The sequence below is a fragment of the Actinomyces sp. oral taxon 180 str. F0310 genome, from assembly GCF_000185285.1.
Taxonomy (GTDB): domain Bacteria; phylum Actinomycetota; class Actinomycetes; order Actinomycetales; family Actinomycetaceae; genus Pauljensenia.
The window spans coordinates 1,689,744-1,795,168 of sequence record NZ_GL622194.1 but is presented as its reverse complement, the minus strand read 5'-3'; the positions used below and the strand labels follow the sequence as shown (position 1 = coordinate 1,795,168).

The window sequence follows — 105,425 nt, the reverse complement described above, 5'->3', positions numbered from 1 at the left end:
ACCAATAGCTTCTACCAGGTGCTGTCGGCTGAGGCGTACTCCAAGCACGGCTTCAACGTCTCCGGGGTGATCTTCGATGAGCTGCACACCCAACCAAACCGGGCCCTGTTCGACGTCATGACCAAAGGGTCTGGTGACGCCCGCACCCAGCCCCTGTATTTCCTGATCACCACCGCGGGGACAGACACCCACAGCGTGTGTTTCGAGCAGCACCAGAAAGCCAAAGACCTACTCGCCGGCAAAGAGGTCGACCCCACGTTCTACCCGGTCGTGTACGGGGCTGATCCCGAGGACGACTGGCTCGACGAGAACGTGTGGAGGAAGGCCAACCCGTCGCTGGGGGTGACGGTCCCGATCGACAAAGTCCGCGCCACCGCACACAGTGCACGCATCAACCCAGCCGAAGAAAACAGCTTCCGCCAACTCCGCCTGAACCAATGGGTGAAACAGTCCATCCGATGGACGCCCATGCACATCTGGAACCAGAACAACCAGCCCGTCGATCTGGCTGACCTCGAGGGGCGAGTACTACGGCGGCCTCGACCTGGCGAGCACCACGGACATCACGGCGTTCGTGCTTGTGTTTCCACCAGACGAGAGCATGGATGCGTCCAGGGTGTGCCGTGGTTCTGGATCCCAGAAGAAGGCATGACCGCTAGGGTGAACCGTGATCGGGTGCCCTATGACCTGTGGGCCAAGAAGGGCCTCATCCAGGTCACCGACGGCAATGTCGTCCACTACGGGGCCATTGAGGCCGCCATCGAGGAACTCGGGGAACGCTTCAATATCCGCCAGATCGCGTTCGACCGGTGGGGCGCGACCCAAATGAGCCAGAACCTAGAGGACGCCGGCTTCACCGTCGTCCCCTTTGGGCAGGGGTTCAAGGACATGAGCCCACCCTCCAAGGAGTTCATGAAGCTCGCCCTGGAGGGTCGGCTGCATCACGGCGGGAACGAGGTGCTGGCATGGATGGTCGACAACATCCACATCCGCACCGACCCTGCCGGCAACATCAAACCTGACATAGCCAAATCCACCGAGACAATCGACGGAGTCGTCGCGACCATCATGGCCCTCGACCGAGCTAACCGAAACGGCGGACAACACAACGAATCCGTCTACGACTCGCGCGGCATGTTGGTGCTGTAAGCGGGCTAGAGGTCGAGGTGTTCGACTGGGACGGGCTCGGCTTTGCCCTGTAGCTTGGTGACGATCTCGGCATCGAGCTGCGTGCGGAGTTCTTCCCACGTGTCAGCGACGAAGAGTGCGTAGGTGGGCTGCCACCACTCGTTGCCGTTCGCGATGTCGGCCCAGGTTTCTTCGTTCAGGTGAGCGCTTGCCTGCCACGCCACCGCGGAGCGCTTGGTGACCGCGATCTTGTCTTTCGGGGTGGCGTAGGCACGGTAGACGGTTTCTCGTCCCTCACGCACGTATGCGACGCGGCTCAAGCGGCGCCCTTGGAAGGCAACGACAACAGGCTTTCCGTCTCGTTCGATTTCAACACGAACTTCCTCGAATTCAGTGCTGCCTGACATGTCGTACCTCGCTAACTGCTGCTTATTTCTCCGAGGAGCACTCTATGGGCCTGAATACATGGATACGAAACCATGCTACGCACAAGGCCACCGACCAGACCCTGGGTTCATCCTACAGCTTCCTGTTCGGGCCCGCGAGTAGCGGCCGTGCGGTGACGGAGCGCTCCGCTATGCAGATGACCGCGGTGTACTCGTGTGTGTGGATTCTGGCCGAGGCGATTGGGGGCCTGCCGTTGCACGTGTACCGGGTGCGGGCCGATGGTGGAAAAGAGAAAGCCCTGGATCATCCGCTCTACCGGCTCCTGCATGATGAACCCAACCCGTAGATGACGAGCTTCGTGTTCCGGGAAACCCTCATGACCCACCTGCCGTTGTGGGGCAACGCTTACGCCCAGGTGATCCGCAACGGTCGCGGCGAGGTCTCGGCTTGTATCCGTTAATGCCCAACCGCATGGCGGTGTGCCGCGACAGTGCTGGCCGGTTGTATTACGAGTATCAGCGCACCACGGACGAGCCCCCAAACGCCCGGTATGAGCGGGTGATCCTGCCACCGTCTGAGGTGCTGCACATCCCCGACCTCGGGTTTGACAGGCTGGTGGGTGATAGACCGATTGCGATGGCGAAGAACGCGATCGGTATGGCCCAGGCCTGTGAAGACTACGGGGCATCCTTCTTCGCCAACGGGGCAGCCCCCGGAGGCGTCCTCGAACATCCCGGAGTCATCAAAGACCCAGCCAGAGTGCGCGAGTCATGGACAGTGACGTTACCCCCCACCCAAACACCGCAGCATCCTCGCTACATAACGGTGGCATTGAGTAGCGTCCCGCTGAGATCAGCGATGCCTCTCACCGGACTCATCGACAAGCAGATGAAACCAGTGCCACCACCGTCGGGAGACACAGGCAGCTGGATGAAACCCCCAGCACCTCTGTCGGTGAAAACGTCCCCTAAAACAGCCGTTTATGGTCAACAGAGGTGCCACCGGTTTCAATCCGAGGCGAGAAAGCACCAACAAAGGTGCCAACGGTTGTACCCCAGAGATAAGAAGCACCAACAAAGGCACCACCAGTTTCACCCCAGTGCAAGAAAGCCTGACAAGGTGTCAGAGGATTCAACCCATCGGGACGGATCAACCCGATCAGAAGGTGTTGAATGTTCCTGATCGGGTGCACACCTCACCCCAACAAGCATTGTCGTGAGTGTGGAGGCCACAAGCCACTCGTTGCGCCCTGGACAGTACCGAGGCCCGACCACGACACTCGTCGGCGGCGGCCTGGCCAGGTGAAGCTCGGGCGGCTCGACCTGGCCATGGGGCCCTTGGATGGCGAATGCCAGGAGGACCGATCCTTCTCACGTAGGAAGGAAGCACGCGGATAGGTTGCGACGATGCGAATAGGTTATCGCGATGCGGATAGGTCAATAAGCTATCCGCATCCTCATAACCTATCCATATAGCAATATCCTATCCGCGTACATAACCCATCGGCGTGCAAAACCCACTCCGGAGCGCCGCTCCTTCGCCGCGCGAACCAACAGCCCACCATTACGACGCCTCACATGGCGACATACCCCGCGCGCCCCGAGGCTCCAGCCTCACAGTCGCTGGCAGGCTCCCGATCCGGATAGAAGATAACAATCTGGATAGGTTATGACGTTCTGAATGGGAACGTAACCGATCCAGAACGCACACCCCGCCCGAAACAGGAGCACCACGAGGCTTGCACACCCCCTGCGCTCCAAGTAGCCAGTCGCTGGGCCGCGCCGCGGTGGCGGCGAGTGGCGGCAAGGCCAGGCTTCGAGACGGCGCACCGAGCCACACACCAGCAACCAGGCCCCACTGGTGTGGAGGGCGCCGGAGGGACCTGCCGCAGTGCCGGTGGGCGGTGGCGGGGCCTGGCCGGGCTTCGAGCCGACGCGCCGAGCGAAGCTCGCAGCGCGGGCGGCTCGCGGGCGGGCCGCCGCCCACCGGCACACACAGCAGCCGGGACCAGCACCCGGAACACCAGCAGCGCCACACGTCAGGCGGCACCACACGCAACGCAAACGCGCGGCAGCCCGCCGGGCCGCCGCGCGTTCACACAGTCAGTGGAACGCTCAGCGCAGCCCCTGCGCGACAACCTCGGCGACCTGGACGGCGTTCAGGGCAGCGCCCTTACGCAGGTTGTCACCGGAGACGACCAGGACGAGTCCGCGATTGCCGGGAACAGCCTGATCCTGGCGGATACGCCCGACGAGGACCTCGTCACGACCGGCCGCCTCAAGCGGCGTCGGTACCTCCACGACGCGCACCCCGGGGGCTCCCGCCAGGATCTGGCGCGCCTTATCGGGCGTGATATCACCGGCAAACTCCGCGTGAATGGTCAGCGTGTGGCCCGTGTAGACCGGGACCCGCACGCACGTGCCCGACACCGCGAGGTCGGGCACGTGAAGGATGCGGCGAGACTCGTTGCGCAGCTTCTGTTCCTCGTCGGTCTCCTCGCTGCCGTCCTCGACGATCGAGCCGGCCAGGGGCACCACGTCGAAAGCGATGGGGGCGACGTAGACACCCGGGGCGGGCAGGGTGACCGCGCGACCGTCCAGCGCCAGGCCAGCCAGATCCTGCTTGACACCGGCCTCGATCTGCCCGGTCAGCTCGGCAACGCCGGCGCGACCCGAACCCGAGACGGCCTGATAGGAGGACACGAAGAGGCGCTTCAGGCCGCCCGCCGCGTCCGCGAGAGGCCCCAGCACGGGCATGGCCGCCATGGTCGTGCAGTTGGGATTGGCGATGATGCCCTTGGGACGATCCTCGACGTCCCCGGGGTTGACCTCCGAGACGACCAGGGGGACCTCGGGATCCTTGCGCCACGCCGACGAGTTATCGACGACGACCGCGCCTGCTGCCGCGAACTTCGGCGCGTACTCACGCGAGGCTGTGGCGCCGGCGGAGAACACGGCGATGTCGATGCCCGAATAGTCGGCCGTCGCTACGTCCTCGACGACGACTTCCTCGCCCTTCCACGTCAGGGTCGTTCCGGCGCTACGCGCGGACGAGAAGAAGCGAATCGTCTCGACCGGGAAGTCACGTTCCTCCAGCAGGGTACGCATGACGCGCCCAACCTGGCCGGTCGCGCCGACAACGGCGACATTGAATCCACTCATGGTGCTCTCCTTATTGTTGTGCGCGCGCCCATACGACGGGGCGAACGCGGGGTGAAATCTGCGGCGACAAGACCCGCGACCGGGGTGACCGGGCGCAGCGGCGGTCCCAACGTGCGGGGCGCCGCAAGCCCGCGCGGGGCACCAGGCGACGCCCGCCCGATCCCGTCGCCTCGTCAGCGTCCGGTGCCCCCGTAGACGACGGCCTCGGTCTCGGAGGCGTCCAGGCCGAAGGCGGTGTGGACGGCCTTCACGGCGCGGTCCAGGTCATCCAGGCGTGTCACCACCGAAATGCGAATCTCCGAGGTGGAGATCAGGTCGATGTTGATGCCGGCCTCGGAAAGGGCGCCGAAGAGGCGGGCCGAGACGCCCGGGTTCGTGCGCATGCCGACGCCGACGAGGCTCAGCTTGCCGATGTTCGGGTTGTAGCGCAGCTCGTTGAAACCAATCTCGCCGCGGTGAGCCTCAAGAGCGTCGAGAGCCTTTTGGGCGTCTCCCTCGGGCAGCGTAAAGGTGATGTTCGCCTTGGTCGGGTCCGAGATCGGCAGGTTTTGAACAATCATGTCGATGTTCGCCCCCACCTCGGCGACGACGGCAAACACTCGCGCCGCGACACCGGGGCTGTTGGGAACGTCGGTGACGGTGATCTTGTCCTGCGAGCGGTCGTGGGCGATGCCGGAGATGACGGGCTTTTCCATGGCGTTCTCCTCTGGGGACTTCAGGGCGGCGTCGGGCACGAGGCCCTTGAGTTCGGGGTTTGCGGGAGCATCCGAGATCCACGTCCCGTTCTTCTCCGAGAACGAGGAACGCACGTGCAGGGGCACCCCGTAGCGGCGGGCGAACTCGACCGCCCGCAGGTGAAGGATCTTCGCTCCGTGCGCGGCCATCTCGAGGGTCTCCTCCTGGGTCAGGGTGCGCAGGCGGTGCGCCTTGGGAACAATACGCGGGTCAGCGGAGAAGAGGCCGTCGACGTCGGTGTAGATCTCGCACACATCGGCGTGGAGCGCGGCGGCCAGAGCGACGGCCGTCGTGTCGGAGCCTCCCCGGCCCAGGGTCGTCACGTCGTCGTCCTTGGAGATGCCCTGGAACCCGGCGACGATCGCCACCTGGCCGTCCTTAACGGCTCGGGCGACGCGCTCGGGAACCATGCCGATGATCTGCGCGGCGCCGAAGCGGCTATCGGTCTGGATACCGGCCTGCGCACCCGTGTAGGCGCGCGCCTCAACGCCCAGCTCGTTGACGGCCATGGCCAGCAGCGCCATCGAGATGCGTTCGCCCGCGGACAGGAGGATGTCCATCTCGCGCTTGGGGGGCTTCGAGGTCACGGATGCCGCAGCGTCGAGCAGGTCGTCGGTCGTGTCGCCCATGGCCGATACGACGACGACGACGCGGTGCCCCGCGTTGTGCGTGTCCACGATGCGCTGGGCGACGCGCTTCATGGCCTCGGCGTCGGCGACGGAGGAGCCGCCGTACTTTTGCACAATCAGTGCCACTGAACCCTCATTTCTGTCGGTGCGCCAATCCACGCACGGTCGGGTGGCCTGCACCACCACGACAATCTTATGGCTGCGCGCCGATCACGCCCAAGAAAACCGCATTGTGGGCGGTGAGATAAGACGCGCCAGGATCGGCATCCGCACGCACGCCTCGCCGGGCGCGCCGAGCCCTTGCCGAGCCACGGTCCGCCCCGGGGAAAGGCGCATCCCGCCGTCAGGCCGAAGGCAGCGTCACGTCGATGACGGTGCCGGACTCGGAGTCGACGAGGCACACCCGCCCGCCCATGGCGCGCGCCAGGGAATCGACAATCGACATGCCCAGGCCCGAGGAGCCGTGACCGTCGCGCGTGCGGGAGGAATCCCCGCGCACGAAGCGGTCGAAGACACGCTCGCGGATCGCCTCGGGGATGCCGGGACCGTCGTCTGCCACTCGGATCGTGATCGTGGACGAGGCCGGGGCTCGCGCGCCCGCCGCGCCACTCGTTTCGTCGACCCCGGGGGAGGAGCGAAGCCTCGGCGAGTCCTCCCCGAGGACGGAGACGACGACCCGGGTACCGGCGGGCGTGTGGACCCGAGCATTCGTGAGCAGGTTCGTGAGGATCTGACGCACCGCCGCCTCGTCTCCCAGGACCGGCTCCTGGGCGGCCGATCCCAGCTCCCAGGTGTGGTCGGGGCACAGGACGTGCGCGTCGGAGAGGGCATCCAGGACCAGGGGGATCACCTCGACCCGGTCGCGTGCCAGGGAACGGTCGTCATCGAGGCGGGCCAGCGTCAGGAGCTCCTCGACCAGCGTGGCCATGCGCGCCCCCTCGGAGGAGATCCTCTCGAGCGCCTGGCTCCGGGATGCCTCGTCAATGTCGCGACGGGCCAGCTGCGCATACCCCTGCACGGAGGCCAGCGGGGTGCGCAGCTCGTGGGAGGCATCGGCGACGAACTGGCGGAGCTTCGTCTCGCTGCGTGCCCTGCGCTCCATGCCGTCTTCGACGGCGTCAATCATCGCGTTGAAGGCACCTGCCACCTCGGCGACCTCGACGGGGCCGGACACCGCCGCGTCGCCCACACGCGTCAGCGCCTGCGCGTCATCGGCCAGGTCTCGCCGCGCAATGTCGGCGGCGGCCTCGCGCACGACTGAGAGGGGGCGCAGCTCGCGGCGCACCCACGCGCGTCCGATCAGGCCGGCGCCGAGCGCCACGCACAGGGACAGGACGAGCTCGACCGCGACGAGCATCCACACCACGTTGTCCACGCTGTCGGTCTGGCGGCCCACGAGGATCGTTCTCGTGTCGAAGACCTGGGAGACGACGCGGAAGGTCCCCCACCCCGGCAGGTGCACGGTGTGAGGGAGCGCGTCCGCGGGCACGGACTCCAGGACCTCCAGGGCCTCATCGTCGAGGTAGCGCAGCGCGAAGTTCGTGACGATCGCTCCTGCCGCCTCCCCGTCCTCGCTGACGTACTGCAGGGTCCCGTCCGCGACGCCGGATCCGCCGAAGCCGGGCCCGCCGGGATTCCCGGGGCCGCGGCGGCCGGGCCCCGCGGGAAGAATCGCGCCGTCGGCCCCGCCGTGTTCGCCGGACTGCGCCTCACTCGCCTCGCCGTCGTCATCCTCGGAGTCGGCGTCGTCGATATCCAGGTGTTCGTCGGCGCGCTGCGAGAGCCGATGCAACTCGGAGTCCACGTCGGCGAGCATCCACGAGCGCATGACCAGCGTGGAGCTGAGCGCCATGACCGCCAGCGCCAGGGCGACGCAGGCCGTGAGCGCGCGGGAGAGTCGCCCGGCCAGGGACACGCGCCTGGTCACCGGGGTTCCCTCATGATGTAGCCAGCGCCTCGCACCGTTCGGATCAGGGCGGGTCGACCCGAGTCGATCTTCTTGCGCAGGTAGGAGATGTACAGTTCAACGACGTTGACCTGGCCGCCGAAATCGTAGCTCCACACGGCGTCGAGAATCCTCTGCTTGGACAGGACGATCCCCACGTTTTCCATCAGAAAGCGGAGCAATTCGAACTCGGTGTTCGTTAACGTGATGTTCTCGCCGCCGCGACTGACATCGTGCGACTCCACGTTGAGGGTCAGATCGGCCACCGTGAGCACGGTGGAACGAGTCTGCTGGGCGCGCCCGGAGCGACGCAGCAGCGCCTGCACGCGGGCCGCGACCTCGTCAAGGTCGAAGGGCTTGGTGACGTAGTCGTCGGCGCCGGCTCGCAGGCCGGACACCCGGTCGGCGACCGCGTCGCGGGCGGTGAGAAACAGGACGGGCATGTGCGGGTCATGGGCGCGCAGACGTTCCAGGGTCTCCAAGCCGTCCATGCGCGGCATCTGCACGTCAAGGATCACGACATCGGGATGAAAGCTCGCCGCCTTTGCCAGCGCATCGAGGCCGTCCGAGGCCGTCGCCGTCTCCCACCCCTCGTGGCGAAGCGCCTGTGAGAGCAGGTCCGCCAGCATCGCCTCGTCGTCGACAACCAGCACGCGGGGCGTGCAGTTCCTCTCTTGCGTCACCTTCGCGACCTCCTCATCCGTCGGACGGTTTCACTGACGATTGTGTCAGACCGGGCGGCGTCCTCCCTGCGGACGCGGCGCGAGTGCGTCAACGCGGGCGGCTACAGTCTCCGGCGTCCCTCCAGGGCGCGGCCCAGGGTGACCGAGTCAGCGTACTCCAGGTCTCCGCCCATCGGTAGCCCCATCGCCAGGCGCGAGGTTTCGACGCCCATCGTGGAGAGCATTCGCGCCAGGTAGGCGGCCGTAGCCTCGCCCTCGACGTTGGGGTTGGTAGCCAGGATCACCTCGGTGACCGTGCCGTCCGCGAGGCGGCTCATGAGGGAGGCAATGTTGAGCTGGTCGGGGCCGATTCCGTGAATCGGGTCGATCACCCCACCCAGCACGTGGTAGCGTCCGCGGAAGACGCGAGCACCCTCGATGGCCTGGATGTCCTTCGGTTCCTGAACGACGCAGATCTGGCTGGGGTCGCGGCGAACGTCCCTGCAGATCGAGCACTGGTCGTCCTCGGTGAGATTCGCGCACACGTCGCAGTGACGGACCCGGCCGCGCACCGCATTGATGGCCTCCACCAGGCGCGCAACCTCTTCCGGGTCGGCGTCCAGGACGTGCATCGCCATGCGTTGGGCCGACTTCGGGCCTATTCCGGGTAGCTGACCGAACTGGTCGATCAGGTCCGCCAGGGCTCCGTCATACATGTCAGTATCCTCCCTCGGTCATCTTCTCTTCGATGACGCGTCCGCCCAGGATCTCCAGGACGGCTGCCAGGCCGATCGTCTGCGAGGTCTCAATGTTCTCGTCGTCGATGCTGGCGCTGTCGTCCTCGGCCGCATGGGTGCGCACGCCGGCGGCCTCGCCGTCGCTGCGCTCCCTGGCGCGCAGGGCGGCCTCCGCGGCGGCGCGTCCCCGCAGCGGCGCGTCGAGAGCGTCGGCCCGCTCCGTTGCACCATCGAGCTGCCCGCTCGCCACCGGGCCGGCGGGCGCCGCGCGTACGGGGGCCGAGGCGAGCCAGGCGGGCGCACTCGTGGCGGCGTCATCCGGCGTTGCCTCACCCGCGCCGACGGTGGCCGCCTCGGCCGAGGGGGGCTCGCCGCCGGGATCGTCAAAGGAGACGGGGGCACCTCCTGGGATGACGATCGGATCGTCCCAGCCCGTCGGGGTGATGGGCGCGCGAGGGGCCGTCTCGATGGGGGTGTCGTCAAAGGCGGGGGGCCGATTCGACGCATCCTCGACGCTGACCGGCGTGGGAGACTCACCCTCCTGCGGATCGCCCGGGTAGCGAAAGACCGTGAAGGAGTGCTTGCGCTCGGAGGAAGGGGCGGGTGCGGGGTGGGCGTCGCCTGCGGGAGCGTCCGCGAGCGCACGGATGGCCCTGGCGGGCAGGGCGCCAGACCCTCGGCGTTCTTCTCGCGACGAGGCCGCTTCCGGCTCCGCGTCTGCTGTCACCCGTTGGATGGGTTGCACCGCCGCTGGCTGCGGCCATCCGACGTCCCGGGGTTCTTCGGTCGCCGGGGGCGTCTGCTCGCCTCCGGGGGTGCGTGCGGGCTGCGGCCATGGCTGCGCCTGGGGCGCGTGCGTTTCCTCGTGAGCCGCCTCGGCGGCGGCGCGATCAAAAGGGGGCGGCTCCGACACCCACGCATCAGCCTGGGGCGGGCGGGGCTGGTTGCCCGCGCGAGAGGCCTGAGCCGACGGCCCCGTCGTGGCCGTCCCGCCCGACGCTTGCCCCACCTGAGCGATGACGGCGAGCGACAGTCCCGTGACTTCGCGGATGGCTTCCTCGACCTCGGTCGCACGCGGGCCGCGCGCGAAGGCGGCGACCATGGCGTCAACCGGGAAGAGGAGGACCGCGGTGGATCCGTCGACGGCCCCCAGCTGCGCGTTGACCCCGACCAGCGACCAGGCGACTCGGCTGATGGACTTCAGGTGCTCCAGGACCTCGTTCCAGCGGCCGCGCAGCATGTCCGCATCGCGCCCGGCGCTGCGCGCTGGAGGCGCGCCCGTTTCGCCGCCCTGCTCGGCGGTTGGCTCCGGGCCGCGCGGCGCGGGCGCTCCGCCACGCTCGGGCGGGGATTGCCGAACCGGCTCTGCCGGCTGCGCTGTAGCCTGCGGGCGTACGGGCTCAGATGCCGTGCCGCCTCGCTCTGGCGCGCGCCCCTCCGGTCCGGCCGAGGCCTCCTCGGGGGCGGTGGGGGTTGGCGCCGGGGATGACCAGTCGGGGCCGCCACCCCAGGCGGGCCCGCCTTGAGCGGGGGCGGCGGGCGTGGAGGAAACAGCGGCAGGCGTCGCGGTGGCCTCGGCGCGCTCCTGCTTCTTGCGAGCCAGCGCCTCGCGGGCCTCACGCGCGCCAAAACGTCCGCCGGAGGACTGCGGGGAGGGCGAGGGCTGCGCCTCGCGGGGGGCTCCGCCTCCCGCCATTCCGACCGTTCCCTGGACGGGCGCGTGGCCGACCTCGGGCGCGGGCACGAGAATGCGCCCCATCAGGAGCTCCAGTTGCAGGCGGGGCGAGGTGGCCCCCGTCATGGCGCGCAGGGCCTCGTCGGTTAGGTCGGCGGCGCGCGACAGCCCGTGGGGACCCCAGTTCTGTGCCTGGCGCTGCATGCGTTCGAATTGGTCCGAGGGCGTGTCTGCGAGGACGTCGCGCGCGCCGTCCCCGGCGACCGCGATGATGAGCAGGTCCCTGAGGCGCTGCAGGAGGTCCTCGACGAAGCGACGCGGGTCGTGCCCGGACTCCACCATTCGCTCGACGACGCGGAACGCGGCCGCACCGTCCCCGCCGGCCAGGGCATCAACGGATTGGTCCAGCAGGGCCGAGTCGGTGTATCCGAGCAGCGCGACCGCCGTCTGGTAGGTGACTTCGCCGTGAATCGCACCGGCCATCAGCTGGTCCAGGACCGATAGCGTGTCACGAACCGACCCGCCGCCCGCGCGCATCACGAGCGACAGGACGCCTTCCGTGACTCGCACGCCCTCCTCCCGGCACAGGCCGCCCAGGTAGGGGCCCAGCACGTCGGGTGGGACCAGGCGGAAGGGGTAGTGGTGGGTGCGCGAACGAATCGTGCCGATCACGCGTTCCGGTTCCGTCGTGGCGAACACGAACTTGACGTGCTCGGGGGGTTCCTCCACCAGCTTCAGCAGGGCGTTGAAGCCCTGGTTCGTCACCATGTGGGCCTCGTCGATGATGAAGATCTTGTAGCGGTCCCTTACGGGCGCAAACGTCGCCCTCTCGCGAAGATCACGCGCGTCGTCAACGCCGCCGTGGGAGGCCGCGTCGATTTCCACGACGTCCAGGGAGCCCGGACCGCCGGTGGCGAGCTCCCGGCAGGAAGCGCACTGCCCGCAGGGCTTGTCGGTGGGCCCCTGCGCGCAGTTGAGGCAGCGCGCCAGGATGCGCGCCGACGTGGTCTTACCGCACCCGCGCGGGCCCGAGAACAGGTAGGCGTGTGTCACGCGATTGGCGCGCAGCGCCGCCTTCAGCGGCTCCGTCACGTGTTCCTGGCCGATCACCTGGTCGAAGGTGTCGGGGCGATACCGGCGGTACAGAGCAGTGGTCACCCCTCCAGGGTAGTGGGTGACGTCGGCGTTTGCGTGTCGCCGCAGGCGGACGCCGACGCATCGCGGCACGCGTGGCTCCGCTCCGCACCGCCTACGCGAGGCGGCCTTCCTCCATCGACAGGCTGCGATCCGCAAACCTGTCGGCCTCGGGCTCGTGCGTGACGATCAGGACCGCCGCCCCACGGTCGGCGGCTTCACGCAGGAGGCGAAGAACGACCCCCGTGTTTGCCGAGTCGAGGCCCGCCGTGGGCTCATCGGCGAGAACGATGCTCGGCTCCATGAGGAGGCCGCGGGCGATGGCCATTCGGCGTAGCTCACCGCCGGATAACTCCTGCGGCTTGGCTTCGGCCAGGTCCGACAGTCCAACCGTCTCGAGCAGTTCCTCGGCACGGCTGCGGGGCAGGTCCGCTCCGCCGTAGAGAACGGAGGGCAGGAGCACGTTCTCGAGAACGCTGAGGCTACGCAGGGCCGTGTGCCCCTGGGGGATGAAGCCGATCCTCTCGTTGCGCAGGCGGGAGAGTTCCCGGTCCGCCAGGCGATAGAGGTCCGTCCCTTCGACTGCGACGGTTCCTGCGGTTGGGGCGAGCATTCCGGCCAGCATGTTGAGGAGCGTGCTCTTGCCGCTGCCGGAGTGCCCGGTGATCACCGTCAGCTCCGCGGCGTCGAGTCCGAGGTCCGCCGGGTGAACCGCGACGAAAGACCTGCTGCCTCTGCGTGCGCGCGCAAACTCCTTGGTCACGCCCGTTGCTTCGATCAGCACGTCACTCCCCTTCCTTCAGCAGCGATCCGGCGTCCATCACTCTGATGCTTCGCACCGATATCCACGAGGCCACGAGAGCTACCACTGCGATCGCGGCCAGCGAGGCCACGGCCAGGAGAGCCATCGTGGAGATCGGCGGGACGAGGAATCCCGTGCCGATCGTCTGGCGAACCAGGCCCGAGAAGGAGGCGATGAGGACCCCGGAGATCACGATGCCGGCGACGCCTCCGATCGCGTTGACGGTCAGGGACTCGGCGAGGATGATCCGTGAGACGAGGCCTCGGTGCGCCCCGGCGACGATCAGGGACGCGAACTCTCGTTTCCTCTCGATGATCATCATGACGAAGATCAGGGTGATCATGAGCAGTCCGACGCCCCAGACGAGGGCGATGAGGGTCACGACCGTGCGTGACGTCGCCTCGAGGCTCTGCGCGATGCCGCTCACCATGCGCGTCGAGGTTGTCACGCTCACCCCTGGAACGCTCCGTTCGATGTCGGCTGCCACGGCGTCGATGTCGCGGCCGGGAGCCACCTTGACCATGACGGAGGAGATGATGTCGTCGGTGTCCAGGCTCGTGTACTTGTTGAGTCCCTTGCGCAGCGAGGAGTCAATGAGGATCTTCGCGGTGTCGAAGTTCGTGTAGACGGCGTTGTCGAGGGTCGATCCGGTCGGGTCGAACTTTCCGACGACGTGGAGCCGCTGGCCGAAGAGCGCGAAGTTGTCCGTGTCGTAGACGCTGACGTTGGCGCCCACGATCACGTCCATGTGTCCGAGCTGCGCCTGTCCGACCGAGTCGGCGATCCAGGGTTGGACGGTGAAGTCGCTGCCCGGATCGAAGGCGATCACCTGGTATCTGCCCGAGCAGCAGCTCGCGCGCGCGGAGGCAAGGAAGAGCTGGGGCGAGGATGACTGGACCCCGTCGACGGCGGCGACGGCCTCGCTCGTGGACGTCGGCATGTAGAAGTAGGAGGCCTCAGCGTGCACGAGGAATGACTGCGCATCGAAGTCGTTGCCCGCGTCCGCGGGGGTCACCATGATGTCGGCCCCCAGGCGCGACTGGACCGTCGCAAGGCCCCGTTCGATCCCCTGAACGAGCATCGTTCCACCGAAAATCGTCATCGTCATGAGCGCGGAGAACAGCACGAGGGTCCCGGTCCGCACCGGGTAGCCGCGCAGGTTCATCCACGGAAGTCGCCTCAACGACAGCATGTTCGTTCCTCCTCGATCCGCGGCGCCTAGGCCGGCACCAACTTCTGGCCCTGGGGGATGGCGCCCACCCTCCTCAGGGCGAGACGGGTTCCCACGACGCCGGCCGCGACCACGACAACGATAGCGACGCCGGCGAAGGAAAGCACTCGAGCAACGCTCGACGCGCCGCCGACGGGCGCACCGGCAACGAGCGGGAGCAAGGCGGCGGCGACCAGGACCCCGCCGCACGCTCCCACCAGGTGAATGAGCGCGGACTCGCCCGTCATGACCCTTGCGATCGCCCCGCGCGAGGCTCCGACGGAGCGCCACACGTACACTTCTGCCTCGCGCTCGTTCATCAGCGTGAACTGGGCGACGATCAGGGCGATCAGCAGGAGGAGCCAGGAGGCTCCGAGTACGCCGATAGTGACCCCGCGTTGAGAACCGATGCTTGAAGCCGTGTCCACGAGGGCCTCGTCGCTTCTGACGGCGGTCACCTTACGCACGTAGAGGTTGATCCAGTTCGTCACGCTCTGGACGCTCTCCGCGTCGCTCACTCTCACGAGGGCAGCCGAGTAGTCCCTACCCGGCTGGACGGAGGCGTACTCCCCCGCTCCCGCCTCGACCGCGTCGCCGATGATGCTCTCCAGGGTGTCCATGCTCACGAAGACGGCGTCGTCCAGCTCGGTCCCGGTTTCCGCGAGGCGCGAGCTCACCGCCCGGGGTGTGCCGAAGAGCGGGACAGTCCCATCCTCGCCTTGAGCGACCTTGGCTCCGGCGGCGATCGTCCCCGGGGCGAGTTCGCGCGAGGTGCCGCGCTCCATCCACGGGGAGAGAGCGAAGTCCGTCGCCGGGTCGAATCCCACGATCCACAGGGTCTCGCCGGTGGGCAGGGTGTCGGCGACGTAGAGCTGGTAGGTGATCTCCGCGATGTCCGGGTTGTAGCGCGTCCGATCCAGGGCGCTTCTCCCCTGGTGGCACCGCACGGGGGTGCCGATCATCACCAGGCGCTTCCGTTCGACCTGATTGAGGCACGCGGTCGGATAGATGACGAGGTCGGCCCCGAGGCGCTCCTCGGCGAGCGCAAGCTCGCTCCTCATGCCGTCGGCCATGACGAGGCCCGCCAGTAAACAGGCTGCCTGCGCGAGGGCGAGGAACGCCAGGATCGCCGCCCGGACGGGGTGCGCGCCGATGTTCTTGAGCGGGATGCGGCGCAGCGAGAGTGCGCCGCTCATCGCACGCTCCCATCGGCCTTGGCGATGCTGATCCACAGGGCGGGGCGCGCCCCGTACTGTGCGTCAACGTTCGCTCCGCTGATCATCGGCTTGCCCGAGGCGTCAACGAATTGGGCGGCGAATCCGTAGGTGCCGGGGGAACGCAGCCACCAGTCGACCGTTCCGTCCTCGGTGACGGACAGTGCCCCGGAGGCGGCGTACTCGGTTGCGGCGGCGGCGCTCACGTCACTTCGGCTCGCTCCGGGGGCCAGGTAGATGAGCGCCTCGGTCTCGCTGAGCGCGAAGACGCGGTCGTCGGTGTCGGCGCCCCCCGGCGCCCCCGTGACTGATTGGTCGCTGTTCTCGTTGTGCACGGTTCGCACGATGGTCTGCTGCGCGGGGGTAAAGGCTTGCGCGTAGAAGAAGCCGTTCATCCACTCGCGAAGATCGCTGTTCTCCCACGTGACTTCTTCGAAGGGCACGTGGTGGTATTGGCGCCCCTCCAGGCAGTCGGCGCTGAGCAGGAGGACCTGGTCGTCGATTCGATCGAGGACAATCCACCGTATCGCTTCGGGGCCGTTGGCCGTGTTGTTGTCCTGCTCGTAGGAGCCGAAGGTGACCGTATCCCCCGGGGCGACCGAGCGGTACGGGAGGGCGGGGTCCTCCTCGACGAGGCCGCGTGCGCGCTCGGCGGCGTCGGAGTATCCTCCCAGCGCGGTGAAGACCTCGTAGGCGCCCTGGGTGTCGCCGGCCTCGGCCAGGCGCCTCGCCTCCTCGTAGCGCGACCGCCTGTGGTGGGTGAAGGCGGCCACGGCGAGGGCGCACACGAGGAGGACCGCCGTGATGACGACGGTCTTGGAACGGACAGTGGTCATGGCTGCGCCACCGACTCCCGCGTGCAGGGGTTCCTCGGGTTCAGGCGGCCTTGCCTTTCCTCAGCGACTTCACCAGCGCGACGATTCCGGAGCCGGAGACGAGGACGGACATGATCCTCACGAAGGGCTGGAAGACCGTGTGACAGCGCATGGTCTCCATCATGCACAGGGGACAGATGATGCCGGGAATGAAGAAGACGACGACGCTGACGACGATTGCGAGGGCCTGCAGGGCAACCCTGACGGCCCTGTTCTGAACAAAACCGGCGGCACCAAACACGACGACGAGGCCCGCCGCGCTGGCGACGACGGTGTTCTGGCAGCGGTGGCACTGCATCCAGGTGCCGTCGGGACGCTGGTGGCAAGCGGAGAAGACGGTCATCCCTCCGACCACGAGTAGCGCGCTCAGGGCTGCGGGCACGAGGGGGACGACGACATCCTTCTTCGCCACGACGATCATTCCTCACATGGGGCAAGCATCGACATACTTTACAAATGTAATATAACCCTAATCACGTTAGGGCGTCAATGCACTCGCCCGCGCATCGACGACCAACAACGCCGCTCAAACGCCTTCCTCTCACGCCTCCCGACGCATACCATGGAGGAACCACACGTGAATGAGGTGCAATCATGAGAAGCATCGGCATCCGCCTCCTACGATGCGTCGGCGCATCGGCAACCGCGATCATGTGCGTCGGCCTGTTTCCCCTCGCCGCGGCGGCCTCGGACGCGGAGAGCGCGCCGCCTGTCGGCACCCCCTCCCCCTCCGCTGCCTCCAGTCCAGCCGCCGATCCCGCGACACCCAGTTCAGGCGACCGGGACTCCTCGTCGGCCGCCGCGCAGGAGTCCGGACGGCCCTCGGATCACCAGGACCCCTCCCCCGTCGAAGCATCCACCGACTCGGGGGCAGCCCCCTCGGCTGAGGAATCCGCCTTGGCCGGGAAAGAAGGGGAACCCGCAAACCCGGGGGATCCCAGCGGACGCTGGGTTCGCCACGAGGTCGGCTGGCGCTACGAACTGATCGACGGCACGTGGCTGAAGGACGGCGTCTTCGACGTGGAGGGTGGCCGCTACGCCTTCGATGCTCTCGGCTACGTCCCCCTCGGTTGGTACAGGGACCCCAGCGGCGTGTGGTACGCGTCGACCGAGAACGGCGTGCGCACCGGCTGGTACCGCGAGGGCGGATCCTGGTACCACCTCGGTGACGGTGGCGCGATGACGACCGGCTGGCTCTCCTCGGGCGGCTCCTGGTACTACCTCGCCGCGGCAGGCCAGATGGTCACCGGCTGGTCGCGCATCGACGGCTCCTGGTACTACTTCGATGCCTCCGGGGCGATGGCAGCCTCGACGTGGGTGCGTTCGGGTTCGTGGTACTACCTGGGAGGCAGCGGCGCGATGGCAACCGGGTGGTTCGTCGCCGCAGGCACGTGGTACTACGCCGACTCGAGCGGAGCGATGGCCACCGGGTGGGTTCGCACCGACGGCTCCTGGTACCACCTGGATTCCTCCGGCGCGCTGACCACCGGGTGGCTGCGCGACGGGGGCGGCAGCTGGTACTACCTGGATGCCGCCCGAGGCGCGGCGATGGCCACGGGGTGGGCCCAGGTCGGCGGCACGTGGAACTACTTCGACCGCTGGAAGGGCTTCTGGGTGAGCGATCGGGCGGGGTTCGAGGCCGACTGGAACTACGCCAAGACCCTCTACAGCCCCACAAACTACCTGGTGGTGGTGGATACCAGCGCCCCGCACTGCATGACGTTCTACTGGGCCGATGGCTCGTGGCAGCCGCTCACCGACATGCCGTGCTCGGTGGGCAAGCCCTCGACGCCGACGATCACGGGGACGTTCACGATCAAGAACCGAGGTCGCTCCTTCGGGCACGGCTACACGGCCTACTGGTGGACGCAATTCTCGGGGGACTATCTCTTCCACTCGATCCTCTACTACGAGGGCACCTACACCGTCATGGACGGAACCCTGGGCGGGCACGTGTCGCACGGGTGCGTGCGCCTGCGCTACGAGGATGCCAAGTGGCTTCATGACACGATCCCGTCGGGGACCTACGTGACGATCTACTGACCACCCGCCGGGGAACTCGCGAGGCGGTCCGCCTCGTCGCTGACGCATAACAAACCCCCGGGATTCCGATGGAATCCCGGGGGTGGGAGCGGAGACGGCGGGATTTGAACCCGCGAGGGGCTATGCACCCCTACCTCCTTAGCAGGGAGGCGCACTCGACCGGACTATGCGACGTCTCCAGTGCTGACCACTCTAGGGCATTTTTGCCGCGAACGCGAGCGTACGTCCGCCGCGCCAGCGCCCACGGGTCGGCTCGGCGGAGGGCGAGGGATTCGAACCCCCGGTGCCATTGCTGACACAACGGTTTTCAAGACCGTCTCTTTCGGCCACTCAGACAGCCCTCCAGACCTGAGCCATCCTATCAGGCCGCGGGCGGTGGGCGCGACCCTCGCACCCGCCGCCCGCGGCGCCGTCATCGTTTCGTCGGCGCTCAGCCTCGCAGCCCGAAGAAGTTCCAGGACTTCTTATCCGGCGCCGGCTCCTCCGGGTGATCCAGGAGTCCGCGGAAGAGAGCGGGTGCCGTGGGCGGCCACAGCGGCACGCGAATCGCCAGCGTCGCCTGGATCGCGTGGTACACGTCCCAGCGGGAGGACTTCGCCGGCTGGACGCTCTCGTTGTTGGGTCCGAGGCGGCGCACCCAGCGACCAGGCTGACCGATCAGGTAGTCGTGGATGTAGTCGAGGAACGAGCGGTAGCAGTGCTCGAAGTGCTCGACGTCAGAGATCCGCGAGCCGTCATCAAGCATGGCGCGCCGGATCGCGACCGTTGCACACACGCCCTCGCAGACGACCCACTGCTGGTGCTCATCCTCGCCCGGGATCGGGTCCCCGTTGCCGTCAACGCCGGTGGAGAAGCCCGGGGCGCCGCCCGTGCGCCGCCAGCCGTCGACGCGGGCGCGCTCGAAGAGCTCCGTACCCATCTCTAGGAGGTAGTCGGGCACCGTCCACCCCATCGAGCGCAGCCCGGAGCGGACCTGGAGCGCGAAGCGAGCCAGCTGCATGGAGTGGCCGGTAACGTACCCCTCGTAGTAGCGACGGCCGTCGTTGAGGAGCTTGCCAGCCTCGGGGCTAGGTTCCCAGCTGTCGTCGTAGTATTCGTGGATGCGCCAGTCGTTGCGAGACGCGATCTTGTGGGCGAACGCCGTCATCTTCTCCGCGCGGTCCAACCATTCGGGTTCGGTGGTCGCCTCGGCAGCCGCCATGTACGCCTCGATCGTGTGGATGAGCGTGCCCAGCGTGTGGACGGGGGCGGGCTCAGTGAAAGCCTCGTCGTACTGATCCCACACGAGACCAAAGTCGTCGATCCAGTACTCCTGTTGCTCGGCCAGCATCGCCTCGAGGAGTTCGTGCGCTCCGGGACGGTTGGCGACGGCCGCGGCCGCGGCGCCCAGCAGCGCGTACACGGTGTGGTACTGGGATTTCACGCGCCCGGCCTCGTCCCAGGGCACGCCGTGGCCATCCTCGCCGGGCTCGGGCTTGATGGACACCCACATCCCGCCGTTGACGGGATCGACGAAGTAGGTCGACAGCGCCTTGATCGCGTGGTCCGCGTAGCGGCGCATTCCCGGCAGGCCCATCAGGACACCCAGGGAGAACACGTAGGCCATGCGCCCGGTGACAGCCAGATCAATGGACCTTGTCGGGTCCGGTTTTCCTTCGGCGTCCAGGTGAGCGAAGCCGGTTGGTACGATCGCTCCCTCAGCCTCGGCGAGCAGCGCCTGCATGTTCGCGCTGAGCCAGCGATTATGTTCGATGGAATCAAACCATCCCACGGTGTTCCTCCTGACGACGATGTCACGGTCTGCGGTGACCGACGTCTCATAGAATAGTCGCTTCGCAAACATTTGGAAATACGGACCGTTTCACGCCGTGGGATGGTCCTACCCAGCCGAGGGCGAGACGTGCAACACTGGACGTATGCATGATCGAGCTGGCACACGTGCCCTACCTGAAGACCTCATCAACGTCGACGATGTCATCTCCGCCTACTACGACATCACGCCCGACCCGACCGACGTCGGTCAACGCGTCGCCTTCGGCACCTCGGGTCACCGCGGATCCTCGCTGGACGGCAAGTTCAACGAGGCCCACATCATCGCCATCACCGCCGCGATCGTTGAGTACCGCGCCTCCCAGGGCATCAACGGCCCCCTGTTCATCGGTCGCGACACGCACGCCCTGAGCGAACCCGCGTGGCGCACCGCCCTGGAGGTCCTTGCAGCGGCGGGCATCGACACGCGCGTCGACTCGCGCGGCTCCTACACGCCGACCCCCGCGGTCTCGGTTGCCATCCTGGGTGCCAACGGCGCACCCTCCGCTCTGCGCACCTCCGGCGATGGCCTCGCCGACGGCATCGTCGTCACCCCGAGCCACAACCCTCCGCGCGACGGTGGCTTCAAGTACAATCCGCCTCACGGTGGGCCGGCCGACACCGACGCGACCGGCTGGATCGCGACGCGCGCCAACGAGCTCCTCGACTCCGGGCAGTGGAAGGACGTTCCTCGCGTCACCGGCTCCGATCTGCTCCACGATCCGAACATCACCCCCTTCGACTACCTGGATTACTACGTGTCGCAGCTGGACCAGGTCATCGACATTGACGCGATCCGGGCCGCCGGCGTGCGCATCGGCGCCGATCCGCTGGGCGGAGCGTCCATCGACTACTGGGCGGCCATCGGTGAGCGCTACGGCCTGGATCTGACGGTCGTCAACCCCGAGGTCGATCCGGCGTGGCCGTTCATGACACTGGACTGGGACGGCAAGATCCGCATGGACTGTTCCTCCCCGTACGCGATGGCCTCCCTGCGCGAGGCGATGACCCCGGACGCGCAGGGCAACACTCCCTACGACATCGCGACCGGCAACGACGCGGACTCGGATCGGCACGGGATCGTCACGCCCGACGGGCTGATGAACCCGAATCACTTCCTGGCCGTCGCCATCGAGTATCTGTTCACGCACCGCCCGGGCTGGGGTTCCGAGGCTGCCGTCGGTAAGACCCTGGTATCCTCCGCGCTCATCGACCGCGTCGTGGCCGCCATGGGACGCGGCCTGATCGAGGTGCCCGTGGGATTCAAGTACTTCGTGCCCGGCCTGCTCTCCGGCACCGTCGGCTTCGGCGGCGAGGAGAGCGCGGGAGCCTCGTTCCTGCGCAAGGACGGCACCGTGTGGTCGACCGACAAGGACGGCATCATCCTGGCGCTGCTCGCCTCGGAGATCCTCGCGGTGACCGGCAAGACCCCGTCGCAGCTGCACGCCGAGCAGGTCGAGCGCTTCGGCGCCTCCGCCTACGCCCGCATCGACGCGGCTGCCTCCCGCGAGGAGAAGGCGAAGCTCGCTGCCCTGTCCGCCAACGACGTAAGCGCGACCGAGCTGGCCGGCGACCCAATCGTCGCGAAGCTCGTGCGCGCTCCCGGTAACGACGCGCCCATCGGTGGCCTGAAGGTGACGACCGAGTCCGCGTGGTTCGCCGCGCGCCCGTCGGGCACCGAGGACGTGTACAAGATCTACGCCGAGTCCTTCAAGGGAGCCGAGCACCTGGCCCAGGTCCAGGAGGCCGCCAAGCAGGTCGTGTCCGACGCCCTGAACGGCTGACTCGCTTGCGTTCGCCCGCTCGCGCGGGTTGGAACCGGGGGGCGGTGCTCGATGGAGCGCCGCCCCCCGGGCGTGTCAGCCTCCGTCATGACGGGGGCATTGACTCGGCTTAGCTGCCCTCGGTCCCCGATTCCACCTCGGCAAACCAGTCGGGCAACCGGCCGGGGATATCCGCCAACGCTTTGGGGTCAGCGGAAGAACCGTCGCTGCGCAGGTAACCCGTGTAGTAGCTAGTCGAGGTCAGCCAGTTTTCAGCGACCATCGCTTTTACGACGACACCGTAACGCTCACTTGTCCAAACGAAGAGAAGATCTGTCGTCCCATCATTGTCTGTGTACGTACGTTCCCGGCATACGAAACCAAGAGGCTCAAGCTCGCCAGCAAATACAGCACGGACGCGAACAGAATCATGCTCGTCGAAATCGTAGGCCCGCGACTTCAATGAGTAGAGTTTTTGGTCTCCGACGGGATACTCATAAATGAAATCATTGCCTCTGTAATTCCTGTAGTTGTCACGCGTCAACAGCTCATTACGAGCGCGAATGATCGCCGGCTCCACGTCGCGCTTGAACACCTCGATTGACTCGAGGGATTTGGCTCGCGCCAGATCTGATCTCTGTTCCGGATTCAAACCGCTTCCTCCTCCAAACGGTACGCACGCGGCGCACACAGCTGCTAGAACAACTGCGAGGGCTCCGATCAATGAGCGCCTCACTTCTTACCCCGCCCCGCAATGACTCGGGAGATATCTTCATTAGCTTCGCTGAACTGGGCGAAGTATCCATTGTGCTTCTGGAAGGGGTAGATCATCGATTTGTCAACCCCATTCTCGCCGACGTCGCCGGAGAGGTGATTGTAGCCCTCCATTGTGTCGGGGTTCCTTCCGAAGCGCCAGTCGTCGCCCACGCCCTGGACCATGTCCTGCTTGTAGTCCGTGGCGCTCACCCACGCGTGTCCCTCGGGAACCCTGAACTCAGACACATCCTGGGCGCCGGAGCCCGGCGAGCCGAACTGGATGAGCTCATCCACGACGCCCGGATTGACCTGCGTGAGCGCGATGCCAGCGGTCGTCGACCCATAGGAGTGCCCAGCGACGCTGATGTGCGCGTCACCCGCTCCATGCTCGCGCGATGCACCGAGGCCGTTAAGGAAGCCGGACAGATTCTTTGCTCCTTTCTCCGCGTAGCTAATGTTCGTCACCTCGGCAAGGTCCTGCGGTGCCTCGTACCCGAGGTATGACACCATCGCAACACTCTCGCCCCTCGCGTACCTCTCGGCAGCTTCAGCCATAACCCCAGCATCGCCGTCATACTTGGCCAGGTTTGTCGCGACGTTCGTGTACAGACCGGGAACGAGAACACCGATGTGGTCAGCAGTATCGACGTTGCCCCGGGCGACGGCAGCGGTGACGTGCTTGCCCGAGGTGTCCAGGCTCAAGAGCTGGCGTTGTGTTCCGTCTCCCTTCGGCTCGGGACTCTCCATTTCGAGCGTTTTACTAATGTTCTCGAGCGCCGTCACGCGCTCTTGAACGAGTTCGAGCTCCTGACGCTCGCGCCGCGACGGGTGTGCGCCGTAACGCTGCTTGAGACGCTCAAGCTTCTTCTGTTCCCTCTTGGTGGCATCATCCAGGTAAATTCGGTTCGCCTTGTCGCGCGACGTGCCATCCACGCCGTTCAGGTTCCCGATTTCCTTCGGGTGGTCCTTGATCATCTGCTCCTTCTCGGCGTCGCTGAGCGAGGACCACCACTCGGCAACTTCCTTCTCGGTGGCGTTGGCGGGCGGCAGCTTCAGATTCTTACGCGGAGCGCGCGCCGCACTCGCCGTGCCGTTGGCATGTGCCTGCCCGCCGGAGCTCACGGCGGAAATCTTGCTCTGTGTCGCCTGGACGAGCTCGTCTGCACTCTTCATGATCGACGACACCCTGTCGGCCACGGCCTTCATGTTCTTCTTGATCGTGGCCGCCTCCGTTGGCGAAACTCGCCGCGGACCGACATAGTGAACAGACCCGTCCGCTTCGATATGCAGCGAGTGGTTGGCGGCGGCACCGTCAAGACTCCTGGCCGACTCACCGATCTGGTTGGTTCCCCCGGCTGCTTCGCCAACGATCGATGCGAGCGCCTTCAGGTTGCTTGCCTGTTTCCTCATCGCAGCAACGTTTCGACGCAGCGCCTGCTGAGCGGCGGTCACGGTCTTGCCGGAACCCGACAGGCCGTTGGCCTGCGCCTCAAGCTGCTCGCTCGCGCTCGTCAGGGACTTCGCGTCGCGCTCGTAGTTCTGGGACTGCTCAAAGAGCGCAGAACCCTCCCACTGAAGAAGGTCAGACCACCTCATGGCTTCGCCACTCCTCCCAACTCGGAGCTAAATGGCTTGGGCACCGCCTTGATTCCCTTGCCGTCCAGCGGGGGAAAGGTTGGGGTTGGCGTGATCGGTCGAACAACCCACGGCTTATCAGGCTCGGGCTCGGAGCGCGGCGGGCGCTGAACGGGATTCGATTCCCTCAGCCCCCGTCCGTCTCCACGTTCTCTCACGCGGAAGGGACCGATGTACTCCCAGCCGCCGTCGGCAACCCCGCCGCGGCTGTGGCCGACAGCCACCCGGTTGGCGCGGCCATAGTGACCCACCACGATGGACCCAATGAGCTGGCCGTTCTCGTCCTCGGCGGCAACGAAGTCACGCTCGGCTGCCTCCAGGGAGTCGGCTGCTTCCTCAAGGCCTCTCGCGTTGTGCATGGCCTCGTCGGCGATCTTCTCCTCGGCGCCCTGCATGACGGACGACAACGGCGTGCCAGGCATCGCGGACGCAAAAGCGTTGGCGCCCCCCTCCGGGTGCGCCGAGCGGACGGCCTCGGCCGCCTCTCGGGAAGTCGCTGCGAGGCGAGGGAACTCGCCCGCAACGAATGACAGGTCGCTCATCATCGACTCCATTGGTTTACGTGAATACTCGCCGGGACGGGCACAATGTTACCGGATGGACACGTTCGGGGCGGCCACTACATCGACACCATCCCCCCCCCCGTCCATCGCGGTCTCACGACACTGGCCCCACCTCTACCATGACCGCCACGGCCCTCCCGACGACGTCCCCACACCTACCGGATGCCCCGCGTTCCTCGACACGGCGATCATCTGCGGCAGCGTCAGCGCCTCCTCAAGCTGGTTGCGCGAGGGGGGTGCTCGATCGAGCACCCCCCTGAGCGTGTCAACCCCGCTTGTCACGCGTACCCACGAGCCTCCGCCTAGCTGCCGGGAGCACTCGAGCGCGCCGCGGCAAACCAGGCGGGCACGCGGCCCGGCAGGTCCGCCAGCACCGTTGGGTCCGCGCCGGATCCGTCGCTGCGCAGCTCACCCGTGTAGTAGTTGAAGGACGTGAGCCAGGACTGCGACACCAGGAAGTGGACGGTGACACCGTAGCGCTCGCTCGTCCACGCCAGGACCGTGTCCGTGGTTCCGCCCTCACCCTCGTAGGCATCCTGTCGGCAATCGAAGCCGAGGGGTGCCAGGGCCGCGTCGAAGACAGCGCGCGAACGATCACGGGCTCCACATCCCGCTGGAAGACCTCGATCGACTCCAACGATGCGGCCAGCTCCAGCCTTTCCTTCTCTTCCGGATTCATACTTCTTCCTCCTTCTGAGGACGCACAGAATGCCGCCATCATCGCGGCGACGGCCGCAGGGATAGCGGCCGTCGGGTGGCCTACTTCGGTTCCTTACCCGCGATGACTCTCGAGATGTCATCGAGAGCCGGACTGCCCTCGTTGAAGTACCCAGAGTGGCGCCCAATAGGACCGTAATAGCCGTCTTGACCGACATCTCCAGAGATGTGCTTGTAACCCGGCATCGTGTCGGGATTCTTTCCGAACCTACCGTCGTCACCAAACCCCTGGACCATATCGTCCCAGTAACGCGCTGCACCGACATAGGCGTGACCCTTCGGAATGTTGAACTCCGAGACATCCTGGACGCCCGATCCGGGAGAACCGATTTGAACGCTGTCGTCGGCGACGCCCGGCGGGATCTTCGTCAGCGCCATGCCCACCGTCGTCGACCCAAAGGAGTGACCGACGGGGGTAATATGCGCGTCGCCGGCACCGTGCTCGCGGGAGGCGTCCAGGCCGGTGAGGAATCCGGCCAGCCGGTCTGACCCGGTCTTCGCATAGTTGATATCCACAACCTCCTCGACCCCCTGGGGAGCTCGATAGTCCATGTAGGTAACGACCGCAACGCTTTGCCCATTGGAGTGCTTCTCTGCGTTCTCACGCATGAGTCCCGACACCGAGTCGTAGTAGTCCAGGTTATCGGCGAGGTTCGAACGCATGCCCGGGACGTTTACCGCGACATGGTCGGCCGTGTCAATGTTGCCCTGCGTAACGGCTGCGAGAACATCTCGATCGGAGGAATCGAAGCAGACGAGCTGCCGCTGGATACCGTCTTTACTTGACTTATCAAGAACCTTTTCGACGTTCTCCATCTGGGTGATGCGTTTCCGCGTCTGTCTTAAGTCCAGAATATTCTGGGGAGTTGGGTAACGCAGAGCATTATCTTCTTGCTCTTTGAGCTTCTGTCGCTCTGCCTTGAGATCCTCGGCCAGGTTGTTGCGGTTTGCCTTATCCCGCCAGGTTGCCTCTACGCCGTTCAGGTTCCCGATCTCCCTCGAGTGGCGTCTGACCATCTCCTTCTTCTCGGCGTCGGTGAGCGAGGACCACCACTTGGCGACCTCGTCCGGGCTGGCCCCCTTGGGGGGCAGCTTCATACGGTCGAGCCGAGAACCCCCGCCCCCACTAGTCTGAGGCTTCCCACCCGATTCCACCGCGGCGATGTTCTTCTGAATGTCCTTGACGAGCTCGTCGGCCTCAAACTTGATCAGGGAGACAGTGTCAGCAACGGCCGCCATGTTCGTCATGATCTGGGTACCACCGATAAGTGACCCCGCCTTCTTCCCGACGTAGTCAACGGATCCGTCGGCTCCGATCTTGATCGACTTGTCGGCCGCGTCTTGGTCGAGCTTCCTGGCAGCTTTGCCTATCTCGTCGGCTCCCTTAGCGGCGTCACCGGAGATGGTGGCGAGCGAATGCAGGCTCTCCGCCTGCTTTCTCATCTCCTCGACGTTCTTGCGCAGCGCCTGCTGGGCGGCGGTCACCGTTTGGCCGGAACCCGACAGGCCGTTTGCCCGGTCGCTCAGGTCTTCGCTCGCGTTTGTCACGGCCTGCGCTTGCTGCTCATACACTTGGGCCTGCTGGGACAGGGGATTGCCCTCCCACTGGAGAAGATCTGACCAGTTCATAGGTTGACCACCCCGCCGAGTTCTTCGCTAAAGGGCTTCGCCTCAACCTTTGCTCCCCCGGTATAGGGCTTTGCTTCGACGCCGCCGCCCCCGTCGTAGGGGCGGCTACCATCGGCGGACCCGCCCTTACCGTAGCTATGTCCCACTCCAGGACTCCCAAAACTCACATCATCACCCGCGGAGCCACCCCTACCGTAGCTATGTCCCACTCCGGGACTCCCAAAGCTCACATCGTCACCCGCGGAGCCGACCGTCGCCCTGCCGTAGCTGTGTCCCGTCGCGGTGCTGGCACCACCCTGCTCGGGCATGATGGAGCCGATGAGCTGCCCATTCTCCTCCTCGGCCGCGATGAAGTCACGCTCGGAAGACTCGAGGGAGTCTGCGGCCTGTTCGAGATCTTTCGCATTGTCCATGCTCCGGTCGGCGATCTTCTCCTCGGCCCCCTGCATGTCGGAGGACAGCGGCGTGCCGGGCATCGCGGAGGCGAATGCGCTACCTCCGCCCTCCGGTCGCGCCGAGCGGACGGCCTCGGCCGCCTCCCGGGAAGTCGAGGCAAGGCCTGGGAACTCGCCCGCGACGAATGACAGGTCGCTCATCATTCACTCCAATTGTTCGAAACTCTCGACTGACGGCTCGCGTAATGTTACCGGATGGACATGTTTTGAGCATCCAGACGTCCGACCCGCGACGCCCCCCTTGACAATGCGCCCCGCAACACAATTTCACTGAACCCACCCCTAGAAAAGTCCCGCCCGGGCAGATAACGTGGCACTATCCCCCGGGTGGACCTCACACCGGCAGCCCGCCAACCCCCAGGAGACCCGACATGAGCGAGTCGACTCGGCCCCCCAATAGGGCCACGCGCCCCGATGAAACCCCCGCGAACCCCGCGGCACATGCGCCGCGCACGGCGCCCGCGATCCCGGCCCTGCCCGTCGGACGCCTGGCCTTCCTCGCCCTGGCCGGAGCAGCCCTGCTCGCCGGCCTGGACGCCTCCCTCGTGCGCCTGGGCGCCCTGGCGCCGGTCCCCTCGACCTCTCTCGGCTCGATCCACGGACTCCTCATGATCTACGGCTTCCTGGGTACTGCGATAGGCCTGGAGCGCGCGGTCGCGTTGCAGTCGGACGGGCGACGCATCTGGGCGTACGCGGCCCCCCTGCTGACGGGAGCCGGCGGCGTGAGCGCGATCGTCGTCGCGCTGAACCCAGCGGTCAGGAATGCCCTGTCGGGCCTTCCGATCCCGCGCCTCGCAGCCGCACACCTGGCCGGATTCGCGCCGGAACGAATGATGCCGGGATTCCTCATGACGGCGGGAATGACGACCCTGGCGAGCATCTACTGCTACGTGTGGTCGCGCAGGCAGGCGAGCCACGCCGTGCTCATCCAGTTGCTGGGGGCGCTCATCGGTCTGGGCGGCATACTGCTGTGGTGGCGCGGGGTCGACACCCCTCGGGTGGTCACGTGGTGGCTCGCGTTCCTCGTCGTCACCATCGTCGGCGAACGCGTCGAGTTGGCGCGCCTCGCGTTCGCCACGGGCTCGACGCAGCGTCGCATCACGGTCGAGTGCGCGGCGCTCATGGTCGGCCTTGCGCTCGCCCTCTTCGCGCCCTTTCTGGGCTACCCGTTAATCGGCGCGTCCCTGGGCATCCTCGTCGCGGACACCGCGTGGCACGACGTGGCCAGGGGCACCGTGCGCACGTCGGGGCTCCCCCGACTGGCGGGGGCGTGCATGCTCAGCGGCTACGGGTGGGCGCTCGTTCCATCCATCCTGTGGGTGGTCGCACCGCCCGCCTTCGACGGCTACGGCTACGACGCCTCGGTCCACGCGATCACGATCGGCTTCGTGGTCTCGATGCTTCTGGCTCACGCTCCCGTGATCATCCCCGCGGTTGCACGCCGCGAGGTTCCCTACCACTGGGCGATGTGGGTACCCTTCGTGTTCCTGCAGCTATCGCTGGCCCTGCGGCTGCTGGCGGGCGCACGCAAGGCGGATTTCCCGTGGCGCCTGGGCGGCACCCTCGCCGTCATGGGGATGCTGCTCTTCGTGGGAACCACTCTCGCCCTCACCATTCGTCGCGCCCGGGCGGCGTCGCGGGAGCTCCGCCTCGCCCGCGAAGCCCTCTCCTCCGCTCCCCGCTCCGCCCCCGGGGAGGAAGCGTGAAGAAACCTCGTGTGGCCCGCACGGATCGCCTGACCACGGTGTGGCTGTGCCTCGCGACCGGCGCTGCTGCGGTGACGATCGTCGCGCGCGGCCTCATCCCTCAGAACCTGTGGACCACGATTCACCTCGTGACGCTGGGGGTGCTCTCCAACGGGATCTTCCAGTGGTCCTGGTACTTCGTGCGGGCCCTGGCTCACCTGGGCCCGACGGAGAGCAGGGCAGGGCGCGATAACACCGTGCGCATCGCGATCTTCAATGCCTCTCTCGTTGCCCTGATCGCCGGGATGTGGGCGGGAGCATGGGTGGTAACGGTCGCCGGAGCGAGCGCGGTAGGTATCGTTGCATCCTGGCACGGATACGCGCTGCTGAGCGCATCGCGCGAGCGTCTGGCCTCCCGCTTTGCGGTGATCATCCGCTACTACATCGCGGCCGCGTTCTTCCTCGTTGTCGGAGCCATCCTGGCGGGCCTCGTCACGGTGGCGATGTTTGACCCCGGGGCACCCGACTGGCTCACGTCCGCGCGCGACCGGTTGACGGTTGCGCACGCGATGGCGGGAGTCGCGGGGTGGGTTGGCCTGACAATGGGCGGAACCATGGTCACACTCGGCCCCACCGCCATGCGCACGCGCATGGACCCGGCGGCGGTCTCCTTCGCGACAACCGCACTGCCCCTGTGGGTCGCAGGCCTGGTTACCTCGGAGGTGGGAGCCCTCATCGGATCCATGAGGATTGCCTCCCTGGGTCTGCTGATCGTGATCGGTGCGGCAGCGCTCGGCGTGGGTGTTCCACTGGGACGCGCCGCCTGTGCCAAGGGCCCCTCGGAGTACGGGGCTTGGTCTCTCGTCCTGGGCGGCGCGTGGATTCTCGTCGCAGGAGCGGGCGCCTGCCTGCACGCCTTTGAAGCGGGGGACGCATCCGCGTTGCGCGCCGCATTCCTGCCGTGGCTGCCGATCCTGGGTGCGGCGGGCCTCGGCCAGGTGTTCGTGGGCGCGCTGGCCTACATGATGCCCGTCGTCATCGGCGGCGGCCCCTCCGCGGTTCGGGTCGGCATCGCGGTTCTCGAGGCCGGAGCCCCCATCCGCGAGGCAAGCCGCAACATCGCCGCAGTCTTCGCGTTGTCCGTCGCATCCCTGGCCGGCGCGCAGGCGCTGCGCCTGACAATAGCCGCGTGGGTTGTCCTGCTCTCCACCTACGTCATCGATATCGTCCTCATGGCCCGCTGCGGCGTGGCCCAGGCGCGCGCCAAGCGGGCCGCCTCATCCCCCTCACAGCAAGGAGTCCGCCGTGGCTGACCTCACCCTCTCCTCGTCTCCGTCGCCCCGCGGCGATGCCCCGAAGGAATCTTCCGCAAGACCGACCCTCAAGGCGCGCGTCAGCCCTGCGGGCGACCACGCGCCCGTGAACAGGACAGCCGGGGCGATCGTCGGCGTCGTCTCGGTCGTTGCTCTCGCGCTGGCGGTCTTCCTGTCCTCCCCCTCGGCCACCACCGCCCAGGAGGGAGCGACGGTACCGGGCGCCTCGTCCGTGACCGCGACCGGGCACACGACGCGCGTCGCTGTGGGCGTCGAGGGAATGTCCTTCACCCCGAACCACATCGAGGTCCCCATCGGGGATCGCCTGATCGTCGACTTCACGAACTCCGGGGATCAGCGTCACGACCTCGTGTTCGAGTCGGGTGTCACCTCCGGTTCGCTCGCCACCGGGGAAACGAAGGAACTGGACCTGGGGATCGTGTCGGGGGACATGGAGGGTTGGTGCTCGTTGCCCGGCCACCGCCAGGCGGGCATGACGATCCACGTGCAGGCCGTCGGCGCCTCATCGCCGGGATCCTCCTCCACGCCCGCGCCGTCCACTCACTCCCACGATCACGGCCACGGCGCCTCGTCGGGTCCCGCGAGCCCAACCGAGCTGACCGACTACGCCGCGACGATCGACGCACGCGACCCGGTCCTGCCGCCAGCCACAAACGAGACCGAGCGCCACTACACGTTCACCGTCACCGAGCAGACCGCGCGCGTCACCGACTCCCTGACGCGCGAGACGTGGACGTTCAACGGTGATGCGCCGGGGCCGATCTTGCGCGGCCACGTCGGAGACACCTTCCACATCACTCTTGTCAACAACGGTACGATGAGCCATTCTCTGGACTTCCACGCGGGCCTGGTCGCCCCCGACAACGTCATGCGCTCGATCGAGCCGGGGCAGAGCCTGGACTACACCTTCGTCGCAAAGAACGCCGGAATCTGGCTCTACCACTGCTCGACCGCCCCCATGTCGATGCACATCGCCAACGGCATGTTCGGCGCCGTCATCATCGACCCGACCGACCTGGATGGCGTCGATCGCGAGTACGTCATGATCGCCTCCGAGCTCTACCTGGGCGGCGACGGGCAGAGCGCCGACGCCTCGCTCCTGTCGGCGCTGCAACCCAATGCGATGGCGTTCAACGGCGTGCCCTTCCAGTACAAGGCGCACCCCATCGAAGTCAAGACCGGTGAGCGCGTGCGCGTGTGGGTCATGGACGCCGGCCCCAACCTGGCAACCACCTTCCACGTGGTGGGCACCCAGTTCGACACCGTGTGGCGCGAGGGCGCCTACGTGATCCGGGGCGGCGGCAGCGGCGGCGGTTGGGGTCAGGTGCTCGCCCTCGGGGCCGCTGAAGGCGGCTTCGTGGAGTTCACCCCCGTCGAGGCCGGGCACTACTCCTTCGTCAACCATGCGCTGTCTCTGGCCGAGAAGGGGCAGGTTGGGGTCTTCGAGGTGAGCGACTGACGGCAGGGCGCCGCCCGGCGGTGTGCGAACGCCACATTCCCAGCCCGCACCCGCCGATCCTCCAGCGGTAGAATGAGCGGATGCTCGGCACCTATCTCGACATTCTGCGCTACCGGGACGCCTGGAAATTTTCCGCGGCTGGACTTGTGCTGCGTCTGCCCATGTCGATGGTCGGATTGTCAACCATCCTGATGGTGCGCGCCGAGTACGGCAACTACACCCTCGCGGGCGCCGTCTCCGCCGTCAACATCGTCGTCATGGCGATCTGCGCACCGCTCCTGGCGCGCCTCGTGGACCGCCACGGACAGCTGCGCGTCATGGGCCCCGCGTGGATCGTCTCCACCCTGTCGATGTGTGCGCTCGTCACCGCCGTCATCATGCACGCACCCGAGTGGCTGCTCTTCATCCCGGCAGCCCTCGCCGGCGCCACGTGGGGAGCGCCCGGCGCGCTCGTGCGCTCGCGCTGGTCAACGATCCTGCGCAAGCCCGGCCAACTCACGACGGCCTACGCCCTCGAGTCCGCCGTCGACGAGTTCGTCTACATCGTCGGCCCCGTGCTCTCCACCGTTCTCGGCACAGCCGTGCACCCCGCCAGCGGACTCGTCATTTCGATCACCAGCCTCGCGGTCGGGGGCGCCCTCTTCCTGTCGCGTCGATCCTCCGAACCCGCGATCATTCCCCACGACCCGGATACACCCCGCGAGTCCGTCATCCGCAAACCCGTCGTCCTTGTCATGGCCGCGACCTACATCGGCATGGGCATGACGTTTGGCGCGATGGAAGTGTCCATGGTCAGCTTCACCGAGGAGCGAGGCGCGCCCGCGCTCGGCGGGATCCTCCTGGCGATCTTTTCGATCGGATCGCTGGCGGCCGCACTCGTGTACGGAGCTCGCACGTGGCGGCGGCCCACCTGGCAACTCTTCGTGATGGGTGTCGTCGCAATGGCGCTGGGAATGAGCGCCTTCCCCTTCGCCCTCAACCTGTGGGCGATGACGGTCGTCATCCTCATCACGGGCGTCACCTGCGCGCCCACGATGACGAACGTCAACGTCATCATCCAGAAGTCAGTCCCGGCCGGAAAACTCACCGAGGGATTGACCTGGATGTCGACCTCGATCAATCTGGGCACCTCGCTGGGAACCGCCATCGCCGGTCCGGCAATCGACGCGGTGGGCGCGCGCGGCGGCCTCTACACCATGGCCGGAGCCGGATGGGCGATGGTCCTCCTCATGCTCATCGGACTGCGTACCCTGCGCACGACCGATGCCGCCCCCACCCCCAGGCTTCCGCTCGACTGACTTCCCTGCCCTCCGACGGTTCTTGCGCCGCGGGGGGTGGGAAGCCCTATGATTGGCCTAATGCGTTTGCGACCACCACTCATCGACGACGAATCTCCCTCGCTCGCACTGGCCCTCACGGCCGGCGCGGGCGAGCTGGCGTCAACGCTGCTCGTCGCGGCCATGTCGAAGGGCTGGTACTACCCGGGAGTCGTCGGATTCGGTGGGATCGGGTCCCAGCGCAGCGCCCGAATCCTCGGCCGGGTTCTCATGGCGCGCGGCGACGACGGACGCTCCTGGTTGCAAACACGGCGGGGCTGGCGCCAGTTTTTCAACGCGCAGGTTCCCCGCCAGCCGGTTCTCGTCACGGTTGGTCGGGCCCGCAGGCTCGCATTTGCGGACCGCGGCGGCTTCGTCGATATGACGATCCTGGGCCACGGCCTGACGCCCGGCTGGCACGACGCGACGATTCAGGTTCTGCATGCCGGTGACGTTCGCGCCCTGGGCATGTCAGAGGACACCGCCGCCAAGCTCGCGGCCACCTTACGTACCGCTACCCCCCTGCCCGCCCCCGCCTCGGCGATGCACGAGCGTCCCCGCAAGGGACGTATCCGCGCCGGGCGTCCGGCCTGCGTACGCGTGCGCATCGTCTCCGACCAGGAGCGATTCGGCGTCGTCTCCGACATTGACGACACCGTCATGGTCTCGATGCTGCCGCGCCTTGTGACGGCAGCCAAGCACGCGTTCGTCGACCGCGTCTCCTCCCGTGAAGCGGTCCCCGGCATGGCCCACCTGCTGACGACGCTGACCACCGCCTCCGCCTCCTCCGAGGACGTCCCCCCGGGCGTTCACTCGCCCATCATGTACCTGTCGACCGGGGCGTGGAACGTCGTGCCCACCGTTCGTTCGTTCCTGGAGCGCAGCGGCTACCCGGCGGGCGGATTCCTCATGACGGACTTCGGCCCCTCCAACACGGGATGGTTCCGTTCCGGCCCCGAGCACAAGCGCCGGGAGCTGCGCCGCCTGGCGCGCATGTTCCCGCAGATGCGCTGGCTCCTCGTGGGCGACGACGGGCAGCGCGACCCCGAGATCTACGCCGAGTTTGCGCGAGACTTCCCGCGCAACGTCGCCGGAATCGCGATTCGTTCGCTGTCCGAAATCGAGCAATTCATGGCGCACGGCAGCTTCGAGGCGATGGTCCCGGACGCCCTGTGGACCGTTCCCGAGGGCGTGCCCGTCTGGTACGGATCCGATGGGGAGGCGCTGCTTCACAATATCCGAGGCCGCGGCACGGTGGGGCCCCTCACGCCACACTGACGCGCCCGATCTGCCGGGCGCTGGACGCGTGGACTACTTGTCGTGCGTGCCCGACATCGGCAGACACTTGGTGGGCTGTTCAACCGAATCGGAGGACTTCAAGACGCGCTGAACGTCCTCGGCGCTCATCGCCCCGTCGTAGAAGGTGCCGAGTTCGACCTTCACTGACGAGTCCGTCGCGTCGCTGAGACGCACGCGCGCACCCGGGAAGAAGCGGGCAACCGAGTATGCCGCGTCGACCGCCGAGGCTCCCGCCGTGATGCGCACCTTGCCCGTGTACTCGACCTCCGCGTTGTCGGGTTCTTGCATCTGGAATCCCGCGGTCGCCAGCATGTCCGAGGCCTTGCTGGCCAGGCCCGCATGCTGCGTGGTGTTGATGACGGTGACGCTGATCTGGGAGGGGGGCACCGGCTTAGCGCTCTGGGTCGGGCACGGCACGTCGCCGACCTCCGCGTACTTGATCTTCTCCGAGAAGCCGTTGCCGAAAGGAATGGGCAGGAGCCCGGTGAACACCAGAGCCGCCAACACCGCGGCCGCGATCATCGCGACGCCGATGATGGAGAACGTCGTGTTTTGACGCTGTTGCCGCTCGCGCAGGAAACGCTCGCGCGGAGTCAGGGCGGGGTGGGGCGCGTTCGGAGTACTCACAACCCCACCCTAGCTAATGGGGGCGCTCCGCGGCCAGGGGGCGCTCCGTCGCACGTGTGACATCTCGCCCACGCGCCGAGGTCGGCGTACAGTAAGGGCACCCTCACATGCGACTGATTCCCGTCGGCCCCGTCCGAGTTTGCGCACGGGACCGAGGCGTTGCCCCACACACCAATCCGAAAGAGGCAGACATTGAGCTTCCTGACACCCGACCTGCGCTCCCGCATCCACGAGCGCGCCGGCCTCGCCGACGCCGCCAACACCTACCCGGCGGAGGACCTCGCGGACCTGAGCGCGGCCGGCTACCTCCGCGCCTTCGTTCCCGTCGAGTTCGGTGGCGCGGGGCTAACGCTCGCCGAGATCGCCGCCGAGCAGACGGCGCTGGCCAAGGCGGCTCCCGGCACGGCACTGGGCATCAACATGCATCAGATCATCGTGGGTCTCGGTCGCTACCTGGTCGCCCACGGCAACGCGCGAGGCGAGCAGATCCTGCGCGACGCGGCCGCCGGCGAGGTCTTCGGCTTCGGCATCTCCGAACCCGGCAACGACCTCGTTCTCTTCGGCTCCACGACGCGCGCGACCGCGAACGAAGCGGGAGGATACTCCTTCGAGGGAACCAAGATCTTCACGTCCCTGTCCCCCGTGTGGACGCGTCTGCTCGTCTTCGGGCGGGCCGAGACCGAGGAGGGCCCCAAGTCCGTGTTCGGAATCGTCCACCGGGGCGATCCAGGCTATACGATCAAGGACGACTGGGACACCCTGGGGATGCGCGCCACCCAGTCCATGACGACCCTCCTGCAGGGCGTGGAAGTACCCGCGGAGCGCATTCTCACGGTGACGGATCCCGGCCCCAGCACCGACCCGGTCATCTTCGGGATCTTTTCCCACTTCGAGATCCTGCTGGCCGCCACCTACCAGGGCGTGGGCGAGCGCGCCGTCGAGGTGGCGGCCGAGCACGTCGCAACGAGGCGGTCGGTCAAGAACCAGACGACGTACTCCAACGACCCGGACATCCGGTGGCGCATCGCCGAGGCCGCCCTGCTGATGAACGCGGTCGGCCCCCAGATTCGCGAGCTCGCGCGCGACGTTGACGCGGGCGTTGACCGCGGCCGGTCCTGGATGCCGCAGCTGTCCGCCGCGAAGAACGCGGCGGCCGAGGCCACGCTGCGCGCGGTCGAGCAGGCGATGCGCGCGTGCGGGGGCAGCGCCTACTACAACTCGCACGAACTCTCGCGCCTGTACCGAGACGCGCTCGCCGGCCTCTTCCAGCCCTCCGATCAGGAGTCCCTGCACGCCGCGTGGGCGAACCTGATCCTGGGCCCCATCGAGAAGGCCGAGTAGGCGTCCGGGGACGAGGCACCGGCTGGGTGGGGCCAGGGAGCCGGCGCCGCGCGGGATGGGAACACGGCCGACCCCGGGCGTCGTCGGGACAGACAGGGAGGCGGGCTCCGAGTCTCCTCGGGGCCCGCCTCGCGTGACTGCCACCTACTGGTTCCAGCGGAACTTATCGGGGCTGATCTCGCCCGTCGAGCCGGTCATCCATCCGCCGCGCGCCAGCGCGAAGGACTGGCCGCTCTTCGTGTTCCAGCAGCTGATCCCGTCCTGGGTGGAATGGCAGGCGTAGTCGCCCTTGGCGGCCGCCGCCCCGTATGCGAGAGCGTTGCCGCCCGAGGGCGCCCGGTTCGCGCAGGACTGGGCTGCCTTGTCCTTCGTCGCCGACAGGACGCCGACCTGATTGCTGGGGCACGAGCTGTAGCCGTCATCGGCCCAGTCAGACTCGCTGATACCGCAGCTGACGCCGTCGGCGCTGAAGGAGCAGGTGATGTTGCCCGACGGGGAGGAGAAGGAGTCCACGGCTAGCGCGCCGGCCGGGGCCGGATACTTGGCGGGTTCCTCGGAGCTGGCGCTCGGAGAGGGCGACGCGTCCGTTGCCGTTGAGGTCGGCGACGGGCTCGCATTTGCCCCGGGGGTGGGCCCCTCGTAGCCGCGCGTGAACACGTAGATGACAAATCCGAGGAGGATCACCGCGATCACGCCAAGAATGGTGAGGACGATGGCCATGACGGAGATGCCGCGGCGTCCGCCCGATTCGGTCTCCTCCGCCGGCGTTCCCTGTTGCGCCGTGGGCTGGACCTGATAGGAGGCTCCCGCCCCCGGATACGCCTGCGGCATGTTCTGGGGGCGTGCGGGACCGGATGCGCTCGGGTAGGCGCTCCCGACGGAGGCGGCTGGGTAGGCCGCGGTTGCCTGGGCATCGTTTGGCGCTTTGCTCCCCATGATGGACTGGCGCTGCACCTGCGCGACGACCTGTTCGCGGGCGTCCACCTGCGGGACGGGCGCGCTGGAGCCGACGACCGCGGAGTATGGCGTGGTCCTCTCCACCTGGGAGTAGGAGTTGACGCCGCCCTGACCCAGGACGTACATGCCGGACTCGGAGGTTCGGATCGAGGAACCCGCGACCGCACCCGACACGTCGCCGTGCATGACGAGGTACCCGTTGGAGTCGATGTATCCGTCGTAGTCGTCGCGCGCCTCAAGGGCGGCGTTGACGGCCGGGTCGTTGAACTGGTGCAACCAGTCGAGGAGACCGCGATAGGCGTGCGGGTGCGCGGCGACGGCTGGGCGCAACTCGGGGTAGCGATAGGCCAGCTGGCGCAGCGCCTCAGCGTCGGTCGATGGATCCTGGGCTGCCGCCGCAGGGTTGTCGAAATGCAGCTCTTCTGCCATCGCTACTCCAAGATTCAACGGTCATGCAGTTGTTACACCATACCGCGCCCGCACGTCGCAGGCGAAAATTTACCTTGTGCATTTTCCACCATGCGGCGCTGTCACTTGACAAAACACTCATGAACCGCCTCGAAACACGAAGCTGTCAAAACCGAGGTTGTCAATGTCTTCCGCGAGCGCGCGCACCTGGTCGTCCCAGCCGGGCCTGGTGGAGACAAATCCCGCCGGGGTGCCGACCTCGCGCGCCTGCTGAAGGGCGAAACATCTAACGCCCAGATCCCGGGCGGCGCGCGCCACGTCGAGGCCGTCACGCGGGCCGTCGGGGTAGACGGTGAGTCTCACCTCGTGGTCCACGTCGGGGTGGGCAAGGAGGATCTCGAGGGAGGACCACGCCTTCTCTCCCGCTCCCACGCGCCCGGCCACCGCCTCGTAGTGGTCGGGCATGGCCTTCAGGTCGATGCCGACCCAGTCGACGAGGCCCTCGTCCAGCAGGTTCGCGAGGCGCCCCGGGTAGGGCCCGGCGGTGTGCAGGCCCACCGCGAAGCCGAGTTCGCGCACGCGCGCCATCCCCGAGGCCAAGGCGATCTGCCGGGTGGCCTCGCCGCCGGAGAACACGACCCCATCGAGGAGGCCTCGCCTGCGCGCGAGAAGTTCTTCGAGGGAGGACCACGCGACCACTCCGGGGATGCGCGGGTCAATGATCGCGCTGTTATGGCAGTACGGACATGCCCAGGGACAGCCCTGCAGGAACAGGGAGGCGACGAATTTACCGGGCCAGTCGACGGTCGACATGGGCACCAGGCCGGCGATCTGCAGATCCTGCGGCCCCCATGCCTTCCCGGGGGCTGCCCCGCGCGCCTCGCCCGAGGCCTTGGGGGGCGTCGGGGGAGATGCTGGGCAGCCGCCCTGGGCAGACCTGCTCACGTCAGCGGCTTCCCGCCGGGGGGAATGCGCTGACGAGTTCACCGTGCGAGCCGGCGGCCTGTTCGGAGAACATCCGACGCTCGTGGTACTCGCCCTTCTTGCCGATGTTGAAGGACTGAACGGGGCGGAAGTATCCCATGACTCGTGTCCACACCTCGCAGGCCTGCGGCTCGTCACCCGGGTGGGCCGCGGCACACTTGTCGCAGGTGAGGTGTTCTCCCGCCAGGTATCCGTGGACCGGGCAGATCGAGAAAGTCGGGGTGATCGTGATGTAGGGGACCTTGAAGGCGGTGAGGGATCGGCGCACCATCTCCTTGCAGGCCGCTCCGGAAGAGACGCGCTCCCCCATGTACAGGTGCAGGACCGTTCCGCCCGTGTACTTGCCCTGGAGGATCTCCTGGTCTTCGAGGGCCTGGAAGGGGTCATCGGTGTAGGCGACGGGAAGCTGGGAGGAGTTCGTGTAGTAGGGTTCGGCCTCGGTTCCTGCCTGGATGATGTCGGCGAAGCGCTTGCGATCCTCCTTGGCAAAGCGATAGGTGGTGCCCTCGGCGGGCGTGGCCTCAAGGTTGTACATGTGGCCGGTCGCCTCTTGCAGCTCGACCATTCGCTCGCGCACGCGGTCGAGGATTCGCACGCACAGGTCGAAGCCCCGCGGGTCCGTGAGGTCGTAGGCGTCGTCGCTGAAATTGCGCACCATCTCGTTCATGCCGTTGACGCCGATGGTGGAGAAGTGGTTGTCCAGCGTCCCCAGGTAGCGCTTGGAGTAGGGGAAGAGGCCGTGGTCCATGTGGAACTGGATGGTCTCGCGCTTGATCTCGAGAGACTGGGAGGCCAGGTCGATGAGGCGGTCCATCTGGGCAACGAGGCCTGCCTCGTCACCCTTGTAGAGGTAGCCGAGGCGCGCCATGTTGAGCGTGACGACACCGATGGATCCGGTCAGCTCGGCTGACCCGAAGAGGCCGTTGCCTCGTTTGAGCAGCTCGCGCAGGTCCAGCTGGAGGCGGCAGCACATGGAGCGGATCATGTGCGGATCCAGGTCGGAGTTGATGAAGTTCTGGAAGTAGGGAAGCCCATACTTGGCGGTCATCTCGAAGAGGGCGTCAACGTTCTCGCCCTCCCAATCGAAGTCGGGGGTGATGTTGTAGGTGGGGATGGGGAACGTGAAGACACGTCCGTCGGCGTCTCCACCGGTCATGACCTCGATGAACGCGCGGTTGATGAGGTCCATCTCGCGCTGCAGGTCCCCGTAGGTGAAGTCGACGATCTCGTCACCGACCATGGGGTGCTCGTCGGCGAGGTCGTCCGGGCACGTCCAGTCGAAGGTGAGGTTGGTGAAGGGGCACTGGCTCCCCCAGCGGGAGGGAACGTTGAGGTTGTAGATGAGTTCCTGCATGCACTGGACGATCTGTTCGTAGGTCATGTCGTCGAGACGCACGAAGGGGGCCATGTACGTATCGAAGGAGGAGAATGCCTGAGCGCCCGCCCACTCGTTTTGGAGCGTGCCCAGGAAGTTGACGATCTGGCCGCACGCCGAGGAGAAGTGGCGGGGAGGGGCGGAGGCGATGGCCCCGCCGACACCGTTGAAGCCCTCCTGGATGAGGCGCTTGAGCGACCAGCCCGCGCAGTATCCGGCGAACATGTCCAGGTCGTGGATGTGGTAGTCGCCGCTGCGGTGCGGCGCCGCGATCTCGGGCGTATAGACGTGCTCGAGCCAGTAGTTGGCGACGATCTTGCCCGCCGAGTTCAGGATCAGCCCCCCGAGCGAGTACCCCTGGTTCGCGTTGGCGTTGACACGCCAATCGGAGCGGTCCAGGTACTCCTCCACGGTTGCGATGGCATCGACGTCATAACGGGGTGCGCTGGTCATGGCCCCTCTCCTGTCTGGCTTCTTCTGTGACTGATGTATGCCCCGGCGCGAGGTGATCCGCGCTCGCTTGCGCGGGCGAAGCACCGGGAGCTGGGGTTGCGCTGCGGCTTGTTCGGCGCGTCGACACGTGGCGGCGTTGCTTCTCGTCGCGCGGCATTCGTGGCATCGTGGGCGGTGGCGGCGCTACCGTCCCATCGGGTCAACGCCTCTCGATGGAGGAAAGGCGCCCGCACGAACACTAGATGTAGTGCTTGGGTCGAACATGAGCCACTGTATCTAGTATCGGTCGGGTAGTACAGAGGCGGCCCGCGCGTCGCGGGTTCCCTTCGCCACGTCGACGCCTCCCCCGCATTTTCCTAGGACCAACGTCCTGTCATCGTCGACGGGCGGCAGCGCCCCGTGAGGGCGGCGGGCGAGCGCGCACACGCCTTGCGCGAGAGGCGACCGGCATCGGGCACGCCGCGATGTACGCGTGAGCGCGATGGCCGCGCCACCGGCGAAGAGTCAGACGAGGAAGGGAAGCTTCTTCACCACGGAGAGTTTCTTCCACCGCGCCCCGAGTCCCAGCGTATCCCCGGCGCTCGTGAGGGGAATGAGCGCCAGGACCATCGCATAGACAAGATGCTGACTGACCACGGGATTGAGCGAACCCCACACCCAGGGCGCGGTCGCCGCGTACATGAAGCCCATCATGATGACCCCACCGACTCCCGCCAGGCGCGTACAGACCCCAAGGATGAGCGCCACCCCGATTCCCAGCAGGCTCGCCATGAACGCCCAGTCAACCGCCGGAACGGCAAGGGCCTGGAAGAAAGAGGCAAGCGGCTTACCCCCCGTCGCGCCCGTCAGGAAGCTCTGGGCCGGCGTGCCCCCGTTGATCCAGGCGCGCGACGGGCCGGTCGGAAAGTGGAGGCCGAAGGTCTTGTCCAGGAAACCCCACAGGAAGACGAAGCCAACGGCGATGCGCATCAGGCCCAGGAGGATGCGGGCGGGAGCGGAGGTCACAACGGCGGAAGATGGGCCAGGCATGTCGATTCCTTCGTCTCGTGGCGGCGTCGGTCGTCGGCGAGGCCGGACCGCGGCCCCGTCCGATAGAGCCGTGCAGGCCGGTCGCCACGACCCATTATCCACCGTCTGCGGCCCGCAACACGACCCCACCGGCGTCCATTGCCTCGGGCGGACCCCACTAGAACGCGGCCTACTCGCCCGCCAGGCGGTCGACCTCGTGCATGACGAGCCCGCACACGGCGCTCACCCACGCGACGGCAGCGACTCCCAGGACCAGCGACCGCCACGGTCGAATCTGCAGGAAGTCCTCGAATCCGTAGCCCGAACCGGGCGAGGCCGCAGACATGCTGAAGCCCCACAGCCCGGCCACCGTCGCGACAAGGGCTAGAGCGAGAAGCCCCAGGCTGATCCACGCCATGATTCTCTGCACGTGTACTCCGTGCCGGGGGCGCCGCTCGATGGGAGACAGGGCGAGGGCCCACGCACCCGCGATAAGGACGGCCGTGATGACGTCGGCGGGCCTGTGCCACCCCTCCATCATGACGGACACGCCCATGAGCGCGGTCCACGCCCACCCGAGCCAGGCGGACGGGCTGCGCGAGAGCTTGGGCGCGACGACCACGAGAGCCAGGGAGATCGTGACAGCAACCGTGGTGTGTCCCGACGGGAGGGAGTTCCCGGCGCCGGTTGTGACACCCAGGTTCGGGCGGGTCAGGATGTAGTCCTTGAGGATCTGGGTCGTTATGTTGGCGCCGATGACGGCGCCGAGGGCGCGCCCCGCGAGCGTGGGACGCCGACGAGCCGCGGCGACCAGGGCAACCGCGGCGCCCGCGATCACCATGACGGGCACGGACACCAGCCCGGTGATGAGCATGGAGAAGCCCTCGTAGTGGCGGGCCGAACGCATCGTGCCCTCCATGAGGATCGTGTCGACGACCTGCCCGGGCGCGGTCGCCAGGGCGAGGTGCGCGATGAGTGCCGTCAGGACCAGGCAGGTCACGACGCCTCCGAGGCGCCGGGCGAGCTGGCGACGATACCACGCATCGGAGGTCAGGGAAGGGGAAGCGGGTGCGCCCGGCGCGGCTCGGGACGGTTCGGGCTGAGCGGCGCCGGCGCTCCGGTCTCCCGCCTCGGCCCCGCCGCGCCCGCGGGCGTTGGCGCCGCCGCTCGACGAGGAGCGGGGGCGCGCGGGCCGAGAACTCTTCGTGTAGGACTCGTCGACGGAGGGGTCGGAGGGCAGGGCGAGATTCGGGTCGTCCACGGTGTCCTCCGTTCGCGTCGATGGTCGTTCCCCACCCACTGTAGTGGAGCGGGAGAGGTGTTCGCGGATTTAACCGGGATGCGCGGGTGGTTTCTGCGTGGCCTTTTGCTTGTCATGGACCGCACCGCACGCATCGCGCCCCGCCCGGCGCGACCCGGTTCGTCGTCGAAGCGGCCCGCGGTCCACGCCCGCCAGGGCGGCCATTACGAGGCGACCGAGGTGGGCGCGCGCCGTGCGTGGGGCTCGGTTAGAGTGGGGGTGTCCAAATCTGTACGTTCAACGCGGGAGTTGTCAGTGGCTTCTTCTTCACCTGTCAGCACCGATCGCATCCGAGACTTGCTCAGGTCTCGGGACGTGCGTTTTGGCGACTACAACGAGGGCGAGCTGGCGTATCTGATGCCGAACGCGGCGTTCTTTTGGAATGCAACGAATCCTCAGATCCTTCAGCTGCGCGCGCAGTGGCGGGGCATCGCCCGCACGCCCGAGCAGTTCGGCGAGCTGGCTCGCGAGGTCGCGACCTGCAATTCGACGCGCACGGGTCCGAAGGCGTACGTGGCTCCGCTCGAGGACGGCACGCAGTACGGCCTGATCGCCGAGTGCAACATCGTCGTGCTCTCGGGCCTCACCCAGGCTCAGTTGGACAACTTCTTCGAGACATCGATGTCGATGATCATGGGCTTCTTTGCGGACCTTGAGGTGGCATTGCCCGATTTCGTGGATTGGGACAGCCAGGATCGGAGGCCCCTGCGATGAACGTTCCCTACCTCGTTCCCGAGGACGAGGAAACTCCCTATCCCGCCGACTTCGAGCGGGTCGTATCGGCCGTGCGCTCGATGGGTTACGCGCTGGACGTGATCGAGTCCGGCCGCGCCGCGGGCGCGATCTTCGATGACATCCCATTCCTCGTCTCCTTTGACGCGGCCGGGCGTTTCCTGTCGATTCGGGCGGTGTGGGACACGGGCATGGAACCCGCGAGCGCCGAGTCGGCGCTGTTCGCGACGGCGGACAACTGGAACCGTGAGAAGTACTTCCCGACCGTCTACACCGCGGTATCTCCCGAGGGCAAGCTGGGCGTCTACGCGGACTTCGTCGTGGACACGGAGGCCGGCCTGTCCGACGTGCAGCTGCGCGACGCGATTTCGTCGGGTATTTCGACGGGGATCGCCGCCATCCGGTACGTGAAAGAATCCGCCTCCGAGACGCTGGGGTGGGCGGTCACCGGCTCGGATGAGCACTGATCAAGGCCCTTCGGGCCCCTCCCCATCAGACCTGCTGAACGTCTTGAGGCGCTTGAGCGCCAACGACGATCGCCTCCTGGGCAGCGTGACCCTCCCGGGCCGTTGCGCCCAGTTCGCCTCGTGGCCGTCGTGGGTCTGCCCCGCAGTCGTGGAGGCGTGGCGTCGGCGGGGGGTCGCGAGGCCCTGGACTCACCAGCGTCGCGCCCTCGACGCACTGCGCGGCGGCTCCGACGTCGTGCTGGCGACGGGCACCGGTTCCGGCAAGTCGCTGGCCGCGTGGACCCCAATCCTCTCCGACCTCGTCGAGGCCGAGGAATCCTCCCGCATTTCGGCGATCCACCGTCGCCCAACGGCCCTGTACCTGGCCCCGACCAAGGCCCTCGCCGCTGATCAGCTGGCGTCACTGACGGCGCTGCTCGGCCAGGCCGCGCGCGCCACCGAGCGTGGCGCGCCGGAGCCCGACGGCGTCGATGAGCGCCTGAGACGCGTACGCGCCCAGTGCGTGGACGGCGACACGCCGCGCGAGGCCAAGGAGTGGGCGCGGGCGGGCGCGGACCTCGTCCTGTCGAACCCCGATTTCTTGCACCACGTCATGCTGCCCGCCCACCAGCGTTGGTCACGCTTCCTCGCATCGCTGCGCCTCATCGTCATCGACGAGGCGCACCATTGGCGAGGCGTGACCGGCTCGCACGTCGCCCTCCTCGTGCGCAGGCTCCTGCGCGTCGCACACCACCTGGGCGCGGATCCGAGGATCCTCATGCTCAGCGCGACCGTGCGCGACGCGCGGGCGGTGGGACGGGCGCTCACGGGGCGCGACGCGACCGCGGTCACCCAGGACGGTTCCCCCGCCGGCGAGCACGAGCTGGTCCTGTGGCAGGGGAGAGTAGTCGCCGACGCATCCGAGGTGGACATCTCCTCGTTCCTGGATGCCATCGACGCCCCGCCCGGCACCGCGACGCTGAGTGTTCCCCTCGTACGGCGCAGCGCCGGCGCGGAGGCCGCCGCTCTCGGCTGCGCGTTCGTCGAGGAGGGGGCGCGCCTGTTGGCCTTCGTCCGCTCGCGAGCCGGCGCCGAGGCCGTGGCCGCCCAGATCCGCGACCGCCTGTCATCACATGCCTCGCCCCTGGCGGGCAGGGTGGGCGCCTACCGGGGCGGGTACCTGCCCGAGGAGCGGCGCGCCCTCGAAGACGCGATCCGTTCGGGGGCTGTGCGGGCGCTGGCGACCACCTCGGCCCTGGAGATGGGGTTGGACATCTCGGGACTGGATGCGACCCTGACGGTGGGGTGGCCGGGGACGAGGGCGTCCCTGCGTCAGCAGATCGGCCGCGCGGGGCGCGCCGGCGCCCCGGGAACATCGGTTCTCATCGCGTCGGACAATCCCCTGGACGCCTATCTCGTGCGCCACCCGGAGGAGATCCTCGGACAGGTCGAAGCCTGCGTCATTGACCCCGCGAATCCGTGGGTGTTGGCCCCGCACGTGGCGGCCGCGGCGGCGGAGTTGCCGATCACGGCGTCCGACAAGGCCTACTTTGGCGAGCATTTGGAGGCTATCGCCGAACGCCTGAGGGCCGACGGATACCTCAGGCGCCGGCCGGCCGGCTACTTCTGGGATGCCACCCGTCCCGAGCGTCCCACCGACTTGACGGACCTGCGCGGCTCCTCCGGGGACGTTCAGATCGTTGAGGCGCGCGCCGGAGCGGTCGTTGGCACCATCGACGAGGCCTCGGCCGATGCCCACGTGTTCCCCGGGGCGATCTACATCCACCAGGGACGCACCTTTCACGTCCTCAGCTTGTCCTCCCTCACCGAGCCCTGCGCTCCCGCCGCGCGCGGATGGCCGCGTCTTCCGCTCGGGGCGAGCCCCGACCCGCTCGAGCGCGGCGTCGTCGAGCGGGAACACGGGGTCGAACGGGCGGAGGCGGTGTCCGAGGGGGCCGCACCCCTCATCGTCGCACCCCCACGTGGCCGCGACGCCCGGGTCGCCCTCGTCGAGGAGGTGCGTACCCCCTTGCGCACCCGCGCCTCCACGCACACGAGCGTCGAGGTGTGCGGCGTTGAGGAGTCCTACGCGAGCGGGGATGGGGCCGTCACCTGGCATCACGGCCCGACGAACGTGTCGACGCGGGTGACCGACTATGATCTGCTGCGATTGCCCGGGCTCGAGTTCATTCGCAACGTGGAGCTATCCCTCCCCACCCACACGCTTGCCACGAAGTCAACGTGGTTCACGCTCGCTCCGGTCGTGCTGAAAGCGGCGGGGATTGAGGCACGCGACCTTGCGGGAACGCTGCACGCGACCGAGCACGCGATGATCGGGATGCTGCCGGTGGTGACGACGTGCGATCGGTGGGACCTGGGTGGGCTATCGACCGAGCGACATGACGACACGGGTTTGCCCACGGTTTTCGTTCACGACGCGTTCCGAGGCGGGGCAGGGCACGCGCTCGCGGGGTACCGCAGCGCGCGCGAGTGGGTGACCGCGACCCTGGAGGCCGTCTCGTGCTGCGACTGCGAGTCGGGATGCCCGCGCTGCGTTCAGTCCCCCAAGTGTGGCAACGGCAACGAACCCCTTTCGAAGGCGGGTGCCCTGCGCCTGCTCGCCTACCTGCGTGATCGGGCGCCGGGAGCCTAGGCGGGTTCGTCGCCCTCGCGCCGGTTGGCACCGGCCCGCACCCTGGCGCGCAGGATCGCCGATATTACAAGACATAGCCAGACTCGTCGCGTCTCATCGGGTCCTCAGCGCCTCCTGAATGACAGATTCGAGGGCTGAGCGCACCGCGTCCGATTTGAGGAAGCTCGGCGGTCCAGTATCCGACATCATCCTGGGACATCTGGACCACACCGTCACCGAGCCAGAAGCCGCTCTAGCGTCTCAGCGTCGACAAAACTCGTGTGTGTCCCGAGGGTCCCACACGCCCAGGCGCCACCCACCGCGCCCGCGCGGGCGGCCCCGAAGACATCGCCGTGGTCCAAGTAGTGGCACAGAAAAGCCGCCACAAAACTGTCGCCAGCCCCGTTGCTATCCACGACCGGACGACCGGGAATAGAGATCGGGCTGATCCGCAGTGGCAACTCGTCCGACCGTTGCCACACACGGGCGCCCTCACTCCCGGCCATCACCACCACGAACTGGGCACGCCCTCGGGCGAAAACGTCTGCGACCACGCCGGACTCGTCCCTTAGCGCCGCGGCTGACACAAAGACGTAGTCGGCACCATAGGCAAAATCCTTATGATAGTCGGCAACACCATCCCAGTCATGCAGGTCGGTCGACGTCGACCGACCTGCGGCAACAGCGTCCCGCAAGGCGTACCTCGCCCAGTTCATGATTGAGACGTGCACGTGACGGGACCTCTCGATGCCTTCGCGCCACAGCGACGAATCGGGAATAAACTCGAACGGATGTCGTGGATCGTACAGGGACATGCGCTGCCCTTCCTCGGTCACCAAATTCACCGAGCGTCGCGTGCCGCTGATGTGCGTGACGAATGTTATCGGGATCCCAGCAGCTGAGTAAGCGTCCTGGATGAGCCGACCTTCAGCGTCATCTCCGATCACGTCCGCCATGGCGGAGGCGCGGCCAAGCGTGTGGACACCGAAGGCCACGCCGTTACCCGTGTGACCCACGACGGTCACGATGGGCGGAACCATCATGGAATCCACAACAGGGAGGGGCAAGGATTTCACTCGGACAATGTGATCGACTCCCACGCCGCCTACCACCAGAACATCTGCCTGAGTCATTTTCTCTCCATTTTCTTTCACGTGGGTTCAGCCCACACTGAACTGCTGGGTGTTTTTCGGACAGTGCTTGTTTGTGTTTCAGGCTGCATTCGTTAAGTCCAGGAAATCGCTTTCGACCCCGTCGGGAATGCGACACCCTAGAGTTGGGTGGAGACGAGTACGACTGTATCTCAGTTCGATCCACGAGGCGATATCCTTGATCGCCCTGTCCTTCGTGGGATAGACCATTCGGTGAGCCCTCTCGTTCTTGCGCGTAGCGTTGAATGACTGAAGCCCAAGCGTTGTCCCAGCACACCCCCGTACGCCCCACTGACGGGCGAATACCATAGGACTTGAGGCGACCGAGGAACCTCTGGGACGTGTAGTGGTTCCCCGTGTCGGAGTGAAAGATCGTCACACACTCCTCGACCGGGCATCTCCTGACCGACATGTCAATGGCCTGGCACACCAGGGAGGTGTGCATGTGGTCGGCCATCGCATAACCGGCCCGCGCGGCCACCCCCCCCGGTAGGCGCGCCGCACAGACTCGAAGGGGCCGACCCTGAGGCCGACCCCTTCGAGTATCCCATCAACACAGTGCAAGTCTTCCGATGCGCTCCCTTTCTTGGCCACCCTTTGTGGGTGTTGCCCTTGGCTTGATGACTCCTAATGTAGGGGCCCCACCTGTGGGAAGCATTGAACGAAGCTGGCAATTCCCTGTGAATTTCTCACCCACCGGTCCCGGCCCGCGCCCTGGCGCGCAGGATCGCCGGTACTCCAACGATTCGGACGCTGGAGGAGACCTCCACCAGGCAGTCGCTTCCCCTCACCTCGCAGGACTGTACAACCGCCCTGTTGGCCCGGGCCACGGAGGAGGCGGACGCGCACGGCCGCTCCCCCACGTCTTCCCAGGCTGCGGTGGCCGCCTGCTCCGCCCCCGCCAGGGACGCCACGTCGGCGACGGCCTGCAGTCGCACGGAGGCGCTGCGCGCCGCGCCGACGCCACCGAGGGTCACCGCCAGGAGTATGCACAGGACGATCATGGCCAGGCAGTTGACGGTTCCCGATCCCTCCTCGCCCGCGCGCAGGCGCGCCGCCGCGGCTCTCACGGCAGGTTCCCCTCGTCGAGCGTGGTAACCGTGCAGCGGGCCACGCCCCCCGACCAGCCCAACACGCCGCGGTAGGGCGCACTTCCGGCGACACTCACCCATCCACCCGAGCGCGTCACAGCGTAGGTTCCCGGCGCGTACGCCGCCCGAGCTGCCGCCTGCGGATCCTGCGCACCGATAGATGCTGCTCTGGCTCCTTCACGAACCGCCTGACACAGGGACGATCCGGTGACTCCCGCCTGAGCAACCGCTACGATGACGCCAATCATCAGGGTGACAGCAACGAACCCAACGGCGTGCTCGACGGTGACATAGCCAGACTCGTCGCGTCTCATCGGGTCCTCAGCGCCTCCTGAATGACAGATTCGAGGGCTGAGCGCACCGCGTCCGATTTGAGGATCACGATGAGTAGTCCCGCGAACCCAGCGGCCGCAATGGTGCCGATCGCATACTCGACCGTGGTAGCCCCCGCCTCCGGATCATGCCGCCCTGAGCGGGCCTCGTCGGTGTCGGCGTCCCGCAGTCGGCGCACCGCCGCCACGAAACGACCGCGCGCGGCGAGCTGGGCGCCCAGCGCCGCCAGGTTGATTCGATCGATGATCGTCATTGGTCTGTCCTTTCCTCGTGCGCGCCCCTCGGCGTGCACGCCCAGTGTGAGTCCCTCCACCGACTGCCCACCATGGGGCCAGGAGGATCTGTGGATATCCGGTGAGAGCACTTCCTCCCTGTGGATGCGCCCGTCTACATGTCGATTCCGGCCATCAGGTAGGCCAGGAGGGGGCCGATCCCCAGCGCGAGGAATGCGGGCAGGAAAAACAACCCCAGGGGAGCGACCAGGCGGACGCCGAGCTCCTCGGCTTTGGTCTTCGCGTCGGCGAGGCGCATCCGGCGCTCCCATGCGGCGCAGCGAGCCAACATCAACTCGGGGGCGGCGCCGCAGGTCCACGCGGCCTCGAGGGCGTCGCGCAGCGGATGAGCCCATCCGGGCGCCTCCTCCCAGGCCTCGGCCCAGGAGACCCCGAGCCGCAGGGAGGCGGCCGTCCAGGCCAGGGTTTCCGTCTCGCAGGCCGATGCGAGGCAGCCAAGCACCCGGGGAATGGCCGCCCCGCTGGCCAGTCCCGAGGCGGCCAGGTCGCACGCGAGGGCGGAGTCCACCTCCTCGCGAACTCGCGCGCACGCCGAGAGAATCCTGTGGCACGAGGCGATTCCCGCGCCCCACGCTGCAGCCCCGACGGCGGCACACAGGCTTCCGGCCCCTCCTCCCGTGTAGAAGGCCCACGGGGAGGCTCCCAGCGAGTATGCCGCGACGATGCCGACGAGGGGAAGGGCGCTCAGGACGCGGGCGGACATGAGGGGGCCCGCGGAAGCCACTCGCCGCGCCTCGGAGACCGCTTGAGCATCGTCGATCGCTCCCCCGATGGCATCGAGGACATCGGCCAGGGGCGCACCGAGCCGGTGACTGTATCGGCAGGCCACAACGATGGAGAAGGCGCTGGAACGAGCGGCATCGGGGGAGCGCGAGCGCGCGGAGGGAAGGCTCCAGCCGCCCTGGGTTCTCGCCCACTGTGCAACGATGCGGGGACAGGAGTCCTGGCCCTGCTCTTCGGCGCCGCCCGCACCGATCCTGCCCAACGCGAGCCGCCAGGCTTCGGCCGCGGGGGACCCCGAACGGAGCCTGGTGGAGACTTCCGCAACCAGGAGCGACAGCTCCCGGGGCGTTGGAGGCCCCTGCGCCCGCCCCCTGTGCCGCCCCGATCCCGCGCCGATCAGGCGGCCACTCGCTGCGCCCCCCGACTGAGCGTCGACCTCCCGTTTCGCGCCTCCCGCAGCGCTACGCGCCCACGCGCGCACGATGCGCCGCTCGCGTGCGCCCCGCACGGCGCTCGCCGCGGCTCCGGTCAGAGACCCCAGGACGCACACCCCGAGGGAGATGGCCACGGCGATCCAACCGGCCGATTCGAAGCGGTGAACCACCGCCGCACCCGTGGATGCGGTCAACGCCCCTACCCACCAGCTCATAGCCCCACCCGCCCCGCCAGGGATGTCCACGCCTCGTGCTCGCGGACAGTACCGTCGTCGCTGGAGGTGAGCGCGGGAACGCACTCGAGGATATCGCCCGCCTTCGTGAGGACCCCCACCTCGACCACCCGCCGGTGCCCGCGCTGGTCACGCTTCATGTGCAGGATCGCGTCGAGGGCACTGGCCGCCTGGGCGGCAACCGCCGACTCGCTCATGCCCGCGAGCGCGCCGAGGGCTGCGAGCCGAGCGGGCACCTCGCGCACGCCGTTGGCATGCAGGGTTGCCCACCCCCCGTCGTGGCCCGTGTTGAGGGCGGTGAGCACGTCTCGGACCTCCGGGCCTCGGCATTCCCCCAGGACGAGGCGGTCGGGGCGCATGCGCATCGCGGCACGCACCAGGTCCGCGAGGGTGACGCTCCCTCGCCCCTCGACGTTTGGCTTGCGTTCGATGAGGTGGACGCAGTGCGGGTGCGCGGGCGCGATCTCGGGTACCTCCTCGATGCACACGATCCTCTCGCCCGCAGGAACCAGCGCGAGCGCGGCGCCCAGGAGCGTCGTCTTTCCGCTGCCGGTGGCACCGGAGACGAGAACGTTGGAGCGGGAGGCGACCAGGGCACGCACGAGCGGGCCAACGGGCCCCGGGAGGGTACCCCGCCCCTCGAGGTCGCCGATCCGCAGGCGGGACTTACCGAGTATCCGCAGCGACACGAGGGTTCCAGAGCCCGAGACGGGCGCCAGCACCGCGTGCATGCGCACCCCGCCCGGGAGGGTCCCGTCCGCGATCGGGCTGGCGTCGTCCAGGCGCACCCCGCACGCCGACGCCATGCGGATCGCCAGCCGCGTTGCCTCGGAAGGCTCGGCGATCCCCGCGTCGGTGCGCACGAGGCCGCCTCCCCTGTCCACCCACGCCTGCGTGCCGTTGATGAGCACGTCGGTGACCGAGGGGTCATCCAGTATCGAGGCCAGGGCAAGGGTCATTCCGCGCTGCCGCGCTCGTAGGGTGTCGAGGGCGCGGGCCGCCTCGCTCGCGCCGCATCCGGGGCGGGAGGCGGTTGCGGCGGCGAGGGCAGGGGAGGTGCCCCGGGCGAGGAGTCGCAGCGCGTTACGCATGAGCAGTCTCTCCCCGGCGGAGACGGGGCGCGGAGCGCTCGGCCCGATCTCGGGTGCCGGAAGCGTCCGAGAGGGCTTGGCGCAGCGCTCGCAGGTCCTTCCCCGGGCGCCTCGGTGCGCGCAGGATCGGTGTGGGAGCGCAGTGGGCCAGTCCCCGGCTGCGCCCGCGACGTGCGGTCACGAGGGTGATGGCCGGGCAGGGCGGAGGCGCGACCGAGAGAGCGGCGGCCATAGCGGCGGCGCCCTCCAGGTCGCCTCTGGTCACGAGGACGAGGGCGTGAGCTCCGATAGCCCGAACGCATCGTGCCGCGGCGCTGTTCCATCGTCCGGCGTCCACGATGAGGGGGCCGTCGATCGATCGGCACGCCGCCTCCACCCTGGGATCGTCGGCCTGGGCGCCACCGCGCCCATCTCCCACGAGGCAAGCAACTCCGTTGAGCACGGGAAGCTGGCCGCGCAGGGAGGGCAGGTAGGAGTCCTCGCGGGCATCGAGGTCGGCCCAGCGCACCCCCGGGACGCAGTGGTCGCGGGCCTTGGCAAGACCCGGCACCGACCCCGATGCGTCGACGAGGACGGGCGCCGCGTCGGCCGGACTCGTCGGCGCGGCGCGGCGAAAGAGCGACGTCCTTGCCCACCCGGACCACGATGGACGACGAGCGAGCAGGCGCACGACGCTGGTGACCCCCACTCCCCCGGCGATCCCAGCCACCACCCACGTCGGACCCGACCGGCGCGCGAGTCGGGACGCCTCGGCGATGAGGGAGACAAGGAGGGCGGTGTCCCGCGGGAGGCTCACCTGCCCCGCGTCCCCGACGCGGACGCAGGGCACACCCGCTGGCACCGGGGTGCCGGGAGCGGCCAGCGTCAGCACCGCGTCGGTGGGGTCCGCGCACGTCGTCACCCCCGCGAGGACGGCTGCGTCGTGAGCGTATTCGAGGTCGGGTGGGGCGAGGCCGACGAGGGCGACCGGGCCTCGAATCGGCATGGGGTCGGCGTTCATGGGTCCACCGTGCGCCCGCTCGCCCGTGCCCGTCCAGGCGCGACCCCTCCCCTGTGGACAACGCCGACACAAGGTGTCACGCTGTGAACGAAGAGGTCCGATGGGGGGCCCGCCCACACCTACCGAGGCTGGAGTGATTGCGATGGCACGCGCGGCATTTTTCGACCTGGATAAGACGATCCTCGATACGTCATCGAACGTGGCGCTCTCCGGGCCGTTCATCGAGGCCGGCCTGATGAGCCGACGCGCCGCCGTCGCCTCCGTGCTGGTTCACCTTCCCTACCTGCTCTCGGGCGCCGACGAATCGCGCATGCAGCAGATGGCCGACGCGATGGGACGCATGGCGCGCGGATGGGACGCGGCCTTCCTGGAGGCCACCGTCGAAGACGCCCTCGAGAAAACGATCGCGCCCGTCTGCTACGCCCAGGCGCTGCAGCGCATCGAGCAGCACAAGCGCGCCGGCGACGTCATCGTTATCGCGTCGGCATCGGTCGAGCAGGTGGTTCGCCCCATCGCCAAGATGCTCGGGGCGGACGAGGTTCTGGCCTCGTGCGCGGCCGTCGACGAGGACGGTTGCTTCACGGGCGAGGTCACCCACTTCAACCAGGCGCAGGGGAAGGCGGACGCCTGCGAGGCACTGGCCGCAGCGCGCGGATGGGATCTCACCCAGTGCTACGCCTACTCGGATTCCGTGTCGGACGCGCCTCTGCTACGCCTGGTCGGGCACCCCTTCGCTGTCAATCCGGACCGTGCCCTGCGGGAGATGGCTGAGAACGAGGGCTGGCCGATCCTGACCTTCATGTCCACGGTCCGGGTGCTACCCCGGCGGGTTCCCACGGCTGCGAAGATCGCGCTTCCCTTCGCTGCGGGCGTCGCCACGGGCGTGGCTGCCTGCGCGCTCGTGCGTCGCCGTTTGGGCCGCTAGGCGAGCCTTCCCGCCTGGACGTGCCGGGCGACGTCGCGACCCACCCGTGCGCCGTAGACGACGCCCGCACAGTAGTGGGTGATCCACCTGGCCAGGCCTGCCTCGTCCGCGCTGACCCACCCCGCCAGGGCGCGGCCCGCTCGAGCCGGGTCCACCGCATCGTACGCTCCCGGCACGCACACGCCGGTGGGGTCGACGCCCCTCGTGACGAGGATCCACCGCGCCACGCCCGCGCCCACCGCGCACGAGGCCGGCTCGAAGACGCGCCGGAACCGGAAGTGTGCGCTCAGGGCAGCCGCGACCGCGAGCGCGGGCGCATCGCAGCGCGCGTAGGCGAGGGCGGGGGCCAGGAGGGAGGGATCCGTTGGGACGGCGACGGAGGACGTGGGCACGAGGCCGACCGCGACCAAGGCCGAGCACGCGTCTCGGTGCAGTCCGGCGATGAGGGACGGGAGGGGCACAGAGGGGGTGCGCGGGCGGGCGGCAGATCGGGTGTTGAGCGGGGGGAAGCGCGACGCGAGGCTCCACTGGGAGCGCCAGATGCCGCACGCGAGGGCGGACGCCGGGTCCGAGGAGGGGCCGCCTCGATCACTCATGGACGCGGCTCGCACGTCGTCGACGCTCGTGCGCGCTCCTTCGATGATCGCCAGGGCGGCCGCCTCGCGGATGGATGCCTCGGCGCGTGCTTCCTGCCAGCCGCGACGCAGACCCTCGGAGAAACGCAGGTCGGCGAGGGCGGCGTGAGCCTCCTCCATCGCGGAGGCGACGTCGGCGCGCGCGGCCGCGGCGCGCAGGGTGCCAGGCGCCGGATCGACGAGGGCTTCGATACTCACCCCTCTACACTAGGGGCATGACGCTTCTGCAGCATCGAAACTTCTCCGCGCGCCTGCGCTCGGGTCTGTTCGCGTTCTTTTTCGCACCGATGTCCCTCGTGTTCCTGGGGTCGTCAATGGTCGACGTGCAGGCCCTCGCCGCCGTCGGCCAACCGCTGGCGTCCGTGGAAGGCCTGATCGGCATGGCGCTGGCGTCACTGTTGCTGGCGCTCATCGCACTCAATTGTGAGGAGTCCAGCGCGGGCATGGTGGTCACGTTCGCATGGTCGATCGCGGTGGGGGTCGCCCAGCTTGCGGGGGTCGCCCGCATCCCGCTGCTGATGAGGTCATCCGTGGGCTCCAGTGACATGGCCGCCGGGGTCGCTTGGTGCCTGTATCCGGTGTGTCTGTCGCTGATGCTCGGGGCGTGCGCGCTGACGATTAAGTCGGTGCGTGTTCGGGTGGGGAAGGAAACGCGCATGCCCCTGGCGCGCGTACACCGCCACGCCTTTGGGACAACGGTTGCCATTCCCGCGGCCATCGCGGCGGGATTCTTGATGATCGTCGCCGCTCCCTCCGATTCGACGAACGTGGCGGCCATGGGCCTGGAGGGGGTGCTCGCCACCTACACGACGCCCCCGTGGTTTGCCCTGGCCGCGGCCCTCGCCCTCGCCCTCGTCGCGGTGAGCGCACGCTGGTCGATTACGGGCGCTCAGGTGGCGGCGTGGATCGTTCTCGTGCTTCCCGCCTACGTGGTGCTTCCGGTGTGGGCCTCCCTCACGGGAAACGTGATCGTTCCGGGTACCTCGATCATCACCAGGATAGCCCTGGCGTCTCCGCCGCTGGCGGCGCTCGGAATGGCGACGGGTTGCGCGTCCCTGGGGGTCTTCTGGGCTCGCCTACGTGCCGCAAAGATTCGGGATTCCGCGGCGGAATCGACGGCGAATGAGGGGCCTGCCGGGAACTAATGCGCGCGAGCGTCCGCTAGGCTCGTAATATGTGGGCAGAAACAAGGAGGAAGCATGTCCGAGAACGACTTTGATGTCCAGCGTCAGCGCGCCCAGGACGAGCGCGACGACCTGGTGCTCACCGGCGAGGAGATCGAGCTGCCGGGTGAGGACTCCGACGCCTCGGCGATCATCGGCGAGTCCAGCGCGCCCATTCACACGGGCGAGATCGAGTCGGTCGCGATCGGCGGCCTGACCGGACGGGTTCCGGCGGCTGCTCCGCTCAAGCCCGCGATCGAGGATCGTATCTCGACGGGCGAACTTCCCGTCGTCCCGCCCGTAGCCGGCGCCACCGACGCTTCCTCCGACGATACGGAGACGGCGGCCGAGGCCGTGCGAGAGCAGGCAGATGCGCCCGCCCCGGACTCGCCCGCAGACGAGCCGGACTCTCCCGCTCCCACGCCTTCCGCCGAATCGGAGCCCTCGGAGGAGCCCACCCCGAGCGTTGAGGCCTCCGCCGACGCTTCCGGTCACGCCGAGGCCGATGCTTCCGATGAGAGCCCAGAGCCGGAACCCGCAGGCAACGCCCCGGCCGAAGACGCTGAGACCCGGGCGACTCCGGGTAGCCCGGTGTCCTCCGCGGGATCGCCCGTGACGGAGGGGTCCGCCTCGCCGAACGAGGAACCCGCAGCGGTCGAGGAGTCCCCCGCCGAGCAGGCCTCCATCGAAGAGACTGCGTCCCTGTCGGCCCAGGAACCTTCGGCTCCGGCGAGCGGTGCCCGGGAAACACCGGCATCACCCATCGAGACGCAGAGCGCCCCCTCCGACGCTTCCTCACCGGCTTCACGCCGCGAAGCCTCTGAACCCACGGAGAAGGCCGTTGAGCCCGCCGGGCAGGCCGGTAAGCCCGCGGAGCAGGCCGGTGAGTCCACAGAACAGGCCGGTGAGCCCGCGGAGCAGGCCGAGGACGCTACGACGGACGCCTCCCCCACGGACGTTCCCTTCTCATCGCTGGACACCTCGACACGCGAGGACGATGCGTCGACCGACGAGGCCACCGAAGACGCGGGCCATGCGGGAGGAGCCGCGGCGGAGGATCCCGGCGATGCGGCGCCGACGCATTCGCCCGTGATGACCCCCGCGCAGGCCGCCGCCATGCTGGGGTTGAATCTGGATGCCGCCCAGGATCGGCAGGCACCCAAGGCCACGACGGAAGCTCCCTCGACGCGGCCCGAGGCGACTCCCCCCGACGCGCAGGCGCCGACAGAAGACGCAGCGGGCGAGATCGGCGGCGCGGCCGCCACTCACTCGCTGCCCTCACGCCGCACGATTATCTTTGGCGACGAGCCCCCCGCAGCCTCGATCCCGCCGCTGGCCTCGTCGCCGACCGAGACGACCGCCGTGCGCGAGAACGCCGCCCTGCGCCCATACCCCGCGGCCGACACCGCCGCCACGCAGGAGGAATCCACGGCGGGCGACGCACCGGCCTCCTTGACACGCGACGCCGATCCACTCCCCGCGCGAGACGCCGCGGGTTCGCCCGACACGGCCGGGGCAGACGAGACGACTCAGCTGCCCACCCACCCAGCCCCCGCCTCGTACTCCTTCGAGGATCAGGACGCCGCCGAGGCTGCCCGCCCGCGCCGCCGCTCGGTGCTTGCCGACGGCGACCGCGAAGCCGCGACGCTGGCCGCCATCGCGTCGGCAGGGCGCAGCGGGACGAACGCGGGCGGCGAGGCGCGCCTCGACGACGAGCTCTTTTCGGCTGCCCCGCAGGTCACGGAGATGCCCTCGCGGACGGGTGCTCACTGGATCTCGTTCCTGGGCTTCCTGCTCCTGACGCCCGTCGCTTGGTTCCTGGCCGCCGACGCCGGAGCCCGCATGACGCTGGCCGATTCCGCCCCCATGTACACGGGCATCGCCTCCTTCCAGGCGCTCGGCGAGCTGGCGGGCGCCGTGCTCGTCTGCGTCATCCTCTTCGCCCTGGCGCGCCGTTCGTCCTTGGGCGCGTGGATCATGGGGGTCCTCACGCTCGCTGCCGGGCTGCCGTGGGTTCTCGCACCCGGCGTCACGGCCTCATCGCTGCTGGGCGCGCTGACCTCACTGAGCCAGACCGGTCCGGTGGGCGCCAACCTGATGCACCACCTGCAGGCCTCCGGGTACTCCGGCCGCTTCGTCGTGGTGGGCGCGCTCCTCATGGGCGTCGCCTACGTCTCTCACTCGGCGCGCCGCGCCGGTCGCGCCGAGGAGGCACTGCGCACCTCGCTGGAGACCACCAACCCCGCGGAGGCCTTCTACTCCAAGCGCGCCCGCAAGCGCGCTGCGAAAGACACCGGCCGCAAGTGACGACGCTGATCCCCGCCAGCGCGATCGAGCTTGAGGGCCCCTGGACTCACCGCCACGTGAGCGCCGGCGGCGCCACCTTCCACGTCGCGGACATGGGCGAGGACATGGACCATGCGCTCGTCCTGCTCCACGGGTTCCCCGAGCACTGGTGGGCGTGGCGCGATGTCCTTCCGGTCTTGGCCGGGCGCACGCCCCGAGTCTTTGCCCTGGATCTGCGCGGCTTCGGCACCTCCGATCTGACACGCGGGGAGTGCGACCTGAGGCAGATGGCGAGCGACGTCATCGGAGTTGTCCGCGCCCTGGGCGTCTCCTCTTTTTCCGTCGCCGGCATGGGCATCGGCGGCACCGTCGCGTGGATGATCGGGGCGCTCAGCCCGCTGGAGCTGCGGTCGGTCGCCGTCCTGTCCGCCCCGCACCCCCTCGGGATCCAGCCCATTGTCGGCCGTGCGCCCTGGGCGGGGGGCCGCGTCCTGCGGGGGAGGCTCACGCTCCCAACCGGCAGGGAGCGATCGCTCCACAAGGGCTCGCTCGTGACCACGATGTACCGCGCGTGGGCCTCGCCCGCGAGCGTTGAGGCGCTGGTATCCCAGTCGGGCCCCTACCGCGCCGCCCTGCGCCGTCCCTTCGCCGCTCACACGGCGTTGCGCGGCTTCACTTCCGCTCGCCGCCTCTCCCGATCGGTCAAACGCACCTTGTCGGAGCCGCTGCGGGTTCCCGTCCTCTCGCTTGTCGGCCACGATGACGGCGCCTGGTCCTCGCTCGATCATGCCGCCGACGCGCAGTTTGTCGACGCTCCACTGACACAGATTGTCATTCGCGAGGCCGGGCATTTCCTCCCCGAGGAGGCGCCGAAAGACGTCGCCGAGGCCCTCGCAAGGCACATCGGCGCATAGGTTCGACACCACATATTTCATTAGACGGCTCACACAACTCGCCGAATGAAACGCATTTCACCTGATAGATAGGGCATAATGGTGTGACACGCGGTACCTCCTAGTGAGCGGTGCAACGCAGGGGACTCGCCGCGCAGTCCAGATCGAACGCCCGAGCAATCGGGAACGAGCGGAAGGAGCTTCTCACCATGATCGGTGACGGCAACTTCATCAGCCAGGTGCCGCTGTTCGGTGGCCTTGATGATGCACAGCAGGTGTCCCTCCAGCAGAAGATGGGTCACACGACCCTGCGTCGCGGGGAGACCCTCTTCGACGAGGGGGATCTCGGCGATCGCCTCTACATCGTGACCGAAGGCAAGGTCAAGCTTGGCCACACCTCCAGCGACGGCCGTGAATCGCTGCTCGCGGTCCTGGGTCCCGGGGAAATCATCGGCGAGCTCACGCTCTTCGATCCGGGTCCGCGCTCAACGACGGCGACGGCCGTCTCTCCGGCGTCGCTCCTTTACCTGGAGCACGAGGACCTGATGCACGTGCTCGACACCAACCCCACCCTCGCCAAGCACATGCTGCGTGCCCTCGCCCAGCGCCTGCGCCGCACCAACGAATCCCTGTCGGATCTGGTGTTCTCCGACGTTCCGGGCCGCGTCGCCAAGGCCCTTCTGGATCTTGCGGACCGCTTCGGCACGGCGACAGACAAGGGTGTGCACGTGCCTCACGACCTCACGCAGGAGGAGCTGGCCCAGCTGGTCGGCGCCTCGCGCGAAACCGTCAACAAGTCCCTGGCGGACTTCGTGTCTCGAGGCTGGATCCGACTGGAGGGTCGCGCGGTGACCCTCCTCGATGTTGATCGCCTCGCTCGTCGCGCTCGCTGACCCTCGCTTCTAGCGCTGTGGGCCGACACCGTCAGGTGTCGGCCCACAGCAGTATCCGCGCGTGTCCCCGACGATGCCGGGAGAAAACGGCGGCAGCGCGCCGACCACAGGGCCGCGGCGCTGGCATCAGTTCTGAATCGGAGCGGATTCCTCGATCGGGCGCTTGAGGTATGCGACCAGGTTCTCGGAGCCGGTGGGACCGGGGACCACCTGGACGAGCTCCCACCCGTCGGCGCCCCACTGGTCAAGAATTGCCTTCGTCGCGTGCGTGAGCAGCGGAATCGTTGAGTATTCCCATTGAGTCATGGTGTCATCCTACCCGCCATCTGAGGTCGCACGTAAGACAGGACCTTGGGAACGTGAGGGCTTCGCAGCTCATGGGCGAGGGGTTCATCAGAGGAACGCAGCCACTCCAACCAGTTCTCGGCGTGCGGATAGTGGCGCAGTATCGCCCTACGCTCCCTCTCCGTCAGGCCTCCCCACACGCCGTAGTTCGCCTCGGACTGGAGAGCATCCGCCAGACACTCGAGACGAACCTCGCACTCGTAGCAGCGCATGCGGACCTGACGCTGCGATGCACCCTGCACGAACAGCACGTCCGGCTCGACGGACGCGCACAGAGCGCGCGCGACCCAGCTCTGGTCATCGCCGTACGTTGACATCGCGAACTCCACTTCACTCAACTCCGAGTCCTCCTTGTGACCATACACACATGCCGTTACGGGTGCAAACGGTGCGACAACCGATTATTGGTCTGCGGGTGACCGATCATGCAGTTTTTCAGCTGCGCTGCACGCCGGATAGGCGGAGCGCCACGTAAGCTAGGAATATGTCGCACTCTCACCCTCGCGCTGTCCGACCGGCCCAGCTGCTCGCGCTGCTGATGGCGTTCCTGAGTGTCTCCGCGCTCATGGGCGTTGTCGGTGCGGGCATGCTCGTGCCCGTCGCGGGCCCCACCGCGCTTGCCGCGAAGTCGGTCCCCTCGGTCTTCAACGAGCTGCCCGGCGACCTGCAGACGGTCGCTCCCGCAGAAGAGTCACAGCTCCTCGATTCGTCGGGCGGCGTCATCGCGCACTTCTACGACAAGCAACGCATCGTGGTTCCCAGCTCCCACATCGCCGACGTCATGAAGAAGGCGATCGTCGCGATCGAGGACAAGCGCTTCTACGAGCACAACGGTGTTGATGCCACGGGCATCGCGCGAGCATTCGTCACGAACCTGGGCGACACGGGGCACCAGGGTGCCTCAACCATCACCCAGCAGTACGTTCGCAACTCTCTGGCCGAGCGCGGCTACCTCGAGGGCGACGCGGACCAGGTGAGCGCCGCCACCGAACAGACCACCGAGCGCAAATTGAGGGAGGTCAAGTACGCGCTAGCGTTGGAGAAGACCCTCTCGAAGGACGAGATCCTCACCGGCTACCTCAATATTGCCTCCTTCGGCCCGATCACCTACGGCGTGGAAGCAGCCTCCCAGCGCTACTTTTCGAAGTCGGCCTCGGAGCTGGACTACCTGGAGTCCGCGCTCCTGGCGGGCCTCGTTCAGTCCCCCGTCCAGTACGATCCCCTCGTTCACCCCGACACCGCTCAGAACCGCCGCGACACGGTGCTGGCGACGATGCTCAAGCAGGGCGTCATCACGCAGGAGGAGTTTGATCGGGGCGTGGAGACAACGGTTGAGGCCATGCTCAATCCAACGGTGTCCTCGGAGGGTTGCTCCGGCGCGGAGTCCTCAAAGGCCTACTTCTGCGACTTCGTCCTGGCGCAGTTCCTCGACGACCCCACGTTCGGCGCGACGCGCATCGAACGCGAGCGAGTGCTCAAGACCCAGGGCATCACGATCCGGACAACCATGGACTCCGCGAAACAGGCTGCCGCCTACACGTCGCTGACCAACACGATTCCCGTGGGCGACGCCTCCGGCCTCAACGACGCGCTCATTTCCCTGGATCCGCGCTCCGGTCGAGTCCTGTCGATGGCCCAGAACACGACGTACGGCATCGAGAGCGGGGAGACAATGTCGAACTACTCGGCGGACGGCAACTTCCAGGTCGGGTCGACATTCAAGGTGTTCACCCTGCTGCAGTGGTTCAAGGAGGGACACTCCGCGTACGAGACCGTGGGTTCCTCGAACACCTACTACCCCAACGGGTCTTTCAAGTGCGACGGGCGAGCCATCGTGACCGAGGGCTACCAGGTGAACGACCTCGCCGGCAAGACCGGAACGATGAACGTCGTTCGCGCGACCGGGCAGTCCGTCAACCAGGCCTTCGTCAACATGGCGTCGCGCGTGGACTTCTGCTCGATCTTCGACACCGCCTACGAGATGGGCATCACCGAGGATGGCGAGGTTCCCTCCCCCTTCCCGGCGAACATCCTGGGCTCCGTGTCTGCCTCTCCCATGCAGATGGCGTCCGTCTTCGCGGCGATCGCCAACTCCGGCCAGCAGTGCACGCCCCAGTCAATCGAATCCGTCACCGACCGCAACGAGAACGTTCTCAAGGAGTTTTCGGCCGACTGCAAGCAGGTCGTCACCGCCGAGGTCGCCAACAAGACCGCGGCCCTACTGACCGCCTCCGCCGGGCAGTACTACACGTCCACTCGCCTGAGTGAGGGCCGCCCCTTCGCCGCGAAGTCGGGCACCACCGACGGACACGCGAACACGTGGTTGACGGGATTCACCCCATCGGTCGTCACCTCCGCCTGGGTGGGTCACGGAGCGAACTCTTCCCAGGAAGTCAGCGGCGTGACCATCAACGGCACCTACTACGGTGACATCTACGGTGAGACCTTCGTCGGCCAGAACATTTGGGCCCCGTACATGTCCCAGATTCTTGCCGGCACCCCGGTCGAGTCGGTATCCAACGCCAACATCGGCGCATCCTCACCGAAGGGGGCGACGCCGGCGCCGTCGCCGTCGCCCCATGCGCACTGAGACCACCTCGGCGATTCGCACCGTTTCCTCCGCTGGTGCGGGCCACGCTCGCCTGCGTGCGGGCGCGGCCGTGATCGCCGGGATTGGTGCTGCGGGCCTCGCGGCGGCGGGCGCCGCGCTCGCCTGGGGCTCCGTTGAGCGCACCATGCCGGTGCTGCGCCGCTACGAGGTTGCGGTGGCAGCGCACGTACCCGAGGTGCGCATCCTCCAGATCGCTGACCTTCATCTCTTCGCCGGGCAGGAGTTCCTGCTTCGTTTCCTGGGCGAGGTTGCCTCCCGAGAGCGTTTCGACGCCGTGGTCGCGACGGGCGACAACTTCGGCTCGGCCGACGCGCTCGAGATGGTGATGGAGGCCTATCGTCCCTTCCTGGCCTACCCCGGGGCATTCGTGCTCGGGTCGAACGACTACTACTCACCCATCCCCAAGCGCTGGAGCCGTTACCTGAACCGCTCCAAGCCGTATCCCGTCCGAGTGGTGCCGGACCTGCCCTATCTGCCGATGGTGCGGCGGATGCGAGAGGCCGGTTGGATCGACCTGTCGAATATGTCGGGCACGCTGTCGCTCCCCACAGGCCGGGTCTGCCTTCTTGGCACGGATGACGCACACATTCACCGCGATCGCTTGCCGCGCCCGGCCTCGTCGTGGGGCGTCGCGGGCGTCCTGCGCCTGGGGGTCACCCACGCGCCGTACACGCGCGTCGTCTCCGCCCTCACGTCGGCGGGTTCGGACCTGATACTGGCCGGGCACACCCACGGCGGACAAATCGGGATTCCCGGGTTCGGCGCGATCATCACCAACTGTGACATTCCGCGGGCCTACGCCAAGGGACTGAGCCGCTGGGAGGCGCCTGACGGTTCCTCCTCCTGGCTGCATGTGTCCGCAGGCCTGGGCACCTCGCCGTACGCGAAGATCCGCATCGCGACCCGTCCGGAGGCCTCCCTGATTCACGTTCATTCGGCGTAGGACGAGTCCTCCTCCGTCCCCACCCGCGCAAGGCTGCGGCGTGGGACACACTTCTCGGACTTGGTTTGTCTCGGTTTGGGTTTCGCGCCACGGTGAGGCTATACTCGAACGGCACCGGGGTGTGGCGCAGCTTGGTAGCGCGCTTCGTTCGGGACGAAGAGGCCGTGGGTTCAAATCCCGCCACCCCGACTCGGTGAATCGCCGGGACCGCGAGGTCCCGGCGATTTCTTATTCCCACGATCGCCGACCGTTAGGTCAATCGGCCCGTGGGGTCGCTACACTGGAACAGTAACCATCACCAATAGTTCAAGGAGCCATTCCCATGAAGCGTCGTATCGCCACCGCCGCGCTCATCATCCTGCTGCCGCTCGGAGCGGCGGCGTGCGGGGGAAGCAAGTCCAAGACCCCCGATGCTGCCCCATCGACCGAGCAGACCACCAGCGCCCCCACCGAGGCCGCCCCAAGCGATGAGAGCGTCGCCGATGCCTGCGCCAAGATTACGTCCGACGGTCAGTCGCTCGCCAAGGATCTGAACCTCTCAAAGGAGGAGGCCGCGCAGGATCCGAAGAAGGCCATCGAGGCGCTCAAGGCTCTCAGCTCCAAGCTCCAGACGACGGTCGCGTCGGTCAACAACGCCGAGGTCAAGGAGAAGCTCAGCGCCGCGGCAACCGACCTGGGTGCGGCGGCACAGTCCGCGGAGGACCTTGTGGCGAACCCCAGCCCCTCCGCGATCGTGGACGCGCAGTCCGCCATCAACCAGGCAGGCATCTCGCTCAACGAACTGCAGGCGCTGTGCGGCTTCCAGGACGGCGAGTGATCGAGGGTCCGTCGAAGGCATGAGAATGGGGGGGAGGCCATCCGGCCTCCCCCCCCATTGTTTTCTCGTCAGGCGCGACCGCCGTTCCTCCAGCGCCGGAAGAGCACGGCCAAGAGGGCACCCGAGAGGTTGTGCCAGACGGAGAATACGGCCGCGGGAAGGGCGGTTTCGGGGGTGGCAGCGAAGTGGGTTTTCGCCAGCGTTGCCGCCAGGGCGGAGTTCTGCATGCCCACCTCGATGGAGGTCGTCCGCGACGCCTTGTCGGAGCCTTTGCCCACGCGCCCGGCGAGGTAGCCGAGCAAGTAACCGAGCAGATTGTGACAGATCACCACGGCAATGATGAGCGCGCCCGAGGTCACGATCTTCTCAACCGATCCGGAGACGACAACCAGCAGCACGTAACAGATGCCAAGCACCGATATCCACGGCAGAACAGGAAGAATCCTCTCGACGAGCCCGTTGGCAACCAGACGAACGACAAAGCCACCCAGGACGGGGACGAGGACCATGAGCAGAATGTTCTTCGTCATCGCTGCTCCGTCAACGGGCATGCGTGAGCCGACCAGCCAGGCGGTGAGCAACGGGGTCATGAGGGGAGCCAGGAGCGTCGAGATGGAGGTCATGGTGACCGACAGGGCGACATCGGCCTTGGCGAGGTACGAGATCACGTTGGAGGCGGTTCCACCGGGCGCGCATCCGACGAGGATCACGCCGACGGCAACCGCGTCGGGCAGCCGGAAGACGTAGCACAGCGCCCATCCGACCAGCGGCATGATGAGGTACTGGGCGGCGACGCCAACGAGGACAGGCAGCGGGCGCTTGATGATGAGGCCGAAGTCGGGGACCGTGAGTGTGAGGCCCATGCCGAACATGATGATGCCGAGGGCCCAGTTGACTCCCGGTGCCAAAGGCTGAAAGAACGCGGGAGCGATCATGGCGGCCGCGAAGGCGGCCAGGATCAACAGCGGGAACACCGTGACGGCGATGCGGGCACTGCGGTCCTCGGAGGAGAGGACGGGCGCGGGGGAATCGGATGTATGCACGTGTGATGTGGACATGTCTTCCATGTTTGCGCGATGTTGTCCGCGGGCCACGGGATATCTCACCAGCTGAGCCCGTAGGTATTGAGCACCACAGGCCGCGATTACTAAACTAAGGCTATGCACAGTGAGGCGCTCATGACTCGACAGGTACCGGCCGCGCCGCGGGGAGGCTCGCGGGGCATCCGTCCCTCCGCCCACCGGATGCGCACTCTTCAGCGTCACGGCTGGATGTCCGACCAGCACGGGGCATGGGCCATGATGGCGCTGCCGCCCCTGCTCGGATGGGCGCTGTCCGGGCGTCTTTCGTGGTTTGTCCTTCTCCTGCTGGTCGCGTGGGCGATGGCCTTCCAGCTGTTCTCGGCCACGTGCCTGTGGGTGAAGACCCCGGCGAAGCGTCGGGGACGTATCCTCCCCGCGTTGGCGACCTACGGCGTGGCGACCGCAATCCCGGGAGTCGCGTTGCTCGTGTCCCGTCCGCAGCTGCTGTGGTGGGGATGCGCGTTCGTTCCCCTCGCCTCTTGCGCGCTCTTCCTCGTGTGGCAGGGCCGCGAGCGCTCCCTGGCCGCGCGAGCCGCGTCGATCCTGGCGGGTAGCGTCATGGGTCCGGTGGCGTTCTCGCTGGCCAGCGCCGATGGGTCCCCGGTGGCCGTATCAGCCCACGCGTGGGCGGCGTGCGCGATCTTCGCCTCGTACTACGTGGGGACCGTTCCCCTCGTGCGGTCGATGATCCGGGGCCGTCGAGATCCTCGCTGGTCCCTGGGTGCGACCGCCTATCACGCGGCGTGCACGGCGGCAACCGCGATCGCGTGGTGGTTCGCGGTGGTCTCGCCGTGGTGCGTGCTCGCGTGGGTTGCCCTCACGGCGCGCGCCTGGGCCATGCCTGCGCTGAGCCGGGCGCGGAAGAGACCCCTGTCCCCCAGGCTCATCGGCCTGACCGAGATGGCGTGGACTTGTCTCCTATTCGCCACGCTCCTCCTCCCGTAGGCCGCGGCGCGCGTGACGCTCGGCGACGGCGAGGAAGCGGTCGTTGTGGCTCGGGGCGCCCACTGACACGCGCACGCCCTCGGGGAATGGGCGCACGATGAGTCCGGCTCGAGCGCACTCCTCGACGAGGTCGGGGCCCGTACCGCGCAGCATGTAGAAGTTGGATTGGGTGTCGGGAACGTCGTAGCCGAGGGAGCGCAGGGCGGGCACGACGCGTTCGCGTTCGGCGACGACCTCGCGCACGGCGCGGCGGACCTCGTCTGGATCGTTGAGCGAGGCCAGGGCGCCGGCCTGCGCGACGGAGTTGACGCCGAAGGGAACGAGGAGAGCCTGCATGGCATCAATGACCTCGGCGTCCCCGATTCCGTAGCCGACGCGCGCCCCCGCCAGGGCGTGGGCCTTGGAGAACGTGCGGGTGACAACGACGTTGGGATGGCTGGCGATGAGTGGGATGGCCGTACTCACGCCGGGCGCGGTCGCGAAGTCGATGTAGGCCTCGTCAATGAGAACCATGACGGAGTCGGGGACGCTCGCGACGAAGGAGGAGACCTGGTCGAAGGTGAGGGCGGGTCCCGTGGGGTTGTTGGGCGAGCAGACGATGACGGCGACCGTGTCGGGTGTGATGGCACCGCGCATGGCATCCAGGTCGTGGCTCGCGTCGGGGAGCAGCCCGACGGGCACGGGCTGCCCACCCACGGCGGTGACGGCGATCGGGTAGGACTCGAAGGATCGCCAGGGGTAGACGACCTGGCTGCCGGGCTGACAGAGCGCGGACAGGGCGGCGAGGAGGATCGCCGACGAGCCGGTGCCGACGCAGAGCTGGTCGGGGGCGACGCGGAGGCGATCCGCGAGCGCTTCTCGCAGGGGTGCTGCGGTCAGGTCCGGGTAGCGGTTGATCGCCTGCAGCGACCGGGCCATTTCTTCGAGCACGGCGGGGCTGGGCGGGGTGGGCATCTCGTTGGAGGAGATCTTGTCGGCGCCGGGCGCGCTCCTACCGGGAACGTAGCGGGGAAGGGAGGCGACGGCGGGCCGAATGCGCAGCTTGGTCATGCGTCTAGTCCTATCCCATGTCGGGTGCGGCGTGCAAACAACGTCCCATTGCGCAAGAATTGGCAGATGGAATTCATTGCTCGTTTGTTGGCCACGATGGCCGGACTGTGGGTGTCGACCCTCCTGGTTCCGTCGATCTCGGTGTCGTCTTCGTCGGCGTCGGAGACCGTGATCGTGCTGGCGGTTGTCGCCCTGGTGTTCACGGTGGTGAACTCGCTGATCAAGCCGGTCGTCAAGACGCTGGCGTTCCCCCTGTACGTGTTGACCTTTGGCCTTTTTGCTCTCGTGACGAATTCGGCGTTGTTCGCGTTGACGGGGTGGATTTCGACGCGGCTGGGTGCGCCGTTGTCGACGGGTGGTTTCTGGTCGTGCCTTGCGGGGGCGATCATCACGTCGGTTGTGGCGTCGATCGTGTCGGGCTTGCTGCGTGACGAGAAGGACTAGCGGGACTGATTCGTCTGTTGCCCGTCTCGAGGCGCATCACTTCTGGGTGATGCGCCTCGTCTGGTAGTGGTGGATGGTGGTGTGGGTGTTGTCGGTGAGGCCGAGCGCCTGGGTTCGTCGCGCCTCGGCCGCGGCGAGAGCACTCAGGCCCGGGTCGGACGAGGCCTTGGCCGCGTTGAGAGTGGTCCTGATTTCGTCGACGTACAGGGGCGCGCTGTGGGAGGAGGGCACCGGGTCCTCGGTGTGGGTCGCGGCGGCGTAGTCGCGGAACATGACGGTTGTGACGTTGTCCCCGCGCGTGGCCTCTCCGTCGCATCCGGGAACGATGTCGCCGAAGTTTTCGTAAGCGAGGACGGGGACGTCACTTGGCGCAACGGTCGCGGTAGGTGACCCGGCGGTGAGCACGGAGACGACGTTGTAGTCGGCGCGCACCTGCGGGTCGGCGGCCAGCTGGGCGGCCATGATCCCTCCCTGGGAGTGACCGGCGAATTCGACGGCTTCCCCGGGGCCGATCCCCGCCGCGCGCATTGCTTCCTTGACGGCATCGAGCTGGTCGGAGGGCATGGCGGCCACGCCCTGGAGGTTGGACAGGGAATCCTGGGGTCCGCTCTCTCCGACCATGAAGGACTGGGTTCCTCGGATGTCAACGGTCCACGACCTCGTCGTTGTTCCGTCCTGGTGGGCGGTGACGTGCTCCTCGATCGCGATCTCTCCGTTGTCGGCATCTCCCCCACTCATCGTCGTGATGTGCTCGATGGTGTCGGCGCTGGTGGCGACTCCGGTGTAGTGGGTGTCGGGGGCGGCCTGCGGCATCGCCTCGAGCGTGGCGCGGGTGCGCGCGGCGAACACCCCCGGGGGCAGGGAACCGGCGGCTCCGCCCGGACGCACGTGGGCGCGTCCGTCGGCCCCCCTCACCGCAACCCCGTAGCTGCGACCGTGCCGAAAGCCGAGCGCAACGGCGCTCGCCACGGCAACGGCGGCCACGCCCGAGGCCGCGCGTGTGGAGGTTGGGCTCGGCCCCCGGCTGACTCCGCGTCCGGCAAGGAATGGGGTGATACCGGGGTTTTCGGGCAGCGAGTCGACGTCGAAGGCGAACCTGCCGAGGTCACGTTGGAAGCGCGCACCGGATGCGTGATCCGTGTGGAAGGCGAAGGCTGCGCCGTCTTGCGCCACTCTCCACAGGTCCCAGGCGGCGACGAAATGGGCGTCGCCTGGCAGGAGCGCGGAGGCCAGCGGGGGAACCCCCGCGCGGGAGGACGCGTCTTGGACGGCGTGGAACAGGGCCGCGGTGGCCGACAACCCGGCGATTCCCGGTGCGAGCACCCACGGCGCGAGGCCGCCGGGACCCACCGGGGGTCCCATCGGGCTTCCGGGCACCACCTCCCACAGGGAGGCCGAGGCCTCGGCGTCCCCGTAGGTGAGGGCCGTGTCTTGGAGCTTCCACATGAGGGAATCAATCCCAGATGCGAGGTGTTCGAGTGCCCCCATGGCGGCGATGATCGCTCTGACGAGGCGGGCGGAACCCGTGGGAGCGAGGGTGGAGGCCGCCTCCGCCTGGGTGAGCGCCGTGCCGAGGGCGAAGCGAGCGGGGGCGATGAAGAGCGCCCGCTGGTGGGAGAGGAGGGTGTGCGCGGCGCACAGCTCGTTGACGTCGACACGAAACGCGCCGGACGCCACCGACACGTCGCGGTGAGGGTCGAATGCCACTGTCACCACGCTCCTCGTGCCGCGCCTTCGGCGACGGCGGTCAGCGCGAGGGCCAGGGTGTGGGCGCGTTCGGCGTCGAGGGTGGCTGCAGCGCTCAAGGCCTCGTCGATGTTGTCGATGATGCCCTGGGTGGCGGAGGCGACCTCGCCGAGGCTCGCGCGGTAGGAGTCGGCACCCACCCCGGACCAGCCCGGGCAGGAGTGGGTGCCGAGCGCCTCCCCGAGGGATTCGACGAGGCTGCGTGCGGTGCTCAGGGATGCGTCGGGGCTGAGCGGGTCGAGGTTCATGAGGGCTCCCACGGTGAGCGACGGTGTCGGTGTTCGACTATGCGATGGTCAGAACGCTACGCTCGCGCAGGATCCTTCCTCCACCGGCTCGGCGCCTCCTGTGGACGGCCCGGGCCGTGATCTCCCTCCTGTGGATATGCCACCCGTTATCCACGCCACGGAACCGTGCCGCGGACCCGATGCCCGAGGAGTTGCCCGTTCTGGGAAGATAGGAGGCATGAGCGACACGATGACACTGTTCTCCACTGCCCACGGCTATTCGGACCTGGCGGGCGGGGGTGAACCGCTCAGCCCGCTGGACGGCCGCTACCGCGCGGTGAGCGCCCCCCTGGCGAACTATCTGTCCGAGGCGGGTCTGAACCGTGCGCGCGTCCACGTCGAGATTGAGTGGCTGATTTTCCTGCTCGACAACTCGGTCTTGCCCGGTGCGCCGACGCTGACGGACGCGGAGCAGGATTACCTGCGCGCGCTGCCCCGTGATTTCGGGGTCGAGCACGTTGCGCGGCTGGCACAGTTCGAGGCCGTCACCCGTCACGATGTCAAGGCCGTCGAATACCTGATCGGCGAATACCTGGAGGCCGCCGCCTCGCGCCTGGGAGAGGAGACGTCTCTGCCCGCCCTGCGAGAGGTCGTCCACATTTTCTGCACCTCCGAGGACATCAACAACCTGGCGTACGCGCTGACCATCAAGGCGGCGACCGAGCAGGTGTGGCTGCCCGCGATCCGCGCGCTCCTGGATCGCCTGCGCGGCCTCGCCGAGGCCGGTGCGGCCGTCCCGATGCTGGCGCACACGCACGGACAGCCGGCGACCCCCGTGACGGTCGGCAAGGAGATGGCGGTGTTCGCGCACCGCCTGTCCCGCCAGATCAAGCGCGTCGAGGCCACGGAGTACCTGGGCAAGATCAACGGCGCGACGGGCACGTGGGCCGCGCACGTCGTGTCGGTGCCGGGCGCGGATTGGCCGACGCTGGCTCGTTCCTTCGTGGAGGGCCTGGGCCTGACGTGGAACCCGCTGACCACACAGATCGAGTCACACGACTGGCAGGCCGAGCTGTACGCGGACGTGGCGCGCGCGGGCCGCATCGCCCACAACCTGGCGACGGACGCGTGGACGTACATTTCGATGGATTACTTCCACCAGAACCTGGCGGCGCAGGGCTCGACGGGCTCGTCAACGATGCCGCACAAGGTCAACCCGATCCGCTTCGAGAACGCGGAGGCGAACCTGGAGGTGTCGAACGCGCTGCTGGATTCGCTGGCGTCGACGCTCGTGACCAGCCGCATGCAGCGCGACCTGACGGATTCGACGACGCAGCGCAACGTGGGCGTCGCGTTTGGCCACGCGGTGCTGGCCTACGACAACCTGGTACGAGGCCTGGATGGCATCGAGATCAACGCGGCGCGTATGGCGGCCGACCTGGACGCAAATTGGGCGGTGCTCGGCGAGGCCGTCCAGCAGGCGATGCGCGCCGCCGCGATCGCGGGCGCGACCGGCATGGCGAACCCGTACGAGCGCCTCAAGGAGCTGACGCGCGGCCACGAGGTGGGCGAGCGCGACATGCGTGAGTTCATCGCGGGCCTTGGCCTGCCGACCGAGGTGGAAGAGCGCCTCCTCGCGCTGACCCCCGCGACCTACATCGGCCTGTCCGAGCGCCTGGCGCGCTGGGAGGCCTGAGCTCTATCGGTTGGGGCGGCGGGTGCGCGGTTGGTCCGCGCCTCGCCGCCTTTCCCGTTTCTGCCCTGTATCGACGATGCCGGGGCGGGTTTACGAGCCCGACTGGGCACCACTCTGCGCGTCGGACTGTGGGTCGGCTTGGGCACCGAGGGTGAGCGTGGGGACCGGGTGCAGGTCCGGATCCGCGTTGTCACTGACCGTCACGTGCACGCCCGGGAACGCCTCCTCCACCGACGGCAGAACGAACTGACCGGGATCGTTCAGGGCGTGGGAGGTGGGCAGGCACGAGGAGTAGGAACTCATCTCGATACCGGTCTCGGTATACTTGAACTCAGCCGAATTGCCGTCGTTGTCCGTGAAGTAAATCCTCCGACTCCCATCTTCACGGAAGTCGTTTTGGACCCACAGACCAGACACACCGTCACGCCTATGGGCCCTCACGGCCTCCTCCAGCCGATCAAAGGAAATCTGCGGAGCCACCGTGCTGTAGCCAAAAACCCGATAGCCCTGCGTATTGTCGATCCCGCACGCCTGCACGTAGGGCAGGCCCATCACCGTCAGCTCACCGCCCGTCTCGGCGGCCACCTGCCCGGCCATGCGCGATATCTCTGGCAGCTTCTCATCAACATACGTCTCAAGAGGTTGGCGATCACGGAAAGGCACGATGCCGCCGAACCACATCAACGCCATCCGACAGACGACAAGCACCGCCACCACCGCGACGCACCACGCACCCACACGTGCCGGCGTCCACTTCTTTGTCATGCTCATTCTCCCGACTGAGTTCCCGACTGCGGCCGCAACTCAGGATTCTCGTCGCCGTTGTCGTCAAAGGCCTGCACGATTGTCAGATTCGGAAACATCTCTTCGGGGCTAGGAAGCGGATAGGACCACCGCAGGGTGTCCGGATCGAGAGGCTGGGATGGGAACATACACCCCGAGTACAAACTAATGACAATGCTGTCCTTAGCCTCGTGATGATAGAAACTCAGACTATTCCCATAGCCATCCCCGACAGTAACAGTGCGAGAGTTGAGTCTATCTCTGCGTACCGGATCCCACGAATACGCGAAGCCGTTACGCTGCGCCCCCTCAACGACCATCCGGCGCAAATCCTCATAATCGATCGCGGGAATAACCATCATCATCCAGTGGATATCCATGTCGGTCGTGTCCTTCGTCAAGCAGCCATCGACTCGGTTCTTGCCACTGACCCCTAGCACGCCACCGGACTCGACGACAACCTCCTCGATGATGCCCAGATACCGGGGCAAGGAATCCCTGATATGGACCTCCGTCGTCTGCCCCTCGGAGATAGGTATGCTCCCGCTGCTGCGTCCAAAATACAGTCCAGCATCATCCGACAGCCCGGGCACGCACGCTGCAAGGAGCAGCGAGGCGCAGGCAGCAGTGGCCGCCATTGTCCACCGAGAACTCATACCATCACTCCCCCGACTGGGCGCCGCTCTGGGCACCGGATTGTGGGGTGACGTTAGCACCCGGTGTCAGCGTAGGAACCGGATGCAGATCCGGGTTCGTGTTGTCGCTGACCGTCACGTGCACGCCCGAGAACGCCTCCTCCACCGACGGCAGAACGAACTGACCGGGATCATCCAGGGGCTTATTCGTCGGCAAACACGCGGAGCGCGACCTCACGGCGATAGAGTCCTCCGAAAACTTGAACTCGACAAGGCCGCCATAGTTGTCGATCAGCTGAATACCCCGAGTAGCATCCCTATCGATTTGCTTGTCAACCTGCACGGCCACCGCCCAATCGGGCTTGTTTTCTGTCACCAGTTTCTCGAGTCGCTCAAAGGACATCGACGGAGCCACCGTGGTGTAGCCAACCACCCGATACCCCTGGGTATCACCGCTGCCGCACACCTGCACATACGGCAGGCCCATCACCGTCAGCTCACCACCGGTCTCGGCAGCCACCGGCACAGCCACACTCGATATCTCCGGCAGCTGACGGCTTATGTACTCTTCAATGCTCACACGCTCAGGAAAGGGAACGAACTCAGCATCGCGCGACTTTGCTGCATGACACCCACCCAACACGGCCACCACCACGACGCACCACGCACCCACGCGTACTGGGGTCCATTTCTTTGTCATGTTCATTCCCCCGTCTGCGCTCCGGACTGAATCCCCGACTGCGGACGCAACTCAGGATTCTCACCGCCGTTATCGTCAAAGGCCCGCACGATTGTCAGATTCGGAAACATCTCTTCGGGGCTAGGCAGCGGATAAGACGAGCGCGGAGTGTCCGGATCGAGAGGATGGGACGGGAACATACACCCCGAATACAAACTAATGACAATGCGGTCCTGAGCCTCGTGGTGATAGAAAATCAGACTATTCCCGTAGTCATCCCCGACAGCGACAGTGCGAGAGTTGAGTTTATCTCTGCGTACCGGATCCCACGAATATGCGAAGCCGTTACGCTGCGCCCCCTCAACGACCATCCGACGCAAATCCTCATAATCGATAGCTGGAATAACCATCACCATCCACTGGATATCCATAGCGGTCGTGCCCTTCGTCGCGCAACCGTCGACCCGACTCTTGCCACTGACTCCTAGCACACCACCGGACTCGACGACGACCTCCTCGATGATGCCTAGATACCGGGGCAGGGTATCCCTGATGTGAACCTCCGTCGTCTGCCCCTCAGAGATCGGGATACTCCCACTGCCGCGCCCAAAATACAGGTCAGCATCATCCGGTGGCCTCGGAATACACGCTGCCAGAACCAGAGAGGCGCAGGCAGCACCCAGTAGCGCGACCAGCTGTTTCCGGCTCATAACCTCTCCTTCTTACCCGCGATGACCTCACCAATGTCTTCAAGAGAGTAGTTATGCTGGCCCTTTTTCGCCTCATAGAAATAAGCGGAGTGATTCGCATATTTGTCGGCGTTTGGATCTGAGTTGTATCCGTCTCCCCCAGTCGCGTCACCTGAGAGGTGCCCGATGCCCTCCAGCTCCTTGGGGTCGCGTCCAAAGGTCCCATCGGGTCCCATTCCCTGAACCGCGTCGTGTAGCGGAATCGCCGAGACCCACGTGTGTTCGGGGTCTACCCCCAGCGTCCCGACAGATTGCACTGCTGATCCCGGGGAACCCGTATACACGAAGTCGTCGACAACGTCTGCTCCAATATCGCGCATTGCGAAGCCGCCCGTCAGGGAGCCGTAAGAATGTGTGACCGGAGTTTGGTGCACGTCCATTCCCCGCTCTGAGCGCCACGAGTGGATTCCTGTCAGGAAGCCGTTCAGCTTCTCAGCTCCGGCCTGTGCCTTGCCTGGAAATGCGACAGACGGGTCCGCTGTCTCCCACGGATCTGGCGGCGCTTCGTACCCCATCCACGCGACCGCTGCGACACTTCCTTCTTCTGCACCGCCCGCAGTCTCCGCTGCGTGGATCAAGTTACGCGCATACCTCAAGTTGAGGTCAGTACTCCTACGACAAGACGTGGTCATGCCCGGAACGAAAGTCGTTACATGCTTCGCGTTGTCGACGTCTCCGATGGCGATTGCGGCACGAACATTCTCGCCAAGCTTCCCCGGCTCAAGAGCGACAAGCCTCAACTCACTATCATTTTGGAGATTCCTCTCGAGAGCCTGAAGATCCGCCAAGCGATTACGGAGAGCCTCGTGCCGCTGACCAAGGAACGGCGAGAGCGGTATTCCGGCGTTATGCAATGCTTCGATTTGTCCCTCCACCTTTTTGAGCTCGTTCTCGGTCTTCTCAATCAGACTCGTCCCCGGGATACGATTTCCCGCGGCGTCAATGCGCCCGTTCAACACGAGATCGTTCGCCTTTGCTCGCGACGCCATGTCGATACCGTTGAGATTGCCGTACTTTTCGGGATCCCTGTTGATGAGCGCCTCACGCTCGGACTCCGACAGGAGCGCCCACCACACGGAGACCTCCTCGGGACTCCACGAGGGGTCGGCGTCGTCGGCCAAGCCCGCGGACTCCGAGTGGCGTCCCTCGGACATAGCGTACTTCCCGTCAGCCAGCGCCTTGTATCGGGGCCCTACAGTATCCTCCGCCTCGGTCGCAATCTTGATCGCGTCTGCAATGGTGTCAAAGAGTTCGTCATATTTGCACTGGGCCACCGTGGTTTTTTCCCGTTCGGGTATGTTCCACTTGATGTACCCAGATTCCGTGATCTCAGCACCGATCTCTGCCGCGACCTCCCACGCGGACTTCCGCTTTGCCACCACCCGGCTCACGTACCCGTGCAGCTCCGCGGTGGCCAGCGCGTATTCAGTGAGCTCATTGAGGCGCGAGTCCAGCTTGTCCTGGATCTCGGTGAGCCGCTGACGCATGCGGTCAGGCCCCTCGCCCTGAGATCGGATGTCGTTCGCGGCGTGCTCGAGGTCGGCGATGATCTCGCGCGCCTCGCGCACCTCGTCCTCGATGAGGTCCTCGGCCTCGATGATGGCGTTGTGATCCCAGCTCTGAATGTCCGCCCAGGTTGCCATTACTGTTCCTCCCTCATGCGCAGCAGGTCATCCATCGTCATCGCCGGGCCACCGTGGGTGGTCTGTTGGAAGCTCACCGTCGTGGCATTCTCATTCTCGTTGTAGGCGTTGATCGAGTCGTTGACGGACTGGGAGAAATCGTCCAGGTCACGCGTCAGCGCAATGACCGCGTCATCGATCGTCTCTCCGGCACTGCGCCCCTGTCCTGCGAGCGGGCTCCCGCCAACCCCGGAGGAAATGGAGTCGCCCGCCGTCGCGACGGTCACCGACTGCAGTCTGCCGGACAGGTCTCTCGTGCGGTCACGCAGGACTTCGAGGTCCCCCTCTTCGATGACAAGATCGCCCGCCACTGTGTCCCCTCTCGTACAAAACCATAGCGCCAGGACCAACACTATCAAACGGTCAAGAAGCGAACAAGAGCGTCGGGGACCGCCTCGCACGCGGTCGCCCTGCCCGTTCTGCGACGCCCGGCCTCAGCGCTCACGGCCTCCACGCGGGGTCGCACTCGGGCGGCCCGTAGCGGTGGTACAGCTCGTCGGGGCGGGCGATCTCGTCGGCGAATCCGAGGACGCTCATGTCGGCGACCGTGTCGGTCTGCACGCCGGGAGCCTCCAGATCATCCGCACCGCCGTGGGCCTCCAGGACCCGGGCACGCACGCTCACCGGCGCCATCTCGGGGTTGTTCCACACGGCGCGCGTGATGACATCCAGCGCCTGCGCAGCATCGGTCGCGTCGACCAGGGTGTCCCCCGCGGGCACGACCACGTCGATGGACACCAGGGAGGGGCGCCCGAAACCCTCGCCCACTTCGACATTGATGGCTCGCCGAGCACGCCGGGCTCTCCCCGGCCTCCCTGCTCCGTCCTCGCGCGTCAACCCGCTGGAAGGGGCCTCGGCGCCGGAGGTCGGGAAGCGGGATTCGAGGGCGGCAGAGGCGAGGTCCACGAAACGCTGCGTGCGGCCGGTTCCGCGCGTGGAGGCCAGCGCCCGCCACGCGATGCCCGCGCCGATCGCGCCGACGCCGAGGGCACCGATAACCAGCGGCCCCGAGATCTGCGGGAGGCGTCCGCGCAATCCAGCGGCCGCCACCTTGTTGACGGGGGTCGAGACGCGCATCCATCGGCGCACCTCGCGCAGGGGGGCGTTGGGGTCGGTCATGACCTGTCCTTTCGATAGGCGAGGAGCGCACGAAGGAATGCTCCCAGGGACGTCCCGCGGCGCGGCGAGCGCGAACGAGCGACTCGCGGCAGGCGCGGGACCGTGGCCACGTAGTCGATGGGGTAGGTGGTGGGTTCGTACGATCCTCTGTGCTCCAACGCGGCCACCGTATTCCACGTGCCCTCGGCGGTGGGGGTCAGGAGGTCCTGCCAGATCTCGTAGTGCATGACGCGCGTGGCCTCCCCGGGGGTAGGCAGGAAGTCCTGCAGGGCCGCCATCGACGAGGCGAGCCTGCCCCACGGGGTGACGCGCACCTTGCGTTCGAGGAGCCGCACCGTCTCCGTGTACGTCGACGAGGAGTGCGCGTAATACAGGGGGCGATTCCGGGGCCGCACGAGGCTCCGCCCCACCGCGACGCGTCGGTCGGGGGCGCGGTCGGGCGAGCCGTCCATGCTGGGCACGACGTCCTGATCGTGGTAGACGGCAACGGTCACCACCTCGGGACGCACGCGGATGCGCCGGTTGGGACCACCCGTGGACAGGATTCCGGCAACGTTGACCCCGGCCTCGCGCGCGGGGACGGAGGCGAGGGCTGCGGCAACGATCCCTCCTTGTGAGTGCCCGCAGATGAGGACGGGTTCGCTCGGCCAGCGCTCGGCGGGCACTCCGTCGCGTTCCATGGCGGCGTGCAGCGCGCGCACGACACCGACACTCATGGACGCCTCCAGTCCGAGCATGAGGCGAATGTTGGCCTCGATGTCGGCGGGGTTGTGGGTGGAACGCCAGGTCATCGACTCGGTGCCGACGAGGGAGAGGAGCCAGCGGCGCGCGTCGCCCTCACCGACGCGGGTGATTTTGACGGCGGGGCCGATCGTGCGCGACCAGTAGAGCTCGTCGATGTCGGCGCACATATCGGACAGCAGCTCGGGGGCGTCCACTCGGCGGATCTGAGCCTCGGGGTGATCGGGCAGCGGGGGCTGGAAGGGCGGGTCGGCGGCGGAGTCACGCAGGAGGGCAACGTGAACGGCGCCGCCTCGCAGGGCGCCAACGGCGGTGCCGACGGTGAGCATTCCCGTCATGAGGGCGTCGTATCCGCGCTTCGGGATGAGGGGACGCATGCGGGCCATGCGCCCGTCTTTGTCCGCGCCAACTGCGACGACGAGGCGCGCCCACGCACGCCCGACGGTGGCGGTTCGGCGCGCCACGTGGGAGAGGGAGCGGATGAGGAGGGTGTCCAGGCCCGGGGCGTCGAAGAAGATCCTCTGAGACTTCTCGCTGATCGCGGTTCCCATGGCGTCGGAGAGGGATCGCGCCCGTCCCCGCAGGTTATCGGGCAGAACGGAGATTTCGGCGAGGGCGCCGACGGCGACCGTAGCTGCGAGGGCGGGCAGAATGGGGGCGACTTTGAGGCGCAGGTAGAGGCCGGGGTACGCCTGCGGCACGCGGCGCATCGCGTGGTAGCGCCGACGCGGGCGTCGCTTCATATCCCCTCCTCACCTGTGTCCTCTCCCCACCCTACGGTGGGCGAGGCCTCGTCGCGCCACTTTGGGGAATGCGTGTCGCAAGCTCCACAGGGAGTGTCACCACACTCCCCTTGACACCTATACCCCCTAGGGGTACTCTCCTTTCTATGGGCAACGAGCACGGCTACCACGGCAACACCGAGAACCACCTCGCACGCCTGCGCCGCATCGAAGGACAGGTGCGCGGCCTGCAGCGCATGATCTCGCAGGGCGACTACTGCATCGACATCCTCACGCAGGTCTCCGCCGCCCAGTCCGCGCTCGACTCCGTGGCAGTCAACCTACTCAAAGACCACATGAACCACTGCGTCGTCACAGCGGCGCGAGAATCCGACGAGGCCGCGCAGGCCAAAGTCGACGAGGCGGCCGCGGCCATCGCTCGCCTCATCAAGTCCTAACCTCAAGGAGAAAACATGAGCACCGAGATCGACCGCACCATCGAGTTGTCCGTCGACGGCATGACCTGCGGGCACTGCGTCATGAGCGTCACCGAGGAACTCACGGAGCTCCCGGGCGTCAAGAACGTCGAGGTCATCCTCAACTCGGGCGGAACCTCCAAGGTCACCGTCCTGACCGACAAGGCGCTTGAGGACTCCGCGCTCGGCGACGCGGTCTCCGAGGCCGGCTTCACGCTGGTTGGCGTCTCGCGCGACTTCTGAGGTTTTTCACACCTCACCGACGAGGTCGGGGCACTTTCCCGGCCTCGTTTCCTTTCATCTGATACATACCCCCGGAGGGTACCCATGTCCACTGATTCCGTGACCCCCAACCGTACAACTACCGCCTCTTCGCACGAGGCAGCCCAGGCCTCGTCCCCCACCCCCCAGGTGGGCGAGGGCACCCGCGCCCATGCCGCCGACCTGCGCGCTCGCCTCATCGTCTCCGCGCCGCTGGGCATTGCCGCGATGCTGCTGTCGATGATTCCCGCCTGGCAGTTCACGGGGTGGCAGTGGGTCGTCGCGGCCGCCTCGATCCCGGTGGTCACGTGGGGGGCGTGGCCCTTCCACCGGGCGGCCTTCGCGGCGGGTCGCCACGGGTCGACCACAATGGACACCCTGGTATCGCTCGGCGTCATCGCCTCGACGCTGTGGAGCTGGTGGGCGCTCCTGTGGGGTGGCGCCGGCATGCTCGGCATGCGCATGCAGATGAGCCTGATCCCACGCGCGGCGCACGCCGGGCACGCCGAGATCTACTTCGAGGGCGCGTGCATGATCGTCGTGTTCCTCCTGACGGGACGCTACATGGAGGCGCGCGCACGCTACCGCGCGGGCGACGCGCTGCGCTCGCTGCTGAGCATGGGCGCGAAGGAGGCGACGCTCATCAGCGTTGATCCCGCGACCGGCCAGCGCACCGAGGAGGTCGTTCCCGCCTCGTCCCTGCAGGTCGGCGATCTTTTCGCCGTGCGCCCGGGCGAGAAGGTGGCGACCGACGGCGTCATCGTCGAGGGTTCCTCCGCCCTGGACACCTCCCTCCTCACGGGCGAGTCCGTGCCCGTGGACGCCGCCCCCGGCGACGCGGTGACGGGCGCGACCGTCAACACGTGGGGTTCCCTGCTGGTGCGCGCCACGCGGGTCGGCTCGGACACGACGCTGTCCCAGATCGGACGCATGGTCGCCGAGGCCCAGGCCGGCAAGGCCCCCGTCCAGCGCCTCGCGGACCAGATCTCGGGCGTCTTCGTGCCGGTGGTGATCGCGGTGTCGCTCGCGACCCTGGTCGGGTGGCTGCTCACGGGCGGCGGCGCGCAGGCGGCGTTCACGGCGGCCGTCGCCGTCCTGGTCGTGGCGTGCCCGTGCGCTCTGGGTCTGGCGACGCCGACCGCGATCCTCGTGGGGTCCGGGCGCGCCTCCCAGCTGGGGATCCTCATCAAGAACGCAGAGATCCTGGAGCAGACGCGCTCGATTGACACGATGCTGCTCGACAAGACGGGCACGGTCACCACGGGCGTCATGTCCCTCGAGTCGGTCGCGGTTCCCACCGCAGGGAGGTCTCCCGAGGTGGACGAGGCCTCGGCCCTGTCCCTGGCTGCCTCTGTCGAGTCCCTCTCCGAGCACCCTGTCGCCCGCGCGATCACGTCGGGCGCATCGGACCGCGGCCTATCGCTGGAGCCCGTGACGGCGTTCGCGAACCAGCCCGGACTCGGCGTCGTCGGCATCACCGCCCAGGGCGGCGTGCTGGTCGGCCGCCCGTCGTGGCTGGCTTCCCTGGGCGTGGACGTGCCCGCTTCTCTCCTTGACGCCGTGCGCGAGGCCGAGACCTCTGGTGCCTCCGCGGTCGTCGCGGCTCTCGCGCCGAACCTGGCTTCCGCGGCTTCCTCTTCCCCGGAGCCGGCAGCCGCCACGCCCGAGGCGCCCGCGTCCGTCACACTGCCCGGCCCCGATGCAAAGCTACCCCTTGCGACGCTCACCATGAGCGTGGTCGGCATGACCTGCGCGTCCTGCGTGGGCCGCGTCGAGCGCAAGCTCGGCAAGCTCGACGGCGTGAGCGCCGAGGTCAACCTCGCCACCGAATCCGCGCGCATCACGCTCACCGCCCCGCACAGCGACGAAGAGCTCGAAGCCGTCGTCAGCGCCGCCGGATACTCCGGCACCGTCACCTCCCGTTCTGAGGCCGCATCCTCCGACGGCGCACCCGCGACTGGCGGCAGCGCGACCGGGGATACCGGTACCCCCACCCAGCCCGGCACCACCCCGGGCGCGGGCGAGCAGGAGGGGGCCCCGGCCTCGTCCCTGGTGATCCCCGAGCGCGTCGAGGGCCGCGCGATCGCCGCTTTGGTCGTGCGCGACACGGTGAAGGACTCCTCCGCAGAGGCGATCGCCGAGCTGCGCGAGCTGGGCATCGAGCCGATCCTGCTGACGGGCGACAACGAGGCGGCGGCGCGACACGTGGCAGACCAGGTCGGGATCGAGCGCGTCATTGCGGGCGTCCTGCCCGACGGCAAGCGCGACACTGTCGCCGCTCTTCAGGCCGAGGGTCGCACGGTCGCGATGGTGGGCGACGGCGTGAACGACGCAGCCGCCCTCGCGCAGGCGAGCGCGAAGGGCCTGGGCATCGCGATGGGTTCGGGCACGGACGTGGCGATCGAGGTCGCGGACATGACGCTCATGAACTCGTCGCTGACATCGGCGGCGACCGCGATTCGGGTGTCGCGCCGGACGCTGCGCATCATCAAGGAAAACCTGTTCTGGGCGTTCTTCTACAACGTCCTCATGGTGCCGCTCGCAATCGCTGGACTCCTCTCCCCCATGCTGGCGAGCGCCGCGATGGCGTGCTCGTCGGTGTTCGTGGTCCTCAACTCGCTGCGCCTGCGCCGAGCACGGTAGGGTCGCACCGCGGGTGCCTCGGCGCCGCTCTGACACCCCGCGTGAAACCCGGACCACCCACGCACGGTGCCTCAGGCCCGCTCTCACGCCCCGCGTGAAACCCGGACCACCCCCGTATGCCCGATTCACCCCAATTCGACGCATTCGGCGCCAGCAGGGGCGGTCTCGGTTTCACCGAACCGACAGGCCCACGCCGCAGGGGCGGCTCCGGTTTCACAACCACTTGCCAATCGGCAGAAGCCAGCATCACCGACATCAACCCGGTCGAGTCGGCACTAATCAGGGCTTACCCAGCCATGCAAGACTTTGCCATTCTTTTAGAATCCTTATGTGTTTTTGTGTAATATCACAGCATGCTCAGGGAGGAGGCGATCCGTGCATCATGAAGCACCTGCGGACATGGCTCGCCGTCGCGGGAGTTGTCGCCATTGGCGATCAGGCGTTCTTTGTCGTCCTGAGCCTCTTTCTCCTCTCGTTCTACGGATCGGCGATTGCAGCTTCCTTCCTGACCGCCGCCTCGGTGACGCGGCTGTGTCTGATTCTTGCCGGAGGATACGCTGCGGACCGCTGGTCTCCCTACCGCTGTGTCCAGGTGGGGCTTGCATTACGCATCGTCGCTTTCCTTCTCGTCGGCTGTGACTCCCTGCAAGGCCCACATGTTCCCCTCCTGTCGTGCGGCATCGTTCTCTTCGGCGCGGGCGACGGTCTCTACCTTCCTTCTTCGGGCGCGCTCCTCAAGCGGCTGACCTCCCACGGGGACTTCTCTCGCACGATCTCCTGGGTCCAGGTCATCACGAGTGTCGCAACGGGACTCGCTGGCGCATCGAGCGGACTCAGCTTTGAAACCGTTCCCCTACACGCACTGTTTCTGACGTTTGCGCTCCTCGCAGCAGTCGCGCTCGCATTATTCTGCGCGATTCCAAACGTCGCCGCAGCAACACAAGCAGACGACCAACCCCCGCAGGCCCAGGCCCCTTCGATCGCTTCCGTCTCCCTCAGGGTCGTCATGGCGCGAAACGGGGGAATCGTCGCAATCGGCCTGATCACCGCCCTGCTCATCGACGCGTCACTGTCCGGTGTCATGAACATCGTGCTCCCAGCACGCTACCTTGAACTCGGATGGGGTGGAGGGACCTTTGGTGCCGCAGTGTGCGTCTTTGCCCTCGGCGGCATTGTCGGAGGACTCATCGCATCGCGCATTCCTAGCGACCGCACGAGCACGCGCAATGCGGTCATCAACTGTGGGATCCTCGTGTTTGCCGCGCTTACCTGCGCCCAGTACATCGCGGTTTCGAGCTCACTATCACTGCTCCTTGTCGCTGTTTCAGGTTTCGGCGCTGGAGTAGTCGCGCCGACTCTGATCGGCGACATCATGAACAGCACGCCCGAGTCGTTCGCTGGGCGCATTTACTCTGCTATCAACCTCGTGACCTACGGATCAGCGCCCGTCGCTTATGCGGCATGCGGATTCCTCATGACTCGTTTCTCGACCTCCGCGCCCTTCCTGGTTGGCGCGGCGTTGCTCGCACTCGGAGGACTCGCAAGGCTCATCGCGACATTCCGGTCTTCCTAGGGCACCAGGATAGCCCCATGCGTCGGCCGAAGGCACCCGCGTGAAACCCGGACCACCCCCGCATGGCGCCCCAGGCCCGCTCTCGCACCTCGCGTGAAACCCGGACCACCCACGCACGGCGCCCCAGGCCCGCTCTCACACCTCGCGTGAAACCCAGACCACCCCTGTATGCCCGATTCACCCCATTTCGACGCATTCGGCGCCAGCAGGGGCGGTTTCGGTTTCACCGGACCAACAACCCCACGCCGCAGGGGCGGCTCCGGTTTCACAACCACCCCTTGAGCCACCGCGCATGCCCACCCAAGTTCCCTCGCGAGCTGACCGCGCGAGCAGCGGCAAGCCACCCACGCGACCCCGTTCGGGTGGAGCCGCGCCCGCCACAGCCGCGCCCGCCACAGCCGCGCCCGCAACAGCCGCGCCCGCAACAGCCGCGCCCGCCACGGCCATGCACGCTGCGCCTCGGGCATGTCGCTGCCCAAACAGCCGGTGCCCACCCTTACGAGGTGCGTCGCGCGACGCGGAAGCCCTGCTTGAAATAAACCGTTTCGTAGGTGTGGCCGGGGTGGGCGGCGGCCGCCCATGCCTGGGCGTCGACGCTCGCACCACCCCACGCGTAGGAGCGGTCGTCGATGACGACGTACTGTGGCGGCTCCTCCATTGCCTGGGTTGTCCCAACCCAGTACACCTCGCGTCGCGGCACGAGCCTCGCGAGCAGCGTCGTGTCGGTTTCGACACTCACTCCGTCCGGAACTGCAGCGATCGCTTCCTCGGCGGCGCTCATGCGGGGGCTCTCGCGGAGGGAGGGCAGCTGCGAGAGCGGCAGGGACGTCCAGGTGAGGGCCAGGGACACGGTCGGAACGAGAGCCGCCACCCACGCGGCACGCCGCCAGGAGACGCCGAAGGATGATACGGTTCCGTCTCCGCCCGGGTCGGCCTCGTCGGGCGTACGCGCGCCTGCGCGGCCTCCCTCAAGGCCGGCGGCATCGGCCACGTCGACGCCGCCACATCGGGTGCGGCTCGCAGGGGCATCCGGGTCATCGCCCCCGTCGCGGGCCGCCTCCTCGTCCGCGCGCGACTTGCCGAGGTGTGGATCGGCTGACCCCGCCTCGTGCCCGCCCGTAATCCACCTGCTCATCACGTCGAGGAGGGCGCACGCCGCGATCGGAACGAGGACCGCGTTGTAGTGCCACGAGTCCCACACGTAGTAGGTGTCGACGGAACCGGCGAAGCGCCAGGCTAGCGTCGGCGCCGCGAGAGCAAACCAGGGGGAGGACATGCCCGCCAGCCCGGCCCCGGCGGCGGCGACCAGCAGGGTCACCAGCTTCACGGGTGGATCGGCGAGGATGCCCCAGACCGAGGGAAGGGACCTCGCCGCGGTCGCGCCGCCCGTGGAGGTGCCCGCACCGGTCGCGGAGCCGTCAAGGGAGTAGGCCCACGTTCCCGCCGGATTCACTGCGGGAAGAAGAACCTTAACGGTCACCACAAAAGCAACGATACCGAACAGGGCGTACGCCAGGGAGCACAGGACGCCGGGTCGGCCGTGGCCTCGGCGCCGCCACGCCATTGCCAGGCCGGCAACAAAGACCGTCAGCCCGAGGTCCTCCTTGACGAGGACAAGGGGGGCAAGCCACGCCATGCACGCTCCCCACCGCCTCTCCACGAATGCGACGCCCCCGAAGGCCAGCAGCGGAACGGCGCAGCACACCTCATGAAACTGGGCGGCGACGGCGCCCTGGAGGCCCCATCCCAGCCCGTACGTGATGCCGACCAGCAGGGCGCCACCCCGGCCGAGCAGGCGCTGGGCGAGGCGCGCGATGGGAAGCACCGACACCGCGAGCAACACGTCCTGGGCAACCAGGAGAGTCAGGGCCGACGGAAAGATCCGATAGACCGGACCGAGGAGCGCCAGGATCGGGTGAAAGTGGTCCCCAAGGAGGTTGTAGCCCGGACTTTTGATGGGAACGATGGGCGCCTCGAAGCGCGAGTACGCCTGGATTGCCTCGGTGAAGATACCCAGGTCCCAGGAGGGGACGACGAGGGCGCGCCACTGGGCGAGCGAGTAGCACACGTAGAGGGTGCCGACCGCGAGCGCAACCGCCGCGGGAACACCCCAGGCGGAGACGATGCCCGGGATCCTCGCTCGGCTTGCGCGCCTCACCCAACCATCTCCGCGGGCCGGGTACCACCGCCCGATGCGGGGCTGTCGGAGTCGCGGGAGCCAGCCTGCGCTCCGGAAGCTCGGCTCACGCGCGCCGCGTCGGCTGGCGACGCGGCGGCATCGTCGGAGTCATCACCGGAGGAGGCGGGGGCCGGGTAGGGCACTCCGATGCCCTGTTCGTGGGCGGCGGGGCGCTTGGAGCGCGCGTTGGAGTGGAACCCCTGGAAGACGGTGGCCAGCAGCGCATCGACCATCCGCGCGGGACGGTTGAGGGACCCCAGCGAGCGATCGGCTCCCGAGTGGGCGAAGTTGCAGGGAACCTCCATGACGGACAGCCCGGCCCGCAGAACGTTGATAGTCATGGCGGCCTCGAGGACGTAGCGCCCGCTGAAGGGCATGGCCGCGTCGATGGCCTCGCGCGTCAGGCAGCGCTGGTAGCTGAGGGGGTAGTGGCAATACCAGCCGGTCTTTCGACGAATGAGCCTGCGAGCGACGCCGGGGCCGAAGCCGGAGTACTCGCGTTCCCGCGCGGGCACCGCGATCGCCATGTCTGCCTGCCCGGCGGAGACTGCCTCGACCAGGGCGGTGGCTTCGACGGCTGACTCCCCGAGGTCGGGCGAAAGGAGGAGGATGTGTCGAGGCGGGCCGTCGGGGCGGTCGCGCATGGCGGCGACCTTCACGCCGGTTTCGATGGCCGAGGCGCGGCCGCGTTCAACGGAGTGACGCACGACGACGGCGCCGGCCGCTCGGGCAGCGCGCCCCGTGTCATCGGTGGATCCGTCGTCGACGACGATGAGGAGGTCAACGCCGGGGATGGCGCGGCAGGCGCGCACGGTGGCGGCGACGGCGCGGCCAACGTTGTGTGCAGCGATGACGGCGGCGACGCGCTGAGGCTGGGAACCACGGGACCCACTGCGATAGTTCACAACTAACATTCTACGGGCGGCGGGGCGTTGTTGCGCCCCGCCGCCCGTAATGTGAGCGACAAGCCTAGTTAAACAACAGGCAAAATCGCGCTCAGCGGATGGTGACGGCGCGCGAGACCAGGCCCTGGCGTGCGCGACGCTCCTTGTCGTCCAGCCGCTCGGTCACGGTCAGCGCCTCCGCGAGGGCCTTGGCCAGCGCCTGCGTGCCCGGCGCAACGTCGGTCGCGCTCGCACCCTCGGGCAGCTCGAAGACGGGAACAATCAGTCCGCACGCGCGGAAAGACCCGACGTATCGGGATCCCTCGCCGACGTTAGCCTCTCCCCGCGCGGCCAAGCGCGCCAGGGCGTCGAAGAGCTTCGCCTCCTCGTTGTCGGTCAGGAGGCGCACGAAGTTGCGGTTCATCTCGCACCAGTAGGCGCCGGGGACTCCGGGCACGGGTTCGGTGGGGATGATCTCGTCGCGGTTCTGATCCAGCGCTCGGCGCGTCTGGTCGTCGATCTCCTCGGCGGGATCGAACCAGAAGGAGAAGTCCTCTTCGAGCTTCATCTCCGTGAAGCCATCGGTGTCGACGATGTCCTGGAGGCGCTCGGAAGGCTCGCGCACGTCGACGGAGATGACGCCCTCGTCGCCGGCTTCCTTCGCGGCGATCGCTGCCAGAAGGGCGGCGCCCGCGTCGTGGCTGAGGTCCGCCGAGTTCGAACGCGTCTGCAGAGCCACCAGAATTCGCCCGTCGGGGCGCACCATGGCGGGGTGGCCCTCGGGAAGAAGGGTGACGAAGTCGAACTCAACGCCGCCGTGGTCGGCGTCGGTGCGTGCGGTCAGCGTGGCCGCCGGGATGAGCTCGCGCATGGCGACCAGCTCGATCTCCTTCGGCAGGCCCTCGTAGGGGCGGGCGACGAAGGGGATCGGCGGGCGGTACGCCTTGAGCTTGGCGGGATCGGTGACCTTCTTGCGGCGGCTAGCTTTACCCATGTGAGTATCCTAGCGGGTTTCGCGGGCGTGACGAGGTTGCGGCCGGGTGAGCCAACCGTCTCACCCGGCCGGTTCGGTTTCTCTCCGGCACGCAGACCCACGAGGTGGCTAGGCTGAACTGCGGCTCAGGCGAGCACCCGCGTGAAGCTGTCCCGCACGCAGACCCACGAGGTGGCGACCTGAACCCACAAGGTGGCAGATGGGCGCGGGCGCCCACGCTCCACCAGGTGGGTTAACCTGCGCATCGGCGGGTTAACCGTGCCAGCTACCGGGTCGCGCCGCCATCCACGACCCCGTACCCGCGCCACCACTGATGCGCCCGCTCTGACACCCGCGCCCCACTCACGCACCTTTGACGCCGCCGCTCACCGGAGGGGTGCGCCGAGCGCGGTGGCCTCGACGCCGCCCAGGCCGGTTCGGTAGGCCTCCAGGAAACGCTCGTACCCGGCCACGCCCTCGGGAGTGGGAGCCAGCGTCGTCACGGAAGCGTCGGCAAAGACGCGGTCTCGCAGGTACTCAACGAGGGCCTGCGGCGCACCCCCACGCTCGGCCATTGCGACGCATGCGCTGCGATACCGGGCAAGCACGGCGATGCCCCAGGCACCACCCTCGCCCGCGGTATCGCCGACGGAGACGGGAATTTCAAGCGCGTCGGCGAGGATCTGCTGGGCGACACGGGGGGTCTTGAACAGGCCGCCGTGGGCGAAGAGCGAGTCGAGGCGCACGCCCTCCTCGGCGAGGATGTCGACACCGATGCGCACGGCCGCGAAGACGCTCATGAGCTGGGCGCGAACCGCGTTGGCCAGGGTGACTCGCGCCTTCGGCGTGTGGGTGAAGAGGGGCTGCGCGGCGGTCAAGCCGACAAGCGGTTCGGCGGAGAGCGTGTTGTAGGCGACCACCCCGCCCGCGTCCTCGTCGCCCGTCAGGGCGTGCTCGTAGAGGGCGTCGTAGACGGCGGGCGTGGGCACGTCGGCTCCGATGAGACGCGCGAAGGAGGCGAACATGGCGACCCATGCATCGAGTTCGGAGGCGCCGTTGTTGGAGTGGACCATGGCGACGGGTGAGCCATCGGGCGTGGTCACCATATCGAGTTCGGTGTGCAGCCCGGACAGGGCATTGTCCAGGACCGCCATGAGGAACACGGAGGTGCCGCACGAGATGTTGCCGGTGCGCTTGGCGATGGCATTCGTGGCGATCATGCCGGTTCCCGCGTCTCCCTCGGGCGGGCACAGGGGGATGCCGGGCTGCAGGGTTCCCGTCGGGTCGATGAGAGCCGCGCCGGCGGGGGTGAGCGTCCCCGCGTCCTCTCCGGCGCACAGCACGGTCGGCAGGAGGTCACGCAGCCGCCACGGTACCCGGTCGGCAACCAGCTCCTCGTACGCCTCGATCATGGAGCTGTCGTAGGTGAGCGTCGCCGAGTCGATGGGGAACATTCCGGAGGCGTCACCCACGCCGAGAACCGCCCTGCCGGTGAGCTGGTGGTGGACCCAACCGGCCAGGGTGGTCAGGCGGGCGACCTCGCCAATCCGATCCTCACCGTCCAGGACCCCCTGGTGAAGGTGGGCGATGGACCAGCGCAGGGGAATATTGAAGGAGAACAGGCGCGTGAGCTCGTTTGCGGCGCGTCCCGTGTTGGTGTTGCGCCACGTTCGGAAGGGCGCAATTTGGCGGTCGTCGGCATCGAAGGCAAGGTAGCCGTGCATCATCGCCGAAACGCCGATGCAGCCGTAGGAGGTGGGGGTCGTTCCGTAGCGTTCACGCACGTCGGCGACGAGCGCGGCGTAGGCGTCGCGCAGCCCGTCGCGCACCTGATCCAGGGTGTAGGACCACAGCCCGTCACGCAGCTGGTTCTCCCACGAGTGGCCGCCGGTGGCCAGCACCTCGTGGTCGGGGCCGATGAGGACGGCTTTGATCCGGGTGGATCCAAACTCAATGCCGAGCGCGGTGTCGGAGGCTGCGATGGCGGCGCGGGGGTCGGTGGTCATGGGTTCTCCTTGGGTCATCATTGACGAGGCCTGGGGCCGACGTTGCGTTAACGATAGTACTCTTGCGCTCAGGCGGGTAGCGCCCGTCGCTCAGGTACCGAACGCACTGTTCGTTATCGTTCTTTTGCGACTGGTCACGGATCTACCGATGACCTACTGAGCGCCGAAGCTGCCGATGAACAGCTCGCGGGCACGGTCGATCGCGGCGAGCTCCTCGTCCGTGAGGGGCTTGGCGGATCCGCGCTCGATCAGGGTAAGGACGACCGAGGCGTAGATGTCCGAGGCCAGGGGCAGGACATGGTCGTCAATGCGTCCGGCGGACCACCGCTTGAACACGGACCGGCACATCTGGCGCAGCCGCTCGCCGAGGTCGCAGTCTCCGTCCCCGTGAACGGACAGGAGCGTGGTCAGGGCGTGCCCGTTGCGGGCGTAGAAGTCGGCCAGGTGTCGGCTCACGGCGACGCCGTCTCCCCCGCCGAGCCACATCTCTTCAATGGCCGGCGTGATGTCCTCCAGGAGGAAGGACACCACTTCGGCCAGGAGGGCGTCCTTACCGGTGTAGTGGTCGTAGAAGGTGGTGCGCGAGACCATGGAGGCCTTGCAGATGTCGGTGACGCTCACGCGCGCGTAGGGCTTGGCGCGGCATGCGGCGACGAGTCCGGATCGGATCGCGCGCCGCGTTTTGCGGATGCGCAGGTCAAGGGTTTTCTCGGCGTCTCGTCCGTGCTTGTCGGCCGCTCGCAAGAACATGTTTCTCCGATCAATGTCTCTGCATCCGTGTCGCTATCCTACGCATACCGGATGGGCTGTCCGGTATCGAACACTCCATCCGTCATTGTGCTTTTCGCCATTCGACCAAGCGCTCTATCCTCGAAGCATGTTCACGCACTACACCGGCAACCAACAGTTCGACCTCCAGCTGAACCGTTCCCTGGGCCCGATTCTGGATCGGCCGGGCATGGATCGATTGACACGTGTCCTTCCCCGCATCCGCAGCACTCGCCAGATCACGCAGCTCGCCGAGCGCCTGGCGTTGCGCTTCGATTCAGCGGGTGACGCGGCGGCCGCGTGGCGTCTGTACTCTCTAGCCGCCTTCTACCTGCCCGAGCACGACCCGCGCAAGCGCCGATTCATCGACGCCATGTCGCGTGAATTCGATGCCTCCCACGCTCACCTGGCGCTCAGCCGACACACGATTCCCTACGGCGACGGGGCACTCACAGCGATCCGTTGGGAGGCGGACTCAGCGGACCGCTCCCGCTTCCCCGAGGCGCCTGCCACCCTCGTCATGATGAATGGCTTCGACGGGTATGCGGAGGAGATCATGGGGTTCGCGGAGCACTTTTCTTCCCGCCCCTTCGACATCATCACCTTTGACGGCCCCGGTCAGGGGCACACGGCGCTGGCCGGGATGCCTCTGGAGCCAGCTTGGGAGTTCCCAACGAACGCGGTCCTGGACTACTTCGACCTGACGAGCGCGGCAGCCCTGGGGCTATCCTTCGGGGGTTACCTGGTGATGCGAGCCGCAGCCCACGTTCCGCGCATCAGCCACGTCGTCGCCTTCGACATGATGTACCGACTGCTGGACGGGCTGACGATGCCTCTGCCCGCGCCTATCCGCCCGCTCGCGGCCTCGATAGTTGAGCGCGCACGCCCCGCGTGGCTGATCGACGCCGCGATGTCGATCGGCCCGCGCGCGAACGCCGACCTCGCATGGAAGCTGCAGCAGGCGCGCACCCTGACGGGGCTGCGCAGGCCCAGCGACGCGCTGCGGGCGCTGGGGGCGTACACGATGGAGCCCCTGGCGGGCATGATCCGCCAGCCCTGCCTGGTGATGGCGGGAGACGCGGACCAGTACGTTCCCTTCGAGCGCCTGTCCGACGTGCGCCGAGCGCTCCGGAACGCGCAGTCGCTCGAGGTACGCGCGTTCCGTCACGCGCAGGATCCGGACATGGCGCAGCACTGTCAGATCGGAGACCTCGACCGCGCTTTCGCGATCATGGGCGACTGGCTCAGCGCCCCCCGCAGCGGTGCATGAGGGCGTGCATGACGGCGGCGGCGCCATCATTCTCGACGGCCGCGGTCACGTGGCGCGCGTGGGAGCGCACCTCGGCCGACGCGCCGCCCATGGCGACGCCGAAGGCCGCCCACTGGATCATCGCAATGTCGTTGGTGCCGTCCCCCACGGCGACCGTCCCGTCGCCGGGGACATCGAGCCGGACTCGCAGCTCCTCCAGGCCGCTGGCCTTCGTCACGCCTTTGGGTTCGATGTCCGCCCACGATGTCCAGCCGACGAAGACCTCGTGCGTGCGCGCCACGGCGAGGGAGGCCAGGACCGACTCGAAGTGGTCGCGGTCCATGCCGGGCTCGCGCACGACGACCTTCGGGGTGGGCGTGGAGGCCAGCTCCTCCATGGACACGACGCGACGGTCGGTTCCCTCGATTTCGTTGTTGGGGAAGGGCGCGGAGAGCAGCGTGTCGGGGTGGGGCATCGAGGCAAACACCGCCTCCGGGAGGGCGCCGGCGATCTCCGCCAGGACAGGGCCGGGAACGAAGGTGTGTTCCTCGACGATCTCGCAGTCCCCGCCCCTGACCCGAACGAGGGTCGCGCCGTTATTGCACAGCGCCCACCCGTCCGTGAAGTCCAGGACCTCCAGGACGGGGGTGACCCCCTCGAGCGCGCGGCCCGTGGCGATGACCACCTGCGCACCCGCGGCGGACAGGCCGTGGATGCCCTCCAGGACACGCTCGGTCGCACCGGCGGGTGTCAGGATCGTGCCGTCGATATCGAGGGCAACGAGGACCTGGGAGACGTCAGCGGGAAAGCCGGGGGGCAGCGCGGCCTCGGCCTCGTCGCACAGGATCGCGAAGGGCCGCGCGGCCTCCCCGGAGGAGGGAACCGTCAGGAAGCGCTCATGGGTCATCACGCCACCGGGACCAGGACCTCGAGTCCTCCCAGGTAGGGACGCAGGGCCTCGGGCACGTAGACGGAGCCGTCGGCGCGCTGGTGGTTTTCGAGGATGGCGACGATCCAGCGGGTCGTGGCCAGCGTTCCGTTGAGGGTGGCGACCGGAGCCATGCCGCCCTCGCGGCGCTCGCGAATACCGAGCCGGCGGGCCTGGAAGGTCGTGCAATTCGAGGTCGACGTGACCTCCATGTAGCGCTCCTGGGTGGGCAGCCACGCCTCGCAGTCGAACTTGCGGGCGGCGGAGGTGCCCAGGTCGCCGGCCGCCGTGTCGATGACGCGATAGGGCAGCTCGACCTTGGCCAGCATCTCTTCCTCCCACGCAAGGAAACGCTGGTGCTCCTCGGCGGCGTCCTCGGGGCGGCAGTAGCTGAACATCTCGGCCTTGTTGAACTGGTGGACGCGGATGATCCCGCGGGTGTCCTTACCCGCCGAGCCGGCCTCGCGGCGGTAGCAGGTGGACCAGCCCATGTAGCGCTTGGGGCCGCCGCTCAGGTCGAGGATCTCGTCGGCGTGGTAGCCGGCGAGGGCCACCTCCGACGTGCCGGTCAGGTACAGGTCGTCGGCGGGCAGGTAGTAGATCTCGTCGGAGTGCTCGTTGAGGAAGCCGGTGCCTCCCATGACCTGGGGCGTCACCAGCGTCGGGGTCATCATCGGGACGAAGCCGTTGGCGAGCGCCTGGTCCATGGCCATCGTCATGAGGGCCAGCTCCAGGCGGGCACCGATGCCCTTGAGGTAGTAGAAGCGCGCGCCGGAGACCTTCGCCCCGCGCTTGGTATCGATCGCATCCAGCCCTTCCCCGATGGCCAGGTGATCCTTGGCCTCGAAGCCTTCGGCGGCGAAGTCGCGCGGGGTGGGACCCTCGTGGCGCAGGACCACGAAGTCTTCCTCGCCACCCACGGGGACGCCGTCGACGATGAGGTTGGGGAGCAGACGAGCCAGGCGGTCAGCCTCGGCGTCGGCGGCGCCCGCGCGACCCTCGGCTTCCTTCACCTGTTCTGCAAGTTCCTTGGCCTTGGCCAGGATTGCGGGGCGTTCTTCCTTCGAGGCGCGGCCCACGGACTTGGAGACCTCCTTCTGGGTGGCTCGCAGGTTCTCAAAGGCCTGCAGGGCCTCTCGGCGCTTCGCATCGGCCGCGATGATCTCGTCGACGAGGTCGGGGTTGGCTCCGCGGGCTCGCTGGGAGGCGCGGGCGGGTTCGGGGTTCTCACGCAGGGCACGCACATCAATCATGGGTCCATCCTATGCCAGGTGACCGCGCCGTGTCCCCCACCGCAGGGCGGGGGAAGGAGGAGGATCGCGCGGGCTCCCCAGGCGGCCCGTTCCTCCGCCGGGTGTTTGCAGCCCGGGCGACCCCGGGGGCCTCACGTCGGTGCAGCCGCCGCCCCAGCCCGCCCACCGGCACGGCGACACTCACATTCTATCGCGCCTGGCATACGCCACACCCCTCGTCCACCGGCACAGACGCTCGCGGCGAGAACCGGCGCCCCCACTTTCCCGACCAGCAGGTCAGGATTACTGAATAGTTATCCACCCTTGGGGCATAACCGTGTGGATAACTTCGACACACGGTCGCACCGACGGCGCCGAGCCGGGCCGAAGGACGACGAATCAGCATTCATCGGCCAATCCACAGCTTGTTCCCCGGCTGGAGCGATACCCTATACACATGGACGCATCGGCTTGGATACTGGGCGCGGCATGTGCCGTGGGTGCCATCGGAGTTGCTCGCGCGGCGACCACACTGACGCGTCGGCGCCGCAGGAGACGCGCGCTGGCTGTCCCCGCCTCGGCCGACGACCCATCGCGTGGCCGCCCGCGCCCGTGGGTCATCATGAACCCCTCCAAGCACGCCAACCCCGAGGCCTTCAAGGACCTCATCAACAAAGAGGCGGCAACCCTTGGAATCGACCACGTCCACTGGCTCGAAACCACGCCCGAGGACCCCGGCACCGGTCAGGCTGTGCGCGCACTCGACCTGGGTGCGTCGGTCGTCATCGCCGCGGGCGGGGACGGGACCGTGCGCGCGGTCGCGGCCGGAATGGCAGGGTCGGGCGTGCGCATGGGAATCATCCCCGTGGGAACGGGGAACGTCCTGGCAGGAAACCTGTCGATACCCGAGGACCCCGCCCACGCCCTCGCGGTGGCCCTGGGAGCCAATCACCGATGCGTCGATCTCGCGTGGGTACGGGTCGAGGGGATCCTCGAGGATTCGAAGTTACCGCCCGAGGGGGGGCTTCGCGCATCCGCACGCTCCTCGAAGGACAGCCACGCGACCGACACGAGCGCCTCGACCTCACGGCGAGAGCCCCGCGCCGACGAGTACGCGTGCCTCGTGATCGCGGGCATGGGCTACGACGGAGCGACGATGGCGGACACGGACAGCGAATTGAAGAAGCGCATCGGGTGGATCGCCTACGTGTGGGCGGGTCTGGGGGCGATGGGAGTCCCGCGCATGAGGGCACATCTGACCCTCCACGCCCCCACCACTGCGGCGGCCGACCCGCTCGGGGTGGGGGACCAGATTTCGGGCACGCTCGTTGACCCGGCGCAGCCTTCTTGCCCCGAGGACAAGTCTCGACATAGCGACGAGGTGACGAGCGTGGAGGCTCGCTCCGTCATGTTCGCCAACGCCGGCGAACTCAAGGTCCTGGTGCTGGCCCCCGACGCTGACCTCTCCGACGGCCTCATCGACGTCGTCGCGGTGGACGCGCAGGCGGGTTTGCTCGGCTGGGCGAACGTGACCTGGAAGATGCTCGGCCAGCTGATCGGCCTGCGCCCGGTCAACCTGCCCCTATCGACGGGCACCCTCGCCTTCCGGCAAGCCCGGGGCGCGTCCGTGACCGCCGACGAGGCCCAGGTGTGTCAGGTGGACGGCGATCCGATCGGCGTCGCCCACACCATGCACATCCGCATGCAGGCCGGAGCACTCGACATTGCGGTTCCCGCCGAGCGCACGTGGATGGAGCTCCTGCCGAGCTGAGTACGGTTCGCGAGCCCCACAGAGCCATCACCAAGTTGCTAGGGGCTTATGCAAGCGCAAATCAACACTTGTCACGATGGTCGCACAAGCGAAACGACACGACTCGTGCGTAATTTTGCTGGATCAGATCAACTTCCATTCGACAATCTTGCGCCCCCCGTGGCCACTCATCGCCCCGCGACCATCAGGATGCGCCGCACGCTCATCCTCTTTGAACCGCCTCCCGTTCTTGGACATCGATTGAGAAGTCCGAGGAATGGGAGGCTTGTGGTGCCTGTTGATCCTCGTGTGGAGCATGATTGTCTGCTGAGGGACAGTGAGATGGGGCGTTTCAGAGGCATTCCGCGGAATGCCCGCGTGTTGACTTGTGCTCGGTAGTGTTACACCACTTAGCGGGGTATTACACCAGTTCGGAGGTGGTGCAACACTCCCTAACTGGTGCAACACGCCCTAACCGGTGCAGGCCTGCCTGGCCTGGCTCGGATGGAAGCTTGCCGGGGTGCTATGGAGCGGCGTGCGACGCGAATGAGCTTGTTGCCTAGTGGCACTGCGCTGCCGAGCGTGGCATTGCACGAGATAGGAGGCACTGCCATGCCCCCGCAACTCGCGCACTGCTGTTATATCTAGCGCGAACCTGCCCAATATGTGCCCGTGGAGCGCGGCGATGCGGGGTCAGGCCAGCGGCCAGGACGGCGCGTGGCCACCCGCATTACCAGTGCCGTCGCCGCCGCGCAGCAGGTCCGACACCCACGCGCGCCCAGCGTGGAAGGCCTCGTCGCTGGTTCCGGGGGCGACCGATGCCCGCACTCCGTCGACGCGCGGATAGGATCCCATGAAACGCACCTCCGGTGAATACCGGTGCAGGCCGACCAGGGCGGCCTGGACGCGCTCCTCCCGAATGTGCCCCACAATGTCGATGCTGAAGGTGTAGTTGCCCAAGCCGTCCCCGCTGGGACGCGACTCGATGCGCGACAGGTCCACCCCGCGCACCGAGAACTGCTCCAGGAGGGTCAGCAGCGCACCCGACTCGTTGACGGGCAGCGCCACCTGAATCGTCGTCTTGTCCGCCCCGGTGGGGGGAGGGATTGCGCCGGGGCGCGCCACGAGCACGAAGCGCGTGATGGCACCGGGGTTGTCGGCCACGTCGCTGAACATGGCCTCCAGGCCGTAGGTCGAGACCGACACCGCGTTGCACAGGGCGGCATCGAAGGACGCGTCCCCATCCGACAGGAGTTCCGCAGCGGCGGCCGTGGAGGTCGCCGGAACGTGAATCGCGCCCGGGAACGTCTCCTCCACCCAGCCTCGGCACTGCGCCCAGGCGTGCGGGTGCGTGCCGATCCGGCGAACATCCTCCGGCCTGGTGCCCGGAAGGACCGCCAGTTGAAACACCACGTGCACGTGCATTTCGGCGACGATGACGAGGGGGTCGCCGTGCGAGAGGGCATCCAGCGTCGCGTTGACGCCACCCTCGATGGAGTTCTCGATCGGAACCACCGCCCGGTCGGCCTCGCCTCGGCGTACCGCCGCGAGCGCATGCGGGGCGCTCGTCATGGGAAGAAGGAGCGCGCCGGCGGGCGCAACCTGGTGAACGGCCTGTTCGGTAAAGGTGCCGAATGGGCCCAGGAACGCGATGCGCAGCCTGTCGCCTGCGGGAGCGGGGCCGGGAATGTTCGTCGTCATGCTGTAAGGGTATCGACAGGCGCCCGAGCGGCGCGTACCCACCGATGCGCGAAGGTGTCAATGTGGCCAATCGCGCGGCTGCCCTATTCGAAGGCCCGCGCACCTCCCCCGGGGACCACGTCGCCGCACGCGGTGATCTTCCACAGCTTCGCGGTGCCCCCCGCGTCGACAAGCTCGAAGCCGGAGGACGTGTCCACGCCGTAGAAACCGGGGTGGCGGGTCGAACGCATGAAGTTGTAGTAGGCGCCGTCCTCTTCCTCGTAGAAGTGAGTGATGCCGAGCCGACGCACGACCTCGCACACCTGCGGATCGGTCGCGATGTTGCGGAACCCGTGGGTGAGCACCTTCTGGGAGGCGCTGTCGGCGTTGACGGTGCTCAGCTGCGGGAACACGGTCTTGCGTCCCGCCAGCATCTCGGCGTAGGCTTCGCCCGCGATGGGGTCGCCAACGATCAGCGCGTCCGGCGCGGTCGTGTACTTCATGCGTCGCAGCATGGACAGTTCTCCGAGGCTTGCCATGCCGGGCTTTCCGAGGCGGCCGGGATCGTAGACGGAGGCGACCGCCGCGTTTCGCGCGTCGATGGCGCCCAGGCCCGACAGCACCAGGAGGAGAGCACCCACTCCGACCTGGATCGGCCATCGGGGCGCCTCGACCTCCTCGTGGACGCCGCGCTCGGCCAGAATCCTGCGCAGGGACGTGGTCCACGCGGCGTGGATGAGGCGCACGATGGCCGCGAAACCGACCGCCATGAGGACGGTCAGTGCGATGTCCTCGACCCCCATGATGCGCCGCGCATCCTTGTACCAGGGGGCGAGGAGGAAGGTGCGCAGCGCAGAATTGGGCGCGTATGCCAGGCCTGTGAGGAACGCCAGGATCACGTATGACACGAGCGGCCAGTGCGCCACCGGCGCGGCCTCCTCGAGGAGGGAGGCCCACACCCCGCCTCGGGCCACGCTATCCTTCACGGACGCGGCGTCTTCCTCGCCTCGCACGTCCAGGCCGGCGGCCGACGCCGCCTGTTCCAGGGGGTCCGGGCGACGCAGGAGGGTGTGAAGGCCCGCGGTCACGGCGATGCCGACGATCAGGAGGCCGAGCTGGACGAGGGACCACTGGGTCATGCCGGACGTGGGAGAGAAGGGCGGGTAGGGCAGGAAGGCGTGGGAGAATGCCTCGCTCCAGCTGCTTCCGTCGCGCCTGTACATGCCCATCGCCTGAATCTTCGGGGAGGACAACGCGGCCAGGGGCGCGGCGACGACCACCGCGCCGACGCCGGCCCAGGCGAGGGCCGCGACGCGGCCACGTCTTCCCAGCCCAAACGCGCGTCGAGCGAGGGACGCGAGCGAGGCGAGGAGGGGGGCGATCAGGAAAGCGAGGATGGAGAAGGCCGCGCTGGGGTGGGACCCGACGAGGCCGATGCACCCGATCAGCAGGAAGATGCCTTGGGGGATGCGGCGCGTGAAGGCCCGAGGCCCCTGCCCGCCGCGCACGTCCTCCCCAAGTCGGCGTCCGGCGAGGATAGCGAGTGCGGCCAGGCCGGGAACCAGGGAGGTGCCCGTCGCGTTGGGCCACTGGTTGTACATGGTGAGGGCGTCGGCGGGCATGTTGAGCAGCGCGCCGCCGATCACGGGGGCGGCGATGATCGCCGAGCGCGAGGAGGTGAGCACGGACACCAGGGCGGCCAGGCCGGTGACCCACACGACCATGAGGGCGAGTGAGGACACGTTGGCAGTTTGGACGACGGAGTCAAAACGCGAGAACAGGGCGACGAATGCGTGCCATCCCGTCGGGTAGTAGACGCGGCGCCCTCCGTAGAGCTCGTGGAGCCCGCCGAAGGGGCTGGCGTCCTTGCCGTAGAGGATTGCGTGGACGCCGTTCTGGTGGAACGTCGGATCCCACTGCTGGACCGGGTTCGCGGGGTGTGCGACGGTGACGAGCGGCCAGGCGGCCAGCAGGAAGCCCACGAGGATCGCGCCCCAGGTGGCCGCGCGGATCGCCGCCTGGGCGCCGCCGATGGGGACGCGCACGCCGATGGCCTCGCGCAAGGTCAGGCCTTTGAGGGAGAATCCCCCGTTGGTTCGACGAAAGTAGCTCAGGCTCCACGCCCCTGCCCCTCCCAGGGCGCTGAGCCCGAGGACGGGAAGGACGCTCGAACGCTCCCATTCGATACCGAGGGCGGGGTATGCCACGGAGAGAACGGTCACCAGCCCGAAGGTGAACGCGGGCGCTGCGCCGACTCCCACCAGGGACGAACGCACGCCCGCCCGCAGCCACATGAAGCCCGGGAGCACCAGGGCCACCATCATGGCGAGGAGGGTCGGGAGCAGCATCCACCAGGCGAACACGCTCTTACTCCTTGTCGGCGTGGGCGCGACGCTTGCCGATGACCTCGATGAGGACGGGCGTGGCAGAGACCAGGATGATGACGGCGAGGATCAGCGTCAGGTTGTCGTGGACGAAGGGAACGTTGCCCAGGAGCGCACCCACGAGGATGAAGCCCGCTCCCCAGATGAGCGCACCCAGGGTGTTGAAGGCGAGGAACTTCGGGTAGGGGTAGCGGGCAATGCCGGCCGCGATCGGGATGAACGTGCGCACGAAGGGGATGAAGCGCCCGATGAGGAGCGAGCGCCCACCGTAGTTCGTGAAGTAGTGCTCGGCCTTCTCTAGGTGCTTCGTCTTCAACACGCGCGCGTCGGGCTTGAAGAAGCGGCGCCCCCACGTGGCGCCCAGGAAGTAGCCGATCTGGGCGCCAACGAAGGCTGCGACGACAACCAGGGCGATCAGCGTCGGCAGGTGCAGGCCGAGGCGATCGTGCAGGAGTCCGGCGGTGAAGAGCATGGACTCGCCCGGCAGGACGGGGAAGAGGACCCCTGACTCGATGAGGACGATGAACATCGTTCCCCAGAGGACCCACGGCCCCATGGCGACGAGAAGGGTCTCGGGATTTTTGAACCACTCGATAACGGTGTGCAGCATCGACGGATCCGATGCGCTCACGAGTGTCGACCAGGTCACGATAGGGCCCTTTTCTGCTGGGAATGTATCCCCCTAACCCTACCTTTCTTGACCGCGAATATAGGATGGTCAGCATGAGGAAGCGCAAGGATTCACACGACGACACTCCGGTCGGGGACACGAGTCTGCTGTTCGTGCCGTCCTCATCCGAGGATCCATCCGGGTCCGGGGTCGACGCTCTGATGGGAATGATGGACGCGGAGGAGGCGCCCTCGGCCCCCTCTCCCGCCCCGCCCCAGCCATCCTCGCAGGCCACCACGCTGGTCTTCGCCCCCGCCCAGGTGATCGACGCGCCGTCCGTCCCCGGCGGCGTCGCTCCCCCTCAGGCTGCGTCCCTCCCCGCCGCGGCCTCGGCCCCCGAGCCCCCGACGCCCGAACAACCCCCTCGTCCCGTCGCTCCCGCGCAGGCGCCCGCCCCGGTGAGCGTCGCGGTCGCCGATGCGCAGGCGCCCGCCCCGCCCGACGTCTCCTCCCCCGCCGACGAAACCCCGGCGGGAGCGCAGTCCGCGCAGCAGCCCGAGGCCGCGGTGCCCGAGGAGAAGGGTTCCGCTCGCAGGCTTCGCCTTCCTCGTCCCGTCTACATCGCCGATCGGGTTAGCGCGGTGCGTCGCCGCCGAGAGGACGTCGTTGACGTCGTCATCTCGCTGGTCGCGATCGTCCTGATTTGGGCAATCGGCACGCTCGCCAGCGCCACCACGCGCGGGGTGACGCTGGACGTCCTGCGTTTCCAGGTCATTCGACAGATGCTGCTGCTGCCCGTCAGCATCATCGAGGGCCTCATCGTCCTGGTCACCCCGATCCTGGTGATCGTCTCCCTCGCCCTGCGACGACGCCTCCAGGCCATCATCCAGGTGCTGGTCACAAGCCTTATTGCGGCGGTCGGCGGCTGGATCATCATCATCCTCACGGGTCTGCTCCCCGCCGAGCTAACCGTTCCCCTCAGCGTTGATCGGGCGATCGCCACGCAGGGCTCGCAGACGGGCATCGTGATCGCCATTAACCTCGTGATCGTGACGCTGTGCGCCCTCTTCACCTCGGCGGGAGAAGCCCAGTCGATGCGCGCGATCCGGTGGGGATGGACGGGACTGTGGATCATCCTGATCCTCGGTGTTCTGCGTTCCTTCATGACCCTTCCCGTCGCCTTCATCTCCGTCTTCCTCGGTCGCGCCTTCGGATCCGGCTCCCGATGGATCATGGGCTATGACGACCAGCGCGCAACCGGCAGCGCTCTCGTGGAGGCGTTGCTTGGGATTGGGATTACTCCCTCTCGCATCGTGCGCTCGGACCTCGACACCTCCGAAGAGCCCCTGTCCACCTGGGCTATCGCCGAGAACTCGCGCGGGCGCCTCACTCAGATGCCCGCGGACCTGGGCGACATGGGTGTCACGGTGACCAGGCGCCCCGACCCCGATCACCACCGCCACTACCAGGTCTGGAGCGATGCGGGCCTCGCCTATGAAGTCATCGTCATGGACCTCGGCCAGGAGCTCACGGGAACCCTGCAGGAGATGTGGAACAACCTGCGCCTGCGGGGAATTAGCCGCTGGGTGTCCCCCTCGATGAAGGCCCAGGCGGAGCGCTCATCATTCACCGCGCTGCAGGCGCTGCGCGCAGGGGTATTCACTCAGGAACCGATCGGTATTGCCGCGGCGTCTGACTCCATCGTCGTGGTACTTTCCGCGCTGCCCGTCACCACCCCGCTGACGTCCCTCGGCGAGGACGTCACGGACAACGTCTTAGATCGGGCGTGGGAGCAGCTCCGGTTGGCTCACTCCCGCGGGATCTCTCACCGAGCGCTGACCCCCGACGCCGTCGTCGTCGACTCTTCCGCCGACGTGTGGCTGCTGGACTGGGACGCCGGGGAGGTGGCGACGACGGAGCTCAACCAGTCGATCGACATCGCCCAGATGCTGGTTCTCACCGCTCTCGCGGTGGGCCCGGACCGGGCGCTTGCGGCCGGCCGACGCTGCGTCGGCGAGGAGACCCTGGCTGCTTGTGCGCCGGTCATCCAGAAGCCGGTGCTTCCCGCGTCAGTGAACCAGATGCTGCGCCGATCGGACCTGCTGAGCGAGCTGCGCGCGGCCCTCGTGGGGGACTCTGAGGACGAGACGACGGCTACCGCGGACCTGCAGCGCTTCCGTCCACGCACGATCTTTACGGTCGCCGTCCTGTTCATCGCGGTCTTCGTCGTCATGGGGTCGCTTAACTTCAAAGACATCGTCTCGACGGTCACCAGCGCTAACCCCTGGTGGATGGCTGCTTCGGCCGTGTTGGCCTGCCTCATCTGGGTCGGTTCCACAGTCCCACTCATCGCCCTGTCCCCGGAGAAGCTTCGCTTCAGGGACACGCTCGTCGCTCAGGTGGCGGCGTCAATCATTACGATCGTGGCACCCGCCGGCGTGGGGCCGGCCGCCCTCAACCTGCGCTACCTGCGTAAGCGCCGCATTCCAACGGCGATGGCGGTCACGACGGTGACGCTCATGCAGATCTCGCAGGCCATCATCACAATCGTTCTCCTGCTCCTCGTCATGGTGATCGCGGGCTCGTCCCTGTCGGTGTCCGTGCCCTACGGGACGATCCTCGGAGTCGTCGCCGTCGTCATGGTGGCGGTCGGCGTCATCGTGGCGGTGCCGAAGGTGCGCCGCTGGATCTGGGCGAAGATCCAGCCGACCTGGCAGCAGGTGTATCCGCGTCTCCTGTGGATTATCGGTCAGCCGCGTCGCTTGGCCGCCGTGGTCGGTGGCAACCTGCTGATGAACATCGGCTACGTGGGGTCGTTCTGGACGGCGATGGTCGCCATGGGCGGCTCGCTGAACTTCTCGACGGTGGCCATCACGTATCTGACTGCGAATGCGGCGGGTTCGTTCATCCCCTCGCCCGGCGGCATCGGCACGGTGGAAACGGCCCTGACCTCGGGCCTCACGGTCGCGGGCGTGTCCTCATCCGTCGCGATCGCGACCGCCCTGCTGTACCGTCTCGTCACCTTCTACGGGCGCATCCCCTTCGGCTGGCTGGCGATGAAGTACATGGAGAAGAAGGACCTCATCTAGGCCGACTGGGCGAGGACCCGGACCGCTTCTCCTGCGGCCTGCCCGAGCTTCGCACCGCGCACCACCGCGCCTCGCGAGTAAGCCCCTCTGGCACAGGCTCAGCACGGACGTAATACTCCCACGGGATGATACTTCGGATCATCCAAACCTCCAGCGAGAGCGAAGATGATGGAACGACGGTGCTCATCGTCCATGCCCCCAGACTGGCGATGACGCGCTCACGCAGTTCAGCAAGGCGATACGGCGGCGGCACACGCGCCTTCATCATTGCTCCGTTCACGCAAACATCTAGTTGCTTCTAATTTTGCCTCAATTTGAAGCAACTAGATCTGACGGCGGCACCCATCCGCAGTTCCCCGCGTGACGGATGTTGCGGTCCGATGTGTCCTCCTACCGCCCCGGGAAGAGCCCCGAGCCGGCGTCACTGCACGTACGTCTCGCGTTCGAGGAAGGCGGCGCTCACGCCGCTCACGCCGCGAATCGCCTCAAGAGACCCGGCCGGCGCGCGCAGCGCAAAGCCCTGCAGGGCGTTCTTGTACTCGCGCTCGACTGTGACCAACGCGCCCGGATAGACCCCGGCGACGGCCTCGTTGATGGCGGCGAGCGTGGCCTCGTGGTCGGCGTCCTCTTCGAGGCGGACGATGATGACGGCGGGCCGCGCGGGATCCGTGTCGACAGCCGGAGCGCTCGGAGCGCTCTGCGAGGATTGGCCGCTCTTCGAGGTGAGCGCGGTGTCGGTGTCGCCCGTCGGTAGGGAGGAGGCGGGGGGCGGCGTGGACTGCGGCGATTGTGCGTCGGCGCCGGAGAGCGCAGCCGGATCGGACTGGGCGGCGGGTGCCTGCGATGCCGGGGAGGAGCAACTGGCGAGCGCGAGCGCGCACGTTCCGACGCCCGCCAGGAGGACGGCTGGTTTCTTCATGGACATAGTGCACCCCTCTGTGGTCTCGGGCGAACTCCGCAGGTGACGGGACGCGCGGGTCCTCCCGTTTCCTCCAACATACCGCAGGAGCGCGCCTGCGGCGCGATCCGCTTGAGCGCGATCCGCGGCGGGCAACGGGAGGGCCCGGGGAGTGCTCGCAGCGCTGCACTCCCCGGGCCCTCAGCCGAACCGGTAACCGCTAGGGTTGCAGGGCGCCGTCCGGTCCGAAGACGTATGTGGTGCCTTCGATTGTCTGGGTGCCTGTTTGCATGGCCCCGCTTCCTGACAGGAAGTACCAGGAGCCACCCACGTTGACCCACCCGGTCGCCATCGCGCCGCTACCGCCCAGGTAGTACCAGGAGCCACCCTGGTTGAGCCAACCAGTACGCATCGCCCCAGAAGAATCCAGGTAATACCAGGTACCACCGTCATTGACCCAACCGGTCACCATCGCACCGCTACCACCCAGGTAATACCAGGTACCCCGGTCGTTGAGCCACCCAGTCACCATCACCTTCGTGGCCGGATCCAGGTAGTACCAGGCGCCATCGCGCACCCAACCACTCACAAGCACACCATCGGAATCGGCATACACCCACTGACCATCCACGCGCTTCAGCCAGCCGGTCGCCATGTAGCCA

At 67.4% G+C, this 105,425-nt stretch carries 91 protein-coding genes, 3 tRNA genes and 1 pseudogene; 33 read left to right on the top strand and 62 right to left on the bottom strand.

Annotated features, from left to right (window positions below; genetic code table 11):
* On the top strand, nt 1–1,149 hold a 1,149-nt coding region (locus HMPREF9006_RS07620), incomplete at its 5' end, for a terminase large subunit (RefSeq protein ID WP_009213022.1).
* A 5-nt stretch (nt 1,150–1,154) separates the two neighbouring features.
* On the opposite strand, the gene HMPREF9006_RS07615 is transcribed toward HMPREF9006_RS07620, so the two are convergent.
* Nucleotides 1,155–1,535 carry an EXLDI protein gene (locus HMPREF9006_RS07615; RefSeq protein ID WP_009213021.1) on the bottom strand — a complete coding sequence of 127 codons (381 nt, stop codon included), beginning with the start codon at nt 1,533–1,535 and terminating at the stop codon, nt 1,155–1,157.
* 44 nt (nt 1,536–1,579) lie between these two features.
* Here HMPREF9006_RS07615 and HMPREF9006_RS11045 point away from each other — a divergent pair, with 44 nt between their 5' ends.
* Together HMPREF9006_RS11045 and HMPREF9006_RS11040 are read left to right on the top strand one after the other, a co-directional pair.
* Nucleotides 1,580–1,861, top strand: a complete 282-nt coding sequence (locus HMPREF9006_RS11045; RefSeq protein ID WP_009213020.1) for a phage portal protein — start codon at nt 1,580–1,582, stop codon at nt 1,859–1,861.
* A gap of 113 nt (nt 1,862–1,974) precedes the next feature.
* A complete protein-coding gene (locus HMPREF9006_RS11040) occupies nt 1,975–2,697 on the top strand; it encodes a phage portal protein (RefSeq protein ID WP_009213019.1) in 723 nt (240 codons plus the stop codon).
* 932 nt (nt 2,698–3,629) lie between these two features.
* Here HMPREF9006_RS11040 and HMPREF9006_RS07605 read toward each other — a convergent pair.
* The 11 genes from HMPREF9006_RS07605 to HMPREF9006_RS07555 all read right to left on the bottom strand — a co-directional run bounded on the left by HMPREF9006_RS07605 (nt 3,630) and on the right by HMPREF9006_RS07555 (nt 16,715).
* Nucleotides 3,630–4,676, bottom strand: a complete 1,047-nt coding sequence (locus HMPREF9006_RS07605) for an aspartate-semialdehyde dehydrogenase (RefSeq protein WP_009213018.1) — start codon at nt 4,674–4,676, stop codon at nt 3,630–3,632.
* 173 nt (nt 4,677–4,849) lie between these two features.
* Complete coding sequence (locus HMPREF9006_RS07600; RefSeq protein ID WP_009213016.1) at nt 4,850–6,166, bottom strand: aspartate kinase; 1,317 nt, start codon at nt 6,164–6,166, stop codon at nt 4,850–4,852.
* 217 nt (nt 6,167–6,383) lie between these two features.
* A complete protein-coding gene (locus HMPREF9006_RS07595; RefSeq protein ID WP_009213015.1) occupies nt 6,384–7,967 on the bottom strand; it encodes a sensor histidine kinase in 1,584 nt (527 codons plus the stop codon).
* Nucleotides 7,964–8,668 (bottom strand): response regulator transcription factor, encoded by a 705-nt coding sequence (locus HMPREF9006_RS07590; RefSeq protein ID WP_009213014.1) that lies wholly within the window; start codon nt 8,666–8,668, stop codon nt 7,964–7,966. Before HMPREF9006_RS07590 ends, HMPREF9006_RS07595 begins: the two co-directional genes overlap by 4 nt.
* A 101-nt stretch (nt 8,669–8,769) precedes the next feature.
* A complete protein-coding gene (gene recR / locus HMPREF9006_RS07585; RefSeq protein WP_009213013.1) occupies nt 8,770–9,363 on the bottom strand; it encodes a recombination mediator RecR in 594 nt (197 codons plus the stop codon).
* Between the two features lies 1 nt (nt 9,364).
* Nucleotides 9,365–12,217, bottom strand: coding sequence for a DNA polymerase III subunit gamma and tau (locus HMPREF9006_RS07580; protein ID WP_034231449.1), 2,853 nt, complete (start codon nt 12,215–12,217; stop codon nt 9,365–9,367).
* Between the two features lie 91 nt (nt 12,218–12,308).
* Entirely contained in the window at nt 12,309–12,977 is a 669-nt protein-coding gene (locus HMPREF9006_RS07575) for an ABC transporter ATP-binding protein (protein ID WP_009213011.1), read from the bottom strand.
* A gap of 1 nt (nt 12,978) precedes the next feature.
* A complete protein-coding gene (locus tag HMPREF9006_RS07570) occupies nt 12,979–14,187 on the bottom strand; it encodes an ABC transporter permease (protein WP_009213010.1) in 1,209 nt (402 codons plus the stop codon).
* 26 nt (nt 14,188–14,213) lie between these two features.
* A complete protein-coding gene (locus tag HMPREF9006_RS07565; protein ID WP_009213009.1) occupies nt 14,214–15,401 on the bottom strand; it encodes an FtsX-like permease family protein in 1,188 nt (395 codons plus the stop codon).
* Nucleotides 15,398–16,255, bottom strand: coding sequence for a DUF6273 domain-containing protein (locus HMPREF9006_RS07560; RefSeq protein ID WP_009213008.1), 858 nt, complete (start codon nt 16,253–16,255; stop codon nt 15,398–15,400). Before HMPREF9006_RS07560 ends, HMPREF9006_RS07565 begins: the two co-directional genes overlap by 4 nt.
* Before the next feature lie 40 nt (nt 16,256–16,295).
* Nucleotides 16,296–16,715: a DUF4418 family protein gene (locus tag HMPREF9006_RS07555; protein WP_009213007.1), complete on the bottom strand. Its 420-nt coding sequence runs from the start codon at nt 16,713–16,715 to the stop codon at nt 16,296–16,298.
* A gap of 173 nt (nt 16,716–16,888) precedes the next feature.
* On the opposite strand from HMPREF9006_RS07555, the gene HMPREF9006_RS07550 reads away from it, so the two are divergent.
* On the top strand, nt 16,889–18,337 hold the full coding sequence (locus tag HMPREF9006_RS07550; RefSeq protein ID WP_009213006.1) for a L,D-transpeptidase family protein: 1,449 nt from the start codon (nt 16,889–16,891) through the stop codon (nt 18,335–18,337).
* 89 nt (nt 18,338–18,426) lie between these two features.
* Here the strand turns inward: HMPREF9006_RS07550 and HMPREF9006_RS07545 are convergent.
* From HMPREF9006_RS07545 to HMPREF9006_RS07535, 3 genes are all read right to left on the bottom strand, one after another.
* Nucleotides 18,427–18,516: transfer RNA gene (locus HMPREF9006_RS07545), tRNA-Ser, on the bottom strand.
* Nucleotides 18,517–18,594: 78 nt separating this feature from the next.
* Nucleotides 18,595–18,681, bottom strand: a tRNA-Ser gene (locus HMPREF9006_RS07540).
* Nucleotides 18,682–18,767: 86 nt separating this feature from the next.
* The gene (locus tag HMPREF9006_RS07535) at nt 18,768–20,108 is read right to left on the bottom strand and encodes an AGE family epimerase/isomerase (RefSeq protein ID WP_034232317.1); all 1,341 of its coding nucleotides are present in this window, start codon (nt 20,106–20,108) and stop codon (nt 18,768–18,770) included.
* 145 nt (nt 20,109–20,253) lie between these two features.
* Here HMPREF9006_RS07535 and pgm point away from each other — a divergent pair, with 145 nt between their 5' ends.
* Nucleotides 20,254–21,930 carry a phosphoglucomutase (alpha-D-glucose-1,6-bisphosphate-dependent) gene (gene pgm, locus HMPREF9006_RS07530; protein WP_034232315.1) on the top strand — a complete coding sequence of 559 codons (1,677 nt, stop codon included), beginning with the start codon at nt 20,254–20,256 and terminating at the stop codon, nt 21,928–21,930.
* Between the two features lie 109 nt (nt 21,931–22,039).
* Here the strand turns inward: pgm and HMPREF9006_RS07525 are convergent, their stop codons facing one another.
* From HMPREF9006_RS07525 to HMPREF9006_RS10755, 6 genes are all read right to left on the bottom strand, one after another.
* Nucleotides 22,040–22,561, bottom strand: a complete 522-nt coding sequence (locus HMPREF9006_RS07525) for a DUF4853 domain-containing protein (RefSeq protein ID WP_034231445.1) — start codon at nt 22,559–22,561, stop codon at nt 22,040–22,042.
* An 80-nt stretch (nt 22,562–22,641) separates the two neighbouring features.
* Nucleotides 22,642–24,261 (bottom strand): alpha/beta hydrolase, encoded by a 1,620-nt coding sequence (locus tag HMPREF9006_RS07520; protein ID WP_009213002.1) that lies wholly within the window; start codon nt 24,259–24,261, stop codon nt 22,642–22,644.
* The gene (locus tag HMPREF9006_RS10915; RefSeq protein WP_202812301.1) at nt 24,258–24,842 is read right to left on the bottom strand and encodes a hypothetical protein; all 585 of its coding nucleotides are present in this window, start codon (nt 24,840–24,842) and stop codon (nt 24,258–24,260) included. The genes HMPREF9006_RS07520 and HMPREF9006_RS10915 overlap by 4 nt, the downstream gene beginning before the upstream one ends.
* Before the next feature lie 323 nt (nt 24,843–25,165).
* Nucleotides 25,166–25,663 carry a DUF4853 domain-containing protein gene (locus tag HMPREF9006_RS10435; protein WP_202812325.1) on the bottom strand — a complete coding sequence of 166 codons (498 nt, stop codon included), beginning with the start codon at nt 25,661–25,663 and terminating at the stop codon, nt 25,166–25,168.
* Entirely contained in the window at nt 25,623–27,209 is a 1,587-nt protein-coding gene (locus HMPREF9006_RS07505) for an alpha/beta hydrolase (protein WP_009212998.1), read from the bottom strand. The genes HMPREF9006_RS10435 and HMPREF9006_RS07505 overlap by 41 nt, the downstream gene beginning before the upstream one ends.
* Nucleotides 27,206–27,805 (bottom strand): hypothetical protein, encoded by a 600-nt coding sequence (locus HMPREF9006_RS10755; protein ID WP_198002549.1) that lies wholly within the window; start codon nt 27,803–27,805, stop codon nt 27,206–27,208. The genes HMPREF9006_RS07505 and HMPREF9006_RS10755 overlap by 4 nt, the downstream gene beginning before the upstream one ends.
* Before the next feature lie 230 nt (nt 27,806–28,035).
* Here HMPREF9006_RS10755 and HMPREF9006_RS07495 point away from each other — a divergent pair, with 230 nt between their 5' ends.
* The 5 genes from HMPREF9006_RS07495 to HMPREF9006_RS07475 all read left to right on the top strand — a co-directional run bounded on the left by HMPREF9006_RS07495 (nt 28,036) and on the right by HMPREF9006_RS07475 (nt 34,736).
* Nucleotides 28,036–29,370 carry a hypothetical protein gene (locus tag HMPREF9006_RS07495; RefSeq protein ID WP_009212996.1) on the top strand — a complete coding sequence of 445 codons (1,335 nt, stop codon included), beginning with the start codon at nt 28,036–28,038 and terminating at the stop codon, nt 29,368–29,370.
* Nucleotides 29,367–30,662 carry a hypothetical protein gene (locus tag HMPREF9006_RS07490; RefSeq protein ID WP_009212995.1) on the top strand — a complete coding sequence of 432 codons (1,296 nt, stop codon included), beginning with the start codon at nt 29,367–29,369 and terminating at the stop codon, nt 30,660–30,662. The genes HMPREF9006_RS07495 and HMPREF9006_RS07490 overlap by 4 nt, the downstream gene beginning before the upstream one ends.
* Entirely contained in the window at nt 30,655–32,142 is a 1,488-nt protein-coding gene (locus HMPREF9006_RS07485) for a multicopper oxidase domain-containing protein (protein ID WP_009212994.1), read from the top strand. The genes HMPREF9006_RS07490 and HMPREF9006_RS07485 overlap by 8 nt, the downstream gene beginning before the upstream one ends.
* A gap of 80 nt (nt 32,143–32,222) precedes the next feature.
* Nucleotides 32,223–33,440: an MFS transporter gene (locus HMPREF9006_RS07480; RefSeq protein ID WP_009212993.1), complete on the top strand. Its 1,218-nt coding sequence runs from the start codon at nt 32,223–32,225 to the stop codon at nt 33,438–33,440.
* Between the two features lie 48 nt (nt 33,441–33,488).
* Nucleotides 33,489–34,736: an App1 family protein gene (locus HMPREF9006_RS07475; RefSeq protein ID WP_009212992.1), complete on the top strand. Its 1,248-nt coding sequence runs from the start codon at nt 33,489–33,491 to the stop codon at nt 34,734–34,736.
* Nucleotides 34,737–34,769: 33 nt separating this feature from the next.
* On the opposite strand, the gene HMPREF9006_RS07470 is transcribed toward HMPREF9006_RS07475, so the two are convergent.
* Entirely contained in the window at nt 34,770–35,384 is a 615-nt protein-coding gene (locus HMPREF9006_RS07470; RefSeq protein ID WP_009212991.1) for a LytR C-terminal domain-containing protein, read from the bottom strand.
* A 192-nt stretch (nt 35,385–35,576) separates the two neighbouring features.
* Here HMPREF9006_RS07470 and HMPREF9006_RS07465 point away from each other — a divergent pair, with 192 nt between their 5' ends.
* The gene (locus HMPREF9006_RS07465; protein WP_009212990.1) at nt 35,577–36,725 is read left to right on the top strand and encodes an acyl-CoA dehydrogenase family protein; all 1,149 of its coding nucleotides are present in this window, start codon (nt 35,577–35,579) and stop codon (nt 36,723–36,725) included.
* A 144-nt stretch (nt 36,726–36,869) separates the two neighbouring features.
* Here HMPREF9006_RS07465 and HMPREF9006_RS07460 read toward each other — a convergent pair whose 3' ends face one another.
* From HMPREF9006_RS07460 to HMPREF9006_RS07440, 5 genes are all read right to left on the bottom strand, one after another.
* A complete protein-coding gene (locus HMPREF9006_RS07460; RefSeq protein WP_009212989.1) occupies nt 36,870–38,111 on the bottom strand; it encodes a variant leucine-rich repeat-containing protein in 1,242 nt (413 codons plus the stop codon).
* 117 nt (nt 38,112–38,228) lie between these two features.
* On the bottom strand, nt 38,229–38,927 hold the full coding sequence (locus tag HMPREF9006_RS07455) for an anaerobic ribonucleoside-triphosphate reductase activating protein (protein WP_034232301.1): 699 nt from the start codon (nt 38,925–38,927) through the stop codon (nt 38,229–38,231).
* A gap of 109 nt (nt 38,928–39,036) precedes the next feature.
* Nucleotides 39,037–40,902 carry a ribonucleoside triphosphate reductase gene (locus HMPREF9006_RS07450; protein WP_009212987.1) on the bottom strand — a complete coding sequence of 622 codons (1,866 nt, stop codon included), beginning with the start codon at nt 40,900–40,902 and terminating at the stop codon, nt 39,037–39,039.
* Between the two features lie 504 nt (nt 40,903–41,406).
* Nucleotides 41,407–41,931 (bottom strand): DoxX family membrane protein, encoded by a 525-nt coding sequence (locus HMPREF9006_RS07445; RefSeq protein ID WP_009212986.1) that lies wholly within the window; start codon nt 41,929–41,931, stop codon nt 41,407–41,409.
* A 169-nt stretch (nt 41,932–42,100) separates the two neighbouring features.
* A complete protein-coding gene (locus HMPREF9006_RS07440) occupies nt 42,101–43,171 on the bottom strand; it encodes a phosphatase PAP2 family protein (protein ID WP_009212985.1) in 1,071 nt (356 codons plus the stop codon).
* A 294-nt stretch (nt 43,172–43,465) separates the two neighbouring features.
* Here HMPREF9006_RS07440 and HMPREF9006_RS07435 point away from each other — a divergent pair, with 294 nt between their 5' ends.
* The 3 genes from HMPREF9006_RS07435 to HMPREF9006_RS07425 are packed head-to-tail and all read left to right on the top strand — an operon-like array spanning nt 43,466 to nt 47,041.
* Nucleotides 43,466–43,924 carry a YbjN domain-containing protein gene (locus HMPREF9006_RS07435; RefSeq protein WP_034231440.1) on the top strand — a complete coding sequence of 153 codons (459 nt, stop codon included), beginning with the start codon at nt 43,466–43,468 and terminating at the stop codon, nt 43,922–43,924.
* Complete coding sequence (locus HMPREF9006_RS07430; protein ID WP_009212983.1) at nt 43,921–44,409, top strand: YbjN domain-containing protein; 489 nt, start codon at nt 43,921–43,923, stop codon at nt 44,407–44,409. The genes HMPREF9006_RS07435 and HMPREF9006_RS07430 overlap by 4 nt, the downstream gene beginning before the upstream one ends.
* Before the next feature lie 52 nt (nt 44,410–44,461).
* Nucleotides 44,462–47,041: a DEAD/DEAH box helicase gene (locus HMPREF9006_RS07425; protein ID WP_034231437.1), complete on the top strand. Its 2,580-nt coding sequence runs from the start codon at nt 44,462–44,464 to the stop codon at nt 47,039–47,041.
* A gap of 212 nt (nt 47,042–47,253) precedes the next feature.
* Here HMPREF9006_RS07425 and HMPREF9006_RS07420 read toward each other — a convergent pair whose 3' ends face one another.
* The 8 genes from HMPREF9006_RS07420 to HMPREF9006_RS07390 form a co-directional block, all read right to left on the bottom strand.
* On the bottom strand, nt 47,254–48,132 hold the full coding sequence (locus HMPREF9006_RS07420; protein WP_435372486.1) for a carbohydrate kinase family protein: 879 nt from the start codon (nt 48,130–48,132) through the stop codon (nt 47,254–47,256).
* Complete coding sequence (locus HMPREF9006_RS11100) at nt 48,020–48,628, bottom strand: DDE-type integrase/transposase/recombinase (RefSeq protein ID WP_156794406.1); 609 nt, start codon at nt 48,626–48,628, stop codon at nt 48,020–48,022. Before HMPREF9006_RS11100 ends, HMPREF9006_RS07420 begins: the two co-directional genes overlap by 113 nt.
* 232 nt (nt 48,629–48,860) lie before the next feature.
* On the bottom strand, nt 48,861–49,241 hold the full coding sequence (locus HMPREF9006_RS07415) for an Rv3654c family TadE-like protein (protein WP_009212978.1): 381 nt from the start codon (nt 49,239–49,241) through the stop codon (nt 48,861–48,863).
* Nucleotides 49,238–49,576, bottom strand: a complete 339-nt coding sequence (locus tag HMPREF9006_RS07410; RefSeq protein WP_009212977.1) for a TadE/TadG family type IV pilus assembly protein — start codon at nt 49,574–49,576, stop codon at nt 49,238–49,240. The genes HMPREF9006_RS07415 and HMPREF9006_RS07410 overlap by 4 nt, the downstream gene beginning before the upstream one ends.
* Nucleotides 49,573–49,848 (bottom strand): DUF4244 domain-containing protein, encoded by a 276-nt coding sequence (locus HMPREF9006_RS07405; protein ID WP_009212976.1) that lies wholly within the window; start codon nt 49,846–49,848, stop codon nt 49,573–49,575. The genes HMPREF9006_RS07410 and HMPREF9006_RS07405 overlap by 4 nt, the downstream gene beginning before the upstream one ends.
* 134 nt (nt 49,849–49,982) lie before the next feature.
* On the bottom strand, nt 49,983–51,260 hold the full coding sequence (locus HMPREF9006_RS07400) for a type II secretion system F family protein (protein ID WP_009212975.1): 1,278 nt from the start codon (nt 51,258–51,260) through the stop codon (nt 49,983–49,985).
* Complete coding sequence (locus HMPREF9006_RS07395; RefSeq protein WP_009212974.1) at nt 51,257–52,369, bottom strand: TadA family conjugal transfer-associated ATPase; 1,113 nt, start codon at nt 52,367–52,369, stop codon at nt 51,257–51,259. The genes HMPREF9006_RS07400 and HMPREF9006_RS07395 overlap by 4 nt, the downstream gene beginning before the upstream one ends.
* On the bottom strand, nt 52,362–53,369 hold the full coding sequence (locus HMPREF9006_RS07390) for a hypothetical protein (protein ID WP_009212973.1): 1,008 nt from the start codon (nt 53,367–53,369) through the stop codon (nt 52,362–52,364). The genes HMPREF9006_RS07395 and HMPREF9006_RS07390 overlap by 8 nt, the downstream gene beginning before the upstream one ends.
* Nucleotides 53,370–53,511: 142 nt before the next feature.
* Here HMPREF9006_RS07390 and HMPREF9006_RS07385 point away from each other — a divergent pair, with 142 nt between their 5' ends.
* The gene (locus tag HMPREF9006_RS07385) at nt 53,512–54,294 is read left to right on the top strand and encodes an HAD family hydrolase (protein WP_009212972.1); all 783 of its coding nucleotides are present in this window, start codon (nt 53,512–53,514) and stop codon (nt 54,292–54,294) included.
* On the opposite strand, the gene HMPREF9006_RS07380 is transcribed toward HMPREF9006_RS07385, so the two are convergent.
* On the bottom strand, nt 54,291–55,127 hold the full coding sequence (locus HMPREF9006_RS07380; RefSeq protein ID WP_009212971.1) for a hypothetical protein: 837 nt from the start codon (nt 55,125–55,127) through the stop codon (nt 54,291–54,293). The genes HMPREF9006_RS07385 and HMPREF9006_RS07380 overlap by 4 nt on opposite strands.
* A 17-nt stretch (nt 55,128–55,144) precedes the next feature.
* On the opposite strand from HMPREF9006_RS07380, the gene HMPREF9006_RS07375 reads away from it, so the two are divergent.
* From HMPREF9006_RS07375 to HMPREF9006_RS07360, 4 genes are all read left to right on the top strand, one after another.
* On the top strand, nt 55,145–56,074 hold the full coding sequence (locus HMPREF9006_RS07375; RefSeq protein ID WP_009212970.1) for a hypothetical protein: 930 nt from the start codon (nt 55,145–55,147) through the stop codon (nt 56,072–56,074).
* A 54-nt stretch (nt 56,075–56,128) separates the two neighbouring features.
* On the top strand, nt 56,129–58,399 hold the full coding sequence (locus tag HMPREF9006_RS07370; protein ID WP_009212969.1) for a hypothetical protein: 2,271 nt from the start codon (nt 56,129–56,131) through the stop codon (nt 58,397–58,399).
* Nucleotides 58,396–59,292 carry an alpha/beta fold hydrolase gene (locus tag HMPREF9006_RS07365; protein WP_009212968.1) on the top strand — a complete coding sequence of 299 codons (897 nt, stop codon included), beginning with the start codon at nt 58,396–58,398 and terminating at the stop codon, nt 59,290–59,292. Before HMPREF9006_RS07370 ends, HMPREF9006_RS07365 begins: the two co-directional genes overlap by 4 nt.
* Before the next feature lie 188 nt (nt 59,293–59,480).
* Nucleotides 59,481–60,164 (top strand): Crp/Fnr family transcriptional regulator, encoded by a 684-nt coding sequence (locus HMPREF9006_RS07360; protein ID WP_003791132.1) that lies wholly within the window; start codon nt 59,481–59,483, stop codon nt 60,162–60,164.
* Nucleotides 60,165–60,290: 126 nt separating this feature from the next.
* Here HMPREF9006_RS07360 and HMPREF9006_RS07355 read toward each other — a convergent pair whose 3' ends face one another.
* Together HMPREF9006_RS07355 and HMPREF9006_RS07350 are read right to left on the bottom strand one after the other, a co-directional pair.
* The gene (locus HMPREF9006_RS07355) at nt 60,291–60,470 is read right to left on the bottom strand and encodes a DUF4177 domain-containing protein (protein ID WP_009212967.1); all 180 of its coding nucleotides are present in this window, start codon (nt 60,468–60,470) and stop codon (nt 60,291–60,293) included.
* Nucleotides 60,467–60,826: a WhiB family transcriptional regulator gene (locus HMPREF9006_RS07350; protein ID WP_034232295.1), complete on the bottom strand. Its 360-nt coding sequence runs from the start codon at nt 60,824–60,826 to the stop codon at nt 60,467–60,469. The genes HMPREF9006_RS07355 and HMPREF9006_RS07350 overlap by 4 nt, the downstream gene beginning before the upstream one ends.
* 167 nt (nt 60,827–60,993) lie before the next feature.
* On the opposite strand from HMPREF9006_RS07350, the gene HMPREF9006_RS07345 reads away from it, so the two are divergent.
* The 4 genes from HMPREF9006_RS07345 (at nt 60,994) to HMPREF9006_RS10165 (ending at nt 64,880) form a co-directional block, all read left to right on the top strand.
* Entirely contained in the window at nt 60,994–63,099 is a 2,106-nt protein-coding gene (locus tag HMPREF9006_RS07345; RefSeq protein ID WP_009212965.1) for a transglycosylase domain-containing protein, read from the top strand.
* A complete protein-coding gene (locus HMPREF9006_RS07340; RefSeq protein WP_009212964.1) occupies nt 63,089–64,063 on the top strand; it encodes a metallophosphoesterase in 975 nt (324 codons plus the stop codon). The genes HMPREF9006_RS07345 and HMPREF9006_RS07340 overlap by 11 nt, the downstream gene beginning before the upstream one ends.
* Nucleotides 64,064–64,178: 115 nt before the next feature.
* Nucleotides 64,179–64,252 (top strand) — tRNA-Pro (locus HMPREF9006_RS07335).
* 133 nt (nt 64,253–64,385) lie between these two features.
* Nucleotides 64,386–64,880, top strand: coding sequence for a hypothetical protein (locus tag HMPREF9006_RS10165; RefSeq protein ID WP_009212963.1), 495 nt, complete (start codon nt 64,386–64,388; stop codon nt 64,878–64,880).
* Between the two features lie 68 nt (nt 64,881–64,948).
* Here the strand turns inward: HMPREF9006_RS10165 and HMPREF9006_RS07325 are convergent, their stop codons facing one another.
* Entirely contained in the window at nt 64,949–65,947 is a 999-nt protein-coding gene (locus HMPREF9006_RS07325) for a bile acid:sodium symporter family protein (RefSeq protein WP_009212962.1), read from the bottom strand.
* Nucleotides 65,948–66,058: 111 nt separating this feature from the next.
* Here HMPREF9006_RS07325 and HMPREF9006_RS07320 point away from each other — a divergent pair, with 111 nt between their 5' ends.
* The gene (locus tag HMPREF9006_RS07320; protein ID WP_232209859.1) at nt 66,059–66,907 is read left to right on the top strand and encodes a YwiC-like family protein; all 849 of its coding nucleotides are present in this window, start codon (nt 66,059–66,061) and stop codon (nt 66,905–66,907) included.
* On the opposite strand, the gene HMPREF9006_RS07315 is transcribed toward HMPREF9006_RS07320, so the two are convergent.
* Nucleotides 66,881–67,957 carry a histidinol-phosphate transaminase gene (locus HMPREF9006_RS07315; RefSeq protein ID WP_009212960.1) on the bottom strand — a complete coding sequence of 359 codons (1,077 nt, stop codon included), beginning with the start codon at nt 67,955–67,957 and terminating at the stop codon, nt 66,881–66,883. The two genes, HMPREF9006_RS07320 and HMPREF9006_RS07315, sit on opposite strands and share 27 nt — an antisense overlap.
* Nucleotides 67,958–68,023: 66 nt before the next feature.
* Here HMPREF9006_RS07315 and HMPREF9006_RS07310 point away from each other — a divergent pair, with 66 nt between their 5' ends.
* A complete protein-coding gene (locus HMPREF9006_RS07310) occupies nt 68,024–68,401 on the top strand; it encodes a phage holin family protein (RefSeq protein ID WP_009212959.1) in 378 nt (125 codons plus the stop codon).
* Between the two features lie 36 nt (nt 68,402–68,437).
* Here the strand turns inward: HMPREF9006_RS07310 and HMPREF9006_RS07305 are convergent, their stop codons facing one another.
* Together HMPREF9006_RS07305 and HMPREF9006_RS07300 are read right to left on the bottom strand one after the other, a co-directional pair.
* Nucleotides 68,438–70,117, bottom strand: a complete 1,680-nt coding sequence (locus tag HMPREF9006_RS07305; RefSeq protein ID WP_009212958.1) for a hypothetical protein — start codon at nt 70,115–70,117, stop codon at nt 68,438–68,440.
* The gene (locus HMPREF9006_RS07300; protein WP_048740642.1) at nt 70,111–70,395 is read right to left on the bottom strand and encodes a hypothetical protein; all 285 of its coding nucleotides are present in this window, start codon (nt 70,393–70,395) and stop codon (nt 70,111–70,113) included. The genes HMPREF9006_RS07305 and HMPREF9006_RS07300 overlap by 7 nt, the downstream gene beginning before the upstream one ends.
* 217 nt (nt 70,396–70,612) lie before the next feature.
* Between HMPREF9006_RS07300 and purB the strand changes: the two genes are divergently transcribed.
* The gene (gene purB / locus HMPREF9006_RS07295) at nt 70,613–72,070 is read left to right on the top strand and encodes an adenylosuccinate lyase (protein WP_009212956.1); all 1,458 of its coding nucleotides are present in this window, start codon (nt 70,613–70,615) and stop codon (nt 72,068–72,070) included.
* A 90-nt stretch (nt 72,071–72,160) separates the two neighbouring features.
* On the opposite strand, the gene HMPREF9006_RS07290 is transcribed toward purB, so the two are convergent.
* The 8 genes from HMPREF9006_RS07290 to HMPREF9006_RS07255 all read right to left on the bottom strand — a co-directional run bounded on the left by HMPREF9006_RS07290 (nt 72,161) and on the right by HMPREF9006_RS07255 (nt 79,201).
* Nucleotides 72,161–72,841, bottom strand: coding sequence for a DUF4853 domain-containing protein (locus tag HMPREF9006_RS07290; RefSeq protein ID WP_009212955.1), 681 nt, complete (start codon nt 72,839–72,841; stop codon nt 72,161–72,163).
* Nucleotides 72,838–73,491 carry a DUF4853 domain-containing protein gene (locus HMPREF9006_RS07285; protein ID WP_009212954.1) on the bottom strand — a complete coding sequence of 218 codons (654 nt, stop codon included), beginning with the start codon at nt 73,489–73,491 and terminating at the stop codon, nt 72,838–72,840. Before HMPREF9006_RS07285 ends, HMPREF9006_RS07290 begins: the two co-directional genes overlap by 4 nt.
* Before the next feature lie 22 nt (nt 73,492–73,513).
* Entirely contained in the window at nt 73,514–74,194 is a 681-nt protein-coding gene (locus tag HMPREF9006_RS07280; protein ID WP_009212953.1) for a DUF4853 domain-containing protein, read from the bottom strand.
* Nucleotides 74,191–74,877, bottom strand: coding sequence for a DUF4853 domain-containing protein (locus tag HMPREF9006_RS07275; protein WP_009212952.1), 687 nt, complete (start codon nt 74,875–74,877; stop codon nt 74,191–74,193). Before HMPREF9006_RS07275 ends, HMPREF9006_RS07280 begins: the two co-directional genes overlap by 4 nt.
* On the bottom strand, nt 74,874–76,559 hold the full coding sequence (locus HMPREF9006_RS07270) for an alpha/beta hydrolase (RefSeq protein WP_009212951.1): 1,686 nt from the start codon (nt 76,557–76,559) through the stop codon (nt 74,874–74,876). Before HMPREF9006_RS07270 ends, HMPREF9006_RS07275 begins: the two co-directional genes overlap by 4 nt.
* Complete coding sequence (locus tag HMPREF9006_RS07265) at nt 76,559–76,909, bottom strand: hypothetical protein (protein WP_034231429.1); 351 nt, start codon at nt 76,907–76,909, stop codon at nt 76,559–76,561. Before HMPREF9006_RS07265 ends, HMPREF9006_RS07270 begins: the two co-directional genes overlap by 1 nt.
* Nucleotides 76,910–77,039: 130 nt before the next feature.
* A complete protein-coding gene (locus HMPREF9006_RS07260; protein WP_009212949.1) occupies nt 77,040–77,717 on the bottom strand; it encodes a hypothetical protein in 678 nt (225 codons plus the stop codon).
* On the bottom strand, nt 77,714–79,201 hold the full coding sequence (locus tag HMPREF9006_RS07255; RefSeq protein ID WP_009212948.1) for an alpha/beta hydrolase: 1,488 nt from the start codon (nt 79,199–79,201) through the stop codon (nt 77,714–77,716). Before HMPREF9006_RS07255 ends, HMPREF9006_RS07260 begins: the two co-directional genes overlap by 4 nt.
* A 146-nt stretch (nt 79,202–79,347) precedes the next feature.
* On the opposite strand from HMPREF9006_RS07255, the gene HMPREF9006_RS07250 reads away from it, so the two are divergent.
* From HMPREF9006_RS07250 to HMPREF9006_RS07235, 4 genes are all read left to right on the top strand, one after another.
* On the top strand, nt 79,348–79,638 hold the full coding sequence (locus HMPREF9006_RS07250) for a metal-sensitive transcriptional regulator (RefSeq protein ID WP_009212947.1): 291 nt from the start codon (nt 79,348–79,350) through the stop codon (nt 79,636–79,638).
* Between the two features lie 15 nt (nt 79,639–79,653).
* On the top strand, nt 79,654–79,899 hold the full coding sequence (locus tag HMPREF9006_RS07245) for a heavy-metal-associated domain-containing protein (protein WP_009212946.1): 246 nt from the start codon (nt 79,654–79,656) through the stop codon (nt 79,897–79,899).
* An 84-nt stretch (nt 79,900–79,983) separates the two neighbouring features.
* The gene (locus HMPREF9006_RS07240) at nt 79,984–82,560 is read left to right on the top strand and encodes a heavy metal translocating P-type ATPase (protein WP_009212945.1); all 2,577 of its coding nucleotides are present in this window, start codon (nt 79,984–79,986) and stop codon (nt 82,558–82,560) included.
* A 382-nt stretch (nt 82,561–82,942) separates the two neighbouring features.
* Entirely contained in the window at nt 82,943–84,133 is a 1,191-nt protein-coding gene (locus tag HMPREF9006_RS07235; protein WP_009212944.1) for an MFS transporter, read from the top strand.
* Nucleotides 84,134–84,629: 496 nt separating this feature from the next.
* Here the strand turns inward: HMPREF9006_RS07235 and HMPREF9006_RS07230 are convergent, their stop codons facing one another.
* The 5 genes from HMPREF9006_RS07230 to HMPREF9006_RS07210 form a co-directional block, all read right to left on the bottom strand.
* On the bottom strand, nt 84,630–86,291 hold the full coding sequence (locus HMPREF9006_RS07230; protein ID WP_009212943.1) for a DUF2079 domain-containing protein: 1,662 nt from the start codon (nt 86,289–86,291) through the stop codon (nt 84,630–84,632).
* A complete protein-coding gene (locus tag HMPREF9006_RS07225; RefSeq protein ID WP_083806955.1) occupies nt 86,288–87,217 on the bottom strand; it encodes a glycosyltransferase family 2 protein in 930 nt (309 codons plus the stop codon). Before HMPREF9006_RS07225 ends, HMPREF9006_RS07230 begins: the two co-directional genes overlap by 4 nt.
* 91 nt (nt 87,218–87,308) lie before the next feature.
* On the bottom strand, nt 87,309–88,190 hold the full coding sequence (locus HMPREF9006_RS07220; RefSeq protein WP_009212941.1) for a DUF5926 family protein: 882 nt from the start codon (nt 88,188–88,190) through the stop codon (nt 87,309–87,311).
* A 365-nt stretch (nt 88,191–88,555) separates the two neighbouring features.
* Nucleotides 88,556–90,175: a xylulokinase gene (locus tag HMPREF9006_RS07215; protein ID WP_034231424.1), complete on the bottom strand. Its 1,620-nt coding sequence runs from the start codon at nt 90,173–90,175 to the stop codon at nt 88,556–88,558.
* Between the two features lie 153 nt (nt 90,176–90,328).
* Nucleotides 90,329–90,925, bottom strand: coding sequence for a TetR/AcrR family transcriptional regulator (locus HMPREF9006_RS07210; protein ID WP_009212939.1), 597 nt, complete (start codon nt 90,923–90,925; stop codon nt 90,329–90,331).
* Nucleotides 90,926–91,052: 127 nt separating this feature from the next.
* On the opposite strand from HMPREF9006_RS07210, the gene HMPREF9006_RS07205 reads away from it, so the two are divergent.
* Nucleotides 91,053–92,213 carry an alpha/beta fold hydrolase gene (locus HMPREF9006_RS07205; protein WP_009212938.1) on the top strand — a complete coding sequence of 387 codons (1,161 nt, stop codon included), beginning with the start codon at nt 91,053–91,055 and terminating at the stop codon, nt 92,211–92,213.
* Here HMPREF9006_RS07205 and HMPREF9006_RS07200 read toward each other — a convergent pair.
* Together HMPREF9006_RS07200 and serS are read right to left on the bottom strand one after the other, a co-directional pair.
* Complete coding sequence (locus HMPREF9006_RS07200; protein WP_009212937.1) at nt 92,188–93,099, bottom strand: HAD hydrolase family protein; 912 nt, start codon at nt 93,097–93,099, stop codon at nt 92,188–92,190. The two genes, HMPREF9006_RS07205 and HMPREF9006_RS07200, sit on opposite strands and share 26 nt — an antisense overlap.
* Nucleotides 93,099–94,373 carry a serine--tRNA ligase gene (gene serS / locus HMPREF9006_RS07195; RefSeq protein WP_009212936.1) on the bottom strand — a complete coding sequence of 425 codons (1,275 nt, stop codon included), beginning with the start codon at nt 94,371–94,373 and terminating at the stop codon, nt 93,099–93,101. The genes HMPREF9006_RS07200 and serS overlap by 1 nt, the downstream gene beginning before the upstream one ends.
* A 436-nt stretch (nt 94,374–94,809) precedes the next feature.
* On the opposite strand from serS, the gene HMPREF9006_RS07190 reads away from it, so the two are divergent.
* Nucleotides 94,810–96,123, top strand: a complete 1,314-nt coding sequence (locus HMPREF9006_RS07190; RefSeq protein ID WP_034231418.1) for a diacylglycerol/lipid kinase family protein — start codon at nt 94,810–94,812, stop codon at nt 96,121–96,123.
* Between the two features lie 672 nt (nt 96,124–96,795).
* Here HMPREF9006_RS07190 and pheA read toward each other — a convergent pair.
* The 3 genes from pheA to HMPREF9006_RS07175 form a co-directional block, all read right to left on the bottom strand.
* A complete protein-coding gene (gene pheA, locus HMPREF9006_RS07185) occupies nt 96,796–97,803 on the bottom strand; it encodes a prephenate dehydratase (RefSeq protein ID WP_009212934.1) in 1,008 nt (335 codons plus the stop codon).
* Nucleotides 97,804–97,886: 83 nt separating this feature from the next.
* Nucleotides 97,887–100,145 (bottom strand): DUF6541 family protein, encoded by a 2,259-nt coding sequence (locus HMPREF9006_RS07180; protein WP_009212933.1) that lies wholly within the window; start codon nt 100,143–100,145, stop codon nt 97,887–97,889.
* 4 nt (nt 100,146–100,149) lie between these two features.
* Complete coding sequence (locus tag HMPREF9006_RS07175) at nt 100,150–100,776, bottom strand: DedA family protein (protein WP_009212932.1); 627 nt, start codon at nt 100,774–100,776, stop codon at nt 100,150–100,152.
* A 113-nt stretch (nt 100,777–100,889) separates the two neighbouring features.
* On the opposite strand from HMPREF9006_RS07175, the gene HMPREF9006_RS07170 reads away from it, so the two are divergent.
* Nucleotides 100,890–103,865, top strand: a complete 2,976-nt coding sequence (locus tag HMPREF9006_RS07170) for a lysylphosphatidylglycerol synthase transmembrane domain-containing protein (protein ID WP_034231414.1) — start codon at nt 100,890–100,892, stop codon at nt 103,863–103,865.
* A 421-nt stretch (nt 103,866–104,286) separates the two neighbouring features.
* Here the strand turns inward: HMPREF9006_RS07170 and HMPREF9006_RS07165 are convergent, their stop codons facing one another.
* Together HMPREF9006_RS07165 and HMPREF9006_RS07160 are read right to left on the bottom strand one after the other, a co-directional pair.
* Nucleotides 104,287–104,790 carry a hypothetical protein gene (locus HMPREF9006_RS07165; protein WP_009212931.1) on the bottom strand — a complete coding sequence of 168 codons (504 nt, stop codon included), beginning with the start codon at nt 104,788–104,790 and terminating at the stop codon, nt 104,287–104,289.
* Nucleotides 104,791–104,983: 193 nt separating this feature from the next.
* Nucleotides 104,984–105,425 (bottom strand): annotated as a pseudogene (locus tag HMPREF9006_RS07160) (S8 family serine peptidase); the annotation flags it as partial.

Coding starts and splice junctions, on each gene's coding strand:
- HMPREF9006_RS07615 (WP_009213021.1), bottom strand. CDS start 1,535: ATGTCAGGCAGCACTGAATTCGAGGAAGTTCGTGTTGAAATCGAACGA.
- HMPREF9006_RS11045 (WP_009213020.1), top strand. CDS start 1,580: ATGGGCCTGAATACATGGATACGAAACCATGCTACGCACAAGGCCACC.
- HMPREF9006_RS11040 (WP_009213019.1), top strand. CDS start 1,975: ATGCCCAACCGCATGGCGGTGTGCCGCGACAGTGCTGGCCGGTTGTAT.
- HMPREF9006_RS07605 (WP_009213018.1), bottom strand. CDS start 4,676: ATGAGTGGATTCAATGTCGCCGTTGTCGGCGCGACCGGCCAGGTTGGG.
- recR (WP_009213013.1), bottom strand. CDS start 9,363: ATGTATGACGGAGCCCTGGCGGACCTGATCGACCAGTTCGGTCAGCTA.
- HMPREF9006_RS07570 (WP_009213010.1), bottom strand. CDS start 14,187: ATGCTGTCGTTGAGGCGACTTCCGTGGATGAACCTGCGCGGCTACCCG.
- HMPREF9006_RS07565 (WP_009213009.1), bottom strand. CDS start 15,401: ATGAGCGGCGCACTCTCGCTGCGCCGCATCCCGCTCAAGAACATCGGC.
- HMPREF9006_RS07560 (WP_009213008.1), bottom strand. CDS start 16,255: ATGACCACTGTCCGTTCCAAGACCGTCGTCATCACGGCGGTCCTCCTC.
- HMPREF9006_RS07555 (WP_009213007.1), bottom strand. CDS start 16,715: ATGATCGTCGTGGCGAAGAAGGATGTCGTCGTCCCCCTCGTGCCCGCA.
- HMPREF9006_RS07550 (WP_009213006.1), top strand. CDS start 16,889: ATGAGAAGCATCGGCATCCGCCTCCTACGATGCGTCGGCGCATCGGCA.
- pgm (WP_034232315.1), top strand. CDS start 20,254: ATGCATGATCGAGCTGGCACACGTGCCCTACCTGAAGACCTCATCAAC.
- HMPREF9006_RS07520 (WP_009213002.1), bottom strand. CDS start 24,261: ATGAGGTGGTCTGACCTTCTTCAGTGGGAGGGTTCTGCGCTCTTTGAG.
- HMPREF9006_RS10915 (WP_202812301.1), bottom strand. CDS start 24,842: ATGAGCGACCTGTCATTCGTTGCGGGCGAGTTCCCTCGCCTCGCAGCG.
- HMPREF9006_RS10435 (WP_202812325.1), bottom strand. CDS start 25,663: ATGACATCTCGAGAGTCATCGCGGGTAAGGAACCGAAGTAGGCCACCC.
- HMPREF9006_RS07505 (WP_009212998.1), bottom strand. CDS start 27,209: ATGAACTGGTCAGATCTTCTCCAGTGGGAGGGCAATCCCCTGTCCCAG.
- HMPREF9006_RS10755 (WP_198002549.1), bottom strand. CDS start 27,805: ATGAGCGACCTGTCATTCGTCGCGGGCGAGTTCCCAGGCCTTGCCTCG.
- HMPREF9006_RS07495 (WP_009212996.1), top strand. CDS start 28,036: ATGAGCGAGTCGACTCGGCCCCCCAATAGGGCCACGCGCCCCGATGAA.
- HMPREF9006_RS07480 (WP_009212993.1), top strand. CDS start 32,223: ATGCTCGGCACCTATCTCGACATTCTGCGCTACCGGGACGCCTGGAAA.
- HMPREF9006_RS07475 (WP_009212992.1), top strand. CDS start 33,489: ATGATTGGCCTAATGCGTTTGCGACCACCACTCATCGACGACGAATCT.
- HMPREF9006_RS07460 (WP_009212989.1), bottom strand. CDS start 38,111: ATGGCAGAAGAGCTGCATTTCGACAACCCTGCGGCGGCAGCCCAGGAT.
- HMPREF9006_RS07450 (WP_009212987.1), bottom strand. CDS start 40,902: ATGACCAGCGCACCCCGTTATGACGTCGATGCCATCGCAACCGTGGAG.
- HMPREF9006_RS07445 (WP_009212986.1), bottom strand. CDS start 41,931: ATGCCTGGCCCATCTTCCGCCGTTGTGACCTCCGCTCCCGCCCGCATC.
- HMPREF9006_RS07430 (WP_009212983.1), top strand. CDS start 43,921: ATGAACGTTCCCTACCTCGTTCCCGAGGACGAGGAAACTCCCTATCCC.
- HMPREF9006_RS11100 (WP_156794406.1), bottom strand. CDS start 48,628: ATGGCCGACCACATGCACACCTCCCTGGTGTGCCAGGCCATTGACATG.
- HMPREF9006_RS07410 (WP_009212977.1), bottom strand. CDS start 49,576: ATGAGACGCGACGAGTCTGGCTATGTCACCGTCGAGCACGCCGTTGGG.
- HMPREF9006_RS07405 (WP_009212976.1), bottom strand. CDS start 49,848: ATGACGATCATCGATCGAATCAACCTGGCGGCGCTGGGCGCCCAGCTC.
- HMPREF9006_RS07400 (WP_009212975.1), bottom strand. CDS start 51,260: ATGAGCTGGTGGGTAGGGGCGTTGACCGCATCCACGGGTGCGGCGGTG.
- HMPREF9006_RS07395 (WP_009212974.1), bottom strand. CDS start 52,369: ATGCGTAACGCGCTGCGACTCCTCGCCCGGGGCACCTCCCCTGCCCTC.
- HMPREF9006_RS07390 (WP_009212973.1), bottom strand. CDS start 53,369: ATGAACGCCGACCCCATGCCGATTCGAGGCCCGGTCGCCCTCGTCGGC.
- HMPREF9006_RS07385 (WP_009212972.1), top strand. CDS start 53,512: ATGGCACGCGCGGCATTTTTCGACCTGGATAAGACGATCCTCGATACG.
- HMPREF9006_RS07375 (WP_009212970.1), top strand. CDS start 55,145: ATGACGCTTCTGCAGCATCGAAACTTCTCCGCGCGCCTGCGCTCGGGT.
- HMPREF9006_RS07370 (WP_009212969.1), top strand. CDS start 56,129: ATGTCCGAGAACGACTTTGATGTCCAGCGTCAGCGCGCCCAGGACGAG.
- HMPREF9006_RS07360 (WP_003791132.1), top strand. CDS start 59,481: ATGATCGGTGACGGCAACTTCATCAGCCAGGTGCCGCTGTTCGGTGGC.
- HMPREF9006_RS07355 (WP_009212967.1), bottom strand. CDS start 60,470: ATGACTCAATGGGAATACTCAACGATTCCGCTGCTCACGCACGCGACG.
- HMPREF9006_RS07350 (WP_034232295.1), bottom strand. CDS start 60,826: ATGTCAACGTACGGCGATGACCAGAGCTGGGTCGCGCGCGCTCTGTGC.
- HMPREF9006_RS07345 (WP_009212965.1), top strand. CDS start 60,994: ATGTCGCACTCTCACCCTCGCGCTGTCCGACCGGCCCAGCTGCTCGCG.
- HMPREF9006_RS07340 (WP_009212964.1), top strand. CDS start 63,089: ATGCGCACTGAGACCACCTCGGCGATTCGCACCGTTTCCTCCGCTGGT.
- HMPREF9006_RS10165 (WP_009212963.1), top strand. CDS start 64,386: ATGAAGCGTCGTATCGCCACCGCCGCGCTCATCATCCTGCTGCCGCTC.
- HMPREF9006_RS07325 (WP_009212962.1), bottom strand. CDS start 65,947: ATGGAAGACATGTCCACATCACACGTGCATACATCCGATTCCCCCGCG.
- HMPREF9006_RS07320 (WP_232209859.1), top strand. CDS start 66,059: ATGACTCGACAGGTACCGGCCGCGCCGCGGGGAGGCTCGCGGGGCATC.
- HMPREF9006_RS07315 (WP_009212960.1), bottom strand. CDS start 67,957: ATGACCAAGCTGCGCATTCGGCCCGCCGTCGCCTCCCTTCCCCGCTAC.
- HMPREF9006_RS07310 (WP_009212959.1), top strand. CDS start 68,024: ATGGAATTCATTGCTCGTTTGTTGGCCACGATGGCCGGACTGTGGGTG.
- HMPREF9006_RS07300 (WP_048740642.1), bottom strand. CDS start 70,395: ATGAACCTCGACCCGCTCAGCCCCGACGCATCCCTGAGCACCGCACGC.
- purB (WP_009212956.1), top strand. CDS start 70,613: ATGAGCGACACGATGACACTGTTCTCCACTGCCCACGGCTATTCGGAC.
- HMPREF9006_RS07290 (WP_009212955.1), bottom strand. CDS start 72,841: ATGAGCATGACAAAGAAGTGGACGCCGGCACGTGTGGGTGCGTGGTGC.
- HMPREF9006_RS07285 (WP_009212954.1), bottom strand. CDS start 73,491: ATGGCGGCCACTGCTGCCTGCGCCTCGCTGCTCCTTGCAGCGTGCGTG.
- HMPREF9006_RS07280 (WP_009212953.1), bottom strand. CDS start 74,194: ATGAACATGACAAAGAAATGGACCCCAGTACGCGTGGGTGCGTGGTGC.
- HMPREF9006_RS07275 (WP_009212952.1), bottom strand. CDS start 74,877: ATGAGCCGGAAACAGCTGGTCGCGCTACTGGGTGCTGCCTGCGCCTCT.
- HMPREF9006_RS07270 (WP_009212951.1), bottom strand. CDS start 76,559: ATGGCAACCTGGGCGGACATTCAGAGCTGGGATCACAACGCCATCATC.
- HMPREF9006_RS07260 (WP_009212949.1), bottom strand. CDS start 77,717: ATGACCGACCCCAACGCCCCCCTGCGCGAGGTGCGCCGATGGATGCGC.
- HMPREF9006_RS07255 (WP_009212948.1), bottom strand. CDS start 79,201: ATGAAGCGACGCCCGCGTCGGCGCTACCACGCGATGCGCCGCGTGCCG.
- HMPREF9006_RS07250 (WP_009212947.1), top strand. CDS start 79,348: ATGGGCAACGAGCACGGCTACCACGGCAACACCGAGAACCACCTCGCA.
- HMPREF9006_RS07245 (WP_009212946.1), top strand. CDS start 79,654: ATGAGCACCGAGATCGACCGCACCATCGAGTTGTCCGTCGACGGCATG.
- HMPREF9006_RS07240 (WP_009212945.1), top strand. CDS start 79,984: ATGTCCACTGATTCCGTGACCCCCAACCGTACAACTACCGCCTCTTCG.
- HMPREF9006_RS07235 (WP_009212944.1), top strand. CDS start 82,943: ATGAAGCACCTGCGGACATGGCTCGCCGTCGCGGGAGTTGTCGCCATT.
- HMPREF9006_RS07220 (WP_009212941.1), bottom strand. CDS start 88,190: ATGGGTAAAGCTAGCCGCCGCAAGAAGGTCACCGATCCCGCCAAGCTC.
- HMPREF9006_RS07215 (WP_034231424.1), bottom strand. CDS start 90,175: ATGACCACCGACCCCCGCGCCGCCATCGCAGCCTCCGACACCGCGCTC.
- HMPREF9006_RS07210 (WP_009212939.1), bottom strand. CDS start 90,925: ATGTTCTTGCGAGCGGCCGACAAGCACGGACGAGACGCCGAGAAAACC.
- HMPREF9006_RS07205 (WP_009212938.1), top strand. CDS start 91,053: ATGTTCACGCACTACACCGGCAACCAACAGTTCGACCTCCAGCTGAAC.
- HMPREF9006_RS07200 (WP_009212937.1), bottom strand. CDS start 93,099: ATGACCCATGAGCGCTTCCTGACGGTTCCCTCCTCCGGGGAGGCCGCG.
- serS (WP_009212936.1), bottom strand. CDS start 94,373: ATGATTGATGTGCGTGCCCTGCGTGAGAACCCCGAACCCGCCCGCGCC.
- HMPREF9006_RS07190 (WP_034231418.1), top strand. CDS start 94,810: ATGGACGCATCGGCTTGGATACTGGGCGCGGCATGTGCCGTGGGTGCC.
- pheA (WP_009212934.1), bottom strand. CDS start 97,803: ATGACGACGAACATTCCCGGCCCCGCTCCCGCAGGCGACAGGCTGCGC.
- HMPREF9006_RS07175 (WP_009212932.1), bottom strand. CDS start 100,776: ATGCTGCACACCGTTATCGAGTGGTTCAAAAATCCCGAGACCCTTCTC.
- HMPREF9006_RS07170 (WP_034231414.1), top strand. CDS start 100,890: ATGAGGAAGCGCAAGGATTCACACGACGACACTCCGGTCGGGGACACG.
- HMPREF9006_RS07165 (WP_009212931.1), bottom strand. CDS start 104,790: ATGTCCATGAAGAAACCAGCCGTCCTCCTGGCGGGCGTCGGAACGTGC.